Source organism: Rouxiella sp. S1S-2 (assembly GCF_009208105.1).
Lineage (GTDB): Bacteria > Pseudomonadota > Gammaproteobacteria > Enterobacterales > Enterobacteriaceae > Rouxiella.
The window spans coordinates 4833402-4948744 of record NZ_WFKL01000001.1 but is presented as its reverse complement, the minus strand read 5'-3'; the positions used below and the strand labels follow the sequence as shown (position 1 = coordinate 4948744).

Genomic DNA, 115343 nt, shown 5'->3' with positions numbered 1-115343 from the left:
ACGAAGGAATGCCGAAGGTCAGCAGACCGCCGATTTCCGGATGACGGTCAAAGACTACCGCCTTCACGCCGTTGCGGGTCAGTACGTCGGCACAGGCAAGGCCTGCCGGACCTGCGCCGATAATGGCCACACGCTTGCCGGTAGGGTGCACGTGCGACATATTCGGACGCCAACCCATCTCAATCGCTTTATCATTGATATAGCGCTCGATGTTGCCGATGGTCACGGCACCAAACTCGTCGTTCAAAGTACATGAACCTTCGCACAGGCGATCCTGCGGGCAAACGCGCCCACAGACTTCTGGCAGACTGTTGGTCTGGTGCGCAAGGTCTGCGGCTTCCATAATGCGCCCCTCATTGGCCAGTTTCAGCCAGTTAGGGATGTAGTTATGCACCGGGCATTTCCACTCGCAGTAAGGGTTACCACAGGACAGACAGCGGTCTGCCTGCGATGCAGCCTGAGTGGCCGAGAACGGCTCGTAAATTTCCACAAACTCAATTTTACGGATCTTAAGCGGCTTCTTTGGCGGATCAACACGCTGTAAGTCGACAAATTGATAAACGTTTTGACTCATCTTAACCTCTTACTGCGCTTGTACCCGCAGCTCGGCTGCGGAACGACTACGGTGACCCAACAATGCTTTAACATCACTGGACTTTGGTTTTACCAGGGCAAATTTAGGCGCCCATTCAGGCCAGTTCGCCAAAATCTCTTCACCACGGGTCGACGCGGTCAACTGTACGTGCTCGGTGATTAAACCGCGCAGATGCTCTTCATGGATTGCCAAATCTTCAACCTCGAGCACTTCGACCAGCTCAGGGTTGACGCGCTTGCGGAACTCGCCGTCTTCGTCGAGAACATAAGCAAAACCACCGGTCATACCTGCACCGAAGTTAACGCCGGTACGGCCCAGCACGCAGACAATGCCGCCGGTCATGTATTCACAGCCGTTATCGCCAATCCCTTCAACCACGGTGATTGCACCGGAGTTACGAACTGCAAAACGCTCACCCGCGCGGCCTGCTGCAAACATCTTGCCGCCGGTTGCGCCGTACAAGCAGGTATTGCCGACAATGCTGGCTTCGTGGCTGCGGAAGGCCGAACCAATTGGAGGACGGATCGCGATGCGTCCGCCGGCCATGCCTTTGCCCACGTAGTCGTTGGCGTCGCCGGTCAGCATTAAATCAACGCCGCCCGCATTCCACACGCCAAAGCTTTGACCCGCGGTGCCGTTAAAGTTGATGCGGACCGGATCGGCCGACATCCCTTGGTCACCGTGTTTCTCGGCAATGGCACCTGACAGCAGCGCACCTACTGAACGGTCGGTGTTGCGAATGTCGAAATAGAACGCCTTACTTTGTCTGGCTTCGATGTGCGGCGCAGCCTGCTCGAGAATGTCTTTGTTCAACTGACCTTTATCGAACGACGGATTGCTCTCCGTGCAGTAAACGGCTTTGCCCGGATGTGGCGTTGCCGTGACCAGCAGAGGAGACAGGTCCAGTTTGTTCTGTTTTGCCGTGAAACCGTCAAGCTCAACCAGCAGATCGGTACGACCGATCAGGTCAACCAACTGGCTGACGCCCAGCTCGGCCATGATTTCGCGGGTTTCCTGAGTGATAAACTTGAAGTAGTTTGTCACGCGCTCAGGCAGGCCGTGGTAGTGGTTGCGACGCAGTTTTTCGTCCTGAGTTGCTACACCGGTTGCGCAGTTGTTCAGATGACAAATACGCAGGTATTTACAACCCAGCGCGACCATCGGGCCGGTACCAAAGCCGAAGCTTTCTGCACCCAAAATCGCGGCTTTAACAATGTCTACACCGGTTTTCAGGCCGCCATCAACCTGCAGGCGAATCTTGTGGCGCAGGCCGTTAGCCACCAGCGCCTGCTGGGTTTCAACCAGACCCAGTTCCCACGGGCTACCGGCATATTTCACCGAAGACAGTGGGCTTGCGCCGGTGCCGCCGTCGTAGCCGGAAATGGTAATAAGATCGGCATAGGCCTTTGCCACGCCGGTGGCGATAGTGCCAACGCCCGGTTCGGAAACCAGCTTGACGGAAATCATCGCCTTCGGGTTCACCTGTTTCAAGTCGAAAATCAGCTGCGCCAAGTCTTCGATTGAGTAGATGTCGTGGTGCGGCGGAGGTGAAATCAGCGTCACGCCCGGCACTGAATAGCGCAGCTTGGCGATGTATGGAGTGACTTTATCACCCGGCAACTGGCCGCCTTCGCCCGGTTTAGCACCCTGGGCCACTTTTATCTGAATCACGTCGGCGTTAACCAGGTAAGCCGGGGTGACACCAAAGCGACCCGAAGCAACCTGCTTGATCCGTGACACTTTATTGGTGCCGTAGCGCGCAGGATCTTCACCGCCTTCACCGGAGTTGGAACGCCCGCCGATGCTGTTCATCGCTTCAGCCAAGGATTCGTGTGCTTCCGGACTCAGTGCGCCAATAGACATCGCCGCCGAGTCGAAACGGGTATACAGGCCTTCGGCCGGCTCAACCTGATCAACGGGGATCGGCTCACCTTTAGGGGTGATTTTCAGCATATCGCGCAGCATGGACGCCGGACGCTCGTTTACCAGCTTGGCGTACTTTTTATAATCGTCGTAATCACCGCTGTTAACCGCTGTCTGCAGCGTTTGGACCACATCAGGGTTGTAAGCGTGATATTCACCGTCGTGCATGTATTTCAGCAGACCGCCGTTGTCCAGCGTCTTGCGTTTCAGCCAGGCGCGTTTAGACAGGTTTTGCAGGTCCATCTGGAAGTCGCTGTAGCTCGCGCCGCCGATGCGGCTGACCACGCCAGGGAAGCAGACGTTGCTCAGATCTTTATGCAGACCTACGGCTTCAAACAGACGCGCACAGCGGTAAGAGGCAATAGTCGAGATGCCCATTTTGGACATGATCTTGTAAAGGCCTTTGTTGATGCCGTTGCGGTAGTTCAGCATCACTTCGCGGTAATTTTTATCGATGACGTTGGCGTCGACCATTTTGGCCAGTGTTTCGTAGGCCAGGTAAGGATAAACGGCGGTCGCACCGAAGCCGAGGAGCACGGCAAAGTGGTGCGGATCGCGTGCGCTGGCAGTTTCAACAATGATGTTGGCGTCACAGCGCAGGCTCTTCTCGACCAAGCGGTATTGCAGCGCACCCACGGCCATAGGCGCAGGCAGCGGCAGGCGATTTGGCGCAATATTACGGTCTGACAGCACCAGCAACACGGCACCTTCTCGCACTTTACGCTCGCCTTCATCACACAATTTCTGAACAAACTGCTCCATATCCATTTCGGTTGGATCGTAAGTCAGGTCCAGTGTTTCGGCGCGATAGTACTTGCTGTCGAGCGTGGTCAACTGAGTAAAGTCGGAGTAAAGCAAGGTCGGCGATTTAAAGCTCAGACGGTGTGCCTGACCTTCTGCCTCGCAGAACACGTTCATTTCGCGGCCAATGCTGGTCGCCAGTGACATGACGTGTGCTTCACGCAGCGGATCAATTGGCGGGTTAGTAACCTGCGCAAACTGCTGGCGGAAGTAGTCATAAATTACGCGTGGACGGCTGGACAGCACGGCGAACGGCGTATCATCGCCCATCGAACCGACGGCTTCCTGACCGTTCTCACCCAGCACGCGCAGGATTGAATCCAGCTCTTCGCTGCTGTAGCCGAACTGTTTCTGGTAAGTTTCCAGCAATGAATCATCCAGCTCGCGCTTGCCAACCTGATCATCAGGCAGGTCTTCGAACGGCACCAGGCGCTGAACGTTCTTTTCCATCCATTCTCTATAAGGATGACGACCTTTCAGATCGTTATCTGTTTCGGAGGAGTGGTGGATCTTGCCGCTACGGGTGTCGATAACCATCAGTTCGCCCGGGCCAACGCGGCCTTTTTCAACCACTTCATCCGGCTGGTAATCCCAAATACCGACTTCAGAGGCGCAGGTGATCAGTTTATCTTTGGTTATCACGTAGCGCGCAGGACGCAAGCCGTTACGGTCAAGGTTACAGGCAGCGTAGCGACCGTCGGACATCACGATGCCCGCAGGGCCGTCCCACGGCTCCATGTGCATGGAGTTGAAGTCGAAGAACGCGCGCAGGTCCTGGTCCATATCCGGGTTCTGCTGCCAGGCCGGTGGCACCAGCAAACGCATGGCGCGCAGCAGGTCCATACCGCCGGCAAGGAACAGCTCCAGCATGTTGTCCAGCGAGCTGGAGTCCGAGCCGGTTTCATTCACAAACGGCGACGCATCCTGCAGATCTGGGATAAGCGGAGTTTTAAATTTGTAGGCACGCGCGCGAGCCCACTGGCGGTTGCCGGTGATGGTGTTGATTTCACCGTTGTGCGCCAGATAGCGGAACGGCTGCGCCAGCGGCCAGCGTGGCACGGTGTTGGTAGAAAAGCGCTGGTGGAACAGGCAAATGGCCGATTCCAGACGCAGGTCTGCCAGGTCAAGATAAAAGCGCGGCAAGTCTATCGGCATGCACAGGCCTTTATAGATATTGACCGCGTTGGAGAAGCTACAGACGTAAAACTCTTTGTCCGGGTTTTCACACTCGCCAATGCGTTTTTCAATGCGGCGGCGCGCCATATACAGGCGGCGCTCCATATCACGCGGACGCCAACCGGCAGGCGCGTTGATAAAAATTTGTTCGATGCGCGGCATGGAGGAGAGCGCAATCGAGCCGAGAACGTCTGGGTTCGTCGGCACATCACGCCAGCCGACAACCGACAGCGTTTCGTTCAGAATTTCTTCTTCGATAATGCGGCGGCTTTCTGCAGCGCGCTCGTCATCGTTGTTGAGGAAGATCATGCCCACGGCATAGTTTTTCGCCAGGCGCCAGCCGCGCTCTTCGGCGATCATCCGGAAGAAACGATCCGGTTTTTGCAATGACAGGCCGCAACCGTCGCCAGTCTTTCCGTCAGAAAGAATTGCGCCACGGTGTTGCATACGTGCCAGTCCGTGAATGGCCGTGCGGACGACCTTATGGCTAGGTTCACCTTCAATATGGGCGATCAGGCCAAAACCACAGTTATCCTTCTCATGGGATGCATCATACAACATAACGTGAACCTCCCCAGGCTCTGCGAGACTCTCACACCTACTGCGAGGGAGCTTTCTCACGGGGGATCCAGCATTTTAACGCACTCTTATGGTGCGGTTTATGGCTGACATCCTCCGTCAGTGGCCCCTCGTGACGGTTCTCACAAGTGGTATATGACTTGTTTTAATGAGGGAGTCTTCAATTACTGCATAAATATGACGAGTTGTTTGCTCATCGATTTTTAACTGATAAAGAGTGCTTCCAGCGGACTTCCAACTTAGCGAGAAAGCGCGGGTAGGTCAAATATCGGTTGACGCAGGGCTAAAATGAACTTTTTTCAATTTAAGTTTATGATTTAAAGCAATTAAATGGTTTTTTAGAAGCCATATTAACAGTGTGGCGCTCAGGGGGAAGTGTGAGCTGTCTCACTGTAGTGCAAGGTCGAAATCTGTGCACCATGCTAGGGCGGGGTAGTTTGCCAGCGTTTTATCCTGCGAATTATGCCTGATGTGTGCTTTATCGCTGTTTTTAATCATAGCGTAATAATGTGCTAATAGGGGGCGGATAATAAGAATTATTCATACTCCCAAGAGTGACTTTATTTGCAGTAATACTGAATAGTTATTCTTTGCGTTTGGGTATTTAGAGCCGAGAGGGAAATCAGGGAAAAATAAAAGCCTTTCAAGGCGTGGCCTTGGGAATTTCAGGCGGGGCGCTATTTTTAATGCATAAGCCAAAATTAGTCAATATCACCCCCTTTTGATTCGTTGCACCACTTGGCGTTCATCTAAGGTGCAAGTTCGAAAAAATGGCGCTAAAAAGCTCATCCCGACGTTATTTGCGGTATGATTTGGCGAGACTTTATTCGGGGATCTCTCGGTGAAAGATGGTTTTTATCAAGGAAAGGCTATGAAGCAAATCAGATTACTTGCTCAGTACTACGTCGACCTGATGGTCAAGCTCGGGCTAGTCCGTTTTTCGCTGTTGCTTGCCTCGGCGCTGGTCGTACTGGCAATGATTGTGCAAATGGCCGTAACTATGCTGCTGCGTGGTCAGGTTGAAAGCATTGACGTCGTGCGTTCAATATTTTTTGGTCTGATCATTACGCCGTGGGCGGTCTATTTCCTGTCGGTGGTGGTTGAACAACTTGAAGAGTCACGCCAGCGTCTGACTCGCCTGGTTGATAAACTCGAAGAGATGCGCCACCGCGATTTAAAATTAAATGAACAACTTACCGAGAATATTGCCCAGCTCAATCAGGAAATTACCGACCGTATTAAAGCCGAAGAGGCCCGTCTGGCGGTGGTCGACAAACTCAAACTCGAAATGCAGCACCGCGAACAGGCACAAATCGAACTGAGTCAACAGTCGGCGCTGTTACGCTCTTTCCTTGATGCCTCGCCGGACCTGGTTTATTACCGCAATGAAGACAAAGAGTTCTCCGGCTGCAACCGCGCTATGGAGCTGCTGACCGGCCTCAGTGAGAAGCAGTTGATTGGGCTGACGCCAAACGACGTCTATACCCCAGATATTGCCGAAAAAGTCATTGAAACCGACGAGAAGGTATTCCGTCACAACGTCGCGTTGACCTACGAACAGTGGCTTGTGTATCCCGACGGTCGCAAGGCGTGCTTCGAGCTGCGTAAAGTGCCGTTTTATGACCGAATCGGCAAACGTCACGGCTTAATGGGCTTTGGACGCGATATAACCGAGCGTAAACGCTATCAGGACGCGTTAGAGAACGCGAGTAGAGAGAAAACTACCTTTATCTCAACCATCAGCCACGAGCTTCGTACGCCGCTTAACGGCATCGTTGGCCTAAGTCGGATTCTGCTCGACACCGAGTTGAACGGTGAGCAGCACAATTATTTGAAAACCATCCACGTTAGCGCCATTACACTGGGCAATATTTTTAACGACATCATTGAAATGGACAAACTCGAGCGCCGCAAAGTGCAGCTCGACAATAATCCGCTCAATTTTACCGATTTCCTCTCTGATCTGGAAAACCTTACCGGCCTGCTGGTGCAGCCTAAGGGGCTGAAGTTTGTGATGCAGCCGGATATCCCGCTGCCGCAAACGCTGATTACCGACGGCACACGCCTGCGTCAAATTTTGTGGAACCTGATTGGCAACGCCGTGAAGTTTACTCACAAGGGTGAGATTGTGGTGCGGGTGCATCACGACAGCGGCGATCACCTGTGTTTTGAAGTGCAGGATTCCGGCATGGGTATTCCGCAGGACGAGCAGGATAAAATCTTTGCCATGTATTATCAGGTCAAGGATCAGAACGGCGGCAAGCCAGCGACCGGCACCGGCATTGGGTTGGCGGTATCGAAACGTCTGGCGCAGAGCATGGGCGGTGATATCACTGTCAGCAGCGAGCCGGGGAAAGGCTCCTGCTTCACGCTCACCGTCAGCGCGCCTTCGCTCGACGAGCCGGAAAAAGAGATCGACGAAGACGATATTCTGCCGCTGCCTGCGTTAAATATCCTGCTGGTTGAAGACATCGAGCTCAACGTTATCGTCGCCCGTTCGGTGCTTGAAAAACTCGGCAGCAGCGTTGAGGTGGCAATGACCGGCCACGATGCGCTGGAGATGTTTGTGCCGCATGAGTTTGATCTGGTGCTGCTTGATATTCAGCTGCCTGACATGACCGGGCTGGATGTCGCACGAATACTGCGTGAAAAATATGACGCCAAGTCTCTGCCGCCGCTGGTTGCCTTGACCGCCAATGTGCTGAAAGATAAAAAAGAATATCTCGATGCGGGAATTGATGACGTGCTCAGCAAGCCGCTGTCAGTTCCAGCGCTTACCGCGATGATCCAGCAGTTTTGGGATCACCAAAATGAAGAAGAATTAACTCTCGAGGAGGCTAGCGCAATGAAAAGCAACGAAACCTTGCTTGATATTCCGATGCTCGAACAGTACATGGAGCTGGTAGGTCCGGGGCTTATCCATCAGAGCGCAGAGATGTTTGTTCAGATGATGCCTGGCTATCTCGAGGTGCTAGATTCAAATATGACCGCGCGCGATCAGGCGGGCATTGCTGAAGAAGCGCACAAAATTAAAGGGGCAGCAGGGTCGGTGGGATTAAAACACCTGCAACAGCTCGCACAGCAGATTCAAACGCCTTCTTTACCGGCATGGTGGGACAACGTTCAGGATTGGATTGATGAGTTGAAGCTCGAATGGCGCAATGACGTGCAGACGTTGCTTGAGTGGACGGCGGAAGCTGAAAAAAAATAACCCCAGCCTAGGCCGGGGTGCGCGAATACTGCGCCAACACCAGGGAAATCGATAACCCACGTATTGTTCTGATAAGGGTAATTATTCGCAGGTCTTGGTAAATCAGATGTATAAGTGTAATACAACTTTGTGTACTCAACATAACAAATATCAGCGAATCTGTTACGAGAATCATTAAAAACTGTGATGTAGATTAATCTTTGTCTATACATAAGTTCAAGCGTTAATCGCAGTTAATTTTGCAGAAGATGAATCAAGCAGGAAAGTGTACTAGTCGGCAGGTATGCTTTTGACGTAAATTCAGCGTTTGATGAGGTCTTTTTCACTCAGATTATGCGCTTGAAATGCCTATTTTGAGCAGGGTGGGAATAGCGGGATCTCTGCAAGGTTCTGTAATTAATGACTTATCTAAATTCTTTGATGCTGAATCGGGTCAATTGCTCTCTAAGTCGCTACCTGTGGCCTTAAGTGAAATTATTTCACGCTTTGCGATAAGTTATGCTATGAAGATTAAGCAAAAAAATCGGCTATAAATTGGCCTTTAATTTTGGCTTGCAGGATGAATCGGGCGCTGGGCATGAGGCTTGATTGATAAATTCTTTTTACAATTCCGCGCCTGATTCATTAGAAACGTAAACCAATTGATTTTCGCCGTTCGTCAGCTGTACTAATCCGGCACTGATGAAGTCAACGCCGGCAGTCTGGAATGAAAATTATGAATAAAATTCGGAACATATTGATGCAATGGGCACTGCAGCCATAGATTGTGCGGGAAATAGCCCCGATTTTGGACACGATATCCACATTGTTAGCATGACAGGCGTGCTTACTGCTAGCCCTAGACATGTGGTTACTGTGGTTATTGATAAGATGGTCAGATGTGTCATGGATTGTATTGAATGAGCAAAAAGTTAAAAAAGAGTCTTTTTTATCGGCCATTTATCTGGGTAAAAAGAGCGGTAATTACTTTACTCGGCATTTGGTTAGCGGAAATTGTATTTTTTTCGTTTTTACCGGTCCCATTTTCTGCCGTGATGGTTGAAAGACAGCTTTCAGCTTGGCTGAGTGGCGATTTTAGCTATGTGTCTCACTCTGATTGGGTACCGATGAGTGAAATTTCTTCACCTATGGCACTGGCGGTGATGGCGGGCGAAGACCAGAAGTTTCCTGAGCATTGGGGCTTTGACGTGGGTGCTATTCAGGCGGCGCTGACGCACAATGAAGATGAAGACGCCACTGTTCGCGGTGCCTCAACGCTTTCGCAGCAAACGGCGAAAAATCTTTTTTTATGGGACGGACGTAGCTGGGTGCGAAAAGGGCTGGAGGCGGGCCTGACGGTCGGCATTGAAACGGTTTGGAGCAAGCGTCGCATTTTGACGGTGTACCTCAATATTGTCGAGTTTGGCGACGGCATCTTTGGCGTAGAAGAGGCAGCGCAGCACTTCTTCCACAAACCGGCCTGTAAACTCACGGCTTCGCAGGCGGCACTGCTTGCTGCCGTGTTGCCGAATCCTCACACTTTTAAAGTGAATGCCCCTTCGGCTTATGTGCTTCGCCGACAGCAGTGGATCCTCAGACAGATGAGCCAGCTGGGTGGCGATAACTTCCTGCAAGAGCACAAGCTGCATTAGCTTCTTTTGCATCTTGGGTCATGCTCATCGGCAATAAAATAAAAAGGACAGCCGCACTGGCTGTCCTTTTTTTTGTATCACTGCCGACGGTATCAGCGTGTTATTTCACGTAGGTAAAGGCCGTAGTGACGTGTTTCACCCCACTGACGCCAGCGGCAATCTTGGCCGCCGCCTGTCCCTCTTCCTGCGTCACCAGACCCAACAAGAAGACTTCGCCATTCTCGGTGGTCACTTTAACGTTGGAAGATTTCACCTGATCGCTGGTTAACAGCTGCGAACGGACTTTGGTGGTTATCCAGGTATCGGCTGACGCCGTGCCCAGACTGACCGGATTGCCGAGTCTAATTTCGCTATACACATCCGTAGCACCGTCCACTTTCATGGTCAGCTGTTTGGCGGTAGTCGCCATATCGGCAGTCGGTGCCTGTCCGGTAAGTAATACTTTGCCGGAATACGCCGTGGCAACGATACGCGCTTTGTCTTTTAAATCCTTGTTGGCACTGATGGCGTTTGAAACGCGCGCCTCTAGCGTGGTGTCATCAACCTGAGTCCCCACGGTGCGTGGGTCCGTGCCCGTCTTGGTGGCTACACCTGCGGCGCCGACCACTGCGGCGGCTACACAGCCTTGTAACAAGAGGGCGCTAAGCACTACAGCAAAGAGGTAACTTGCCTTCATTGGATCTCCTTAATCGTCCTGGTGTGGGAATAGCGTGTTATCTATTAAGTCACAGAGGCAATTAACGGTAAGCATATGCATTTCCTGAATGCGCGCGCTGCGGTGAGAAGGGATGCGGATCTCCACGTCATGCGTGCCCAAAAGTCCTGCCAGCTCGCCGCCGTCATAGCCAGTAAGAGCAACGATAGTCATATCCCGTGTCACTGCTGCTTCTACCGCTTTGACAATATCACGACTGTTACCACGAGTCGAAATGGCCAGCAATACGTCACCTGCCTGGCCTAAAGCACGAACCTGCTTGGCATAAATCTCTTCATGCAGGCGATCGTTGGCGATAGCGGTCAAAACAACGTTATCTGCAGAGAGTGAGATTGCAGGAAGGCTCGGACGTTCAGTCTCGAAGCGATTTATCAGACAAGCGGCAAAATGCTGGGCGTTTGCAGCCGAGGTTCCATTCCCACAGCAAAGGATCTTGTTGCCGTTGAGCAGCGATTGGACCAGCGTCATCGCGGCTCTCGATATAGCATCAGGCAAGGCTTCCGCTGCTGCTATCTGAGTTTGGATACTTTCGGTAAAGCAGGCTTTGATTCTTTCCAGCACGTTGTTTTCTCGTCAGTCAAAGGTGTTGGCACGCAGTAGAGCTCCGCTGCGTGTCCATCAGTTTTGATACTATCCTTGCGCATTGAATGCATCTGGCAACCATTCTATCTGGCTACCAGTGATGGCTAAAACATCAAAACGGCAAGATGATGTGTCAAAGCTTGCATCGTGTTGCGCAAGCCAGAAGGCTGCGGCGCGCAACAGGCGCCGCTGTTTAGGGTATGTCACACTCGCTGCCGCGCCGCCAAAATTGGCATTGCGGCGGTATCGCACTTCAACAAACACCCAGGTTTGTTTATCGCGCATGACAAGGTCTAGTTCACCGGCACGGCAGGCGGCATTTGCCGTCACAAAGACCAGTCCAGCGCGTTCAAGATGGCGTCTGGCCAGATTTTCGTAGTGTGCGCCAACCTGACGGTGCGTCGGTTTTGTCCAATCCATTGTACGTCCTTGTACTTCAAATACTTCTCCATCAGAGAAATATCATGATACAGGAACTAAAGCACCCTGACGGTATTGTAACCAAGGTAGCTGGCGATGTATCACACAATTGCCGTTGGCAGACAGATTACCGGTAGTACCGGAAAGCTGGTAGCCGGGCGTTTGACGGATTTGCGTGAAGTGATTCGCCAGATTATAGGCATCGATGCCCATCGCGTAGAGGCGCACCTGCGAGTAATCATTACCCAACTGGCTGCTGGCCTGCTGCATCAGGGGAGGATTGGACCCAGCCAGAAGCGGGATATCGCTAAACTGCAGGCCTTCCATTTCCAGGCGATAATCAGGGCCTGCGCCTGCCTGATAGCTGCGGGAGCTGGCATAGAGTGACGGTTTCACACGCGTATTGATAGATAAATCAATCATCGGTTTTATCAGCGTCAGTTGATCCTGTGAACCCACAATATAGATAGCATCGACATTGCCCGAACTGTCGGCAGAACCGGCGGTCACCTGTGCATCCGTTGGCGGCGAAGGAATAGTTATGCCGCCGATGGTCACACCGGTCGGCTGCGCCGGTGCAGCCGCAGTGATTGGCGTACCGCTAAGGCGTAACCCGCCGCCTCGGCTAACCTGCTGCTTGAGGTCGGCGTAAGAACCGATGGTTTGTCTGAGCACGGTTTGACCGCCCTGTTTTTGCCATTCGTTGGCAAAGGCTTGCGCAATTCGCTCGCCAAAAGCACCGCCCGGCACCATCAGAAGCGGAAGCTGCTTGTGCTGCGACCAGATATGACGAGCCGCATCGCGAGCCTCATCCTCTGGAGAGAGGGCGAAATAGCAAATGTTAGGGCTGTTGGCTTCAGTTTCAGGCTGGTTAAGCGCCAGTACGTTGAGCGACGTTTGTGCCGAGGTCAGAGCACTCACCTGGTCTTTCAACAGCGGGCCGACGATAACCGTCGCGCCGTCCTGCTTGGCCTGTGCGAGCAGAGCGGGCAGCGGTTGCGTGCTGGTGTCGTAAACTTTGACGGTAGCCGAAGGGGTAGAAGGCGCCGGCGCAACTGGCGCAACAGCGGGGGTAACTGCTGGGGCTGATGTCGGCGTTCCCTCGGCGGCAGTCACGTCGGTGGCGGAAGTGCTGACCGCAGCATTAGGGTCGGTAGCAGGCGCTGCTGGAGCTGGAGCAGGGGCGGGTGCTGGCTGTGAAGGGGCTGACGGGTTTGCCTGGCCATTCACCGCGGCCATAAATCCTTTTTGAATCGCATCGCCATAAACTTTTGCCGGACCACTCAGGGGCAGCAGCAGAGCGACCCTTTCAGTTGAGCCAGGCTTGAAATTAACCACGTTATTTAACGCCGTAGGCAGTGTTTTTGCCGCCGGATTATACGGATAGCGTTTCTGCCAGTCCTGAATCGCCGCCTTCAGCTGAGTCGAGTCCTGCTTGTTAGTTTGCCAAACGTTTAACAGATCGAGCCAGCCCTGCAGCACGTTTTCGTTGGCATTGATAACCACGGCATTCACGTCCTGCGCGGAAAGCTGCGTGAGTGCCAGCCAGGTGGCATCTACATTAGCCTGATGCGCTTTGCCCTGCAGCAACGGTTCTTGTGCGATATAGGCACGCAGCAGCGGCAGGCTGGCTCGGCCCTGACCTGCGGTAATAAACGCCTGGTAATAGCGGGCTTTCTGATCAGCCGTTAAGCTATCGGCGTCGATTTTGCCCAGTGCTGCACTGGCCGCCGGGTAGTTTTTCTGGGCCACCAGCAGCTCGGCGCTAAGCAACTGTTGTTCACTGAGTTGACCGTTATTCAAGCCTTGCTGGGGCAATTGACCGAGTTGAGTGGCCGCTTCAGGAACGCGGTTTTCACGTAACAGGGCATGAATCGCAAGTAATTGCCAGTTAGCCTTGTTATCATCACTGCTCTGCTGCGCCTGTTTCAAATAATAATCGGCGCTGCCGGTGCCCGCATCCTGCACGCTTTCTTTCGGCGTCTGCGGAGCCTGGCTAGAACAGCTGGCAAGTAACATCGCCACGATAATTGCAGGGATCAAACGCCCCGTGCGGGTACGAAAAGTAGTTGAGGAAGGCATGCTGTTTCCAGTGATGTTTTTTTCAAGATGCTCAATATTAAATCGGCAATCCGGATGAAACAATGAATCAACACGATCGAGCAGATATTTCTGCATCAACGCTGTATGTGGTACCGACTCCAATCGGCAATTTGGGAGACATCACGCAGCGTGCTTTAGCCGTGCTGAGCAGTGTAGATTTGATTGCCGCCGAGGACACTCGACACACCGGATTGCTGCTTCAGCACTTTGCAATCAGTGCAAAAATGTACCCTTTGCATGACCATAACGAGCAGCAAAAAGCCGACCATCTCATATCAAAACTTCAAGAAGGTCAAAGCATTGCGTTAGTATCAGACGCAGGAACGCCGCTTATTAATGACCCAGGTTATCACTTGGTTCGCCGGTGTCGCGAGGCCGGTATTCGCGTCGTGCCTTTGCCCGGTGCCTGTGCCGCGATTGCCGCACTCAGCGCCGCCGGTTTGCCCTCCGATCGATTTTGCTATGAGGGTTTCCTGCCAGCGAAAACAAAATCACGTAAAGACACGCTTCAGGCGCTTATTGAAGAGCCACGCACGCTGATTTTTTACGAATCAACCCATCGGCTGCTCGAAAGTCTGCAGGATATGGTTACCGTTTGGGGGCCTGAGCGCTATGTGGTGCTAGCGCGTGAGCTGACCAAAACCTGGGAATCGATTCACGGCGCACCGGTGGGAGAACTTCTGGCCTGGGTTCTTGAAGATGAAGTGCGTAAGCGCGGTGAAATGGTGCTTATTGTTGAAGGGCATACGCCGGACGCCGAAGCGCTTCCCGCCGAGGCCTTGCGCACGCTGGCGCTGCTGCAAAAAGAGTTACCCCTGAAGAAGGCCGCTGCACTTGCCGCGGAGATCCACGGCGTGAAGAAAAATCAGCTTTATCGTTATGCGCTGGAACAGCAGGGCGATGATGCTGCAGAAGACGAAGAAGAGTAAGGATTGAACGATAGGTTGGCTTATCGTCACATCGGCCCTATACATCGGCGCGCTAACCCCCTATAATCCGCGCCGGAGTTGACCAGACAGTCGCCGCTTCGTTGCCGTCCCTTTCGGGGGAGACAGATGGAGGGGAGGAAAGTCCGGGCTCCATAGGGCAGGGTGCCAGGTAACGCCTGGGAGGCGCAAGCCTACGACTAGTGCAACAGAGAGCAAACCGCCGATGGCCCACGCAAGTGGGATCAGGTAAGGGTGAAAGGGTGCGGTAAGAGCGCACCGCGCGGCTGGTAACAGTCCGTGGCACGGTAAACTCCACCCGGAGCAAGGCCAAATAGGGGTTCACATGGTACGGCCCGTACTGAACCCGGGTAGGCTGCTTGAGCCAGTGAGCGATTGCTGGCCTAGATGAATGACTGTCCACGACAGAACCCGGCTTAACGGTCAACTCCAACTCATCTAATGAAACCCCGCTTCGGCGGGGTTTTGTCATTTTTGAGGCTTGGAAAGTGAATGACTGTCCACGACTTTCTCTACAAAAAGAAAGCGGCTTAACGGTCAACTCCAACTCATCTAATGAAACCCCGCTTCGGCGGGGTTTTGTCATTTCTGAGGCTTGGGAATTGAATGGCTGTCCACGACTTTCTCTACAAAAAGAAAGCGGCTTTATTTGTATCAGACCGGTAAATCAATCAGCAGCGCCTGCAGCGGCGTGATGGCTTTTACGGTTAGTGTCTGCTCTTGATGAATAAACGCGCCGTCACCACAAACCAGACTCTGCTTATCGTGTTGGTCACCGCCCTGAACGTCGACCTGACCGTGGATCGACTGTAAATAGGCGCGAGGACCGTTTATCGGGAAACTCTGATGCTCGCCAGGCTTCAAATTAATGTGATGGATCCACACCTGCTGACGGAGCTGAAGGCTATTTTCTTCTCCGCCCGGTGACGCCAGCAAGAAATGCTTGTGGTCACCTAATTCAATTTTTTGCACCAGGGGATTTTCCTGCGCCGGGCAGGCATCCAGCCACAGCTGCATCCGCGTTAACGGTTTGCTGTGACTGAGGTTGTGTTCGCTGTAGCTGACGTTCGGCTGCGTAGACAGCAGCGCGGCTTGGCCCGCATGTATCCGTGTGCTATTACCTACGCTGTCTCGATACTCAACTTCGCCCTGTAGCACCAGATTGAGCACGTCCACGCGTGGATAGGTGCGGGGCTGGAAGCTTGCACCCGGCGCCAATATTTCCTGATTCAGTACGCGTAGTGAGGCATAGCCCATCAGTTTAGGGTCAAAATAGTGTCCAAAGGAGAAAGTGTATCTGGCCTGAAGCCAACCAAAGTCGGCTTTTCCGCACTCTTGCGCTGTTCTGCTCTTAATCATGGCCGTTGGCTCAGTTAAAAAAATCGATAGATAAATGGTAAGCGTCTGGACGCACGATTGTTAGCCAGTTAATCTGGTCGGCATATTCAAATTTCCTGACAGAGAAAGATAATGGCCAAGGATCGAGCGTTAACTCTTGAAGCATTGAGGGTTATGGATGCGATTGACCGTCGTGGGAGCTTTGCGGCTGCTGCCGATGAGCTCGGTCGCGTTCCTTCTGCCCTAAGTTATACTATGCAGAAGCTGGAGGAAGAGTTGGATGTGGTGTTATTTGACCGCTCTGGACACCGTACAAAGTTTACCAACGTAGGTCGCATGCTGCTTGAGCGCGGTCGCGTATTGTTAGAGGCTGCTGATAAATTAACCGTAGACGCCGAAGCCCTCGCGCGCGGTTGGGAAACGCACATCACCATCGTGTGTGAAGCGCTGGTTCCTGCCGTGCAGCTCTTTCCGCTTATCGAAAAACTGGCGTTGAAAGCCAACACACAGGTTTCATTGATAACGGAAGTATTGGCCGGCACCTGGGAAAGGCTCGAGAATGGCCGGGCGGATATTGTTATCGCCCCCGACTTACATTTTCGCTCCTCTTCAGAGATTAACAGCCGCAAGCTTTACAAGCTGATGAGCGTATACGTTGCCGCACCTGAACACCCGATTCATCTGGAAGCCGAGCCGCTTTCTGAAGTCAGTCGGGTAAAATATCGCGGGATTGCCATGGCGGATACCGCGCGTGAGCGCCCCGTTCTAACGGTTCAGTTGCTCGACAAACAGCAGCGCTTGACGGTGAGCAGCCTGCAGGAAAAACGTCTTGCTCTGATAGCCGGCCTTGGCGTCGCTACTATGCCTTATGCGCTGGTAGAGCAGGACATCGCCGAAGGGCGTTTGCGGGTGGTGAGTGCTGAATACAATCGCGAAGCCGATATTATTATGGCCTGGCGTCGTGACAGCATGGGCGAAGCCAAAGCGTGGTTCTTGCGCGAAATCCCTCGCCTGCTGGCCACTCGATAACGGGGAGATCTTCATCGCTTTCCCCCCATTCCAGCTTTTGAACTGACCCCCCAAAGAGGGAAGGCTGGGATGGGGGCAGCGACGTATCAACTCATGAATATTCGCTAAATCTGAGGTCTCGTCCGTGCGCAGATTCAAGGTCCTGAGCCGGACCGGTCGAGATAATGCCATAAGGGTTGATGGTGGCATGGCTGCGGTAGTAGTGATTACGGATGTGTGGCAAATCGACGGTTTCGGCCACGCCCGGCATCTGATAAATATCGCGCAGGAATCCGTACAGGTTCGGATAGTCACTGATGCGGTAGCGGTCGCATTTGAAGTGAGTGACGTACACCGGATCAAAGCGGATCAGCGTGGTCCACAGCCGCAGATCGGCTTCGGTAAGTTGGTTTCCGGTCAGATAACGCTGCTTTTCAAGGATTGACTCTGCCTTGCTCAGCCCCGCAAACACCCCTTCAACCGCCTCATCATAGGCTTCCTGACGGGTGGCAAATCCGGATTTATAAACGCCGTTGTTTATTTCCGGATAAATCCATTCATTTACATCATCAATTTTCGAGCGCAGAGCTTCAGGGTAAAAATCACCCGCGCGGGCCCCGACTGCATCAAAAGCACTGTTGAAGATGCGCATAATATCAGCGGACTCATTGCTAACGATGGTCTGTAGTTTTTTATCCCACAAAATCGGCACCGTTACGCGGCCGGTATAGTCATTCTGAGCACGCAGATAAATTTCATAGGCGTAGTTCAGATGATAAAGCGTATCGCCGGTCGTACCGGGGAAGTCGGTATCGAATGTCCAACCGTTCTCCAACATTAATGGATGAACGACAGACACGGGGATGATGCTTTCTAGCCCTTTTAACGTTCGCATCACCAGCGTGCGATGTGCCCATGGACAGGCCAGTGAAACATAAAGGTGATAGCGGTCTCTTTCGGCAGTAAAGCCGCCAACGCCGTGCGGACCCGGCTGACCGTCGGGGGTTATCCAGTTGCGAAACTGAGATGCCGTGCGCTTAAAGTGCCCGCCGGTTGACTTGGTATCGTACCAGGTGTCTTGCCATTTACCTTCGACCAGTTGTCCCATCGTGACTCTCCTTCTCGCCCCGAAACCTGAATGGCTTGAGGGTATTGTTTTTAAAACGACAAAAATGAGATGTAAAAAAGGGCGAGGTGATAAATCACATCGCCCACTGGGGGATTTGCCGATGATTCACTTATTTAATTATAGCGTGTCATCACGTTAACCGGCTTTCGGTCAACGTAGGGCTTACCAGTTCTTTTTCAGCAGACGGTCGATGCTATATGCGCCAGGACCTGAAGCGAACAGCACCAAGAAGCCACCGGCGATGGACAAGTTTTTCATGAACATCATCTGATTCACTGGCACTGAAAAATCAACGTGGAACAGCAGTGCAGTCAGAATAGTGAAGATTGCCGTGATAATCGCCGTGGTACGGGTCAAGAAGCCGAACAGAATTGCCAGACCGCCGCCAAATTCCAACAAAATGGTCAGTGGCAAAAAGAAGCTTGGCACACCTGCAGAGGCCATATAGCCCGCCGTCGCTGCGTAAGCATGCATTTTACCCCAGCCAGCCACGATGAAGAGGATTGGCATCAGGATACGGGCAACCAGCAACGCTATATTATGTACTTTGTTCATTATCATCGACTCCGATTGAATAAAGCCAAAAAATTTGGCTTAAATTTCATGTTTAATTAAAAGGCCCAGTGAGTTTGTGTCCCTGCCGTAACCTTGTCTGTGTTGATGGAGCTGATAATAGGGGGAAAAAAGAGAGTTTGTTAGCTAGTAAAACTGTCTATAAACATCAAAATAATTGAATTAAGCACGGGATGTTAAGAAACGATTAAAACGCTTTATTAGTAAATTATTAATAACTATAAGAAATAATTTAGGGCAGTTAGCCTTTAAGCCAAACTGCCCTGCTGGGGAAGATGTTCTGTGAGAAAAATTGATGTCGAGAAAAGAGTAAGAAGGGGGAGGGTAGTCAAAAATACGTGGCTTTTAGAAAACCAAAAACCCTCTTTTAATCAATCTTTAGCAAACGTCTTGCGGAAAAGTCTAACGGTTCCCCAAATGCTGAAAGCGCGTTTTGACCAACGCATCAATTTGCTCGGGTGCCGAATACTGTAAATTGCCATGGCACTTGATGCCACAACCAGATACTTACGCATATCCACAATTTTGACCCAGGCGTGGTCAACTTTAGTCGTTGCCGTCAGCCACTCTTCTGAAGCGACCGCAAGATCGGCGCGTTCACGCTCGATCTTGCGCAGCAACCTGGCTTTTTCAATCACCGGTGCAGGTCTGCTCATTCCTGGTCTTCCTTTTCCAATAAGGCGCGGTCGATCTTTAGCTGCCTGCGCGAGGCGCTCAACAGAGTAGAACGTCGTGCTTTACTGATAGTCCAAACACCTAGGATGACGGCCAGCAACAGTAAAACTCCCGTCGTACTTGCCATCGCTATCAAGCGGTAGGCCGGGTCGATTGCGAAAAACAGCACAACCAGCAGGCTCATTAAACCAAATGCAGTGAAAATGAGGGTAATGCAGGCCATCAGTAACAGTTGAAAAAGATTGGCTTTCTCTTCTTCAAGCTCTACGACGACCAGCCTCAAGCGTGTCTCAATCATGCCGACCAAAATGGTCACGATGCGCTGAGCACTGTCGAAAATACCCTTACCCGGTCCCTGTGGTGGAGTTCTTGGAGTCTCAGCCATAATTATCGGCGAGCTAAAAGAACGCCAATGACAACACCCACTGCAGCACCGATGCCTACGCCGGTCCATGGTTTGTCATGAATATAATCGTCGGCCTTGCCCGCAATTTCTTTGGTTTGGCTGGCAATTTTCTCACCGGTATCGCCCAGGCGTGAACGCGTTTCTTTCAACAGACCTTCGGCTTTGCTGCGCAATTTGTCGATTTCTGCTTTAGGTTTATCCGTTGAGCTTTGGAGCACTTCTTCAAGCGTATCTGCCAATGATTTCAGTTCGGCACGCAGATTGTCAGATGTTGAGTTACTAGCCATAATTCGTCACTCCATAACTTTATGATAAGAATATTAAACATAGCGGATTTTCGCGGCAGTGCAAATGCGATTACTCTGTTTACAATGCGCAAACAAGCTGATTAATGGGTAGAAACTTCATTTAACTCGTGCAGCGCTTCGTCCAATTTCTTCTGCTGCTTGGCAATTTTTTCTCTATTGCCGTCTGCCTGCGCTTTTTTTAGCTCACGGGTACGTTCGTTTACTTTTTCCTGTTTCTCGGCAATTTTTTGCTGTTTATCGGCCTTCAAACCGGCTTCAGTGCAGTGTGCCTGGCTTTCGCCGAGTGCCTTTTGCAGACCGGCAATCTGCTCTTTATTATTGTGCTGGTGAGCATACTCAAGCTGCTGTTTAATTTGTTGCTGCTTGGTGGCGCAGGTTTCAGGCTGAGAGGCGGCAAAGGCCGAAGAACCCAACAGCAGTGCGGGAATAATAAACAGCGTTGATAAAGACTTTTTCATGATGATTATCCTATTAATCAATTAAGCGCCAAGCGGCGTTATGTCCTTGGTGGCCAGGCTCACTTAAATTTGAAGTATTGATTCAGTGAGGCTGAAAACAGCTGAGTGAGATAACTATAGTGAGGGGGATGGGAATTGGCTATTAAGCAAACTCTGAAAGCGGGTCCGGTGACAATTAGCCGACTTTTGACTGGTCGCGAGTAACTTTACTGGCCCAACCTTGAGACTGCGCCGAGTTAAAAGGCTGAATATTGTAACCCCCCGGCAGTAAGGCTTTCAGGGTTTCCTGCGCGAGATGCTGCTGGTGTGGCGAATGAAGTTTAACGACCAAACTGCCACTTGCTGGCGTGATGCTTTCTATTTCGATGCCGTGTTGGCTCAGACCCTGATAAAGCGTAAAACCGTCCGGCAAGTCTTCACCCGATTGAATTGGGCTGATTTTTAAAGCATCACCGCTTTCGGTAGGCATTTTTGGAAACGCAACCACGCCGACGGTTGTCAGCATGAGCAGCACCAGAAATGTTGCAGGCCAAAGAATATAGCCGCGTGAAAACGGGAATTTCAACATGAAAATAATCCTGAAATTGTATGAGACTTCATGCATTTTTACCTTTTGCCAGGCGATCGGCTTTTTTCTTCTTCCAGAGCACAATCACCGAACCGACCAGACCGACAACCAACAGCAGCAGCGGAAGCAGCATCAGGCACAGCATCAGTTGATCTTCGTACTTTCTGAACAACGGCGTTTTACCCAGCACGTAGCCCAAGCTGGTCAGGATAACTATCCACAGGAAACCGCTGACCCAATTGAAAAACTGAAAACGGGCGTTGCTCAGGCCTGATAAACCGGCAATCGTCGGCAGTAATGTGCGCACAAAAGCCAGGAATCGGCCAACCAACAGGGCAGAGAGTCCGTGGCGGTGAAAAAGCGCATGCGCGCGTTCGTGATACTGCACGGGCAAATGCCCCAGCCATCCTTGAACGATTCGAGTATTGCCCAACCACTTACCCTGAATGTAACTCAACCAGCAGCCCAGGCTGGCGGCGGTAGTCAGCAGCACAATGGTAAGCGGAAAATTCATCGCCCCTTTTGCTATCAGTACGCCGACCAGAATCAGCAGACTATCGCCGGGTAAAAACGCAGCCGGTAGCAAACCGTTTTCCAGGAAAATGATCATGAAAAGCACAATATACAAAGTCCAAATCAGCGAAGGATTGGCCAATGTCTCGTAATCCTGCTGCCAAAGGGCATGCATAAGTGAACTGATTATTTCCATGCGGCGTTAGAAACTCCATAGATTTCATTTGGTAAGAAACAGATAGGCGGAGATGGTGCCTCAACGCCTAAAACTTACCGGATGTTGTGAGTTTCCCGTTGTGCATCATGCACAAAGCCTGCGATGGAAGAATGTTGCTTTCGCAAAAAGGCCGTAAGAAAACTGGTCTAACTGTAACAAAGTATCAATCAGCGAAACAGCCAAATCTACTTATTAGTGGTCTTTGGTTTAACTTTGGCGGGGCTTTTTACACTGCCTGACAATACTGGAGCTTGTTTGACAGCATTAGGGCAAAAGTCTGCAGCATAAGTGAGGATATTAGCGGGGGTCACTTTACGAAACGATTCAAAAAGCGGCTTTCAATAAAGCCGCCGGTTGTAGACGAAATGGCCATCAGGCCTTTTTGTGATTAAGCGTCGCCGAGTCGAGATGAACCACCGGATTTTCGGTATACAGATAGCGGTCAACGTTAAACTCAAAGTCGTCGCTGGTGGCACGAAACAGCATCTGCTTGGTATTTTCAAGATGCTGCCACATGGCCAGCTTGGCGGCGTGCGGGTCGCGGCGGATGAGCGCTTTAAGGATCAGGTCGTGGTCCTCACACCAGCTCTCAATCGATTTTTCGTCAATGTGTTCATGCAGCTTGCGCCAATAAGGATTGTGCAAACGCTGACTCCACATTTTTTCGACAATAATCGCCAACGCACTGTTTTGCGTCGACTGTGCCACCTGGATGTGAAACTGCAGGTCCCATTGCGAATCACGGAAGCGGTCTTCTTGCTTGGCGTGCTCCTGAATTTCCATCAGTCGTATAATGTCCTGCTTGGTTACCTGCGTCGCGGCAAACTCGGCAATATTACTTTCGATCAGTTGGCGCGCCTGTAGCAGCTCGAACGGGCCTGCCGCGGCAAACTCCCCTTCAGACTCGGGAACCACCAGATTTTTTTGCACGTTGGACATCACATGAATGCCCGATCCTTTGCGCACTTCTACATAACCTTCAACTTCCAGCATGATGATGGCCTCACGCACTACGGTGCGGCTGACGTTCATCTCTTCTGAAATCAGGCGTTCGGCAGGCAGTTTTTCACCCACCAAATACACGCCATTTTCGACACGATCTTTGAGCGTGGCGGCAAGCTGTTGGTAGAGACGTCTGGATTCGGTCGGTTCCATGGTTTAAGGCTCTTTAAGTTAACGTCAAAAACGAAGTAAGTTACGGTTTTGTCCAGTTGTTATACCAGTATACGAGCAACAGTGGGGCTGAGGGAAGGGGAATGCCCGGCATTGGCAAACTGTGTGACGAGGGTAAACAGTCGTCAACACCGGAGGGAATTAAGGGCTTAGGCTTTAGCGGCCTGCATCGGGACAACGGGTGGATTCACCGCCGGGCGGTTTTGCAGCACCGTCCAGATGATAATCGCCCCTAGCAGATCAAACACTGACAGCGCGGCAAACAGCGGGCTGAAACCAATGGTGTCGGCCAGCGCACCCACCACCAGCGCAAACAGCGTGCTCGCCGTCCACGCCGCCATGCCAGTCAGGCCATTAGCCGTGGCGACCTCATTTCTACCAAACACATCGGAGGAGAGCGTGATCAATGCACCCGAAAGGGACTGATGAGCAAAGCCGCCTACGCACAGCAGGCCAATCGCCACATAAGGACTGGTGAACAGACCAATCAGGCCTGGACCAATCATCAGCAGTGCGCCCATGGTGACCACCAGTTTGCGTGAAACGATCAGGTTTACTTTGAAATGCTTCTGGAAGAACGGAGGCAGATAGCCGCCGAGAATGCAGCCAAGGTCAGCAAACAGCATAGGCATCCAGGCAAACATGGCGATCTCTTTTAGATTAAAACCGTAGACCTTGAACATAAACAGCGGGATCCAGGCATTAAAAGTACCCCAGGCCGGTTCTGCCAAAAAGCGCGGCAGAGCAATACCCCAGAACTGGCGATTACGCAGGATTTCCCAGGCAGACATCTTTTTCTGATTAGTGGTTAGATGCTGAGCTTCCTGGCCGCCGAGAATGTACTCACGTTCATCTTCACTGAGTTTTTTCTGATCTTTAGGATGTTTATAGAAGATTAACCAGCACACCGCCCAAATCAGGCTCAGCACGCCGGTAATGACAAACGCCAACTGCCAGCTGTGCATCACGATCGCCCACACCACCAGAGGAGGTGCAATCATGCCGCCAATCGACGAGCCAACGTTGAAATAGCCCACGGCAATTGAGCGCTCCTTGGCCGGAAACCACTCGCTGCTGGCTTTGAGGCCAGCCGGGATCATCGCCGCTTCGGCCATGCCGACCGCACCGCGCGCAATGGCAAGTCCACCCCAGCTACTGGCCAGCGCCGTGGCGGCACAGAACAGCGCCCACATGATGGCAAACATCGCATAGCCCACTTTGGTGCCCATCACGTCGAGCACGTAACCGGCAACCGGCTGCATAATGGTGTAGCAGGCAGAATAGGCGGCAATGATGTAGGAATATTGTTGGGTAGTAATGTGAAGTTGGTCTTGCAACGTCGGTGCCGCAACGGCAATCGCGTTGCGTGTCAGATAACCCAGAATGGTACCAACCGTCACGAGGGCGATCATGTACCAGCGTAACCCTTTGATCTTACGCATTCAAATCTCTCCAATAAAAGAAACAAGCTGTGAATTGCCCGTCTGCGGGTCTCGTCGTCAAGGGGACAACCATGCCGTATGGACAGCAGGATGTTGTGGCAGGCGATCACAACTTGATCCTCACAAGGCGAAATCAAGATAACTTGTCATACAGATTTAAAATTTGAGTGATATCACAAAATCACTTTTAAATAGTGTGGATAATGATACTCAGGATGATTTATGTGACAAAAATATCAAAATCAGCCAGTTATCCAATTTTTTGTGATCCGTCCTGCATTTATTATGCTGAATGAGGCGATAAAATTTGCTGGACGACGTGATAGATTGGTGTGATAACTTTGCATAATCGAGTGATAACTCAGATCATAATCAGATCTCAATCAGGTCTTACTCAGACCGGAATGGAAGAAGAGGAACCTTATATGTCGCAGTTTTTGCCGGAAGATTTTCTGCTGGATACTGAAATAGCCCGCCGCTTATATAATGAGTACGCGAAGGATCAGCCGATATTCGATTACCATTGCCACTTGCCGCCGGAGCAGATTGCTCAGGATTATCGTTTCAAAAACTTGTACGACATCTGGTTGAAAGGCGATCACTATAAGTGGCGGGCAATGCGCGCCAATGGTGTCGCGGAGTCTTTGTGTACCGGAGACGGCAGTGATCGGCAGAAGTTTGACGCCTGGGCAGCTACAGTGCCGCACACTGTCGGTAATCCGCTGTATATCTGGACCCATCTTGAGCTGCGTCGGCCGTTTGGCATCACCGGTAAACTGCTTTCTCCCGCTACGGCAGATGAAATCTGGCACCAAACTAACGATCTTCTGGCACAGGACACCTTTTCTGCTCGCGGGATCATGGAGCAGATGAACGTCAAGATGGTCGGCACTACCGACGATCCGTTAGATACCCTCGAGCACCATAAAACCATTGCCGCTGATGCGTCATTCAAAATAAAAGTGTTACCGAGCTGGCGTCCTGACAAGGCGTTCAATATTGATGCACCGGGTTTTAACGACTACATGCAGCGTTTGGGGCAGGCCGCCGACACAGAAATTTCACGTTTCAGCGCGCTGTGTGACGCACTGAAAAAACGCATGGACCATTTTGCGGCACACGGCTGTAAAGTGTCGGATCACGCGCTTGACGTGGTGGTGTATGCCGAAGCCGACGACGCGACGCTTGACGCCATTCTGTCTCGCCGCTTGGCCGGTAAGCTGCCTTCTGAGCAAGAAAGTGCCCAGTTCAAGACCGCAGTATTGCTGTTCCTGGCTTCGGAATATCATCGTCGTGAATGGGCGCAGCAGTACCACATTGGCGCACTGCGCAATAACAACACCCGAATGCTGGATATCCTTGGTCCTGACGTTGGGTTCGATTCAATCAATGACCGGCCTCTGGCTGAGCCTTTATCCCGCCTGTTGGGCGCGCAGGGCAAAAACGGCGGTCTGCCAAAAACGATCCTTTACGGCCTTAATCCGCGCGACAACGAAGTGCTTGCCACCATGGCCGGCAATTTTCAGGGTGAAGGCGTGCGCGGAAAAATGCAGTACGGATCGGCCTGGTGGTTTAACGATCAAAAAGACGGTATGCAGCGGCAGATGTTGCAGCTGGCCAATATGGGCCTGCTGAGTCGGTTCGTTGGCATGCTCACCGACAGTCGCAGCTTCCTGTCTTATACGCGCCACGAATACTTCCGTCGCATTTTGTGCCAGATGATTGGCCGCTGGGTAGCCGAAGGTGAGGCGCCGAACGACATTACTCTGTTGGGCGAAATGGTCAAAAACATCTGTTTCGACAATGCCAAAGAGTATTTTGGCATCGAACTGCATTAAGCCGTGAGTGACGAAACGCACGGCAGATTCAGCATACTGTAGAGCGTGGAATGCGCGCAGCAATGACGGCGTAGGGTTAAGAGGTAGTTTATGAAAAGTACGATTCAAATTCATTCCACCGATAATGTTGCCGTTGCGCTGCGCGATTTGGCCGAAGGTGAACAGATTGAGATTGCAGACCAGGTTATCGTGTTGCCCCAGCCGGTGGTGCGAGGCCACAAGTTTGCCCTTCAGCCCCTCGAAAGCGGGCAGAATATCATTAAATACGGGCTGCCTATCGGACATGCACTCACCGTCATCGCCCTGGGTGAACATATTCATTCGCAGAATGCCAAAACCAACCTCAGCGATTTGGATGAGTATCAGTATCAGCCCGAATTCAGAGACATATCGGCACAGATGGCCGACAGACCCGTGTCAGTCTATCGGCGTGAAAACGGCCTGATTGGCATTCGAAACGAACTGTGGATCGTACCCACCGTCGGCTGCGTTAACGGTATTGCCAAGATGATCCAGCAGCGGTTCCTTAAAGAAACCGAGCAGGCGGCAGGAATCGACGGCGTTCACCTGTTTACTCATCCGTTTGGCTGTTCGCAGTTGGGTAAAGATCACGAGAACACCCGCGTCATGCTGCAGAATATGGTGCGGCATCCCAACGCCGGGGCGGTATTGGTGATAGGCCTAGGCTGTGAGAATAATCAGGTCGACGTGTTCCGCGAAACGTTGGGCGAGATCGACGAGCAGCGGGTGCGGTTTATGATCTGCCAGAAATTTGATGATGAAGTTGAGGCGGGCGTTGAGCGTCTGCACGAGCTTTATCAGGCCATGCTGGGTGACACGCGCACGGAAGGCCGGCTGAGCGAGCTCAAGTTTGGCCTCGAGTGCGGCGGATCCGATGGATTATCCGGGATCACCGCCAATCCTTTGCTCGGGCGATTTTCTGACTATGTGATAGCCAATGGCGGGACCTCGGTGTTAACGGAGGTCCCGGAGATGTTTGGCGCCGAACGTATCTTGATGAGCCGCTGTCGCGATGAAGCAACGTTCGAAAAAACGGTAAGCATGGTCAATGATTTCAAACGATATTTTATTGCCCATCAGCAGCCAATCTATGAAAACCCATCGCCGGGCAACAAGGCGGGCGGAATTACCACGCTGGAAGAAAAGTCGCTGGGCTGCACGCAAAAAGCCGGACAAAGCCCGGTGGTCGACGTACTGAAATATGGTGAGCGTTTGCAGCGTCGTGGTCTCAATCTGCTGAGTGCGCCGGGTAATGACGCGGTCGCCACCAGCGCGCTGGCGGGTGCCGGTTGCCACATGGTGTTGTTCAGCACGGGTCGCGGCACGCCCTACGGCGGTTTTGTGCCGACTATCAAGCTGGCGACCAACAGCGAGCTGGCAAACAAGAAGCCGCACTGGATAGACTTTGATGCCGGCAAACTTATTCACAACACGCCGATGGATCAGTTATTGAGTGAGTTCGTCAGCCTTATTGTGGATATTGCTAACGGAAAACCCAGTAAAAACGAACTTAATGATTTTCGCGAATTGGCGATTTTTAAGAGCGGGGTCACATTGTAAGCAATGTTAAATAGGACTAGCATACGGCGGCATTTTTTAATTTAACGCTGCCGCTTTCTGCCGAGCGTCCCAGTCGCGGGGCTCGAACAGACGGTGCTTTTCTGGTATCACGTGGATGTAATGACATGACGCTTTACTGGTTTGCGCAGGGTGTGGGTTTACTGGCTTTTTGCGTTGGCATCACGATGTTTTTCAATCGCAGCGATCGCCGATTTAAACAGCAGCTGTCGGCCTACAGCGCCATTATCGGCATCCACTTTCTGTTAATGGGTGCCAATGCAGCAGGCAGCACGGCGCTGCTTAATGCCGTTCGTACACAGCTTGCCTTGCGCACCCGCAGTCAGTGGGTGATGCTGATTTTCATCACCCTGACGCTGATTTTCGGGCTGGGTAAGGCTAAACATCTGATGGAGCTGTTGCCGGTTATCGGTACGGTGGTCAGCACCTGGGCGCTGTTTCGCACCCGCGGTATGAAAACGCGCTGCATTATGTGGTGTTCAACCTGCGGCTGGGTCGCGCACAACATTTGGCTCGGATCAATAGGCGGCACCCTGATCGAGGGCAGTTTTCTGGTGATGAACGGTTTCAACATTCTTCGTTTTTATCGGCTGCAGCAGCGCGGCATCGATCCTTTTGCGCTCGAAACGCAGCTTGAGAAAAAAGAAGCTCAGGCGGACACGGCGTAACAAAACGGCCTTTGCGATAATAGAAGGCCGCGGCAGGAAATCAGTTTTCCAGTTTCAAGGTCGGTAACTGGGCAAAAATACTCAATAATCCCTCTCCCCATCCGGTGCGGATCATCTGAAAATACGGATGATCTTCGGTTATCCGATACTGCTGAGCCTTACTGAAACTGTCTTTTGGATAGATCATAACGTCGAGCGGCAGTCCAACCGACAGATTGCTGCGCAGGGTAGAGTCCATCGAAATAAGCGCACACTGCATCGCCTGATCCAGCGCGGTGTTGTAGGTCAACACGCGGTCGATAATCGGCTTACCGTACTTGCTTTCACCCACCTGAAAATACGGCGTATCGTGAGTGGCTTCAATAAAATTGCCCTGCGGATAAACGTGGAACAGGCGCATTCCTTCACCCTCAATTTGCCCGCCAAGCAGCAGATTGCAGCTGAAATCGGTCATTCCGCCTTGATTCGCGCCACTGTCGCGGGCAATCACTTCCCGCACCGTTTCACCCAACAGGCTCGCCGCGTCGTACATTGACGCCACGTTGAGCATATTGGGGCGATCCGGGTCAAGACAGCGCTTGTGCAACAGGCTGAGAATGCTCTGTGTGGTCGCCAAATTGCCGGCACTCTGAATCACCAGCATCCGCTCATCGCTTTGATGAAAAACATGCAGTTTGCGGAAAGTGGAAATATGGTCCACCCCAGCATTGGTTCGCGAGTCCGAAACAAACACCAGGCCAGAGGACAATCGCATGGCCACACAGTAAGTCATACCAGTTACCTATATTCAGTCAGGATTATTGGGGAATATCGAGCATTTGTACCGCAGCGACGGTGTGCATATCTTCGCATCCGCCCCCTAACCGGATGCCGCGTACCGGGCAGGCATCAAGATAATCTATACCGATAGCGAGTTTCAAATGTTGATTGGGCTGGCAAGTATTATTTGTTACGTCAAAACTTTGCCAACGGTCATCAAGCCAGGCTTCTGCCCAAGCATGGGTTGCCACGTGCGCGGTATCTTCACTGTATAAATAACCGCTTACGTAACGCGCCGGTATGCCAAGACTGCGACAGCAGGCCAGAAACACGTGAGTATGATCCTGACACACGCCTTGCTGCGCGCTGAACGCTTGCGCGGCACTGTCTTTTACCGTGGTGGTGCCTGGACTGTAAGGCATTTTAAGCAGCAGCTCGCCCATGAGTTTGCGCAGGCTTTCATGCTGGGCCTGTGGACGATAATAGCGCGAGGCAAAGTCACGGATTGCCGGATCCGCATGGGTCAGCTGGCTGGTCCGCAGAAATACCAACGGTGAAAGATGCCCGCAGTTGTCGTCCTCTACGTTGTCTTCAATTTCAACCACCCCGTTGGCCTCGATAGTGATCGCTTGATGCGGCTGGTCGAGGGTCAACACGTGCAGCACGTTGCCATAGGCGTCGATGGTGCGGGTGGCATATTCCGGCAGGCTGAGATCCCAGGTCAGGATTTTCTGATGGCTGGAGTTCTGTGGCGTCAGGCGCAGATACTGGGTGCTGCGTTTAACCTGCTGCGCATAGGTATAGTGCGTCTGATGACTGACGTTAAGTTTCATTGTGCCTCCAGATAAGTGTGATGAATGCTTTCTGCAATCGCGCTGGTTTGACTGAGGAAGTCATTGAGCCATTCGCTAAGACCCACTTCCTGGATTTCGGCCAGCGTCGAGAAGCGCAGCTGGGCATGCAGCGTGTGGGCGCGGCGGCGCGGCAGATTCCCGACGGTGCCACCAATCAATTCAAGCTGTTCGGTCATGACCTCGACGCAGGCCAGTAAAGAGCGCGGCAGTTCGCGGCGCAGAATCAGCAGATCGGCGATGGTTTCGCGGCTGAGCTGTTGTTTATATAAGGTGTGGAAGGCTTCGCGGGCGCTGACCGCACGCAGCAGCGTGTCCATGCGGTAATATTCGCGAACCGGATCTTCGTCAGCGTCGAGCAACTGATTTTTGGCTTCGAGCAGGCGGGCGGTGCTGTCTGCGCGTTCGAGCATGGTGCCGAGGCGAATAAAATACAGCGCGTCGCTGCGCAGCAACGTCCCAAACATGGCACCGCGGAACAGGTGTGAACGCTCTTTCACCCAGTCGAAGAAGCTGTCTGCCCCCGCCGTGCCTACGCCCTGACGGCGGATTATTTTCATCTCAATCCACGATGCGTTAATGCTTTCCCAGACTTCCGACGACAGACTGCCGCGCACCGCATGGGCGTTGTTCCAGGCCATTTGCAGGCAGCTGTAAATGCTGCTGGGATTATTGGGGTCGAGTGCAAAGAAATTCAGCAGGTTATTCATCGTAACTTGCTGATAGGTATCATTAAAAAGTATCTGAGTGCCGGTAAGCAGTAAAGGAACCAGCAGGTCATGATTATTATCGCGGATAGACATCATCGACAGTTTGTTGGTGACGTCCATCAGGCGAGCCATGTTTTCAGCCCGTTCAAGATAGCGGGCCATCCAATAGAGTTCACTGGCCGTTCTGCTTAGCATGCGTCATCCTCCAAAACCCAGGTGTCCTTAGTGCCGCCGCCCTGAGAAGAGTTAACCACCAGCGAGCCTTCTTCCAGCGCCACGCGGGTTAGTCCGCCCGGCACCAGGCGTATCTCGGCACCGGTTAATGCAAAGGGGCGCAGGTCAATGTGGCGCGGTGCCAGGCCTTCTTCAACAAACGTGGGACAGGTTGAAAGCGCCAGTGTGTCCTGAGCAATATAGTTTTCCGGACGTGCCTTGAGCAGGTCGCGGAAGTGAGCAATCTCTGCCTGACTGGCTTTTGGACCAATTAGCATGCCGTAGCCACCCGCACCGTGAACCTCTTTGACGACCATTTTTTCTAGATTAGCAAGCACGTAGGAGAGGTCCTGTTCTTTGCGGCACTGCCAGGTTGGCACATTATTCAGTATGGGATCTTCCGACAAATAGAAGCGGATCATGTCCGGTACATAAGGGTAGATAGACTTGTCGTCGGCCACGCCGGTACCGATGGCGTTCGCCAGCACCACGCCGCCGGTGCGGTAAACCGAAAGCAGTCCCGGTACACCGAGCATCGAGTCAGCGCGGAAAGCCAGCGGGTCGAGGAACGCATCGTCGAGGCGGCGATAAATCACGTCAACCTTGCAGGGACCGGCAGTAGTACGCATAAATACAGCGCCTTCTTTCACAAATAAATCAACGCTTTCAACCAGTTCAACGCCCATTTGTTGGGCCAAGAAGCTGTGTTCGAAGTAGGCGCTGTTGAAACGGCCCGGCGTTAACACCACCACCGTAGGGTCGTTCACCGGTGTGCTTTCACGCAGTGTTTGCAGCAGATAAGAAGGGTAGCGAGAAACCGGGGCAATACGTTGTTCACTAAACAGTTCTGGATAAAGCCGCATCATCATTTTGCGGTTTTCCATCATGTAGGAAACGCCGGACGGGGTGCGCAGATTGTCCTCAAGCACGTAATATTCACCGTCGCCGCCGCGAACCATGTCGGTTCCGGCAATGTGCGCATAGGTATCACGGTGCAGATTAACGCCCTGCATGCAGGGTTGATACTGTTCGTTCGCCAATACCTGCTCGGCCGGCACTATGCCTGCCTTGAGAATTTTTTGGTCATGATAAATATCATGCAAGAAACAGTTAAGCGCCTGCACCCGCTGACGGATCCCACGGTCGAGCATTTGCCACTCTTTGGCCGGAATAATGCGTGGCACGCTGTCAAACGGGATAAGACGCTCGGCGCCGTCGTCATCCCCATACACGTTAAAGGTAATCCCCACCCGATGAAACAACAGCGCAGCTTCCTCTTTCTTGCGCTGAACGGCCTGTTGATCGGCCTGCTGTAACCATTGCCAGTAGGCTTGATAATGGCTGCGGTGCTTCCCTTCAGCCATTAACATTTCATCAAAAAAGGGTGAATCGAGTAGGTCAATATTGATCATCATCACCTCACTGACATAACAGGCTAGGGTTCGTGCATAACAAAATTCTGACTACGCCTAAATCAACACGCACAAACTGTGCCAGCGTGCAAAAGACTGGGAAAATCGCATAAATAGAGGGGGTATCGCGCTTTTATAGTGCGAAACGAGGCGCGTATTAGCTAAAAATGAGCCAAAAAAGTGCGTCATTTATCAGTATGGTCGCTGATGAAGCATTCACAAGTGCGGGTACCGCGAGGGGCGGGAGAGAGGGGGATGCGGCATAAAAAAGGCCAGCACCGAGGCTGACCTGTTTAATATCGAAAAGGAGGCTTAGCGACGAATGGCGATAGCTTCAATCTCGATTTTAACGTCTTTAGGCAGACGAGCAACTTCAACGCATGAGCGCGCTGGGAAAGGAGCACTGTGCTCGGTAAAGAATGCTTCATAGGTCGCGTTAACGGTGGCGAAGTCGTTGAGATCTTTAACGAAAACGGTGGTTTTAACAATATCGGAGACTTTCAGACCTGCGGCTTCGACGATGGCCTGCACGTTTTCGAGTGACTGGCGCGCCTGAGCAGCGATGTCTTCGGCTACGTTGCCGGTTTTTGGATCAACAGGGATCTGGCCGGAAGTGATGATCATGCTGCCGAGATCGACGCCCTGGACGTAAGGACCAATTGCCGCTGGTGCGTTTTCTGTGCTGATTTCGCGAGACATAATGTTTCCTTGCTGAGATGAAAAATTGTCCTGACAGTATAGGGAGCAGGGAGGGAGAAAGCATCCCCAAAATCTCCCTCTATTAGTTGTTCAAAACAACTTGATGTTCGAACTCTTTCTCACAGTATTTACACTGCAAATGGACTTCGCCGTGGCGATTCTTAACGGCAAAGCTGGAAGTGACCGGCTCAAAACGACTGATGCAGTTACCATTAGGGCAGCGCAGTACCCCCTCGATGCGGTCGGGCAAGCTCGGCTGCAGCTTCTTCACCACCACATAATCATCAATACGGTTTACCGTGGCATGAGGTGCATACACCGCCAGCTGGTTAACCTGTTGTTCGGTCAGAAAGGTGTTTTCGATTTTAATAATGTCTTTGCGACCCAGCTCGTTTGAGGGCAGGTTCAGACCGATGGTGATGCGCTGATCGGTTTCGGTCAGTTTAAACAATGACAGCAGCTTAAAGCCAATCTGCGCGGGAATATGGTCAATAACCGTGCCGCATTTAATGGCTTCTACCTGGAGTTTGTTATCTTGCGTCATGGTGTGCTCCTTATTGTGCGGTGTCTGCGTTTAGAACCAGTGCCAACAACGCCTGACGGGCATAAATCCCGTTACCGGCCTGCTGGAAATAGAAAGCGTAGGGCGTGCTGTCAACGTCGGTGGTGATTTCGTCAACGCGCGGCAGCGGGTGCAGCACTTTCAAATGGGGTTGGGCATTGGCTAAATCGGCGGCGCGCAAAATAAACTGCGCTTTGACGTTGGCATACTCCGACGGGTCCAGACGCTCTTTCTGTACGCGCGTCATATACAGAATATCCAGCTCTGGCACCACTTCATCAATGGTTTCATGCAGGCTGTATTCAATGCCTTTCTCTTTGAGCAGATTGAGAATGTACTCCGGCATGGCCAGCGCGTCCGGCGCAATAAAGTAGAAACGGTTGCCGTTAAATTTCGCCAGCGCCTGCGCCAGGCTGTGCACAGTACGGCCATATTTCAGGTCACCGACCATGGCGATTTTAATGTTGTCGAGGCGACCCTGCGTTTCCTGAATCGTAAACAGGTCGAGCAGGGTCTGAGTCGGATGCTGGTTAGCACCGTCACCGGCGTTGAGGATAGGAATGCCGCCGGAGAATTCGGTCGCCAGACGCGCTGCCCCTTCCTGCGGATGACGCATTACAATCGCATCGACATACGTGCTGATAACCGAGGTAGTGTCTGCCAGCGTCTCGCCTTTCTTGCCTGCAGAGGTATTGCTGCCGTCGGCAAAACCCACGACAGAGGCACCAAGGCGATGGACAGCGCTCTCGAACGACAGGCGGGTACGGGTGGACGCTTCGAAAAAGCAACTGGCTATCACCTTATGTTTTAACAGCTCAGGCTGTGGATTGGCTTTTAAACTGGCGGCCGTGTCTAACACCAGCTCCAGCTCTTCACGGCTGAGATCGTTAATTGAAATAATGTGTTTTTGGTACAGCGGATTAGCCATTGTCGCTCTCCTTTACGATGACAGACAAAAAAAAACCCCTCAATGAGGGGCTTTCAGCGATCGATTTTTTATTTGCAAAACTACCGGCATTTGCAAAATCATTGGGAGAGACAACGGCTGAACGCCGCCTACAGGCACAGGGTTCGATGAAGCATCGAAGCGCAGTGTGGTGTCGTTTTTCATGTCAGTCTCCCGGCAAATTGTGGCGCATTATACGCGCACGAATCCTGCCTGCAAGAGGGTAGCTTCACCTTTTTGCTTTACGGGGACGGCCAGTAAGCAATCGGTTGGCTTCAGACCTTTTTAGCGAGATAAAAATCTTTTTCCGCCAGCGGCGCAGTCTGCCCAGTCGCTCTGGCGCTTTAAGCTTATGCTCTATCCACACCACCTGCCACGGCTGAAGGCGCATCTGGCCGGTAAACGGTTCGCCGGCAATCAAGTCTTTACCTTCAACAGCCAGTTTAAAAGTCTGCGATTGGCCGCTGATGTTGAAAATACAGCTGATACGGTTCTCCGATTTGGGGTCATAACGCTCCAGGGCAAACAGTTTGTCACCCAGTTCAAACACCCGCTGACCGGCCTGAGGAGAAAACGCCGGGCGTGTACGCCTAATAGCGATCAGTTTTTTGATGCCGTTAAACACGACAGACCGCAGTGATCCCCGCTGCGTCAGTTCTTTTTCAACCTCATCGAGCTGGAGTTTCTTGCGGTTTATCCGTCGACTCAGGCCGGACTGATGCATGCCTTCAAGGTCGTTTTCACTGCCGAGCAGGCTGTGAATATAAATCGCCGGAACGCCCATAAACGATAGCAACAAAGCCTGCGCGGCCAGAAACTTGCTCGCCTTAAGCTCAATGCTGTCGTCCACTTCGGTGATAGCACTGAGATAATTAATATTCAGCTCATACGGCGAATGGGTGCCGTCGCCGTTGTCTTTATAGGAGACTCGCCCCTCTTTGCGCTGCGTCTCCTGTGCCAAATATTTTCGTTCGTTGTCATCAAGGAACGTCTCGGTGGGGCGTAAACCAATGCCGTCGTGGCTGGAGAGGAAGTTAAAATAGGTGGTCTTGGGATAGTGCGCTTCGGCGTTCAGGCCCTGCGCCCACTGGGTCAACGTGCGGGTATCCTGACGCAGGAAGGCGTGCAGCGTGAGCGGCGGCAGGGCGAACTGATAAACCATGTGCGCTTCATCGCCTTCACCAAAGTAGCTAATATTCTCGTGGTGCGGCACGTTGGTTTCGGTAATGATGCGCGTGCCGGGGATCACCTCGTCGAGAATAGTGCGCCACAGCTTGATGATGTTATGCGCCTGCGGCCGATGTATGCAGGTGGTGCCCATTTCCTTCCAAATGTAGCCAATGGCATCAAGGCGAATCGACTGCCCGCCGCTTGCCGCATATTGCAATATGACATCGATGCTTTCGAGCAGCACCTGTGGATTTTTAAAATTGATGTCGATTTGATCTTCGCTAAACGTGGTCCACAAATACAGTTCGGTGCCGTCGGCTTTGATAAACGGCGTCAGCAGCGGAGAGGCGCGAGGACGCACGACGCGGCTGTAGTCCAGCTCCGGATTGGCCTCGATGAAATAGTCGCGGTAGTAAGGCTCGTCGTTGATGTAGCCTTTCAGCCAGTCGCTTGAGCGGGATATATGATTGATAACACAGTCAAACATCAGGTTAAAGTTGGCGGCAAGGTGGTGAATGTCGCTCCAGCCGCCGAGATGGTCGTCGATGCGCCGGTAGTCAATGACGCTGAATCCGTCGTCGGAGCTGTAAGGGTACATCGGTAAAATATGAATATCGCTGATGCTGTCGCTTAAGTGCTGGTGGGCGAAGTGATTAAGCGTGGCGAGCGGCGGCTTGTCCGGTTGCGAAATTGTGTCGCCATAGGTGATGAGATAAATATTGGTGCCGTCGACCCACTGCTGTGAACGATGCGCACCGTAGTTCCATTTCTCGCCGAGGTGCAGGATTTTTTTTATCAGATCGCCAATGTGTTCTTTGGGATAGACCCTGCTCAGCAAGCTTTCCAGGCGAAGCACGAACTCAGGATTCACTGCACCCATAACCGTTTCCTTTATTATTCACATGATAAAAGATTAACTTTATAAAAGGTTAGTTGATAAACCGGGGGGCGAGGGGTAAAGGAAAGTAAAAGTGCACTCATGACGGGGGCAGCGGCAACCCGTCGGCCGGTGCCAACGGGCTGGAAAGAGGATTTGATCAAATTGTGCCTAAGGTGGCAACCATTACGGCTTTAATGGTGTGCATGCGGTTTTCAGCCTGATCGAATACCACGCTGAGCGTCGACTCAAACACTTCGTCAGACACTTCCATGCCGCCTTTCAAATCGTACTCTTCTGCCATCTGGCGGCCAAGGGTGGTTTGGTCATCGTGGAAAGCAGGCAGGCAGTGCAGGAATTTAACCGCAGGATTGCCGGTTTTCGCCACCATCGCCATATTCACCTGGTAAGGCCGCAGCAGATTGATGCGTTCTTTCCACACTTCTTTGGGTTCGCCCATTGAGACCCAAACGTCAGTGTAGAGGAAGTCCGCGCCCTTGACGCCAGCATCGATATCTTCAGTAAGGGTTATAGACCCGCCGTTTTGCTGAGCCAATTGCTGGCAGCTTGCGACCAGTTCGGCATCGGGCCAGCAGGCTGAGGGTGCAACCAGACGCAGGTCCAGGCCGCACAGTGCCGCCGCTTCAAGCAGCGAGTTGCCCATGTTGTTGCGCGCATCGCCCAAATACGCCAGCGACATTTGCCCCAGCGTTTTGCCCGGTAGATGCTCTTGCATGGTCAGCAGATCGGCTAAAAGTTGGGTAGGGTGGAATTCATTAGTCAGTCCGTTCCAGACCGGCACGCCCGCATGTTCGGCCAGCGTTTCGACAATTTCCTGGCCAAAACCGCGATATTGGATACCGTCGTACATTCTGCCCAACACGCGCGCGGTGTCTTTCATCGACTCTTTATGGCCAATCTGGCTGCCGCTCGGGCCGAGGTAGGTGACCTGTGCGCCCTGATCATAAGCGGCAACTTCGAAAGAGCATCGGGTGCGGGTAGAGTCTTTTTCGAAGATGAGCGCTATGTTCTTCCCTTTGAGGTAAGGCTTCTCGCTGCCGTTTTTCTTGGCAGTTTTTAACTCGGCGGAGAGCGTTAACAAGGTGTCAATTTCTGACGGGGTAAAATCCAGCAGCCTAAGAAAATGGCGTTTACTTAACAGACTCATGTGTCTATCTCCGAAACTTATCTAATGAATTAAAATTCAATTTATATGTATGAATATGCAATTACAACCCCCAAATAAAAACTTTGTCGTTTATAGTGGAGGCAAGCCGTCTGCTGTGTGAAAATAGCGTCTAAACGTCATATTGATTGAGGACAGAGGCATGGCAAACCGTGAATTGCTAGACGAACAACGTAATGAGACCCGCTTGATCATTGAAGAGCTGTTGGAAGACGGCAGCGATCCTGACGCGCTTTACACTATCGAGCATCATTTCTCCTGTGAGAAATTCGACGTTCTGGAGCGAGCAGCGGTAGAGGCCTTCAAGCTGGGCTATGAAGTGACAGACGCAGAAGAGCTGGAAATTGAAGACGGCTCGGTGGTGATGTGCTGTGATGTGATAAGCGAAGTGGCGCTTAATGCAGAACTCATCGACACGCAGGTTGAGCAGCTGGTAGCACTGGCAGAAGCCAACGGCGTGAACTACGACGGTTGGGGCACTTACTTTGAAGACCCGAACGGCGAAGACGGCGACGATGAAGATGATGAAGACGACGAAGAAGAAGACGAACACGCTGCGCCTAAAAACATTGTTGATAAAGACGACGACGGCAAACGCCACTAAGTCTTTAAATTAATCTGCTGCGCGTCGGCGATAAGGCGTTGGAAGCAGGTTCACCTTAGCTCGCGAGATTAAAGACCGAGTTTAGGGCATGAAGTAGAAATAAAAAAGCCGGCTTAGCCGGCTTTTTTATTGCATAAGCATGGTGTTAAAGCGGTTTCAGCATGGTGACTTCGCAGTCAACGTGACCGGTGCTGCCGAGCGCGCCGTCAATGTGTTCAAAGCCGAGATGCTCATACAGCGCTATGGCCTGGGTCAGGCTGGCGGTGGTTTCGAGATAACAGCGGGTAAAACCTTGATCTTTCGCGTAGGCCATGGCCTGCAGCGCCAGTCGCTTGGCCAGGCCTTTCCCGCGCAGGCTGGACATAAAATACATCTTCTGCAGTTCGCAGATATCGTCGGCTTCACCGATTAACGGGGCAACGCCGCCGCCGCCCGCTATCTTGCCGTTGAGTTCTACAACCCAGTAGGCACTGCGTGGCTGACTGTAAATTTCGCAAAGAATATCCAGATTGGGGTCGGCTACCGTATAGCCTTTGTCGGCGGTTAGGCCAAACTCGGCGGATACTTGACGAATAACCTGGGCGATCGCGGCATTGTCATCACAGGTGATGCGTCGCACCACGACATCTTGTTGTGTTGAGTCGATCACAGCTGTCGTCATATCAATAACTCAAAATTTTCATGGAGTGAATTTTCATAGAATGTCGGCGTCGTTTTTTTAATCATTTGCATTTAATACCGCGTGGCGCTGATTTTTGCAATTCTAAAAAAAACGGTGGAGCTTTCACTCCACCGTTGTTAGACATTACCGACTCAGCGTTGCTTACAGCGCGGCGATGGTAACCTGTTGTTCCTGAATCTTAATCTTGGCTTCGGCACAGGCCTGCAGTCTTTCGCGCTCTTTAGCGACTACAGCTTCTGGCGCACGCGCCACAAAGCCTTCGTTTGAGAGCTTGGCTTCAATGCGTTCGACTTCTGCATCCAGCTTGGCTATCTCTTTAGTCAAACGCTCAAGCTCGGCCTCTTTATCTACCAAACCGGCCATCGGGATCAGCAGCTCTGCACCTTCAACTAGCTTAGTCACAGAAACCGGTCCTTTATCGCCCGCCGCCAGCACGGTGATTGATTCCAAACGCGCCAGTGATTTGATAAAGCTCAGGTTCTGCTCTACACGACGCTGTGCATCAGCGCTGGCACCGCGCAACAGCAGCTCGAGAGGTTTACCCGGCGCAATGTTCATTTCGGCACGCACGTTACGAATAGCAATGATTGCCTGCTTGATCCATTCGAGATCGACCAATGCGCTTTCATCGGCTTTGTCGGCCGAAAACTCTGGGAAAGGTTGCAGCATAATGGTGTCTGCGGTGATGCCTTTCAGCGGTTTAACGCTCTGCCAGATGGTTTCGGTAATGAACGGAATAATTGGGTGCGCCAGGCGCAGCAAGCCTTCGAGTACTTCAACCAGCGTATTACGGGTGCCGCGAAGCTGTGCTTCAGTGCCGCCGTTCATGACCGGCTTGGTCAGCTCCAGATACCAGTCGCAGAACTGGTTCCAGGTGAACTCATACAGAATGCTGGCCGCCAGGTCAAAGCGATAGCTGTCCAACGCTTCACGGTAGATTTTCACCGTGCGATTGTATTCGGCAAGGATCCAACGGTCCGCCAGAGACAGCTGGCGTTCGCCGCCGTTCAGGCCACAGTCCTGGTCTTCGGTATTCATCAGCACAAAGCGGCTGGCGTTCCAAAGTTTGTTACAGAAGTTGCGGTAGCCTTCAAGACGCTTCATGTCCCAGTTGATGTCGCGACCGGTTGAGGCCAGCGCCGCCAGGGTAAAGCGCAGGGCGTCGGTGCCGTGCGGTTCAATCCCGTTCGGGAACTGCTTCTCGGTGCGCTTGCGAATTTTTTCCGCCAGCTGCGGCTGCATCATGTTGCCGGTGCGTTTTTCCAGCAGGTCTTCCAGCGAGATACCGTCGATCATATCCAGGGGATCGATAACGTTACCTTTTGACTTGGACATTTTCTGTCCTTCGTCGTCGCGGATCAGGCCAGTCATATAAACGGTATTGAACGGAACCTGTGGTTTGCCGTTTTCGTCTTTCACGAAGTGCATGGTCATCATGATCATGCGGGCAATCCAGAAGAAGATGATGTCAAATCCGCTCACTACCACGCTTGATGGGTGGAAGGCTTTCAGATCCGGCGTCTCGTTTGGCCAGCCCAGCGTCGAGAAGGTCCACAGGCCGGAGGAGAACCAGGTGTCGAGCACGTCTTCGTCCTGGCTCAGAACCACGTCTGCGGCAAGGTTGTTCTCGCGGCGCACTTCTTCTTCGTCACGGCCGACGAAAACATTGCCCTCGGCGTCGTACCAGGCCGGGATGCGGTGACCCCACCACAACTGGCGAGAGATACACCAGTCCTGAATGTCGCGCATCCAGCTGAAATACATGTTTTCGTACTGTTTAGGTACGAACTGGATCTCGCCTTGCTCAACCGCCTCAACCGCCACTTTGGCCAACGGTGCAGTTCGCACATACCACTGGTCGGTCAGCATCGGCTCAATGACCACGCCGCCGCGATCGCCATAAGGAATAGTCAGGTCGTGAGGTTTAATCTCTTCCAACAGGCCCAGCTCGTCAAACGCGGCCACGACGGCTTTCCGCGCGGCAAAGCGCTCAAGGCCACGGATCTGCTCAGGAATTTCGTTGCTGCACGCGTCGCTTTCTTCGCCTTTGGTGTCGAACACTTCAGCGGTCTGGCGAATGTCGCCGTCGAAAGTCAGGATGTTAATCATCGGCAGGCCGTGACGTTTACCAACTTCATAGTCGTTAAAGTCATGGGCAGGGGTGATTTTTACGCAGCCGGTGCCTTTTTCCATGTCGGCGTGTTCGTCACCGAGGATAGGAATACGGCGACCTACCAGCGGCAGAAGAACTTCTTTACCGATCAAGTCTTTATAGCGCGGATCTTCCGGGTTAACCGCCACGCCGGCATCGCCGAGTTCGGTTTCCGGGCGGGTGGTGGCTACCACCAGATAGTCTTTACCGTCGGCCGTTTTAACGCCGTCAGCCAATGGATAACGCAGGTGCCAGATGGACCCTTTCGATTCGCGGTTTTCAACTTCGAGGTCAGAGATCGCGGTGCGCAGTTTCGGGTCCCAGTTTACCAGGCGTTTGCCACGGTAAATCAGGTCCTCTTTATACAGGCGAACAAACACTTCTCGAACGGCGTTAGACAGGCCTTCGTCCATGGTGAAGCGCTCGCGCTCCCAGTCGACGGAGTCGCCGAGACGGCGCATCTGGCGCGTGATGGTGCCGCCCGATTCTGATTTCCACTCCCAGATTTTGTCGATAAAGGCTTCACGACTGTAATCTTTACGCGTCTTGCCTTCTTCTGCAGCGATTTTGCGCTCTACTACCATCTGAGTGGCAATACCGGCATGGTCGGTCCCCGCCTGCCACAGGGTATTTTTACCCTGCATGCGCTGATAGCGGATCATGGCGTCCATGATGGTTTGCTGGAAAGCATGACCCATATGCAAGCTACCGGTAACGTTCGGCGGCGGGATCATGATGCAGAAGCTTTCCTTACTGGTATCACCGTTAGGCTTGAAATAGCCCTGTTCTTCCCAGTGCTCGTAAAGCGGTTGCTCGATATCTTGCGGGTTATATGTCTTATCCATTTCGCTTCGTTAGTCTGTAGTCGTTGTATTGGCCGCAGGCGGTGTCGCCGTGGTCAAATTGAAGCCGACGCTGCGATAGGCTTTGTAGCGATCGCGCGCCAGCTGCTTTAAAGAATCTTCGTAAGGAACGAAGTCTACCACTTCATGGAAAGCGGTGGCAAAATCTGCAAATTGTCCAAGCAGGCTAATCAGCAAATCTCGCGGGGCATTTCCACGTTTTCCGGGCCAGCAAAGCTCGACGGGGGCGCCAAATCTCGGGCCTTCTCCCGCCAGATTGTGTGGCACAAACTGGTCGGCATCACGTTTCCACAGCGCCTCATCCAAGCGCTCTGCCTGCGGTTGATCTTCGCAGGCGATAAGCACGCGTTGACCCGCACGGTAGCGCAGCGCGGCAATCTGGCACGCCAGCGCCTCGTGGCTGCTGAGCCCGTCTGCGGCGTCGGGTGAGTCGAGAAGAAAAAATGTAGCCTGTTTCATGGTGTCTTCCTAACGCCATCCTCCCGCGCACAAGGCGGTGAAGGATGGGTTTACAGCAGTGGGCGATTAATCGTCGCCGTTAAGACCAGCACGGTTCAACAGGAACTGGGACAGCAGAGAAACAGGGCGACCCGTTGCTCCTTTGTTTTTGCCTGAACGCCAAGCGGTACCGGCGATGTCGAGGTGCGCCCAGTTGTACTTTTCTGCAAAGTGCGACAGGAACACGCCTGCGGTAATCGCACCGCCCGGACGACCGCCGATGTTAGCCATATCGGCAAAGTTGGACTGCAGCTGTTCGTCGTACTCGTCGCCCATCGGCAGACGCCACGCGCGGTCACCGGCCTGTTCGGAGGCAGTGATAAGCTCGTGGGCCAGCGGATTGTGGTTAGACAGCAGGCCGGTGATGTGATGACCCAGCGCAATGACGCAGGCGCCGGTCAGCGTGGCGACGTCTATGACCAGCTCAGGGTCGAAACGCTCAACGTAGGTCAACGCGTCGCACAGCACCAGACGGCCTTCAGCGTCGGTATTCAGCACTTCAACGGTTTTGCCTGACATGGTCGTTAAAATGTCGCCCGGACGGAATGCGCGACTGCCCGGCATGTTTTCACAACCGGCCAACACGCCCACCACGTTTAACGGCAATTTCAGCTCGGCCACAACGCGCATCACGCCGTAGACTGTGGCTGCACCGCACATGTCATACTTCATTTCGTCCATGTCGGCCGCTGGCTTAATGGAGATACCGCCGGAATCGAAGGTCAGCCCTTTACCCACCAGCACGATCGGCTTAGCGTCGGCATTAGGATTACCTTTATATTCCATCACCGACATCAACGATTCGTTTTGCGAACCCTGACCTACGGCGAGGTAGGCGTTCATGCCCAGCTCTTTCATCTGCTGCTCGCCGATGACGCGGGTGGTGATGTTGGAGCTGAATGCGTCGGCCAGCTGGCGCGCCTGTGAGGCGAGGTAAGCCGCGTTACAGATGTTAGGCGGCATGTTGCCCAAATCTTTGGCTGCTTTAACGCCGTAAGAGATTGCCAGACCGTGCGCAATGGCGCGGTCACCGCTGTTAAGCTCACGGCGAGTCGGCACGTTAAAGACCATTTTACGCAGCGGACGGCGCGGCTCAACGCGGTTGGTTTTAAGCTGGTCAAAGGTGTAGAGCGACTCTTTTGAGGTCTCTACCGCCTGACGAACTTTCCAGTAGGTATTACGTCCTTTAACGTGAAGCTCGGTGAGGAAGCAAACGGCTTCCATAGAACCGGTTTCATTCAGGGCGTTGATCGTTTTCTGAATAACCTGCTTATACTGGCGCTCGTCGAGTTCACGTTCTTTACCGCAGCCTACCAGCAAGATACGCTCGGACAGAATGTTTGGAACATGGTGCAGGAACAGGGTCTGTCCCACTTTTCCTTCCAGTTCACCGCGGCGGAGCAGGGCGCTGATGTACCCGTTGCTGATCTTGTCGAGCTGTTCAGCCATAGGTGACAGGCGGCGAGGTTCGAAAACGCCGACTACAATACAGGCACTGCGCTGTTTTTCCGGGCTACCGCTTTTTACACTGAACTCCATGCACTCTCCTGAATCTTAAAGACAAAGGCGGGGGGTACGGATAGAATAGCGCTTCCGTTACACTCTCCCGTCATTGATATAATGACCTGTGTTAACCTATACGGCGTAGAAATTTTATTTTGGCGGCTATAAGCATCTTCCTATAGGTCACCTAATTTTACGGTGTTGTAATACTATTTTAGCTGTGAAGGTTGCCATATGATGAGAAAAAATGACGGATTAGCGATGAAATTATCGATTTTCCTGCAAAAAGACAAGTTTTCACAGGCGTATTCAGCGTGATCATCATTAGATATCTGGTTAGGGAAACCTTCAAGAGCCAAATTGCGATCCTGTTTATTCTGCTGCTCATCTTCTTTTGTCAGAAGCTGGTCAGGATACTGGGTGCGGCAGTTGATGGCGATATCCCGACAAATTTAGTCATTCAGCTTCTTGGGTTAGGCATACCCGAGATGGCTCAACTCATCCTGCCGCTAAGTCTGTTCCTGGGTCTGTTGATGACTTTGGGCAAGCTCTATACTGACAGTGAAATCACTGTTATGCACGCCTGCGGACTCGGTAAAAGGTCATTAATCGTTGCTGCCATGCTTCTGGCGCTGTTTACCTCCGTTTTTGCCGGTATTAACGCATTTTGGGCGGGTCCGTGGTCATCGAAACATCAAGACGAAGTGATGGCCGAAGCGAAAGCCAACCCCAGCATGGCGGCGATGGTAGCGGGCCAGTTTACGCCTTCACAGGACGGCAATTCGGTGCTGTTTGTGGGCAACGTGCGCGGTAAAGAGTTCCACAATGTGTTTTTGGCGCAGCTGCGGCCAAACGGCAATCAGCGTCCTTCTGTTGTGGTGGCGGCTAAAGGCCACATGGACCAGCGCCCGGACGGCTCTCAGCAGGTCACGCTTGATACCGGCACGCGCTACGAAGGCACTGCGCTGTTGCGTGATTTCCGCATTACTGACTTCACGGACTATCTGGCGGTTATCGGCCATCGAACGGTTGAACTAGACAGCAGCGACGCCGAGCAAATGAGCATGACCTCGCTGTGGCATTCCACCGCCAAAGAGGCGCGCGCCGAGTTCCATTGGCGTCTGACGCTGGTGGTTTCAGTCTTTATTATGGCGTTAATGGTAGTACCGCTCTCGGTGGTGAATCCGCGTCAGGGCCGCGTCTTAAGTATGTTGCCGGCCATCTTCCTCTATTTGATTTTCTTCCTGTTGCAGAGCTCACTGAGGTCTAACGCAGAGAAAGGAAAACTGGATCCTATGATCTGGATGTGGGTAACCAACCTGGCCTATCTCGCGTTGGCCGTGGTGCTCAATGTATGGGATACCCTTCCGGCCCGCAGGATACGTGCACGTTTTAGAGGAGCGGCCTGATGTTTGGCGTTTTAGACCGATATATCGGACGCACTATTTTCAACACCATCATGATGACGTTATTCATGCTGGTTTCCCTCTCAGGGATCATCAAGTTTGTCGATCAGCTGCGTAAAGTGGGCCAGGGCAGTTATTCTGCGCTTGATGCTGGACTGTACACGCTGCTCAGCGTGCCAAAAGATATCGAAATTTTCTTCCCGATGGCCGCCCTGCTCGGTGCGCTGTTGGGGCTGGGTACGTTGGCTACCCGCAGTGAACTGGTGGTAATGCAAGCCTCTGGTTTTACCCGCATGCAGGTGGCCACTTCAGTAATGAAAACAGCCATTCCGCTGGTGCTGCTGACCATGGCGATTGGCGAGTGGGTGTCTCCGCAGGGCGAACAGATGGCGCGCAATTACCGTGCGCAGCAGATGTTTGGCGGATCGCTTCTTTCCACGCAAAACGGTCTGTGGGCGAAAGACGGCCACGATTTTATCTTTATCGAGCACGTCACTGGCGATAACGAAATCAGCGGCGTAAATATCTATCATTTCGATGATAAAAACAAACTGCTGTCGGTTCGCTACGCTACCTCTGCCCAGTATGAGAACGGCGGCTGGCAATTATCGCAGGTGGATGAATCCGTGTTAGGCAGCCCAACGCAGATAACGGGTTCACAGACTCTGAGCGGTGAATGGAAGACCAACCTGACGCCTGACAAGCTTGGCGTCGTGGCTCTTGACCCTGACTCACTCTCCATCAGCGGCCTGTACAACTACGTTAAATATCTCAAGCAGAGCGGGCAAGAAGCCAAGCGCTACCAGTTGAATATGTGGCGTAAAATATTTGCTCCGCTGTCGGTGGCGGTGATGATGCTGATGGCGCTGTCGTTTATTTTTGGACCGCTACGTAGCGTGCCCATGGGCGTGAGAGTGGTAACCGGTATCTGCTTCGGGTTCTTATTCTACGTGCTTGACCAGATTTTCGGTCCGCTAAGCCTGGTTTATAATATTCCACCGCTGCTGGGCGCCGTGTTACCGAGCGGCCTGTTCATGGTGATCAGTATCTATCTGTTGTTAAAACGCAGTTAGACAGGCGGATACGGTTTAAAAAAAAGCAGCTCATTGAGCTGCTTTTTTACTTTTTGCGTTCCAAAAACGTGCCGCTATATTTCGTTATTGCGCACTAAATCTGCAACCAAATCGTTCACGCCGTCGCTCATATTTTTAAACTTGGTTAACTCCGAGCGCGTTACCACAATAAAGACGCCTACGCCGCGCTGCGGAACCATCGCCATATAAGTGATAAATCCGCCCCCGCCGCCGGTTTTCTGAATAATCCTTGGCCACAGTGGAGACGGCGCCATAGTGACCCACCCCATGCCCAGCTCGTAAGCCTGACCGGGAACGTCCATGCCTTTTAACGACACCAGATCGGTACGGCGGAAATACATCTTCTGCGCCAATGCGGCGGTCGCATTTTGCTGTCCAGAGGCCGTAGGCAAGAACTGCTTCATCCAGCGGCCCATATCGGCAGGCGTTGAATACACGCCGCCGCTGCCTGTCGCTGCCGTAGTATTTATGCAAGGACTCGGGCGCAGGCCTTCCATCAGCCGCGAACACTGTGACTGAGTAGGCGTATAGGTGGTATCCACCATGCCGTTTGGCTGGGTAATTAACTCGCGGAACAGCTGCGGATAGGGTTTACGGGCCGCATTCGACAGCGCATCGGAAAGCAGATCAAAGCCCAAATTGGAGTAAGACGCATAGGCACTCGGCGGCACGGTCATTTTCGCCGTTTGCAGCCAGCTCCAGCGCTCGGCACGATTCGGCCAGGTAAACACAGCACGATGCGCCGCGCCGCCCGGCTGTTCGCGAGGCAGACCACTGGTGTGAGTCGCCAGATTCAACAGCGTAATGGGCGTAGTGGGACTGTAATAGGGAACAAAGGCGTTGGCTGGCGCATATTTTCGCAACGGATCGGTGATTTTTACCGTGCCCTGTTGCGCCAGCTTCACCAGCACTTCACTGGTCATCAGCTTGGTCAGCGAGGCGATTCGAATCAGCGAGTCTTCGCGTGGACGAATACCTGAGCCGGGTTTAATTTCGCCAAAGCTGCGGAAAACCTGCTGATTGTTATCGACGACGACGATGGCCATGCCCATCGCGCCGCTACCGTAAAAGATATGTTCTGCGTGGTCATCGACCACCTGAGTGGCAAGACGTTGGGTCTGCGCCTGACTCAGTAAAGGCATGCTGGCAAAGGCTATGGCTAACAGCGATAGGGATAATTTTTTCAACGAACGCGTATCCATTCTAAAAGCGGTAAAGGGCAAGAGTGAATTTATCTTAATGTGATACGCGAAGAACCGCATGAGGAAATCGCGGCTTGAGCAAAAATTTACAGTTGCGGCGTTCGTTATCGGCCCAAAACGCCCTCCTGCCGGCCATTAACGGTATTAGGGCACAGCAGTTGCGTGTTATTCATACAACTCGAGTATTTGTCAGTCTATTATTAGTCGTGTTTACGCCGAATAAATATGGGCTAATTGCTGAGGCGAAAGGGTAATGGATTAATAGATTGACAGGGATGCGCTGCTTAACTTTGTAATTAATTATGTCCATCGTGAACTTATTCACCTGACCGAATTGACGACTATTAAAACATTCTGCTTTTATTTCACACAACAATATATTTTCGGTTGCTGATAATTACAGTTTTAAACCATTTTGATTAAAAAATCACCCATAAATTCGACTTAAAACGCATCTGTCGTCACATTAAATGCTTTTCCCCCTATCACAGCTATGTTAAATATTTATGCGTGGTGCAACACCATATTTCACTAAATAACAAAAATAATATTGTTGGAGACAGGGTAATGCGTAATTTAAAAGCGCCAATCATCGTTGGCGGCGTTATTTTATCGGTGCTTTCAGCCAGTGCTCAGGCTGAAATAACCGTTTTAGAAAAGAATAAGCAAAGTGATTCCTTACTTGCTCCATTAAGTTTGCAGGTGGGTGGCAGTATTCGTCCCGAGTGGATTTTTGAAAATACCAAAAATAAAACGCACGGTGATTCCAGTGGCCACGACGGCGGCACCCGTTTTCGCTTCAGCGGCAACTATGCGCTGAGTGACCATACCTCCGTAGTGGGTTACTACGAGCTGGGTGTGAACATGTATCACCTGCTCGATATTAAATCTGGCTACGACCAAGGCACTAACCGTGACAAAAAACGTCAGCTTTATTATGGCGTGCAGGACGACCGTTACGGTAAATTGACCTACGGACAACAGTTCGGCCTTTATTATTCCGTTGTCGGAATTAAAAGCGACATGTGGGACAACGATGCCCACGCAGCAGGCGAAGGCGTAGGCGTTTCCGGTGATTACGACGGCAGTAACCGTCCTAAAAACAGCATTAAATACGAAAATACCTTTGGTCCGGTTAAATTAACAGCCAACTATTTGTTGCCGGAAACCGAAACAGCGGTGACCGACGAACTGCACTATCGTCGTTCAGGCGGTGGTGGCTTAGGTATTGATTATGCGATTACCAAAGAGCTGACCTGGAGTACCGCATACAGCGTTACGAATGCGTACATAAAAGACAGCGACAATAATCAAAAGCAATATCACCAACAGCTTTCCGGTACCGCGTTGACCTGGCAGCCGGGCAACTGGTATTTGGTTACCACTGGCAGCTACTATGATAATTTCGTGCCAAGCCATCATGATGCTATTAATCAGGACAACTTCTTCGCGGGCGCTGGCTACGGCGTAGAAGGATTTGCCGGTTATACCTTTAATATCGATAAGCCTTTCCTGAAATCTATTCAACCTTACGTTGCGGCAGATTCCCTGAAACTTAAAGGTAACGAGAATTACGAAGCAAACCACGTTTATTTGGGTTCTGCTGTCACTATCGGCCACGGTTTGTCTGTTTACGTAGAACGCACTCTGGCCAATGCGCCGAATGAATCTGACTCTACCTGGGTGACCGTTTTCTACGATTTCTAATCGCCACCGCAGGCGTTTAGGCTAAGTAAAAGACGCAAGCCAGTGCAGCAATGCACTGGCTTTTTTACCCTCTTCATAGTGCATTATCTCCCGTTAAAGGCCGCTATTTTGTCGAAATATCAATCACACAGTCGATTTGTGCCGATTTTTTCAGCACTTAGCATCAGAATGCAGGGATAAGTATTGCGTGGGTGGCCGGGAGAGGTATAATGCACCCGTTTTCCGTATACTACTTAGCAGTGCCGAAGTGGCGAAATCGGTAGACGCAGTTGATTCAAAATCAACCGCCGCAAGGCGTGCCGGTTCGATTCCGGCCTTCGGCACCATTAGTATGTAAATAGACCTCAACTGAGGTCTTTTTTTATGTCTAAAATCCAGTCCCCGCAAGGCTTTCCCCCCCTTTTCAGTCAACCGACGTCAATCTGAGTTACCCCACATCAACATGCTTGTGAGTATAGAACCGAGTATATATGCTGGTTCGATAATGCTTATATACTCACGGCAGCACATGGAAGGAGAACTTTTATGGCTCTGACAGATATCAAAGTGCGTTCTGCAAAACCGCAGGAAAAGGAGTACACCCTTGTCGATGGGGATGGCATGTTTTTGCTTATTCATCCCAACGGCTCAAAATACTGGCGGTTCCGTTTTCGCTTTGGTGGTAATCAGCACCTGATGGCGTTTGGGGTTTACCCTGAAACTTCGTTAGCCGATGCGAGGCAGAAGAGGGACGAGTCCAGAAAGCTGGTTGCTGCTGGTATCGATCCTCGCGAGCATAAGCGTGCTGTAAAGGAGGAGAAGGCGAAAGAGGTCATTACCTTTGAGTCAGTTGCCAGGGAGTGGCATGCAACTAACAATAAATGGTCAGAGGAACACAGTCGGAGGGTGCTGAAGAGCCTGGAAGACAATCTGTTCCCTGCAATTGGGAAGCGGAGTATTGATAGTTTCAGCACACGCGATCTCCTTGTACCTATTAAAGTAGTTGAGGCTACAGGGCGACTTGAAGTTGCTTCACGTCTTCAGCAGCGTACTAATGCGATTATGCGTTATGCAGTGCAAAGTGGTTTGATTGATTACAACCCAGCTCAAGAAATGGCTGGTGCTGTCGCTTCCAGTAACCGTGTCCACCGTCCAGCGCTTGATTTGAAACGCTTACCTGAATTACTTCGTCGAATCGACGGTTACACGGGACGCCAAATGACCCGTCTGGCTGTTGAGCTCACGTTATTAATCTTTATTCGTTCTAGTGAATTGCGCTTTGCGCGTTGGTCCGAGATCGATTTTGAAACGGCAATGTGGACAATACCGGCAGAACGAGAAGCTATTGAAGGAGTGAAGCATTCACAGCGTGGCTCGAAAATGCGTACGCCTCATTTAGTACCGCTGTCTCGCCAGGCATTAGAAATCCTGAAACAGGTTCACAAGCTTAGTGGCGAGCGTGATTTTGTTTTCGTTGGCGATCATAACCCTCGTAAACCGATGAGTGAAAACACGGTGAACAAGGCGCTGCGTGTTATGGGGTATGACACTAAGGTGGAGGTTTGCGGGCATGGCTTCAGGACTATGGCATGTAGCTCGTTGATTGAATCTGGGTTGTGGTCGAGGGATGCAGTTGAACGGCAGATGAGCCATATGGAACGCAACTCAGTGCGAGCAGCTTACATTCATAAGGCGGAACATTTGGATGAGAGACGATTGATGTTGCAATGGTGGGCGGATTATCTTGATATTAATCGGGAGAAGGGGATTAGCCCGTTTGATTTTGCTAGATCAAGATGATTTTGACGCGGCGTATTTTAACTCATTGTTTTTCATGCTTTAAATTAAGGTTTGTCTGTCTGTGAAAGAGATGGCTTGCCTTAATTTTTTTGTTTTGATATGACTATTCACTTATAGATATAGAATGCCTTTCAACATATTGTGTAGTACTTAACCACAAAAGTTGCATACGATAGCATTGATTAACCCCAAGGAGAAAAAATGCCAGCATTGGATGATAATGTAATTCGTGACGTTACCGAGCGATTAAAAAATTATCTGGATGTAACTGGTGGATATAATTCAGTTGATTTTATTGATGCAGGTGGTTCTGCTGCTGTTTTCAAAGTTAACCGAAATGGTGACATAAGAGCTATTAAGATTTTTGATCCAAAATTTTTTGTTGGAAATGATAATTTAGCAGAGAAAAGGCGATTATTAACACAACAAAAACTTATCGATCATCATTGTGAACATCTTATTCAAACTTACTACGCTGCCGAAGCTGAAGGAACCGCTATTATTGAGATGGAGTTTCTTTCATGGCCTCAATTGGCTAAAGTTTTAGATAAGGTGCCAGATGACGCTGTGAGATTTTTAATCAAGCAATTAGTCGATGCCGTGAGATATCTAGAGTCACTTAATATTGTTCATCGTGATATCAAACCAGAAAATATACATGTTTCAGATGATTTTAAAAAATTAAAGCTTCTTGACCTTGGTGTCATCAGGGAATTCGATAATAAAAATGAAGATGGTATTACCGATAATGGACGTACGCGACCATTTTTAGCGACCGCACAATATAGTTCACCTGAATATCTTTTCAGATTGGATGAGCCGACAGAAAAACTTTGGCGAGGTCTTAATATTTATCAGGTTGGTGCCGTTCTGCATGATTTAATAAACAAGGAACCAATATTTAATGAAGAGATGTTGGTTAAAAATAGATGGTTAGTAGCAAGAGCAGTGTTAACTAAAACACCTTCTTTTATTGATGTTAATGTAAATAGGTTGGCTAGGGAAAAAGCATTAGCACTTAGGTGTTTAAGTAAGGATATTGATATAAGAACTTCTCTTGTTAAATGGGAGGATTTCTATTTTAATAACGCAACTGACCCTCTTATATCCTTAAGGAATAGATTATCACAAAAAACAAACATCACGCAAAATAATGATTATACAAAAATAGTTTTTGAAAGAAATAATTACATCCGTGGAATAAGTGAGAAAATAAGAATAGAATTAATAGATGTTTGTGGAAAACAACTCCCAGTAGTAATGCCTACAACTGGGGATAGTCATCAAATAAATTATTTTTTCTCCTATGAAAATAAGTATGCAATAGCTTGTTCTATCCATTTTGTCTGGGGAGAAGGCTTATACAGCAATAGAGCAACCATCTCCATTGGGGCCAGAATAGAGCCATTCCAAAAAGAAAGGTACTTCGAAGGGATAAAGATGAAACCATGCTTGGAAACCATTTTAAATACCGATGTCGACAGTGTGATAAAAATATTGTCCAATGACATCGTTGATTATGTGATGGTTGGTTTAGACTTAGTTGAGAATGAATATGGGAATGCGGAAATATTAACTGATATAGACTTGCATAAAGAGGCGGGTAATAATGAAGAGTAGCTGGTGGCGTTCTCGAGATGAATTAGATGAGGATCAACAAAATTTTATTACACTCCCTGCTAAAGGAAGATATGCCCTTATAGGACCACCGGGTTCAGGTAAGACTAATTTATTGCTACTTAGGGCTCAGTATACAGCAGGGATAGGCGAGCGGAATATACTCATTTTAACCTATACAAGAGCGCTATCAGATTTTATTAAGAGTGGTATTAATTCATTAGGATTGATAAATGCAGATCAAATTAAAACTTTTCATTCTTGGGCTTGTTCTCATATTTTGGAGCACTTAGGAGAACGAGCTATACCGAAAGGCACTGATTTTGATGATGAGGGAAGAACTCAAATTCTTGAAATGTTGATTGAAGCAAATAATAAACTACCCGGTAAGAGAATTTATAGCGCTATTTTTGTTGATGAAGCACAAGATTTAACGTCAGGTGAATTAGAAGCATTACTGTGTCTTAGTGATAATATCTGTATATGCGGGGACGACAATCAAGGCATATACAGAAGAAATGGATTGGAAGTCATTGATAAATTGAAATTAACCCCGCATAGATTAAATCGTCACTTTCGCATAGGGCAAAAAATAGCTCGTGCGGCAGATAGATTATGTCCATTAGATAATCCAACAGAAAGCCTTGAGGCAACATCTAATTATAATATCAGAACACAAGGTGAATCTAGTGCTAATTTGCACGTCTGCGCCAGTAAAAAACTACAATTTGATAAAATGATTGAATCCATAAAAATTCAATTAGATGCCTTTAAAGATGATAATATAGGTATTTTTTGTGGTAAGAGGGAAACCTTAGTTGATTTAAAAGAGCGCTTCAAAGCTTCTGATTTAGATGAGCTAGTAGTTTTCCATGGTGTTGATGAAGAAGCTAGTTTTACTTCTGAAAAACGAATTCACGTTATGACTATTCATGCAGCAAAAGGAACTGAATTTAGAGCTGTACATATTTTTAATGCCGAAGATTTGGCAAGTCATCCATTAAATCGCAGCCGGATTGGATATACGGCAATAACGCGTGCAAAAACATCATTAAATGTATATAGAACCGAGCATACAAATAGAAAATTTGAAAATGCATTTTCTGAACCACAAGCCTTTACTATCGATGATCTGTTTTAAGGTGACTTATGAAAGATAAAAAAATTAATTGGATTTCTGTTAGTAAAGAGGAACTGTTTGATGTGATATTTAATATTAAGCAGTTGGATATGTTTTTTTGGAAAAATAAAATATCAGATTTTGATGTGCATTCTGGAAAGGTGTTAGTCGGAGCAGTCGAATCACAATCTATTGATTCAAAACATAAGATATGCATGCTGGTAATAGATGATGCTTATTTCAAGGATATTTTATCTTGGCTTAGAGTATACGCTGAGGAATTATTTCCTTTAAGCCAATATGCAAGAGTTATGCTTTATAGTGATTATAAACAAATAATCTCCCGTGGGGAATATTTGCTCTCTGAAGAAATTAATAGTGAAGAATTAGCTTGCTTAGCAGTAGGAGAAGCGTTGGCTATCTCTGATAGTAATATAGAACTAAAAAATATGGCATTATCTAGGTTGTCAAGTTGTTATACTCTACCAATGGCTAGGGTTATTTTTAATCATGGAAGTGATGAGTTATTAACTGTATGCCAAAAAAGACTAAGCGCAATAGCGAGAGATAATCGTTTCCTGAAACGCTCGGTTTCAGTTGAACAATTAGATAGAGCTTTGTATTTTTTGAGGAGCTTCAAGGCAATAAGTTTTTATGAAAGTGATGTTTACGAATCGGTATTTAAATTCGCGAATGAAATCATCAATAATAACATTGATTCTAATAAAGATTCTTTTGTTGTATATGAAATTAAAAAACTTTTAACCTTGATGAGAAGTGATTCTATTGAGGAGCGAGTTATTGCATTTAATAATATTTCAAATCATTTGTCTAATATAACATCAGAGGATGTAGCCAATGATGTGAGTCCTTTAATTGCTGCAGCGGCATTTTTAGTAGGCAGAAGTACTTCACACCTTTTCCTATTAAATAAAATTGGGAAGAGTTTTCCTATTGTTTTTTTATGGTTTGGCATAATAGCTGCGTTAGTAGGAAGTAAAGCATGGGATTTTTCATGGTTAAGAGTAGTTAAAGGGGCTGAAAGATTGATTATGCCTTCCTTGATTATAAGTGATGTATCACCTGCTGATGTATCGTGGTTAGAATTTTCTTGGTTATTAGATGTGTCTAACGACTCCGAACTATTAAATGATCTACCTAAAATGTTACCTCGGACTTTATCTGTAGAAGTTGTCCCTGGGGCCACGTTACATATACGTTTAGGGGGGGGGGTATCTGAGCAAGAATATAGTAAGAGGAACGATATCAGCTTACGAGAGAGAGCTCTTGAAGATGCCGTTTTTCACTTTCTTAATTTATCCAATAAATTACAGGAACAGGTTTTTAATATTATAGAAGATAAAAATAGAGTACCTTCTAGCAGTAAAAAATTAAAATCATCTTCTGGGGATTTTAGAAATAAAAATTCAACAAAAGGAAAATAACTGAAAAAAACTAACCACTCGTTTGGGGGGCTCTTCCCCCTTACTCAACCATGTTTTTTTAAGTAGCTGTATGAACTCCTTTAGGCTTAGTAGTTCTTAATGATATTCAATAGGATATGTTGCCCAGACAGGCTCTGGTACAATTGGCTGGATCGATTTATTTTTCATCTCTGTAAGTTGCGTCTTGTTTATACAAGGCTGAATAGTGATCAAGTGTTTGGTTGTAATGCGGTCTCCTTCTGCTAATACTTGTCGCCAACGATCCTTACATGTTATTTTTGCACCGGGTAAGAACAATTTTCTGAATCAAAATTTTGATCATGGCATGCCTCAAATGAGGGGGAAAAGACGTCAGGTTTCAATTTTTTTTCTGTTGTATTTTTTGATGAGCTTTTTTCAAACTTTAAATCATGTAGTTTGAATAAATGGCCTAAATGGTTTTCAAAGGCAAAACCAACTCCTGATTTTCTTCGATTCTGAACACTTCATGAGAAATTAACAAATTCACCAATGTTGTCACCGTTAGCTCCAAATCCTTGAAGCAATCGATTACGAACAAAACATCTCTCATAAGTCCTAAATAGACGTTCTTCTTCGGCTAACCAACTCATTATCGCTTCCTCAGAGTTATCTCATTGGCATGCTGGTTTACGATTCTTTGCGAGCTGAGGAATATAGTTCAAGTCTTTCAAGAGTTGGTCTCGATGAGCCGGAGTGGGTTAGGCGATTAAATTGATTGTGGTTACGTCGTAATGGTCTATATAAATGACCATAACGATAGTGTTAGTAACATGTTGTTAATTTTTTATTCTTTGTTCACTTAAATTTATCTTTCTTCTGGGATGTTTCTTTTTTTCTCAGAATTTTCTCGCGATGCCATTTCAGATACTCAATTGATTTGATATGGAACGATTTAATCTTTTCTGGTAGTTGCAGCTTTTTAATTAAGGCTCTATCAATATCATTACTTAATAAAACCTGGCCATTGTTGGAAAAAGATATCCATCCTTGATCAAATAGCACGTCAACATGTGCAGCTAATATAATTCCATTAAATGGGTCGAGTCGTTCAGTGCCGTTGTGGCATGCAGACCAAGGTTTTATGTGGCTTGCTCTCAGTAATGGTTCAAATGTTATATCAGTTAGCGGACATGCAGGATAACGTTTAAGACATTCTTTCCTGAAAAGACCTTGGCCAAGTCTGGCTGAAATTAACTGTTCTCTAGTTGTATCATCAATGCTTGTATCTTGAAGTATCGGTGCTAAATCTTGCTGGACTTTCTCGAAAGGATTTATCGATAAATAAGATATAATCAATTTTTCAATAATTGAGTTCGGCAACATGTTCATTCGTTGCATGACTATTTTTGAAGCCACTGGCAAGTTTCGTGGGGTTCCATCTTTATTCCGCCATCCTGTTCGAGTAGAACTGAGCCATGAATCAAAACGATCTCGATGATTTTTAAGACTATTATAAAACTCTTCTGAAGTCTTACCTTCACCAAATCGAGGATAAAAAAGAGAGGCAGCATCTTTCCATTTTTCGACCCCAAGTAAAGATGGAGGATTTTTTTTGCCAAACTTTGAAAAGTACCAAGCTACCTCTAAGAGTCCATCTTCTGGTATAACCATACCAACCCTCATCGTTAATGATATTATTTAATTCAATTTGCTAATTTATATTCCAATTTCCGAAATATCGCTTTAATTTTTCAATAGTGTGTCGCCATTTTGGAGTTGTAGGTTTGCAGACCGTATTTTGATTACCGAAGAATCCGACCTCGTTCACCGCCTCATGTTCACTGCGGGTTTCCAGCCACTTAACGGGGACAAAATACTCGGACTTGTCGGGGTCATCCGCATTCCGGTGATAGAGATCGCTGTACTTAAGCAGATCCATCGCCCGCTTTTCGCCGTCGTCAGTGTTGATGGTGAAGCTACTGGCAGGCTCAACGGCGCTCTGAACAATGCCGACGCCGACGTAACCCGTTGTCGGGATTCTTACCCATACACGGTTGCCAGGCTGAAGCTGTTTTAACGTCTGGCTGTACCAGCTTCCGCCACCCGCGCTGATAAACCCGTAGCGACGTGCCTCTTCCCAGACTCGACTTTGCGGATCACCAAACGAGACGTAAAACTCTCCGTTCCAGGGTTCCTTCGCATTGGCACTTGTAGCGGTGGCCTGTGCGGCATTGGTTTGCGTTTCGCTTGGGTCGATAAGCCAGGTGCGGCTTAAGAACTGTTCGTCACCGTGCTGGAACACCTTGAAGAACAGAACGTTAATCGAGATGCCGTTCTTGCTCAGATAGTCGACAATACGCTCGGTGGAGGGATCCAGCTCAGCTGCCACGATAATGATTTGATGCGACTGATTGAGCGACTCTTCTTCCAGTTCAGTATTGAAGCGTTGTTTAAACGCCTCACCCAAATTGCCACCACCGGAGAATTTCTCGTAAATCTGCGACAGACGCTCGGTGGATAAGTCGTCCACCCAAGAGGCGTAATCCAGCGCCTGAGCCACCACCTCACGCGGCGTGCGGTCGCGCTTAAGTTCAATCAGGATCAGCGAAGCATCCGGCGCAATCGCCAGCAGGTCGATACGCCCTTTATCGAGCGTATTTTCCTGATGACCGATAATCATCCACTGGTCGGAGAGAATAGTGGGATCATTTAAAATCATCTTCTCCAACAGTTGCTCGCTGGCAAGTTTGCTGCTGGTTAGCGGCTGGGGATTCTCCCCTATCCGCCAGATTGCATGATGAACCGGCATCGTCTGTTCCTTAGTTTAATGCTGCGTCGGTAAGTGCATCCGCTAGATAGAGCTGGGTTTGCTGGACGGATTGCAGGCGGGATTTGAGTTGTTCGCAGATAATAAATAGCCCATTGGCTTTGGCAACAATACGATGTTGTTCTGATAACGGAGGAATTGGAAATTCAAATAACTCCAATGTTTTTTTACTAAGGCCTTCAATTGCCATCCCAACTTGCCTGCCCCATATCAAGTTCTGAACAATAGGGGATCTAATAGCCAAATGGACAAATGGTGCCAACTCCCTTAGCAATAAGCGAACAATTGTCACATGCTGGCTAACGTTTGCTTCTTTGATATTTTCAGGAAATATTAGGGTGCGGCCTAAAGAAGCTCCCGTAATATTTAATAGCACATCACCAGGGAAAACTTTTGTTCCATCCATTTTTGAATGTGTATTTTCATCAATATACACTACATCATCTAAACGCAGACCATCATTCCACACGTTTTGGGAGCGAAGGAATGGGATCCCCGAGGTAACATATGCACTTTGCCCGCCCCGAGGTGTACTACCAGAACCCATTTTGCTGGTTAAATCCCCAAGTCGAATACACTCCCATCCCATAGGTAATTCAAATGGTTTTTCTTCATCACTCACTAGCGGCAACGTTTTTTGTTTTTTAATTTTACCGTCTTTCATCAGTTGTGCTTTTTCCAGCTCAATACGTTTAAGCAACTCAGACGCAGGTTCGTCGTTTGGATCCTGCGGCACCAGTTTCCCCATCACCGCCAGTTGCAGAATGGTTTGTTTAAGTGCATCGATACTCGCTTCGGTGGTAAATAATGTTTCGAAATGCTGACTAATCCTCGTCCAATTTTCAGCAAATTGTTCGGCATTTTGGCTGTCGGTCAGCGTCGCCAGCAGGGTTTCCACCAGTTGCTGATGAGCGTCCAGACTGGAAAGGGATTGCTGCTCCAGTTGGTCGCAGAGGCACATAAGTTCAACAACTTTGGATATCACTTTATGCTGTTCATTAATTGGTGCTATAGGTAATATTATTGCCTTCAAAGTATTACCATTTACATTTGGCTGCCCCGTACCGGACGTTCCATCGTAAAGTTGCTTCCAATATAGCTGACTGCCTAAAAATACTTTTGTAAACCCAGCCTGCATAGGACCAAGATATTTCAATCTTATTAAATAGGATGCAAAAACTGAATGAACATTCATATTCTCAACCAAATATGACTTTCCTACAGTCCCACCTGTACGAGCAATAACAATATCATTATTATTTAGCTTATATTGCTCAACCATTTTTTCACTGATGTCGCAACCGGGAACCGTTTCCCAATTAACTTTATCATCTTGAATGTCTGTTATTCTCAGTAACTTTACTTCTTTAGTTTCATCCGCAGAAGCTGTGTATCCATAATGAATATCAGCCATAATATCGATGAGCCTCACCCACTCCCACCCCTTCGGCAACTTAAACGGCTTCTCATCCTCGCTAATTTCCGGCAGAGGCTTTTGCTTTTTAATTTTACCCTGCTTCACCAGCTCCGCTTTTTCTGCGGCAATACGCTTTAACAGTTCAGACGCTGGTTCATCATTCGGGTCCTGCGGCACCAGTTTGCCGCGCACCGCCAGCTCCAGAATCAGCTCGCGAAGTTTCTTAATGCCATAGAGGTCGATTTTACCGTTACTGCCGCGCCCGGCCGTGGAGCGGGTTTGCAGCGCAGAGGACCAGATATCGATATGGTCGGTGATCAGTTTCTCAACGGTCATCAGTTTGCCTCCTTGCTGCCCGCCAGAGCTGCACCAAGAATATCGCGCAACTGGTTACGCAGCTCGCTGATTTCCGCCTGCTGCATCTGGTACTGCGCCAGCAGCTCATCCGGATCGTGGTTGATGGTTTCGCCCTGATACGGGTTCTTGATATCAAGGTTGAAGTTGCGAGCGATGATGTTGTCGATGCTGACTTTCCACGCCTGATTATTCTCTTCGCGGCTGGCAAAACCATCGGCTTCGTTACCCCACCAGTCGATTTCCACCTGGAACTCTTCAAACTTCATCGGCTTGGTTTTACTGTAGTTCTTTACGCCGTCCGGGTACGGGTGCTCGTAGAACCACACCTCTTTGGTTGGCTGACCTTTGGTGAAGAACAGAATATTGGTTTTGATACCGGTGTACGGGTTAAACACGCCGTTCGGCAACCGCACGATGGTGTGCAGGTTGCACTCTTCGGTGAGCAGTTTTTTGATTTTAGTTTTTACGCCTTCACCAAACAGCGTACCGTCCGGTAGCACCACCGCCGCGCGGCCTTTGTCTGCCAGCACTTCGATAATCAGTTGCAGGAACAGATCGGCGGTTTCACGGGTCTGCATCTCTGCCGGGAAGTTTTTCTCAATGCCGTCTTCTTCGGTGCCGCCAAACGGTGGGTTGGTAACAATCACATCAACCTGCTCATCCCACGAGGAAAGCGGCTTGTTGAGGGTGTTGTCATGGCGAATTTGCACCGGTACTTCAATACCGTGCAGCAGCATATTGGTGGTACATAACAGATGGGGAAGCTGTTTTTTCTCTACGCCATAAATCTGCTGTTGCAGGGTTTTGTGGTCTTCCGTGGTTTTGACGTAAATGTCTTTCACATGGTCAAACGCACAGGCAAGGAAGCCGCCAGTACCGCACGCCGGGTCCATAATCGACTCGCCCAGCTTCGGATCGATGCGGTTGACCATAAAGCGTGTAACCGCACGCGGAGTATAGAACTCACCCGCGTTCCCGGCGCTTTGCAGGTCGCGCAGGATCTGCTCGTAGATATCGCCAAACAGATGACGTTCCTGGCTGCTGCTGAAGTCGATTTCATTGAGCTTGTTGATCACCTGGCGCAGCAGCGTACCGTTCTTCATGTAGTTGTAGGCATCACTAAACGCCTGTTTAACCACAAAGCCACGCGGGTTCTTATCGATCGGCGCGGTGAGGTTTTTCAGGGTCGGGAACAGGTCGTCGTTCACAAACTCCAATAACGCATCACCGGTGATGCCTTCGCTGTTTGCCGCCCAGCTACGCCATAAATAACGCTGCGGAATCGGCAACTGATAGTCGTCCTGCTCCAGTTCCAGCTCTTCTTCCTGGGTATCAAAAATCTTCAGGAACAGCAGCCATGAAAGCTGCCCCAGACGCTGGGCATCGCCGTCCACACCGGCGTCTTTACGCATGATGTCCTGCAGGGATTTAATGACTGAGCTAATTGACATGTTTTCTTTCCATACTTAAAAAAGGATGCCACCGGTCGCAGACGCGGCCAGTGGCAATATATTTATAGGTTGTCAGGCTGAGCGTGGCGGTAACTGGTAGATTTCGTTTTCCAGTTCATTGACGGCTTGCTCATACGCCTTTTTGTCACCAAAGCGTGTTTTGATGATTTCGATCGGACGTCCCAGCGTATCGAACGGCTTCAGTTTAAGTACCTGAACATCCTCAATTTCCTGAACACCTTCATCGGCGTATTTATCCAACAACGTGTTAAGCACCTGCTGTGCTGGCTCGGCGTATTTAGTGAAGTAATTGCGCTTACGCACATTGGCCACGCGTTCCTGACGGGTTAACGGCGGCTGACCGTACACCACATGACAGAGCAAATCAAACGGGTCGAGATCTTTACCCACCTCTTCGGCCAGCACGTCCCACAGAATCCCCAGTTGTTCCAGCTCTTCGATGATGACCTGTTTGCGTGGTGCATCCTGCCATTTGCGCACGAAGCTATCCAGTGAGGCGTATTCGCTGTCTTTGAGCATCGTTTTACGGGTGTAATCCTGGAAGGATTCAGTCACCAGTTTGCCATCAGAATCGTAATACTGAACGCGCTTAGCCAGCACTTTTACATCCACGCCATTCACATAGAATTTGCGGACTTTGTTTTCATCATCGTCATGGAACTCACCGTTGCCCGCTTGCTTGTCACGATTAACCTGATAGTCAGAGACGTCTTCTCGCGCTTCACTGGCATCATTATCGCCGTCATCCGCGTTATTTTCCGCATCCAGTTGTTCATTGAAGTCTGAATCTTTGTCAGAAATATCACCGGGGTTTACCACCAGCACTTTTTCTGGCAGGCCATCAAAGCGTGGGTCGGCAAACAGCTCGGTCGCTTTTTTGAAATCGAGAATAGTGAACCACAGCTTGCCGTGTTTTTCGTTGATGCGCGTGCCGCGCCCAATGATCTGTTTAAACTTGGTCATCGACTGAATGTTTTGATCCAATACCACCAGCTTACAGGTCTGCGCATCAACGCCGGTGGTCATCAACTCTGACGTTGTCGCGATAACCGGGTAGGCTTTTTTAGGATTGATAAAGTTATCCAGTTGCGCCTTGCCGATATCATCGTCGCCGGTGATTTTCATCACGTACTTTTCGTTCTTCAACACCTGCTCGGGGTTGAGCACCACCAGCGCATGGCGCATTCGATCGGCGTGATCGATGTCGTTGCAGAAAACGATGGTTTTATCCATCGGGTTGGTACGTTTCAGGTAATCGGTGATGGTCTGCGCCACCAGCATGGTGCGCTCATCAATCACCAGCGTGCGATCAAAATCTTTCAGATTGTAGATACGGTCTTCAATCTCTTCGCCGTATTTATCCAGTTGACCTTTGACGGGCCGCCAGCCCTGGACGTCAACGTCAATATCAACGCGCACGACTTTGTAAGGGGCGAGGAAACCGTCTTCAATACCCTCTTTCAGCGAATAGGTGTAAACCGGCTCACCGAAGTAATCGATATTGGAGACGTCTTCCGTTTCTTTTGGCGTTGCCGTCAGACCGACCTGAGTGGCGCTACCGAAATACTCCAGAATCTCTCGCCAGGCAGAATCTTCAGACGCGCTGCCGCGGTGGCATTCGTCAATCACAATCAGGTCAAAGAAATCCGGGGCCACCTGCTTATACGCTTTTTGATGCTCTTCCGGTCCGGTAATCGCCTGGTACAACGCCAGATGCACCTCATAGGCCGGATCGATGGTACGCCCGGTGACTTTAGTCATCGCCGTACCGAAAGGTTGAAAATCGTTATTTTTAGTTTGATCGACCAGAATATTGCGGTCCGCGAGGAAGAGGATGCGTTTTTTGTTTTTGGCTTTCCACAGCCGCCAGATTATCTGGAATGCGGTATACGTTTTGCCCGTACCCGTGGCCATGACCAGCAGAATACGGTTCTTACCTGCCGATACGGCATCCACCGTTCGGTTAATCGCCTGCATCTGATAGTAACGGGGAGCTTTCCCGCTACCGTCGTCAAAATAGTCCTGACTGATAACGGGCAGCTGCTCCTGAGTGAACCCTTTCCAGACACAGTATTTTTGCCAGAGCTGTTCAGGTGTTGGGAAGTCGCTTAGGGCAATTTCGGATTCGAGCTGCTGTGGATTGGTTTTATCGTGGAAGATAAACCCATCACCGTTGGAGGCAAATACAAAGGGAACATCGAGCAGGCTAGCGTAGTCCATCCCCTGCTGCATCCCTTTACTGATGGCGTGCTTGTTAGCCTTGGCTTCGATAACTGCCAATGGCAAGTTAGGCTTGTGATACAGCACGATATCGGCAGACTTAACTTTGATACGTGAGGCCAGCTTTCCGCGAACCACAATCTTACCATCTCGCAGTTTCACTTCCTGGCGAATCTGCGCCAAATCATCCCAACCAGCATCCTTAACCGCAGGCAGGATAAATTTGCTGATGATATCCGTTTCAGTCAGGTGCGTTTTGTTCACGCCAGCCATAGCAGGGCACTCCACGAAATTGGGTTAGCTCTGATTTTACACAGATTTGTGTTTCAGGTAATGACTTGAAACGAAGTTTGTGGCAGCTAGTGTCCTGGTCCTTATTTGGCAGAACAATTTCTGCCACTTAGCTACCATGGTTTTTTCATCTTTTGTAATTTCTGAAGTTCGCTTCAGAAACGAAATAAATGTTTCCCCGAGCTCGGGAGCAAGCTACATAAAGCTTATTGCGTGACGAAGGTGGAAGTGTTTGTAGATTCGATCTATTTAGAAGACGCCAGTGCGTAGCACCCATCACAATGCATACGTCCTGAAAATGATCCAGTCCTTTACTGGCTCCCCAATTTAGAGAGTAACAACCATAACGATGGTGTTCACTATAGAAAAGCTTAATGACAGAATCGTCTGCATGTAAGGCGGCTACATGCTCAGTCTCGGTTACTATATCAATTGATGTTTCACGTAAGTCATGTGCATCAATGCGTATATTAAGCCTCTCAGTAATGAATTCACATACTGTGCTTGAGCAACGCCACGTTCTACTGAGTGTATCACGATCCACCATCACTCCAGCAGCAGTGAAGCGGGCTTCATATCGGTTAATATCGTCATGAAGCGTGGAATTAACATTGCCATCCCTGCTTGTATCAAAGGTATGCTGGTAGAAATCCCCGGCAAAAAGGACCGACATTTCTGCCTCGCAAAGCGCTAATAAAAAATTAAAATCATTTCCAGCAAAATCCTGTACTTCATCGACTAATAGTTCGTCGTAGTATCGCTCAAGACGATTGCATATATCCGGCAACATACCTCTAGCCATTAATAATTGTGCAAGCCGCCGATGATATATGCGGCCACGATTGTCCTGATAATGCAGTCGATTAGTTCGTGGGATCCTCTGTGGCGGTTGGGAAAAACTCAAGCCTCGAGAAGCCAAATGTTCCTGGAGAAAAGGGCGAAAACAGAAACCGTGAAGAAATTCAAACCAAGTCATTACACGAATTCCTTCAGGCATAAACCCAAACAAACTTATGATCTTGGATCGCAGATGTGTCTCGTTATTGATGGTGTGCGTCAGAATAAGTGTACGACTGTTTACCGTGAGTCTGTCTATCAGTAGTGTGGTTTTACCTGAGCCAGCAACGGCAAAAATCACCCTCTTAGCCATGCCAGAGCCTCCTGAATGTAGTCAGGAACACAGAGTTCTTCTCCATCATGTTGTAACAGCTTAAATGCAGCTTCTGCCTTATTGGCCAGCATATAGTCTTGCACTGTCAATGTTCGTCGGCCTTCTCCAAACAGCAGCTCACATAACGCCATATTGTCCTGATACAGACAGATTTCAAACGTTGATCGCTCATCGTTGTGATCGGCGAAAACATTGATGTGATCGCAGATAATATCAGCATAACGTTCGGAGCAATTCTGTTGGTAGTTGCTATCGTTGTCTCGTAAAGCAGCTACTCGATTCCCCAGTAAAAGTGCCAATTCAAGATAACGGCGGAAACTAGTACCGCCAATAGCGATAATATGAACACCATCATCTTCAGGGGCGGTATTGAAGAGCTGACGGTAAAAAGACTCGATTAGGATATATTCGGCATCACCTTCTACCAGTAATACTCGTCTCGCCAGAGCAAATTCAAGAACATTATTATCTGGTGCCTTCATAAAGAAAGCTGCCGTTTCATCTGAAAGCTCATTTAATAAAACGGGTCGGGATTCCCCAAAGAGGATTGCTTTACGCAGATCAAGACGGGATGAAATATGGCTGCTATGTGTTGCGATGAAAAGTTGTTTCTGTTGCTCTGCGGCAAGCTGATTAACCAGCTTTTTCATACTCACGTGACTAAGATGGTTTTCCGGCTCCTCAAGCAATAATGAATGAAGCTCACCCTGTTGCTGATGCCTTCGTAGGGCAAACTCCGTTTTGATAAAGCATTGCCGGCCTTTACCCCTATTACGGATAGAGATCCCACCTTCAGTAATATCCAGGTTAGCTTCGAGTCCAGATTTAGCTCCCGAACGGATACCAAACTGATAATCTTCCAGCGTGCTGTTAACAGCGGACAATTGCTGATTACAGAAGAGATTTTTTTGTTGACGATAACTGTTCTCAAGGCGGTACCGTTCCGCGACAGGCACATTCACACCATAAACTGTGCGAGTATAGTCTAATGCGGCATGATCACTATCGATGCGTGCGTTTTCAAGAAGCAGATGCCGCAGGTAGCGCCTGAAGCTCGCAAAATGGCTTCCAGAAAAAGTTGTGAATTTAACCGCATAGTATTCGAAAGGGAAATTTGTCGGATCCTGCTGCAAAACTTGTCGAATGTCCTCGCTATATTCGTCAAGCATCGGTGCAATTCGCATTCTGAGGCCATCGGCATCTATGCCAGCTAGATTCTGTCGGCCATTGAGATCAGGATTGTTACCTTGATGAAGAAAGACGTCAGCGATAAGTACTGGTAGCAGATCTGCCCGTCGTTCACCCGCCAGAAAATTCTCCACCGCAGATTGTGAAATAAGGGATTCAACGCTTAGAGTTTCAACACGATGTCTACTGTCACTCAAAACCAAATCAAGAGCCAGTAAGATGCTACTTTTACCCGATTCATTATCACCGATGAATATGTTTCGATCAGCATTGAAAAACAGGTCCAGGCGCGGAAACTTTTTAAAATTTTGCAGTATCAACCGAGTAATTACAGGCATGCTAAAGTCCCTATTTATGAGCGATCTAACATTATCTCCAACAAAGTGAAATTTTGTAAACTTCAAATATCAAGATAAAAACCTCACCGAAACATGATCTTACCAGTGATTTTCTTGTTTTTTTGAGAGCTGTATCCAAAATACATGGTCAGTTCAGGTTTAGAGGATGTTCTAGTGCTCTAGGCTTAGATGGTTGGTTGTTACTACGAACAGAAATTGACCATCGACTAAAACCCTGTAAGCAGGGTAAGCCGTCCCATAAGACCAAGCAGACGGCATTACTGGGTATACATCATTGTGATTGCCGCACAATGTGATGCGGCCTGAACAACGATCAGATTAAGGTACTGTTACTCCGGGGGCGTCCTGTCAATGGACGCTCGGGTACTTCGTTGCATCCGTACATTAGTAGCGCGTTTTTCTGTTCAATCTTGGTCATGTATTCCAGTACGTCGCGCATGTTAGAAATGCTTCCCGAATCGCTGTAACGGACCGGTATATTGATATCCGCCTCATAGTTCGGCTTATGCTCACAACGATAGTAACAGCCGTCATTTTCCGTGATTTCACGCCAGCATGCCCCGGCCTTCTCCATCCAGAAAAAGGGCTTCTGAGTCTTATTACCATCCAGCCAGAAAGCCACATGCGCATGGAACAGGTGATCCTCGGTCCATTCAATTACCCAAAAATAACCCACCACTACGGGCATACTCATCATTTCGTCCATCAGATGCCGGACATCAGACTCCATCTGCTGATGATCCGGATGGTGATATTTAAAGGTATTTTTTTGATAGAAAAGATCCTGCCGTATTACCCTCAGACAGGAATAGCGATTAACCATCGCGTTAATATGCATATCAAGGACAGATTTCAAAAACCAGTCCGGTGTCCAGTTGCGTTTTTTCATAGCGTTATCTCCTGATCGCCGATAGCAGGATCAGTTTTGAATTAATATGTGGGATAGTGTCGATGCCCTGAAGCGGGCATCGCGGTATTTCTGTTTGCGTAACACAGCATTGAAATGCCGAAGATAAATCCATAACAGGGAAAAACAACCGACTGTAGATGGATTACAGGCAGCAGATGGAACTGGCTGCGGACAGTAGTTGCTTACTTGATTACGAGCAGGGAGTGAGTCTTAATTATATTAATTAACCGAAATTAATATTTCCCCGGTTCGAACCTTTGCGAGGGGAAATAATACGGACGACAAGTCAGGTCCTAAAACCCTTTTTATCCCTCTCGACTGTATATTCCTGTTCCACACTGAGGGCACTTTTTCCTGCCTCCATACGTCAAACCGCACATGGTGCATTGCCACCGGGTAGTCGTAATGACCGGCGGGAGTTGTGCCAGAAGGCGCTGTAGCTTCGCCACTGCTGAAGGCTTGCTATTGACGGGTGTCAGATAAGGGCACTGCAGCAGTGCTTCCGGCAGTCCCTGAAGTATGTCATGTTCGAACCAGGGCGGCGACGTTCTGGTGGGAAGGTGGAATATCAATGGGCACTGACAGTGGTGGCAGCGCCAGTCTTCACTTTCGGCTATATTCACTTGGCGGACGGGCACAATTTCTCCGGTGCCTCGCTGTGCAATATAACATTTCAGTATTCGCATTCACCAGCCCTCACATTGGACTGGTGGCACGAATATAATTTTCAGTTAGCGTTTTCAGTCCTCGGTATGATTTTTGTTTTTCTGATATCCATTGCTTCAGCGTGTCAGGAAGCGGTAAATGCAGCGAATACCATTCATCCAAATCCCGGCCTGCAACCAGTTCACACCAGCAGAGTAGTGTCAGCGTTTGTCGAAAGCCCGGTTGCGTATGCAGCCGGAATAACATTTGTAATTGTTCCGCCAGTCTGCTTTTCCCAAGACGGTAACATTCACTGAGCAACACCCCAGGCAACAGAGAATAGTCAGTACGTTTGTTTAGTCGGGGAATAACGGCACACTCTTCCTCCTGGGATGTTTGAGTGACCTGCAGCAGACACTGTGGGACGACAATGACCGATGTCATATCGCCCGAAGATATGCACGATGTAATCGCCAGCTTGTGCCAGTGCTCTATTTCCTGCTGGCACAAACCATGGAACAAATTGATTCGAGTAAAATCATTGAGCCAGGTTTGGTAATGGTTAAGCAATTGGATGTTTTTCATGGGTAATTTTCCTTGATTATTAAATCTCAGGCAGCCGTAATCCTCCGCAGAGAGCGGATAGTGCAAGCACGGCCTGGATGAATGTTATTTGGTGAAGTAAGGCTTACTGCTGTTTGTGGGATTCTTCGATACGGGACTGCAACCAGGCTTCCACTTCACTTTTCCGCCAGCGGGAACTGCGTCCAAATTTGGTAGGTTTTGGAAACCTACCGTCTTTAATCAGTTTGTAAAACCACTTGTCAGTAAGTTGGGTGAGTTGCGTGATGAAAGCCATATCGATGAACTGGTCTTCGAGTAGGGAAGTTTTAATGGTCATGATTAGACCCTCCGGTAGCTAAATGGATACCGGAGTCGAATTATGAATCACTGCTGCCCGCTCCGGCATAGATACCGGTGGAGCTGTAAAAAATTAGAGATAATTGTTGCCCAACTCCGAAGCGCTTCCTGCCTTGCTGATTAAGTATGCCCCTTATACCCATATTGAACGTGCTCAGCCTGCTCGACACGAGGACTTCTTCCTGATGTTTAAACTGCGGATTGAGGTATGCTCTTCGTAGTCAAGCCATTACCTAGTAAATCAAAGGTGTTTTTTCTGTAAGTTATTGATATTTAAATTTTCAACCATGTTTTGTTAATACGTTTTCACTACACCAAAACTATGAAAAATATATGATTTTTTTTGTTTTATTCATCGTTATCGCTATTGCTATTTTACGTTTTTACTATGTAAGATGAAGTTAATGAATTTCTGTGGGTGGTGACAAAATGAACGAAAAAACGGATGTTGAGAAAAGTCGGGCATGGGAGATAGAGCGTTCCGAAAAAGAAAAAATCAGGTTCAGTAAGGAACAGGCAGAAAATAAGGCTTGGATAAAAAACAAACTAAAATGGTTGAATAAAGAACCAAGAGCTGCATTTTTTTTCTTTTTTTACCTGGGGATTAATTTCCAAAAATCCAGAGGTGGCTGCGTTGTGCCGAAAACTGAAAAATATGATAATCCATTATCAGCAGAAGCTCTCGGAACCAAATCATTTAGAATCGCTATTGATAAAACACCTGAGCAGCAACCAGAAGTAAGGGCTACGATCGGTGGAATCGCACCAACATTCGCTTTTAATCCTCATCAGAACAAATCTGAATTAGATGTACAAGAAATGCTGAAGGTACAAGAAAAATTAGAAAAGAACAGTTTGATGAATACAGTATCCGTCATTCAAGAAAATCCAAAAGAAGACATAGATAAAATCATCAATAAGCTTAATACTTATAAGTTGAATAACAAACCTGCCAATGGAGTTTCCTTCCCATATTTTGTCAAGGATTTTACAGGAATAGAAGATATTCCCGCTTATATAATAAAGACTTTATCTTTCTTAGATATAAATAATGTTCTGAGTTTTATAAAAGAAACCAATGAGGCATGGGTAAGAGCCCAAGAGGATTTTCAACAGGCTTTTTCATGGATGGATATTAAAAATGAACAACAGTGCATTTGGGTCTGGAATACCATGAAGGATAAGGGCGTTTCCCCTCCAGTTAATCCACTCAATAATTTTCAGCGCTGGCATTTTATCTGCGCAACCTTCGATTTATGGCAGGGATGGACTAAAGAGCAGTTAGATGAATTAACGAGAGGTCAGAAAAAAATAAGTCCGCAACGCCTTGAGTTAAAGTTATCTGTTTGCCCTCCGAGGAAGCACAAGGTTGTTTTGATGGATGAACTGGAAAAAGCCTGGAAGATGAAACTGGGTCGCAAGACAGTAAATAATAATGCAGAACTAAAACTCCCAGCAAAAATAAGAAAGAAACTGACGAAGCTTTCAGAGAAATACGATATTTCTGAGTTGGATATGATGGCCTTGCTTATTGAAAGTGAGTGTGCCAGGAATGATCTGTAGAAAGTAAAATGCTTTTGTTTATTTAAAAAGAATTCAAATATATATCATCTCCCTGAACATACCTCATTAACTGCATAACCTAACGGTTCTGCAGTTTTTTGTTTTCTTTATCTCAGGAGATTTCATGAAAAATCAGGAAGGCCTGCAGCCCCTGCAGCAATCGCTTTCTGGCCTGCCGCAGTGGGCATCAGAGCGTATTCTGCAGCAGATAAACCAGCTTACTCACTATGAGCCAGTGATTGGCATCATGGGTAAAACCGGGGCGGGCAAGAGCAGTTTGTGCAATGCCCTGTTTGCCGGAGAGGTATCGCCGGTCAGCGATGTAGTGGCCTGTACCCGTGAACCCCTGCGCTTTCGTTTGCAGGTTGGCGAGCGCTTTATGACTATTGTGGACTTACCAGGTGTCGGTGAAAGCGAAAGTCGTGATGCGGAATATGCCACGCTGTACTGGCAACAGCTCCCCCATCTGGACCTGGTGCTGTGGCTTATTAAGGCCGATGACCGGGCGCTGGCGGTGGATGAGCATTTTTACCGTCAGGTAATTGGAGAAGCTTACTGGCATAAGGTGCTGTTTGTTATCAGTCAGGCAGATAAGGCTGAGCCCACCAGCAGTGGGGAACGATTATCCACAGAGCAGAAACGCAATATCAGCCGCAAAATCTGCCTGTTACATGAACTCTTTCAGCCGGTAAACCCGGTTTGTGCGGTGTCAGTCCGTCTGCAGTGGGGACTGCGGGTGATGGCAGAACGGATGATTCGTTGTCTGCCGCGTGAGGTCAGCAGCCCGGTGGCGGCACAGCTCAGTGCGCCGCTTCGTACCGATGCCGTTAATAAAAAAGCCCGTGATGATTTTGGTGAAACCATCGGCTCGGTGCTGGATACGATAAGTTCCCTGCCTCTGGTACCGGCTCCGGTTCGGACCATCATTCAGGCTGTACGCGATACCTTGGTATCGGTCGCCCGTACCGTCTGGAATTTATTCTTCTGAATTTTTAGTCACTTAACCCGTTATTTCCTGAGCCCTGTCGCCTGTGCGACGGGGCTTTCTTTTATTGTTTTCCCGTTATGAGGAGTCTGCATATGACCCGTCTGGCTTCGCGCTTTGGCGCAGCAAACCTTATTCGTCGTGACCGTCCGTTAACCCGCGAGGAGCTGTTTCGCGTGGTGCCCAGTGTCTTCAGTGAGGAGAAGCATGCGTCACGCAGCGCACGGTATACCTGGATACCAACAATTACCGTTCTTGAAAACCTGCAGCGCGAAGGCTTTCAGCCCTTCTTTGCCTGTCAGACACGGGTGCGTGACCCTGGTCGCCGCGAACACACAAAGCATATGTTACGTCTGCGTCGGGAAGGGCAGATTACCGGCAAACAGGTCCCGGAAATAATTCTGCTCAACTCCCATGACGGCACCAGCTCGTATCAGATGCTGCCGGGATTATTTCGTGCGGTTTGTGCAAACGGACTCGTCTGCGGTGAATCGTTTGGTGAGGTTCGGGTGCCGCACAAAGGCGATGTGGTGAGTCAGGTGATTGAGGGGGCGTATGAAGTGCTGGGGATTTTTGACCGTGTGGAAGAGAAGCGTGATGCGATGCAGTCGCTGATGCTGCCACCACCTGCGCAACAGGCTCTGGCGCAGGCCGCGCTGACGTACCGCTTTGGTGAGGACCACCAGCCGGTTACCCCGACACAGGTGCTTTCCTCTCGTCGCTGGCAGGATGAAAGCAATGACCTGTGGACCACGTACCAGCGTATTCAGGAGAACCTGATTAAGGGTGGGCTCAGTGGACGGAGTGCGAAAGGCGGACGAACGCATACCCGTGCGGTGCGCGGCATTGACGGTGATGTGAAGCTTAACCGGGCACTGTGGGTGATGGCGGAAGCCATGCTCAGCGGGTTCCGGCCTGCGTGAGTTCACATTTCCCCCCCGGCATGGTTATGAAAATGTGAATAAATGACACACCCTGTCATTTCGGGTGCGCAGAACCTGCCGGTTAAGTCATCAGAAATCCGCGCAGGCCTGATCATCACGGGCTTTATGCACTTCCCAAAATAGTTCCCGCCGTGGACATATCCTGTCAATGCCCTCCTTTAGAATCCTATTTCTTTCAGTCAGTTAACAATACGGAGGAACCACCATGCCACTGACAGAGCGCAGCTACGACAGGCTGGCGGTCAGACTGTCGCTGATTATCAGCCGTCTTGTGGCGGGTGAAACATTAGAGATGCAAAAACTGGCGACCGAGTTTGATGTGTCGGTCCGTACCCTGTACCGGGATTTTCGCGAACGGCTGATGTATCTGGACCTCGAATGTCATCAGGGATGCTATCGCCTGCGGGCCGGTGCTGGCCCACAGGGTGAACTGGACGTGCTGACTTTTGCATACCGGGCCGGGCTGGCCGGTATCTTTCCGGGGCTGGACCGCCGTCTGGCGGGCGCACTGCTGGCATCGGATGGAACCCCCTGCCTGGTGTGGCAGTCACCACAGCCGATAACGGCCACCAGCCCGCTGGTATTTTATCGGCTGGTCAGCGCCATTACCGGCAGCCAGCGTGTATTGCTGCTCGCTGACGGTGAACGTTGTGACGGACTGGCCCCGTACCGCCTGATATCACTCGACGGTTGCTGGTACCTCACCGGCGAACTTAACGGGCATATCACCGTGCATCCCCTGGCAGTCATTCATGCCGTGACAATCCTGAACACCCCCTTCACCCCGCGTAAACGTCTCAGCCAGTTAACCACGCAGGCAGACTTTATCCGGGCACTTCCTCACTTCCGCTGTATCCGTGAAGTTTTGTCACAGGCTGCCGATAACGGGGGATCGGGATGAGCTTTGGTTTAATGACCTCTGTTAACAAGGAAAAACAATGACCTGGCATTACGAGATAAATGGCGTACGTCACGACAATGTGACCGAAGACGACATCACCGGCCTGACTGTTCACGGTGAACTGACTGCCGCCACTCTGGTTTGGCGACAGGGAATGACGGAGTGGCAACCTGTCTCCGCCCCCCACTAGCTTCGGTGCTACTTCAGAGCGCCATACGCCAGCATACGCCCACAGCCCCTGACGCATCAGGGGCTTTATAAGGAGTCTTATAATGAAAAGAAAATATTTATCTGCAAGTGTGAAATGGAGTTGGCTGGCATTGTCTGTCGCACTGATGGCCCCGACTGTAGCCCAGGCAATTGTCAAAACGGCAGTAGAAGCCAAGAACTGTCAGTCAGAAAACAATACCTGCCCATATCCTTTCGACCTGTACAAAACCGACCCAGCGTACAAAAAGTCGTTTGATGAGACCATGAAACAAAATGGTTTACCGACTACGCTCGACGAGATGAATGGTCCCGCAGGTCCGATGGAACCAGTAAAAATTGACGGAAAAATCTACCTGAAAGGTTTTATGTGCGAAGAAGGGAACTGCGGTAATCACAACCTGGTCTTCCTGTACCAACCTGACCTCCAGAGGGTTGTTGGTTTTTACAGCAGCAGTGAAAAATACACCTGGGTCAATAACCCCCTCGAGAGTGAGAGGCTGATAGTTAGAGCGATGGTGAAAGGAGAAGCCTTACCTGGACAGACACCATCAACACCCACCCCATCTTCTGCAGCCACTACCACTTCCAACGATGCCCCGCCACCAAATACCATCTGGGGATTTACTGGGGGAAACGGTGATACCTTGTGGGGCATGTGTGGCGGTAAACAGAATAGCTGTGTGATTGTCGGTAATACCAAGCATGTGGCCGCTGTGTTAAATCACAAGTCTGCCAGTGGGTGCGCATTAGGTGACTTTTACATCATCGATAAGGATGCCAGATCCTGGCAACAGCGTGATACCGGAACCTGTAGTCCAAATGCTTGGGTGCGCAAAGGCTCCATTAAAGGTGGTCAATATCTGTCTGTTGACATCGGCGTTGGCAACGAAACGGTAATACAATATCCGATCGGGTACTGGTCAGATGTGAAAGAGTTCACTGGCCCAAACCGACCATCCTGGGAAAAAGCAAAACAGGCAGCTAAGCAGTAGTGTTATCGTTACGACACGAAACATACCCTATTTTTCCTTCCTCTCTTTCAGTCCCCTGTCGCTTTTGCGACAGGGGATTTTGCTTTTAAGGTACACCGGATGCCCGAATCTCAATTACTGCCGTCGGGTTCATTCACTCGCCAGCAGGCCGAAGCTGTTACCCACCGGTATCACAACATTGCCATTGAAGACGACCAGGGCAGCCACTTCCGTCTGGTGGTTCGCGACCCCGAAGGCCGGATGGTCTGGCGGGCGTGGAACTTTGAACCGGATGCCGGTACGGCCCTCAACCGGTATATCGGGCAGGATGGCATTTGCAGAGCATTATCCACCGACTGACTGCAGTCATTTACCTGCATACATTTCATACCCTGATTACCCCATCCCATACGCCAGCCATCGCCGCTGGCGTTTTTTATTGACGGAGAAACCCTATGACAACACAGACACAGTACGAGTTTGTTCCCGCTAACGAACCGCACTTCACCCTCAGTGCCACGCTGGTACCCGACGAACAGCGAATTAACTTCTGGCCACAGCACTTTGGCAACATCCCACAATGGATAATCCTTGAACCCACAGTCTTTGCCTGGATGGATCGCTTCTGTGCAGACTACAGCGGCGGTATCTGGCAGTTTTATACGCTGAGCAACTGTGGAGCCTTTATGGCCCCAGAACCGGATGACGGCAGTGGTGATAAATGGAATCTGTTCAACAGCATGAATGGCAACGGTGCCGACATGAGTCCAGAGGCTGCAGGTATCGCCGTCTGTCTTATCGCTTACAGCCACCATGCCTGTCGTACGGAGTGTGATGCTATGACGGAGCACTATTACCGTTTGCGGGATTACGCACTCAACCACGCGGAATGCAGTGCTATCATGCACATTATCGACTGAGGATCCCGCTATGGGAACACAGTTACCGCTGTTTGCCGCCGAATTACCGGCATCCGCACAGCACACCATCCGTAAGGCAATAACCCTGCTGGAGCGACAGTCGCGCGAACCCGGCGTACCATTTACCTCCCGCCACGACGTCAGGGACTGGTTACTCCTGCAGGCACCGAGCTGATCATTTTTCCATCCAGAGCCTCGCAGGACTGCCCTCTCTGGACTTTTCTATTGTTATCAGCTTGCGAATTATTTACTCTGAGTGGGATTAAATAGTGGAGGTTGGTTTAATGTCTTTTGGTGAGATTGTTTCCCCGCTCAGTTCACTTTTACGGCTTATCCTTACACTGGGGAAGAAAAATATACGCCCGGAGCGTCAGTTGGAAGCCCGGCTCATTGGTCGTGCAATTGTTGCGGAGTTGCCCGAAGATATTCCCTTCCATATCGCAACAGAGGATGGCTCTCGGGAAAAAGGCATTTATGTCATTGGATTATTACTCTGGAACCGGGGAACGCTTCCTGTAGTGGAAAATGATTTTCTTCCAACCTCTCCTCTTATCGTTAAGGTTAGTAATAAGGCAAAAATTGTTGGTAGTCGTATTATGGCGATTGAAGACGAGGTGCACTGTTCCTGCCAGCAGCTTAACGATCAGCAACTGCAAATACACTTCGATTGCCTCAATTCCGAGGAGTATTTGGTAATCCCGCTATTTGTTACAGGCGACCCCTACGTCAATGTTGAGCTAAGTGGACGCATTATCGGGCAGAGCCATCCGATCGATCACACTGCAGCTGAGGTAAAAGCCAGTGTTCCTGAGCGTCTGGCTTCATTGATGGCCCTTATCTTTGTACTAAATATGTTACCGGGATTTTTTATCGGAGGTGCGCTGATCATAAAAGAGTATGGCTTACGTGTTTTCATGAACGATTTCGATACTGTTTCCCGTTGGTATTCGACTCCATTTGCTTTGGGTGCTGCTGCGATTTTTATGTTTCTGTTATCCCGCATTGCTAACTGGTTCGAACGCCGAGCTTACCCTGAAGGCTACCCACTTAATGCGGACCTTGAGCCTCCGTTACATAAGTCGATAATTGGCTTGTATAAATGTATTTTTCATGGGGAAAAGATACGTTTGTCCGCATCGATATTTAGTTGGGGGCAACCCATCATCATGCCGAAAAAAAACGTACGACGTCGTAGTATTAACGATTGGATAAATTAACCTTCTCGCTTTGACACCTCTAATTATTCGTGAACAAAAAATTATTGAGTATACAAGTGAGTATATAAAGTCGTTATTGATATTTTTATTTTCATAAAATTCAGATTGTTAAGTTAATTTGGCGAGTCCGGCCTTCGCACCATTAGTATGAAAATTAAAGTCACCTGCGGGTGGCTTTTTTTTGAAGAAAATTCAGGTTCAGCTAAGCTGATTGCCATCAATAAGATGGCCCATTCACCAGTCGCCAACTTTTCATTTATCAGAATGTTTGATGAGATTTAACTGAGGGTAATTCATCGTAGTTCACCGGTTGACCCTGGAAATTTAGAACCTGATTGTCAGGACCGCAGTCTTTGGCAGAAAATATGTCACAGCTTTGCATTATTTCTGGATCAGTAATTTTCAGCCACTGAGAAAATGTTTCCAGAAAGCGTAATCCACTGCGTTGTATTGAGATAGTGACTCGTTCTTTTTGATTCTTATCGACGATAAAAAATGGAACCTCATAATTCTCGCGAGTTTTATCACCGTGAGTCAGGTAAGCACCTGAAGTATCTTTGTTAATGTATGACAACCCGTGGTCAGAAAAATACATAATTGACCAGTCACCACCATCACGCTCAGCCATGAGGTGGATCTTTCTTAGAAGTTGGTCTGTGAGCGCAATAGATTTGATATAACAAGATAGTTCTCTCGCACCTACATCAGTATCATACTGACCTTGCGTTCTCACACAAGCCTGAGGGTGTGATCCCATCAGATGCATTACGATAAGTTTTTTGCCTTGGCCCACTTTGAGTGCGCTATCGAGCTGGGGCAGGAGTTGATCATCTGGGGAGTACGTCCGGTCGTCCGAACTCGCTGATTTAGTGAAATAACGGTGATCGGCGCTTTCTCCAATCAATGCCACGGGTGAGTCGAAATGTCCTTTTCTTCCTTGGTTTGACAACCACCATGTTTCAAATCCAGCCTGGGAAGCCAATGCCACTATATTGTTATTTAGTTCAGCCACATTTCCTCGTTTGCGCGCAAGAGTGTTTGTGAGGGAAAGCACGGTGGACGGCCCAGCAGAGATATACTGAGTAAACAACGTAGCTGGGACATTATCAAGCCAAGGTGTGTTGCGGTATTTTCCGTCGAAGGCGTGAAGATAATCTCGACGTACGCTTTCTCCTATAACCAGAATATAAGTCTTATGCTGCCCGAGCAAAGAGACCGGCTTCCAGATGCTGCTGGTGGTCATTATGCTGGCAAAATATTGGTTGTTATTACGAACCACCAGGTAAGATGTATAGATATCATTAATAAAGCGTATTTCAGGTAATCCGCTGCTTAGCAGTTGGCCCTGTCTTATTGAGGACCATAGTGTAGAGGCGGCGAAAAATACCAGAAGAAAAGCGTAAATGCCGCGTTCTCTGGGTGCGTTTTTATGCTGGTAAAATGATGACCCAACAGTCGCGATTCCGAAAAAGATGATCGACGCGGAAAGTAACCAGGTAGTCTCCGGGATGTTACCTAAAAACTCATAGGCTTCGTTTGCGTTGGTGTACATAAGGGAGCCGATGACATTATCATCCGGGTAGCCGTAGTTAATCCCGACCGGCGCATAAAGTGCACCCAGCAGGGTAAATATAACGACTATACTTCGGTACAAAAATTTCATTATATGTCTTAGCAATAATAATCCCGATAAAGCTGAAAAGACATAGATTAACTTATATGGGTACCCCAGTGAAAAATGCAGGAACAATGTGAATAACATTAGGTATAAATTTTCTATTATTATAAAGCATTTAAAATTTGAAGCGAAACTTGGTATGGAAGAAGGCAGTATTTTATCCATTAACTTTATCAACTGTTTACTGGAAATAAGCTGGCTTTTCCCTCCAAAAATAATCATTAGATTGATCCATAGCCACACGAACGGATTTAGAAGTTGACACTTTTTTTATGTTTCAGTATAAATTTAAAACGGTCTAATTTGATATTTACATTGTTCACTCACTCTTTTGTCCAGGCCGTGGAGCTTACTAGCCAATTTTTGCGTTGCTTTAATCCCCCATGTTCATTATTGGTGTACTAATTACAATATCTCTATTTTTATCTAATATTTAAATCGAGTTTACTATTTGCGCATGTTTTATTAATATTATTCTGTAAGCTGTTAGTCATAATTAGTTTTATTTCTTTTGATTAAAAACGTTTTTTACGGCATAAGGGACGTTTTTCATTATAGACACGCTAGGGACTTAAATGAAAGCACACTCACTACAAATAACACTAGATGGCTGACTTGTTGTGTCATAATATTCCTTCGTTGGAATTAATCAATATCGACAGATTTAACTAAATAAACAGTATGTGTTATCAGTATGAAATTGATGATTTTTATTTTTATAGTTATTTTTACAAATAAGTTTTTTAAATATAATTTTTAAAAGTTTATTTAATTATGTATAGGGCTACTTGAATTAGCATTGAATTTTTTAGCGGAACTCAACAAAACCTTAAGTCACTCACATAGGTTGAATTCGCAAACAACACCTCTATACCTGCTGGGTCATCGCGTTCTCATCAAAGGACTCAGGTAGCCCTATCGTTTTGAAGCTTGGCAAACTGGATTTCGATATAGAATGTAAAAGCAGTCAACAATTGATCTCGTATCCAAACATTTCCATTCACAAAATTTATCCCTGCCCAGCCTGTTGATTTTACTCACTATGGCAAAAAAAGACTTCCAATGACTACTGCTCTCAGGCACATAACGTTAGAAGGTTTAGGCATAACTGATTTTTCAGCCTGCTACACTTATCTCTATTCGAGTAAAAAAAACAGAGGCAAAGAATAACGATGGCGAGCAACAACACGGTCAGCTCGGGGTTGGCGAAACCGACACGTACCTTACTGCTGAGCGGTGATGACGTTGAAAAGAAACGTGATGAAATTCTTAACTATTTTAACCAGACTTGGGATCTCTATGAGAGCCTGTTCGACTGCCTGTCGGATGAGCGCGCTTACTTCACCAAAGCAATTTCACTGCGTCATCCGCTGATTTTCTACTTCGGCCATACCGCGACTTTTTATATTAATAAGCTGATGGCGGCAGGTCTTATCGAAGAACGTGTCGACTCAGATATTGAAGCAATGCTAGCTATTGGCGTAGATGAAATGAGCTGGGACGACTTGGATACCAGCCACTACGCCTGGCCATCTTTAGCTGAATTACGTGACTATCGCGGCAAGGTTCGCCAGCGCGTCACTGATCTTATCAAGCAAATACCGCTGACGCTGCCGCTGGATTGGGAGAGTCCTGCGTGGGTTATTTTGATGGGGATTGAGCATGAGCGCATCCATCTTGAAACCTCGAGCGTATTGATGAGGCAGTTACCGGTGGAGTGGCTTACGCCGCAGCCGCACTGGCCAGCCTGTCAGCGTGCGCGTAATGATCGTACCGCCGCACCGGAAAATAGCTTGGTATCTTTGCCTGAAAGTACGGTGAGTTTAGGTAAGTCCGATGATACTTACGGCTGGGACAATGAGTATGGTCGTTTTGAGTGCCGCGTGAGTGCCTTTAAGGCCAGCAAAATGCTCGTCAGCAATGCTGAGTTTTATGAGTTTGTTCAGGCCGGTGGTTATCAGAATCCACAATGGTGGGATGAAGAAGGTCAGGGTTGGCTCAGGTTTTCCAACGCAGAGATGCCAACATTTTGGGTGGGCGCGGTGAGTAAGCCTGCCGGGCTTAAACTGAGATTGATGACGGAAGAGGTGGCAATGCCGTGGGATTGGCCCGCTGAGGTTAACCAGTTGGAGGCGTCTGCTTTTTGTCGCTGGAAAGCCGATGACACGGGTAAATCAATTCAGTTGCCGACTGAGGCTGAGTGGTACGTACTGCGCGAACAGGTCGAAGACGATCAGCCTAACTGGGCGCAGGCGCCGGGTAACGTGAACCTAGAATGGTGGGCGTCGAGCTGCCCGGTGGATCGATTCGCACAGGGTGACTTTTACGATATTGTGGGTAATGTTTGGCAGTGGACCACCACGCCGATTAGCGGATTTGAAGGATTCAAGATCCACCCACTCTACGACGATTTCTCAACGCCGACCTTTGACGGCAAGCACGCCATTATTAAGGGCGGCAGTTGGATCTCAACCGGTAATGAGGCGCTTAAGTCAGCGCGTTATGCTTTCCGACGTCACTTTTTCCAGCATGCCGGCTTCCGCTATGTTGTTTCAACGCATCAGGAAATGCTTACCGTGAATCCTTATGAGACAGACCTTCTAGTGTCGCAGTATCTTGATTTCCAGTATGGACCCCATTATTTCAACGTGGATAACTATGCGCGAGCGCTGGTAGATATTGCAGAGCAGGTGGTCGAAAAACGGGGTAATGCTCTGGATATTGGCTGCGCAACCGGGCGAGCGAGTTTTGAATTGGCACGCACTTTCGACAAGGTTACCGGTATGGATTACTCAGCCCGGTTTATCGATGTTGCTTTGTCATTGGTAAGGGGCGAAGAGCGTCGTTACCTGATGCCTGAAGAGGGCGAGCTGGTCGAGTATTGTCAGGCCAGCCTGCAGGCGATTGGTATTACGCCCGAGCAGGCCGCACGGGTAAGTTTTGTTCAGGGGGATGCTTGTAATCTTAAACCTCAGCAGGAGACTTATGATTTGGTGCTGGCATCTAATTTAATCGATCGCCTGCGTGAACCTCAACGTTTTCTGCGTGACATCACGACCAGAGTTGCGAAAGGTGGGGTGCTGATGATTTCGTCACCTTATACCTGGCTTGAAGAGTTCACCCCAAAAGAGAATTGGATTGGCGGAGTGCGCGAAAACGGCGAGGCTCTTACCAGCTATCAGGCGCTGCAGCGTCTGTTGACGGCTGACTTTGACGAAGTTCAATCGCCACTCGATATCCCGTTTGTTATTCGTGAAACAGCAAGAAAGCATCAACACACGGTTGCACAATTAACGGTGTGGCGTAAGCGTTAACATGATGCCAGCCTGGTGGCTTGAATCAGGCTGGCCTTTTTCAGGATTATTCATTTAGTTATCACAAATTTTTCAGATAATGTCTCTGTCTTCCCGTTAACAGGGAGGTATCTCGTTAATTTTCTCACCCGAAGGACATAATGTATTTTTTACGTTGATAACTCAGTGCAACTTAATTGTACTGATAAATGGTTAATTTAATTTGAAGTGTATTTGATTTTTACTAGATTGAAAGTCAAGGTATTTTTATGTGATAAATTACGTAGCTAGCCATGATTAGTTGATTTATTTTATTATGATTTTACTCATGAGGTTATTTAAAACATAAGAAGTTATTTCGGTTTTATGTCGATAATATATACTGCAATAAAATTTATTATATGAGAAAAAACTGAGTATGTGATGAGTTTTCATGGTTAGCCAGTGATGAGTATGCTATGTTTCGAAGGGTTTTATCACTTGAGTTAATTAGTTGTATCTTTAATTTTTAAAACTTAATCTAGGTGAAAACCACACTCTTCTGGTAGATAAACTGGATAAGGATTTTTATGGGAAGTAATAAAGTGCCCTTGCGAGAAGGGATTTATTATAATTCGGTATATTCGTGCCTGGAGTACCCTGCTGGAGAAATACATCTCACGCCCAATGAGAAAAAGATGCTTGGAATAATATTAGACGGGCGTGGTAAAAAGGACACTCTCATTGAAGAAATCTGGCATCAGCAGGGGGTGATTGTTAGCGAGTCAAGCTATCACCAATTGGTAAAAATGCTGCGAAGAAAGTTTGTTGCCGCAGGGCTACCTCCCTCTTGCTTAAAGACTATTTCAAGATATGGGATTGTGTTTGTGAGGGAGTCGGATCCTAAAGAAAACGAAAAGTCCGAGTTATGTGATATTAATCTGAGTTTACGCGATGGTAATGCGCACAGGGCGATGGACTCGGGTAATCAACGGCAGCAAGAAATTGAACACGTAGAGGTTAGGCGCCTTGTTATGCCGTTTTCCCAAACAGAACATCATAAAAAATCAGATTCAGGCTCATTATTTGGCTTGTTAAAGCATTCACGAGAATTTCAATTAATTAAAGTTTCACACACAGTGTCAGGCATAGTCTTTTTGTTTTCTTTTTTGTTTGTTTTGTTTTTTTCAATGGGATATCACGGGGATGAGTATTTCACTAAAATTAAAAAAATCGATCGGGTGAGTTACTACACTAGCCCGACGGCTAAAATATCTGAACTGCTGTGGCAACGTATTGAGCACAAGGTCATGCCTGTCACCACGAACGTTTATATCGCATCGAATGGCCCCAAGTTTTGGATTGCCTACTGCGAAAATAGTATTTATAAGGACAACGTGCCGTGTACTTACGAACATTTTTCAGCATATTAATTTCCATTGTAATTTTGACCTATGCTGGCTACTGCCTCAGTGTAAAGTTTTTTTTCGATAAAGCCATCCCGGACGCCCCCTGCAGCATGGAGATTGTCAACGGGGATTTTATCAATGACCAATATGAAAATTTTCAATTTAACGGTGCGGTGACGCTGTGGTTAAAAAATAATATTATTACGGCCTTTGGCGTTTATAACACGGCAAATGGAATGAAAAAATTGAGCAGAAGCATTCTGCTCGATCATATTAAAAAGAGTGATCAGATAGTCACCGCGAACGTAAAATCCGTAAAAATTTCAACATCCGACCAGATACACTATGCGGATAACTTTTTTGGCGGGGAAGGAGAGCAACTTACCCTCCACTTTCAGAAAATTAAACACGGTGAGTATCTGGTTATGATTAACAACAATTGGGTCGCAGTCTGCAAAGAGCATTAACGAGCTCGCGTCATAGTCTATTAGCCGGGCTATTTTTGGCGGAAATTACAGGGGGATTCACCGTAGAATTTTAGAAAGGCACGGCGCATGCTTTTCGTTCCTGAGAAACCACATAGGCAGGAAATTTTATCCAGAGACAGACGCCCCTGTATGACATGCTGGCGTGCAACTTCCGCCCTAATTTGTGCGACGGCTTTTGCTGGAGAGGTTCCGGTTTCCTCTTTAAATAGTCGGCTAAACTGCCGAGGGCTAAGGTTAGCCAGTTCAGCTAACTTATTGATAGTGACCTCGTTACGTAAATTCTCTCTAATATAACGCAATGAAATATTGATTCTCTCACTGTTGCCATGACACGAAAAATTCTGCAATACGGCAAGTTGGCTGTTATTTTCATATTTATTAAACAACCTTTCGACAATTTTCATCAGTTGCATCGCCGCTGATGTACCCGACTCTTCCTCTATAATCGTTAACATTAAATCTATGCTGGCCCAGTTGCCGCTGGCGCTCCAAATATGATCGTTAAGTAGCAGCGCTGACTCTTTATTAAAATTTATTTTAGGAATCAATTGGCTGAAGGTTGATAACAAATAAGGGGCATTTTGCTGCTCCAAATATTTAAAAAAGGTTAGCTTAGATGAATCTCCAGGTCGATTAATTTCAAGCTTTCCTTTGTATCTTACTTTGTGTTCTAACTCAGTTTGAGGGGAGTAGGTCGAATGCAGGTCCCATGAAAGTGCACTATCGCCGGGGTTTTCGAGTATAAAAAGGCTGCTAAGCGAAAGCAGTATTTCCTTGGCGGCCATGTGAGATTCAACAGCAAGACGACATGCGCTGTAAACCGTTCCACCCTCGGCAGAAAGCAGGATCAACTGATATCTCATTTTACGCGTATAAATAGAATTAGCTAAATCGAGAGCAGTTGATAACCGCGAGAGAGTTAGCATGTTAAATCCATTACAAATAAAACAGCCGATTTTTTTCATTTTTTGCGCTCAGCTAAGCTCAAATCATCCGGGATTAGTGACTTGTATCATCATTGTGAATGTTTAAAATTAATTAACGTCGAATATTTTATTGACTTATTATATGTTTTTATTTGAGTAATAATAAAATGAAATGAGTGTTTACGTCAATGTTGATAGTTAGTGAAAACATTTTATCTGTGTGGTTTGGCTTATATTGGTTTAATTAATCCTTATAGTTTAATTATATTAAATATAGCAAGGCGTGGTTAAAGCTGTATTTTGGAATATATATCACAAAGTTAAGTGAAGTCTGTGTTGCATATACTGCCAAATTCTTCACTATGCTTGAAGGAGTATTTATTTCGTTTGAACATCAATCCAAGTCAAAAATTAATCACAACAACAAGGAGTTCACCGGGTATGTCCAACTTTTTCATGAACGACCGCAAATCATTGATTAACGACGTGATTGAAGGCGCGATTTTGACCTCACCTTATAAGAATCTCGCCATGCTTGACGTAGATACAGCAATTCGCGTGGTGATAAGAAGTGATTGGGACAAAAGCAAGGTTGCGTTGATATCCGGCGGTGGGTCCGGGCATGAGCCCGCTCACGTCGGATTTGTGGGTAAAGGGATGTTGACCGCCGCCGTGTGTGGTGACGTATTCGCCTCGCCAAGCGTTGACGCCGTGCTGAACGCTATTGTCGCCGTAACGGGGGAGGCAGGCTGTCTGCTTATTGTCAAAAACTACACGGGTGACCGTCTCAATTTTGGCTTAGCCGCCGAGAAAGCTAAACATCTGGGTTACAACGTCGATTTGGTCATGGTCTCTGACGACATCGCCTTACCCGATAATAAACAGCCGCGCGGCATTGCCGGTACGGTTCTGGTGCATAAAGTGGCCGGATACGCAGCAGAGCAGGGAAAATCGCTTAAAGAGGTCACTCATATCGCTCAGCAGGCAATCGAGGCGACCTCCAGTATTGGTGTCGCCATGCGCGGCTGCAACCTACCGGGAGGCGACGATGAAGAGCAGGAAAACGATCGCATTGATTCTGGTTACGTTGAACTAGGTCTGGGTATTCACGGTGAACCGGGCGTCTCTGTCATTAAAACCCACAATACTCATAAAGTTGTCGAGACGTTGGTTCAAGCAATGCAAAAAGGCCTGAAGACAAAGGACCGACTGGCGGTACTGATCAATAACCTTGGCGGGGTCTCACCGCTTGAGATGAATCAAATAACCAAAGAGTTGGTTCATTCAGAAATGAAAGGCGCAATTGATTATCTGATTGGCCCGGCTGCATTGGTTAGCGCGCTCGATATGAAGGGATTCTCTCTTTCTGCCATTGTGCTCGACAAACATATTGAAGAGGCGCTCCTGGCAGATGTTGAAGCTTCGGGCTGGCATCCGCTAGTCAAGCTTGAAAAATTGCCGCTGATCAAAGTGAAAAAGATCACCCAAAAAGAGAAAGTCAAAGCCTCGGTAAATACTCAGGTGGGGGAAATCATTAAAACCGTCGCCGAGACGCTGGTTTCACTGGAAAATGAGCTTAACAAGCTCGACGCTAAAGTTGGCGACGGAGATACGGGATCAACCTTTGCATCAGGTGCAAAAGATATCCTGGAATTAAATGAGGGTAATAAACTCCCTCAGGACGATTTGTCCGCATTGTTTGGTGAAGTAGGTAATCGTCTTGCTACGGTTATGGGCGGCTCCAGTGGCGTATTGATGTCGATATTCTTTACGGCGGCCGGTCAAAAAGTCAGTGAGGGAGGAAATTTGGCACAGTCGCTGCTGTTTGGACTGGCGCGTATGAAACACTACGGTGGCGCGGATCTCGGCGATCGTACGTTGATCGATGCCCTTCAACCTGCCTTGGAAGCATTAGACAAAAAAGAGGGGGATTATCAAGGTGCGGCAGCAGCGGCGGCCAAGGGAGCCAATGACACCGCAAGTATGCAAAAAGCCAACGCCGGTCGTTCGTCTTATCTCAACAGCGATAGCCTGAAAGGGGTAAAAGATCCAGGAGCCGTTGCGATTGAGAAAGTGTTTGCTGCATTGTTTGAATCAAATAAATAGTTCTGTCGTTGATTGAAAACCAGGCCCCGGATGTCGGGGCCTTTTTGTAAATCAGTAAACTGATGCGCAATGAGAAAAACTGCTATATGCTAGTGGTTATCATTATCAGTTAACTGAGGTCAGCATCATGATTGCAGCGATGGTCACGGCGTGTGGATTGTGGGGAGTCAGTTGGTGTCTGGGTAAGCGCTTGTCGAGCGGGTGGGGCGTTTTGTTACCCTGCGCACTGTTGCCTCTTTTGGCATTGGCAAACATGACGCTGGAACAGCTGAAAGACCTGGTTATCCTGGCGATGCTGGCAACGCTTATCATGCTGCTCAACACCAAGCTGCGACATTACGTTTTATTGCCATCGTTTGTGGCATTGTCGGGTGGACTGGCTGCTATAGCGGTGAACTTTAATGTAATGCAGTAAGACTATGTCGGTGAATTCAGACCATACCGCTGAATCGAGAGAAATGAACCCGGCAAGTTTAATACGAAATCAACAGAGGTTGTGGGCTTGGCACTTGACGTTAATGCGGTGTTTTTTATGAAAATAAAGTTTAGAAGTACGATTTTTCGATATGATTTTAAAGCAGGTATTTGAATTTAAAGCTGAAATTCATCTGGTGCGAAGAGAGGGACTTGAACCCTCACGTCCGTAAGAACACTAACACCTGAAGCTAGCGCGTCTACCAATTCCGCCACCTTCGCACAAATGATTTCTCTTACTGCGGTACTTTTACAGCCTGGCATAGGTTATACAATCACAGTGGTGCGAAGAGAGGGACTTGAACCCTCACGTCCGTAAGAACACTAACACCTGAAGCTAGCGCGTCTACCAATTCCGCCACCTTCGCAACGTTCTGCGTTGTATTACTTTTAATGCCTGTGATTGTTTGGTGCGAAGAGAGGGACTTGAACCCTCACGTCCGTAAGAACACTAACACCTGAAGCTAGCGCGTCTACCAATTCCGCCACCTTCGCAAACCGATTCTTGGCGTATAAAATCATCTATACGACTAAGCAACCACGGGGGCGAATTCTAGAGATTTTAGCGTAGGCGTCAATAGTTATTTCCTGGAAAAGCGGCGATTGTTGTAAAAAACAGCAGTTTCACGCTAAATCACATTTTCACCGTCGCACTCGCTCGCTTATCGTTGGTTTTATGAGCGTTTATGTGCCTGCGCTAGAGACGTGCGAACAGCTCAACCAGCCAGTCCAAAAGCACCCTGACCCGTGGTGCAAGAAAACGTCCTGGTGGATACATTATGTACAGTGGCATCGGCGGCGGCTGCAGATGTGGTAATACCTCAACCAAGGTGCCTCGAGCCAAGTCCTGTTCAATCACGCGGCGTGAGGTTTGAATCAGCCCATAGCCCGCTTTCGCCGCGGCAATATAGGCATCGGCCCCACTGACCGTCAGGGCGTTATCCATTAATATCGCCTGCGACTTTTTGTTAATTATAAATTCGAGCTGTGACTCAGGTCTCTGGTGCGCAAAGAAGTAGGCCACGGCCTGATGCTGTTTCAAATCGGCCAGCGTTTGCGGTGTCCCCTTTTCTGCCAGATATCCGAGTGATGCGCAGGTGGTTTGCGCCAGCATGGCAATCGGGCGCGATTGCAAATTTTCACTTTCTGCCGGCCATGCGCGAATGACGCAGTCAACGCCCTGATGCAGCATATCGACCGCGTTGTCGTTGGCGCTGAGGGTCAGCTTTATTTGCGGATAGCGGGCGCTAAATTCTGGCAGCGCAGGCAGCACAATCTCTCGCGCCATTGAGTGCGGCATGTCGATACGAACATGACCCGCTGGCGGATTTTTAATGTCGGCGAACAGGTTGTCTGCCTCATCAAATCCCGTTAGCAATTGCAGGCAGCGTTGATAATATTGCTCACCTTCTTCAGTGATTTTTACCTGCCGCGTGGTGCGCAAAAACAGTCGTACGCCGAGGCGCTGCTCAAGATTTTTCAAGGCCGTGCTGACCGTTGCTCTGGGCAGGTCGAGGTCTTCTGCCGCGCGACTGAAACTGCCTAACTCGGTAATGCGAATGAAAATTCGCATGGCCTGAATTTGATCCACGTTATCGTCCCATTGTTTGCGATTTATGAATAGTGTTGCATGAAATGGCGTATTTATCTTTATCTGATAAACAACCAAACTTCTTTCCATCAACCGGCAAGCGAAGGAATAGAAAATGAAACAGCGTCAATTAGGTAAAAACGGCCCAATGGTATCTGCTCTGGGGCTGGGTTGCATGGGCATGAGCGAGTTCTACACCCAGGACATGGACGAGAAAGAGTCACTGGCAACGCTGGACCGTGCATTGGAATGGGGGATCACTATGCTCGATACCGCCGACGTTTATGGCCCGCACACCAACGAAGAGCTGCTGGGCAGGGCACTTCAGGGGCGTCGCGATAAAGTATTTTTGGCCACCAAGTTTGGTATCGTTCGTGACCCAGCCAACCCACAGGCCAGAGGGACAAACGGCCATCCCGATTACATTCGTCAATCGGTTGAAGGCAGCCTTAAGCGTTTAAAAACCGATGTCATCGACCTTTATTATCAGCATCGCGCCGATCCTACCGTGCCGATTGAAGAAAGCGTGGGTGCACTGTCAGATTTGGTCCGAGAAGGTAAAATTCGCTATGTCGGTATGAGTGAAATTTCGGCGGCAACGCTGGAGCGAGCACACAAAGTACATCCCATTAGCGCATTGCAAACGGAGTATTCACTGTGGAGCCGCGACGTTGAGGAAAGCATACTGCCCGCCTGTGCACGTTTGGGCATCGCCTTCGTGCCTTACAGTCCGTTAGGACGCGGATTTTTAACCGGCGCTATTCGTTCGCCGAATGATTTTGCCGAAAATGATTTCCGTAAAAATAATCCGCGTTTTCAGGGAGAGAATTTTGCGCAGAATTTGCAGCTGGCTGACAAGGTGGTAGAAATCGCCAGCAGGAAGGGTGTGAAGCCTTCTCAACTGGCGTTGGCGTGGGTATTGGCACAGGGGGATAACATTGTGCCAATACCGGGTACAAAGCGTCGTACTTATCTGGAAGAGAACATCGCCGCGCTTGATGTCATCCTGAATGAAGCCGAAATCGCGGCGATTGAGGCTGTCTTCCCGCTGCGTTCCGCCGCCGGAGATCGATATGCCCCGGAGATGATGCGCATTTTAAGCCAATCCTGATAGCCAAATCTTTCAAACTACAGATGCGTTACCCGCCTTCAGTCGCGGTCTTTCTGTCGCTTGAAATCTTTAAGCTATTAGTTCATACCCATTAACGCTTTTTCTTTTTATCATCGCGCGGCGGACGGCCACGCGTTGCCTGGTACACCTTGAAGCGGCCATTCTGGGCCAGCACTTCGTGGCTGCCAAAGGTGGCGTCAAGGAGCGCGGCATAAGGCAGGAAGGCGTTTGCCACGATGCGCAGTTTGCCACCGATATTCAGATGGTTGACTGCGCCGCGGATCAGCTGTTCTGAGGCGTGCAGGCTGGTTTGCAGGCCTTCGTGGAACGGCGGATTCGAAATAATCATGTCGAAGCGGCCTTTAATGTCGGAATAGACGTTACTGGCGATCACTTCGCCCTGCAGACCATTGGCTTCGAGGGTCGCTTTACTCGCAGCCAGCGCGGCCGCGCTCACATCACTGAGCGTTACTTTCATTTTCGGCGAATAGGTTGCCAGCACGGAGGCCAACACGCCTGAACCGCTGGCAATATCCAGCACTTTTCCTTTAACCTGTTCTTCAAAGCTGTTGATTAACAACAGGCTACCACTGTCTAAACCTTCACGGCTGAACACGCCCGGCAGGGTTTTAATGGTCACTTCTTCAACCATATACGTCTGCCACCAGTCTTCGGCGTCAAACTCGGGCTGCTTTTCAAGACTGCCGTGGTACAGGCCACAGCGGCGGGCGCTGTCAATTTTGCCAATCGGGCACAGTTCGCCCAAGATCTCTTCTGCACTACGAACGCCACTGCGGTTTTCACCGACCACAAACACGTCAATACCCACAGGCAATAGTGATAGCAGGTTAAAGAGCTGGAACTTGGCTTCCTGTTTGCTCTTCGGCCAGTAATAAATTAGCAGATCGCTAGACGCGACAAACTCGGCATCTGCCACCAGACCAAACTGCACGTCCTCTTTCATTGAGGCACTGAGCATCTGCCAGTGGTGATATTGATTGGTATGAACCCGCACGCTTTCAGCCTCGAAAGTGGCTGGCAGGTCATCTTGTAAATCGCCGGCGAACAGTACGCGGCGGCCGAGAAAATCATCGCTGTGGCGCAGTATGACTTCACTGGCCGGGGTTAATGCTGACATCAGATTAAGGCTCCTCAGGAATATGGCCCGCATTATATACACTTTATCCTCGAAGATGCAGGCTTGTTGCTGTTTGACTGTGCGAGGTTTATTGGCGCAGGTTCGATGTGTTTGCTAGCATAGCGCGCTATACGAGTCGCCAACGGGCAGGAACAAGCATGGCAACAAGACGAGACTGGCTATTACAGCAACTGGGCATTACCCAGTGGACGCTGCGTCGTCCCACGGTTTTACTGGGCGAGGTGGCCGTCCGTCTGCCCGAGCAAACGCGATTGCTGATTGTAGCGGACGTGCTGCCGCTGGAAGGTGATTTACTGGTTAATGACGTGGTCAGCAGCCTCAACCTCAGCCCGTCGCAGGTTTACAGCCTGCAAACGGCACAGGTGGCGATGCTGCCTGAGGACACGCACTGCAATACCTGGCGACTGGGTATCAGCGAACCCTTACCGGTGGCTGGTGCACAGTTATTTAGCCCGGCGCTGGCCGAGCTCTCTCAAGACGCTGGGGCAAAACGCGCGCTCTGGCAGCAGATTTGTGAAAATGAACAACATTTCTATCCTGACTCCGGCGGACCTGAATCGCGCCTTTGAGATTGAACAGGCCAGCCACGCCTTTCCCTGGAGTGAAAAAACCTTTGCCAGCAACCAGGGCGATCGTTACCTCAACTTAAAACTTGAGCAGCAGGGCAACATGGTCGGCTTTGCCATTGTGCAGACCGTATTAGACGAAGCCACGCTGTTTAACATTGCCATTGACCCTGCCTGTCAGCGTCAGGGACTGGGGCGTTTACTGCTCGAGAACGTGTTGGCCCAGCTGGAAACGCGCAACGTCTTTACCCTGTGGCTTGAGGTGCGGGCCTCCAATCGCGGGGCGATTTCACTGTATGAAAGTCTTGGTTTTAACGAAGTCTCTATTCGCCGAAATTATTATCCGGCGGCATCGGGACGGGAAGATGCCATCATTATGGCGTTGCCAATAGGTTAAAAAAAAGCGGGCTCTCGGCCCGCTTCTCATTTCTTCTTAAAAACTCAATCGCTTATTTGTGGCCGTGCATTTTGTGCTTGGTCACAAAACCCAGCGCCAGACACATCACAAATACAACGAAATACAATACGTTAGCTGTAGCCAACGCCGCGTGGGTCCCGTGGTCTCTTACGATAGGGCTCGTGACAACAAAGGTCAGCATGGTGCCAACGGTGCCGCAGGTCAGGATAAAGTTAACCAGTTTTGGCGAAGATACCTTGGTTTGCAGTGAGCCGAGCGTAATGATGGTGGTGTAAATTGCGCTGGAGACAAAGCCCAACCCGAGGATAGCGTAGGTCAGATGCGCCGGATTATCGGTAGAGATAAACAGGTACATCGCCACGGTAGCCAGCGCGGTAAGCAGTGTCACGATGCGCTGCAGGTCGAAGAAGCGCAGCACAAAGCTGAATACCCACATGCCAATCATGTAAGACAACCAGAAATCGCTGACCAGTTTGCCGGCCTGATTGATGTCCAGATTAAAGGTTTTGGTGACGTAATCCGGTACCCACTGAATGAAGCCCAGCTGGCCGAGGATGTAGCACAATGCTGCAATTGACAGGAACAGCACGCCAATTCCCCACTTTTCTTTCACTACCGGCTGATTGTCGGTTTTGCCTTTGGCGCCCAATACTGGGAATTCGGCAATCAGGGTCAGCAAAAAGATCGCCACGTACAGGATACCAATACAAGCATAAACCCAGTACCAGCCAATGCTGCGTGCCAGCAGGATGCCCGCCACGATGGGGAAGATCATTCCCGCCATGCTGAAGAACGAATCGGTAAACAGCAGACGTGAACCGCGCTGACGGCCTTCATAGATGTGGGTGATCAGGAAAGTCCCAATCGACATGGTGATGCCGCTGACTACGCCGAGAACGAACATGCACAGCGAGAATACGCTGATGCTTTTGCTCATCATCAGACCCGCAACCGCCAGAACCATCAGTACAAACCCAAAAATAAGCTGGCGTTTCAACGGGATAACTTCCATTAGCCACGCATTAAGGAAGATGGCTATCAGAATGCCTGCGTTGAGGAAGGTAAAGGTGTTACTCATGCTAGAAACAGGCAGACCGAAATACTCGGCGATATTGCCCATTACCATGCCGGTGACAATTACCAATGCCCCCGTCAGCCCGTAAGAGAAAAAGCTGATCCAGGTGAGAAGCAATCGATTACTTTTAGTCATTAAGATACATCCTTGTGATGTATAAGAGGTTAAAACACGCAAAAAAAGAGTTCAGATTGTGGCAGCTGAAGCCGCCTTGTCATGCTGTACAACTTTTATTGGCCCGATTATCCAGAAAGGAGCGGACCAGTTTTGTGATGGGACAGGTATTTTTAATGCAAGCTGTAAAGTTATGCAAAATTTATATGTGATATTAGTCACACTTTAATGAAATTAGAGTGAATTTAGCCCAAACTCAGGTCGCTGAACCGGCTCTGTGCTCCGCGTATTTTCACTCATCCGCAAGCGAATATAAAAGCATTGATTGTCTAACCCCGCCAAATCATAGAAAATAGCCGGCTATAACTTTTATTACCGCTTTGCCTGATGCCGTTCTGGCGTAAAATCAATACCGATGCAGGGCGGACAACCGCAGAAACGTGGAAAAACATGTCTCCTAGTGAATACGCCCTCGAAGTCGCCAAACGTCGCACCTTCGCCATTATCTCGCACCCCGATGCGGGTAAAACCACCATTACTGAAAAAGTGCTGTTGTTCGGACAGGCCATTCAGACCGCCGGTACGGTAAAGGGCCGTGGCTCAAACAACCACGCCAAGTCCGACTGGATGGAAATGGAAAAACAACGTGGTATCTCCATTACGACTTCCGTGATGCAGTTCCCTTACCGCCACGCGCTGGTTAACCTGCTGGATACCCCGGGACACGAAGACTTCTCTGAAGATACTTATCGTACCTTGACCGCCGTCGACTGCTGTTTGATGGTTATCGACACCGCAAAAGGCGTCGAGGATCGTACCCGTAAGCTGATGGAAGTGACACGTCTGCGCGATACGCCGATCATTACCTTCATGAACAAGCTGGACCGCGACATTCGCGACCCAATGGAAGTGATGGACGAAGTTGAGCGCGAGCTGAAAATTGCCTGCTCACCTATCACTTGGCCAATCGGCTGCGGCAAGCTGTTTAAAGGGGTTTATCACCTCTATAAAGATGAAACTTATCTTTATCAAACCGGTAAAGGCCACACCATTCAGGAAGTGCGCATTGTTAAAGGTCTGAATAACCCAGATCTCGACACGGCCATCGGTGAAGAGCTGGCGATTCAGCTGCGCGGCGAGCTGGAGCTGGTGCAGGGTGCTTCACACGAGTTTGACCACGAGGCCTTCCTCAGCGGCGATCTTACCCCAGTGTTCTTCGGTACTGCATTAGGTAACTTTGGCGTTGACCACATGCTCGACGGGCTGGTGGAGTGGGCGCCTGCGCCGATGCCGCGTAAAACTGACGTGCGTGAAGTGAAAGCTGATGATGAGAAATTTACCGGCTTCGTGTTTAAGATTCAGGCCAATATGGACCCGAAACACCGCGACCGCGTTGCCTTTATGCGCGTAGTTTCAGGTAAATATGAAAAAGGTATGAAGCTACGTCAGGTGCGTACCGGCAAAGATGTCGTCATCTCTGATGCGCTTACCTTCATGGCGGGCGATCGTTCGCACGTTGAAGAAGCTTATCCGGGTGACATCATTGGGCTGCATAACCACGGTACCATTCAGATTGGTGACACCTTTACTCAGGGTGAAAACATGAAGTTCACCGGTATCCCGAACTTTGCGCCTGAATTGTTCCGCCGCATCCGTCTGCGTGACCCGCTCAAGCAGAAACAGCTGCTTAAAGGGCTGGTTCAGCTCTCCGAAGAAGGTGCCGTGCAGGTGTTCCGTCCCCTGATTAATAACGACTTGATCGTGGGAGCGGTGGGTGTGCTGCAGTTTGAAGTCGTCGTTGCGCGTCTGAAGAGCGAATACAACGTCGAAGCGATTTACGAATCGGTTAACGTCTCAACCGCCCGCTGGGTTGAATGCTCTGACGTGAAGAAGTTCGATGATTTCCAACGTAAGTGCGAGCTTAACCTGGCGCTGGATGGCGGTGATAATCTGACCTATATCGCACCGTCAATGGTTAACCTTAACCTGACGAAAGACCGTTATCCTGAAGTGGATTTCCGTAAAACTCGCGAACATTAATCTGCTGATAACGTTTATCCATATCGCGATTCCTCCCTTAAAGACGGCCTGAGTGCCGTCTTTTTTTATGATTTTTTCCTGATAATTAATTTCATTTGGAAACTACTTTTTGCATTTTTGCCTGTTTTTTGAGCCAAAATAAGGCGAAATGCTCGGACTTATCTGTATTACAGGTTAATTCGCCATTCTTACTACAGTTTTGCTGATGGTCGGCTATATTAAATGAACGCACAACGAATGGCAGCTGGAAACGCTGGCTTTAGGAAATCAAGTAGAGAGTTGTGCTGAATTTTTTAAATTCACAGTGACGTGAACACAGTAATAAGTTTTTAAGTCGTCACGACCATGTGACGGAAAGAGCCCGAAATTTACGGGTTCCCAAACTGTTAAGGAAGAAATCGATGAAAAAGTCTAATTTTGCATACTCAATGATGGCCGTTGTTCTGGGTACTGCCCTGATGAGCGGTAGTGCACTGGCGGCAACTGCAGAAAGCACAATGAATTCTGCGGGTGCAAAAATCGATAGCTCCATGAAGAAAGTTGATGGCTACATGGGCGACAGCGCCACCACAGCTAAAGTTAAAAGTGCACTGGTAGACGACAAAGCTATCAAAAGCACTGATATCTCAGTTAAAACAGACAATGGCGTCGTGACATTGAGCGGTTTCGTCGGCTCTCAGGCCGAAGCGGAACAGGCTGTCGCGGTGGCAACCAAAGTTGAAGGCGTTAAATCCGTCAGTGATAAGCTACACACCAAAGACAGCAAGTCCCAGTCCGTTAAAGGTTATGCCGGTGATACTGCAACCACCACGTCGGTAAAAGCCAAACTGCTGGCCGATGACATCGTGCCTTCACGCATGGTGAAAGTCGAAACTACCGACGGCGTTGTTCAGCTATCAGGTACTGTTAAAACGGCTGCTCAGTCCGATCGCGCTGAAAGCGTTGCTAAAACGGTAGACGGTGTGAAAAGCGTTAAGAACGACCTTAAAGTACAGCCTTAATATTTGCTGAACGTGTTGCCCATCTTCAGGGTGGGCAACCCAGTTTTGACCGCACGACTGATGCAAAGAAGTTTACGCACCACAAGTAATGAAAAATAAGCTGACTTACGGTTTTTTTACGTGAGAAATCACTGAGTTTCCGTCCGTTTTCTTTTTTTCAAGCTATCTTTAATACTGTACTTCTTAATTTGTTATCTACAGTAATAACCGTTATTCAGGACGCATTTCATAACCGAGTGACGTACGAATATTTTAAATAGGGTAAGGAGAAGCTTATGTTTCGTTGGGGTATTATATTTCTTATCATCGCGTTAATCGCGGCAGCGTTGGGTTTCGGTGGACTGGCAGGTACAGCGGCCTGGGCTGCAAAAGTCGTGTTCGTTGTTGGTATCATTCTGTTCTTGGTCAGCTTGTTTACCGGTCGTAAACGACTCTGACGCTCGGTAGAATTTGGACAACCACAAAGACTAAAAGATAAAGTGATTTTTATCTGATATATCCCGGAGATTATTAAGGATAATTTGTTAAGGCGCAGGGAAGCAAAGGAAGAGCCTTGAGTTATCCGATGCGCGTATTACCGAAAGGGTGCGGCGTCTGGTTTACAGGAAGTAACGATTTAATCTCCGGGATTTTGCAAGAATATTACTGATCGGTGAAAGTCGGAGTATGCTCATCAAAGAGTCATTTGTTGAGGAGGCTTCGTTGGGATACAGAATTCCGGTCACGCTGGGGAACATTGAACCCTTGGCTTACAAACCCTATACGCCGGGCAAAATCGCATTAGTGTGCGAAGGCGGCGGCCAACGGGGTATCTTCACAGCAGGCGTGCTTGACGAGTTTCAACGAGCAGGCTTCAATCCCTTCGATTTACTGATCGGCACTTCTGCCGGTGCTCAAAATCTTTCTGCTTATGTCTGTGGCCAAGCCGGATATGCCCGACGGGTTATCACGCGTTACACCACAAGCCCGCAATTTTTTAATCCTCTGCGTTTTGTTCGCGGCGGACACCTCATTGATCTCGACTGGTTGGTCGACGAAACGTCAAAAAACATGCCGTTGGCGATGGAGAGTGCTGAAAAGCTGCTCATCGACGGACGGGAATTTTTGATGTGTGCCTGCCGAAGCGATGACTACGCGCCCAGCTACTTTGCCCCGACTCGCGAGAGCTGGCTGCCGGTTATCAAAGCCTCCAGCGCCATCCCCGGATTTTACCGCATGGGCGTCGACCTCGACGGTGTCAGCTATCAGGATGGTGGTATCAGCGATGCTATTCCGGTGGAAGAAGCCTATCGACGCGGAGCCGATACTATCGTGGTGATCCGCACTGTGCCCTCGGCGATGTTTTATACCCCGCAGTGGATGAAGCGCATGGAACAGTGGCTTAGTGAAAGTAGCCTGCAACAGTTGGTTCACATGGTGCAGCATCATGAAAAAAGCTATTACCGCATTCAGCAATTTATAGAAAATCCGCCGGGCGACCTGCGTATTTTCGAAATATTCCCGCCCAAGCCGCTCGCCAGTCACGCCCTCGGCAGTCGTTTACCGGCTTTGAATCAGGACTATCACCTGGGGCGTCGCTGTGCGCGTTACTTTCTGTCTATTGTTTCTCATTGGTTGCTGCCGCGTGAAAACGATCGGCCACTGCCGATTATTACCCCGCGCGTTACCAGAAGGCCAAAACCCGTGGTGCCGCCGGTTATTTCTCCAGAAATTGAGCTTCCGCTTAGCGCCGCCGCAAATCAGGCTGATTTAATTGAAGCGGGAACCCTCGTGCTTGAGCCTCTGCCGGTTGATATTTTACCGGTAGAAAAGGTGTCGACAGAGAGAGCGCCAGTTGAAAGCATCGGCGCAAGTAAAATATTAACGGATCAGGTAGCGCTGACCGATTCTCGTCGAGACAGCGGCTTTCTCCCGGCGGCAAATGCCTTTGAGCTGCCGAAAATTGAGGGTGAAGGAGACAAGCTGTGATGCGTGCATTTATTGATACCCACTGCCATTTTGATTTTCCGCCGTTTACGGGCCATGAAGCCGAGAGCCTGCGTCTGGCGGCTGAGGCCGGGGTTAATCAACTCATTTTGCCCGCTGTGGAGGCCGGTCGGTTTAATCACGTTTTACAGCTTGCCGAGACCCATCCGCCGATTTTTGCCGCCCTGGGTCTGCATCCGATTTGCATTGCCACCCACAGCGAAGCCTGTCTTGACCAGCTTGCTGAGAGCCTGGCACAGCGGCATCCGAAGCTGGTCGCTATCGGAGAAACGGGGCTGGACTTATATATGGAGACGCCGATGTTTGATAAACAGCAGCGGCTGCTTCGGGAACAGTTCAAACTGGCCAGGCAACATAACCTGCCGATGATCCTGCATTCACGCCGGTCGCACGATCCGCTTGCGGCTATGCTGCGTAAGGCGTCGTTGCCTGCTACAGGCGTCGTTCACGGTTTTGCTGGCAGTCTTTCTCAGGCACAGGCCTTCGTGCGGCTCGGATTCGCTATTGGCGTAGGCGGTACTATCACCTACGAACGTGCGCAGAAAACCCGTCAGGTGATGGCCCAACTCCCGCTTTCTTCACTGCTGTTGGAAACCGATGCCCCTGACATGCCGCTGCAGGGTTTTCAGGGGCAACCTAACAGACCTGAACGCGCCGCTCGCGTTTTTGAGGTCCTCTGCGAACTGCGTTCTGAACCTGCCGAGCAACTTGCTCAGGCACTTCTGGAAAATACACGACGCGTTTTCAATATTCCTCATGCCTAAATGCCACCATTTGTTATTTAAATAACATTAATCTCAGTGTCTTTGCCCTTTTAATAAATCAATTCCAATACTCAAGGTGTGAAATTAATCGTAAATGTTATTTAAATAACATTTACGATTGGGGTAGAATCTATGGCATGGAGAGTGTTGTCTGAATCATCGTTTGTCATGATTCAGGTATACACTTTTACTCAGTGCCCAAGTCTGAGCTTATAGCCCTTAAGTGTGATTCACCTCTCATTTTTCAGAGTAACGTTGCAATCGATTTTCATTTTGTGTGAAATACTGCACATCCTAAGTGACGAAAACCTGTTCAAATGTACTAAACAGGTAGCGATTGTGTTCGTCTGCTCGCCAAGGTGCAGGACGATTTATCGCGCAGTGACGCATAAACGTCCTCGACTGTATGCTCGGTTCTGAAGGCGTTTCAGGATTGAAAATTGTTGGAGAGTGTTATGACCGATTTAACCGCAGCAGCGCAGCGCGCGCTGAGTCTGATGGATTTAACCACCCTGAATGAAGACGATACAGACGCAAAAGTGATCGCACTTTGTCATCAGGCCAAAAGTCCGGCGGGCAACACCGCAGCCGTGTGCATTTATCCACGTTTCATTCCCATTGCGCGTAAAACACTGCGCGAACAGGGTACGCCAGACATTCGTATCGCGACGGTGACCAACTTCCCGCACGGTAACGATGACATTGAGATTGCACTGGCTGAAACTCGCGCCGCCATCGCCTACGGTGCCGATGAAGTTGACGTCGTGTTTCCGTATCGGGCGCTGATGGCCGGTAATGAACAAGTGGGCTTTGAGCTGGTCAAACAGTGTGCGCAGGCCTGTCATGAGGCTAAAATTTTGCTGAAAGTTATCATCGAAACCGGTGAGCTGAAGCAGGATTCATTAATTCGTAAAGCGTCGGAAATCGCGATTAACGCCGGTGCTGACTTTATTAAAACCTCAACCGGTAAAGTACCGGAAAACGCCACCCTTCACAGCGCCGAGCTGATGATGCGCGTGATTAACGAGCTGAACGTGGGCCAGTCTGTTGGCTTCAAACCGGCGGGTGGTGTGAAAACAGCCGAAGACGCCGCGCAGTATCTGGCGCTAGCGGACGATATTCTGGGCCGTGAGTGGGCCGATGCGCGCCACTTCCGCTTTGGTGCATCCAGCCTGTTGGCAAGCCTGTTGACCACGTTGGGTCATCAGGGGCAAAAATCCGGCAGCGGCTACTAACTTCTCCCCTTGGGCGGCGCGGGTCGTCGCCTGTGGTTCAACGGTTTGTGTGGTGATTTCCTCTCTGTTTGCAAATTGGGGTGAGACGTGGCTTCTGTACAAAAAACCTTTCTGGCTCAAGAAATAATTCGAAAAAAGCGCGATGGGCAACCGCTGAGCGAAGAAGAAATTCGCTTCTTTATTAACGGCGTTCGCGACAGTAAAGTCTCTGAAGGTCAAATTGCTGCGCTGGCGATGACCATCTATTTCAATGACATGAATATGGATGAGCGCGTTGCGTTGACCATGGCGATGCGTGATTCAGGGACTGTTTTAAACTGGAAGCATCTAAGTCTCAATGGTCCGATGGTCGACAAGCACTCGACCGGCGGCGTAGGTGATGTGACCTCGCTGATGCTGGGGCCGATGGTTGCGGCTTGCGGAGGTTTTGTCCCGATGATCTCCGGTCGTGGACTGGGTCATACTGGCGGCACGCTCGACAAGCTCGAGAGCATTCCGGGATTTGATATTTTTCCCGACGATGACCGTTTTAGAAAGATAATTCAGAACGTGGGTGTCGCGATTATTGGCCAGACTAATTCACTGGCACCGGCGGACAAACGTTTTTATGCGACGCGTGACATCACCGCGACGGTAGATTCTATTCCTCTGATCACCGCCTCTATTCTGGCAAAGAAGCTGGCCGAGGGTCTGGACGCGCTGGTGATGGATGTTAAAGTCGGCTCCGGTGCCTTTATGCCAACCTATGAGCTGTCGCAAGACTTGGCACAGGCGATCGTTGACGTTGCCAATGGCGCAGGTTGTAAAACGACCGCGCTGTTGACCGACATGAATCAGGTGCTGGCATCCAGCGCCGGAAACGCAGTGGAAGTGCGCGAAGCCGTGCGGTTCCTGACTGGCGAGTATCGCAGTCCGCGCCTGCTTGAGGTTACCATGGCGCTCTGCGTCGAGATGCTGCTTTCGGGCGGACTGGCGCAGGACGACGCCGAAGCGCGCCGCAAACTGCAAAACGTGCTCGATAACGGCAGCGCCGCAGAGATATTTGGCAAAATGGTCGCGGCGCAAAACGGCCCGACAGATTTTATCGAACATTACGACCGTTATCTGCCTCAGGCTACCCTGAGCAAAATGGTCTATTCAGAAAGAGCCGGGATCGTCACGTCGATGGACACCCGTGCTCTGGGCATGAGCGTAGTGGCTTTGGGCGGCGGACGTCGCCGGGCCAGCGACGCCATCGATTACAGCGTTGGGTTAACCCATATGGCCAGTATTGGTCAGCAGGTTGATACTCAGCATCCGCTGGCTATGATCCACGCGAACAGTGAAGAAGCGTGGCAGCAGGCCGCAGACGCTGTGAGATCGGCCATTGTGTTGAGCAATAAGGCACCCGAGAATCTGCCGGTGGTTTATCGCCGTATCAGCTAGCCTTATCGGTCCGGTTAACTCATTCATCAAAAGCGGTGCTTTAACGGCCGCTTGCAACGCGTAGTAATGCGCAGGAGAGCAAAAATGAAACGTACATTTATTATGATGTTGGACTCATTTGGAATTGGCGCCAGTGAAGATGCCGAACGCTTTGGTGACGTGGGTTCAGATACGCTGGGCCATATCGCTGAGGCCTGTGCCCGCGGCGAGGCTGACGTTGGCCGTAAAGGGCCACTGCATTTGCCTAACCTGACCCGACTGGGTCTGGCGAAAGCGGCAGAGGCTTCAACCGGACGTTTCCCCGCGGGAATGGACGCTGATGCAGAAATCACCGGCGCTTACGCCTTTGCCAGTGAACTTTCATCGGGTAAAGACACCCCTTCAGGCCATTGGGAAATTGCCGGTGTTCCGGTGCTGTTTGATTGGGGTTACTTCTCCGACGAGACAAACAGTTTCCCGCAGGCGCTGCTTGATAAGCTGGTTGAACGTGCAGATTTGCCGGGCTATTTGGGCAACTGTCACTCATCGGGCACCGTGGTGCTCGACGCGCTGGGCGAAGAGCACATGAAAACCGGCAAGCCGATTTTCTACACCTCTGCTGACTCCGTTTTCCAGATTGCCTGCCATGAAGAAACCTTTGGCCTTGAGCGCCTGTATGCGCTGTGTGAAATTGCCCGCGAAGAGCTGACCGAAGGCGGTTACAACATTGGCCGCGTTATCGCCCGTCCGTTTATCGGCGATAAAAAAGGTCACTTCGAACGCACCGGCAACCGCCATGATCTGGCGGTTGAGCCACCTGCGCCAACCATCCTGAAAAAGCTGGTGGATGAGAAGGGCGGTGAAGTGGTGTCGGTGGGTAAAATTGCCGATATTTATGCGCACGTCGGGATCACCAAAAAAATCAAAGCCACCGGTCTGGACGCGCTGTTCGATGCTACCGTTCAGGAAATGAAACTGGCGGGCGACAAGACTATCGTCTTCACCAATTTCGTTGATTTTGACTCCTCTTATGGCCATCGTCGCGACGTGCCGGGTTATGCCGCCGCGCTTGAGCTGTTCGACCGACGCATGCCTGAGCTGCTGGCGCTGGTGAAAGAAGACGACATTATTATTTTCACCGCCGACCACGGCTGTGACCCAAGCTGGCGCGGCACTGACCACACCCGTGAGCATATTCCGGTGTTGATCTACGGGCCTAAAGTGAAGCCTGGCTTCCTGGGCCATCGCGAGACCTTTGCCGATATCGGACAAACCGTTGCCCGCTATTTTGACCTGTCGCCAATGGAATACGGAAAATCCATGCTTTAAGGCTGATTTTTTGCGAAAATTCTATTAATTAAAACCATCAAGAAAGGAATGTTATCTATGGCAACGCCACACATTAATGCAGAAATGGGCGATTTCGCAGACGTAGTCCTGATGCCTGGCGATCCGCTGCGCGCTAAACATATTGCAGAAACCTTCCTCGAAGACATCAAGCAGGTGAACGACGTTCGCGGCATGCTCGGCTTCACCGGCACCTATAAAGGCCGCAAAATCTCCGTTATGGGCCACGGCATGGGCATTCCTTCTTGCTCAATCTATGCCAAAGAGCTTATTACCGAGTTCGGCGTGAAAAAAATCATCCGCGTAGGCTCATGCGGCGCGGTACGTGAAGACGTAAAACTGCGCGACGTGGTGATTGGTATGGGTGCCTGCACCGATTCTAAAGTTAACCGTATGCGCTTCAAAGACCACGACTATGCGGCTATTGCCGACTATGACATGGTGCGCAACGCGGCAGATGCGGCGGCGGCTAAGGGTATCAAAGCCCGCGTCGGTAACATCTTCTCTGCTGACCTGTTCTACACCCCAGACCCACAGATGTTCGACGTGATGGAAAAGTACGGTATTTTGGGCGTTGAAATGGAAGCTGCCGGTATCTACGGCGTGGCGGCAGAATTTGGTGCTAAAGCACTGACTATCTGTACCGTTTCCGACCACATTCGCACCGGCGAGCAAACGACCGCTGCCGAGCGCCAGACGACTTTCAATGACATGATTGAGATAGCGCTGGAATCCGTACTGCTGGGCGATAAAGCTTAAGATCGATTTAGCTTTATTGTGAAAAAACGGAGGCCTTGTGGCCTCCGTTTTTATTGATAATGTTATTTTTATCTATTCAAAAATAGAAACCGCCTCGCCTAATCACGACTCTTTTTCTTATCTTCTTCTTCGTCCGTTGGCTCCTCGCTGCGCTGAAGATTGCGGTGCGCGGCCTGCACGGCTTCAAGTTCGGCTTCTTCTTCTGCCGTCAGCGTCGGTTTGTCTTCGACCCGCTCTTCGGCGATGGCAATAACCAGCGGCTCATTATTGTGTGCTGGCAGGTCATCGTCTTCATCACGCTCTCTCAGGCGCGTACTGGCGGTGAGCAGAAACGGCGACTGCTCCCAGCGGCTGCGTCGGCCCTGCAGCAGGGTACGGGCCAGAATAATTCCTACCGCCAGCGCCAACAACATCATCAAGCGCAGCAGGTTAGTGGTGTTATCAACCTGTTTGGCTTCGGTCGCCAGCACGTGGGTGTCCAGCGTCATGCGCAGAAATCCGCTTGGACCGTCTTTATCGCCTATCGGTTGTACAATTTGGTGGTTGAAATAGCTGCCCGCGCGCTTACCGTCAAGCGCCAGCCTGTCGCGTACCGGCACGGTTTCGCCGGAATGAGCAATCAGCGAACCGTCCAACTGGTAGACACTGGCATCAAGAATGCGGCTATTGTCGGTGAGTTGATTTAAAATAGTGGTAATCTGCGCGATATCGGCGCCATCATTTTGGCTGTCCATCAGCGGAGCGAGCGAAAATGCCACCTGGCGAGCAAGCGTTTGTGTCAATTGCTCGACCTGTTGAGATCGCGCTAACTGGTGCCCTAGGCTAAAATAGGACGCACCTTGCATCAATATAACTAATAAAGCCAAGCAAATCAGCACGATAACCGTGCGGTGTCTGCGAAGTTTCAGTTTGGCCTCTGCCATTCTGTTTCCTTAAGGTATTCGACGACTTTAATGTTGCCAGAAGCGTTAGCGATAGGGTAGCTTGATGCGTCGTTTTATCGCGGCCCCTCTGCTTTTCGACAGAGTATTTGCTCTTACAGGAGAAATCATGCCAAACCGTCTGACCTATTGCGATCTTCCTTCCGAGATCCACCAATGGCCGGGACTTCCACTTTCACTCAGCGGTGACGAAGTGATGCCGCTCGATTACCGGGCCGGGCACACGGGTTGGCTCCTGTACAGTAGAAAGCTCGATAAACTCAGTATCAGTCGTTTCCAGAGCCGCCTTGGTCGTGCACTCGTCGTGGTTAGCGCCTGGATGGTCGAAGACTATCAGGTCGTGCGCCTCGCCGGTCCACTGACGCCAGACGTATTCGAGCTGGCCGAACAGTTTGAGTTCGACATCACGCCGCTGCGTAAAGTGCCCCACATGCGCACGCCTGGCCTGCTGGTGATGGACATGGATTCTACTGCAATTGAGATTGAATGCATTGATGAAATTGCCAAACTTGCCGGCGTGGGTGAGCAGGTTGCGGAAGTCACTGAACGTGCCATGCGCGGAGAGCTAGACTTCGCCGACAGTTTGCGTCAGCGCGTGGGCACATTAAAAGATGCCGATGCCAACATTCTGCTGCAAGTGCGTGAAACATTACCATTAATGCCGGGTCTCAAGCAGATGGTAGCCCGTTTGCAGGCGTTGGGCTGGCACGTTGCTATCGCCTCGGGCGGTTTTACCTATTATGCCAACTACCTGCGTGATGAGCTGGGCCTGGTTGCTGTCGCGGCAAACGAGCTGGAAATTTTTGACGGTAAGCTCACCGGTCAGGTCATCGGTCCCATTGTTGACGCGCAGTTCAAGGCCGATACTTTGCTGACGCTGGCCGAAAAACTGGGCATCCCGCAGGCCCAAACCGTGGCCATTGGCGACGGTGCAAACGATTTAAAAATGATGTCGGTCGCCGGGCTGGGTGTGGCCTTTCACGCCAAGCCAAAAGTGTATGAACAGGCCGAAGTCTGCATTCGACATGCTGACCTGATTGGCCTGCTGTGCATTCTGAGCGGCAGTGTCGCGTAATGTGAACAAGGGGCGATAGCGCCCCAAACGAGGTACGTTGTGGCAAAAGCAGCAAAACGAGCATTTGTGTGTAATGAATGCGGCGCAGATTATCCGCGTTGGCAGGGGCAATGCAGTGCCTGTCAGGCCTGGAACTCCATTACCGAAGTCCGTTTGTCTGCTTCACCTACGGTCGCGCGCAATGAGCGCCTCAGCGGTTATGCCGGCGATGCGGGCGTTAGCCGGGTGCAAAAGCTCTCTGATATCAGCCTGGATGAAACACCGCGCTTTAGCACCGGGTTTAAAGAGTTTGACCGCGTACTGGGTGGCGGTGTCGTACCGGGCAGCGCCATTCTCATCGGCGGAAATCCCGGCGCGGGCAAAAGTACGCTGCTGCTGCAGATCCTCTGTAAGCTCGGCGAAAATATGAAAACGCTCTACGTCACCGGCGAAGAGTCGTTGCAGCAGGTGGCGATGCGTGCGCACCGTCTCGGGCTGCCTACCGCCAATATGAACATGCTTTCTGAAACCAGCATCGAGCAGATTTGCCTGATTGCCGATCAGGAACAGCCAAAGCTGATGGTGATCGACTCCATTCAGGTGATGCACATGGCGGATATCCAGTCTTCACCGGGTACCGTGGCGCAGGTGCGTGAAAGCGCCGCCTATCTCACTCGCTATGCCAAAACGCGCGGTGTGGCGATCGTGATGGTCGGCCACGTGACCAAAGACGGGTCACTGGCCGGTCCGAAAGTGCTAGAGCACTGCATCGACTGTTCGATTCTGCTCGACGGTGATGCCGACTCACGATTTCGCACCCTGCGCAGCCATAAAAACCGCTTTGGGGCAGTCAACGAGCTTGGCGTGTTTGCCATGACCGAGCAGGGGCTGCGTGAGGTGAGCAACCCTTCGGCCATCTTCCTGAGTCGAGGTGATGAAATCACCTCGGGCAGCTCGGTGATGGTGCTGTGGGAGGGAACTCGGCCTTTGCTGGTCGAGATTCAGGCATTAGTGGATCACTCTATGATGGGCAACCCTCGGCGCGTGGCGGTTGGCCTTGAGCAAAACCGCCTGGCTATTCTGCTGGCCGTTTTGCACCGTCACGGCGGTCTGCAAATGGCGGATCAGGACGTATTTGTTAACGTGGTCGGCGGCGTTAAAGTCACCGAAACCGGTGCTGACCTCGCGCTTCTGCTTTCGCTGGTGTCGAGTCTGCGCGACCGCCCGCTGCCTCAAGACCTGGTCGTCTTTGGTGAGGTGGGATTAGCCGGTGAAATTCGTCCGGTGACCAGCGGACAGGAACGTATTGGTGAAGCCGCCAAGCACGGCTTTAAGCGCGCGATTGTGCCGCACGCCAATGTGCCGAAAAAGCTGCCGGAAGGCATGAAGGTCTATGGCGTCAAAAAGTTGGCAGACGCATTGGCTATCCTCGAGGATCTCTAATCAATACAAGGAGCCACTATGCCGCAGTTTGATTATCTAAAGGCCGCGATTAAGCAACAGGGATGCACGCTGCAGCAGGTGGCTGAAGTTAGCGGCATGACCAAGGGTTACCTCAGTCAGCTGTTAAATGACAAGATTAAAAGCCCCAGCGCGCAAAAACTTGAAGCCTTGCATCGTTTTCTCGACCTGGAATTTCCCCGTCGTGAAAAGAAGATTGGCGTGGTATTTGGTAAGTTTTATCCGCTGCACACCGGCCATATCTATTTAATTCAGCGCGCCTGCAGTCAGGTTGACGAGCTGCACATTATTCTTGGTTACGATGAACCGCGCGATCGCGAGCTGTTTGAAAATAGCTCGATGTCTCAGCAACCGACGCTGAGCGATCGTCTACGCTGGCTGTTGCAGACTTTTAAGTATCAAAAGAACATTCATATTCATGCTTTCAATGAAGAAGGGATGGAGCCTTACCCACATGGCTGGGACGTGTGGAGTAAAGGGATCACCGCCTTCATGCAGCAAAAAGGCATTCATCCCAACACCATTTATTCCAGTGAAGAGAACGACGCACCGCGCTACCGCGAGCATCTCGGCATTGATACGGTGCTTATCGATCCCAAACGATCGTTTATGAAAATCAGCGGTTCGCAAATCCGCCACGATCCTTTCCGCTATTGGGACTATATTCCCACTGAAGTGAAGCCGTTTTTTGTGCGTACCGTGGTGGTGCTGGGCGGAGAGTCCAGTGGAAAATCTACGCTGGTGAACAAGCTTGCCAACATATTTAACACCACCAGCGCCTGGGAGTATGGACGTGAATATGTGTTCTCCCACTTGGGTGGCGATGAAATGGCGCTGCAGTATTCCGACTACGACAAAATTGCTTTGGGTCAGGCACAGTACATTGATTTCGCCGTTAAATACGCGAATAAAGTGGCGTTTATCGATACAGACTTTTTGACCACTCAGGCATTTTGCAAAAAATACGAGGGCCGCGAGCATCCGTTTGTACAAGCACTGGTCGATGAATATCGCTTTGATTTAGTGATTTTGCTGGAGAACAACACGCCGTGGGTCGCCGACGGTTTACGCAGCCTGGGCAGTTCGCTCGACCGCTCAGAATTCCAAAATCTGCTGATTGAAATGATGAATAAAAACAATATCACCTTTACCCACGTGACCGCATCCGACTACGATCAGCGTTTTCTAGACTGTGTCGAGCTGGTACAGAATATGTTAGGTAATAAGCATTCAATAATAGGTCATTGATAACAGGAGTGAAGGGGTAATGAAATTAACGATTACTCCTTTGGATTAAATATTATTTAATTTTATTAAGAATTTTCTCTATGCCAGGGGATTAATTCTATTTTTTATAACCTGTGTATTTTTTATTTTTAAACGATGTTACCCTGCCTGCATTGAAATAAGTGTTTATTTTATAATCTTCTTATTTATTTTTTATTAAACTTTCTTCACTGCTGAAACTATTGGGTAAAATTTTGAATATTAATGCCATTTTTCGTGGAATGGCTGTTGCTTGCGCAGCAGTCATTTCCATTAATTCTTATGCGCTTGTTATGAATAATCCTACTTTTATAAATAATGGCGGCCATCTCTCCAATGTAAATAACACAATGGAGCACGCCTATGAACCTTTGCGTAAAGAGAGTTATTCAGCTCGCTTTGATACTGTCGGTAAAATTTATTCTTGTACCTCAACGTGGCTAGGCGACAGTAAAGACGGTACAAAAAGCTATATTCTAGCCGCTGGCCACTGTATGGATTTTAATAGTCCTGGTGAAGCCACAAAAGCCTACCACGGGGAGTTTCGTGACCGCCATGATCGTTTGATAGCCAAAGATGGCGTTTATTATACCGGCCCTTATCGTACCCATCGCCCAGAAGGCATGGGAGGCGTGAGTGGTGATATTGGGATACTGGTATTAAATAAAAAAGCGCCGATGCTGGACGAACAGGGTAAGCCGCTTAATAAACCGTGGATTTATGATGGATCTCGGGAAATGGATAAGCCCGTCGAGCTGGTAGGTTACGGTAACTGGGGAGTTGGCCAGGCAGCAGTAAGGCCTAGTGATAATCCTAATGACGATTTTTCGCCACAGCAGGGCTCCAGGCGTGCATGGGGTCAGAGTTATATTAATGAGCTTTTCGAGAAGGACTACGCATTGGGCGCGCCTTATCACCCTGAGCAGGTCTCAAAAGCCTGGGCTCGTTTAGCGCCTGGCGACAGTGGTTCAGCCTGGTGGCAGCAGCATAACGGCTTCTGGACTATTATCGGGATTACCAAAACAGGTGTTGAAGAGGCTTCTTATGGCGTTCGCGTCAGCAAATACGTTGATTGGATTAAAAGTATCTATCCTGACGTAAATACCCTGAGTCAAATGACGACGATAAATGAAAAACAGACGCTGATATTACCCGACCTCTCAAAAGACTTGGCCGACAGCTCGGTAACTTACATCGTACCTAAGCAATCTAATGCCACTGGACCGACTGTCCCAGACTGGGATTTAGGTAAAGGTTACAGTGAAATAATCGTCACCTTACCCAATATCAAAACGGGCCACAATCAGTCGATAACATTGCGTGCCTGGCGTAATGTGGGTTGTGCTAATGCACCAATGAACAGTGCTACCGGCTGTGGCAAGGCAAGTCCTTTAGAATTAAAGTACGCCGAGGAAGATAATAAAACCTTACCAGAAGGTCATTATAAAGGAACTTTCAATCTGCTTGCGCAAGGTTGGCATGATAAAAATTATCGTAATAATTTGCTGCTCGCTGTGGACCTAAATATCCAAGGTCATCAAACGGATAAACCGTTATACCCTATTTATCAGCAAGGGCATCACTATGAGGCGGGTCAAATAGTGACGGCGAAAAATGGCAAGCTTTATAAATGTAAAAATAAGCCCTTTGCAAAATTCTGTAGTATAAACAGTGCTGCTTATTCACCTGGCCGCGGTCCAGCCTGGTCAGTTGCATGGATTGCTTTACGTTAACAGTTTTTTTGAGCGGGCTAATAATATTTATTGTCAGCCCGCCATTAATAGTCAATTAATAATTTTATTTAGCCAACGGCGTGCAGAAAATAGGACCTGCGGCTAATGCTCATTGATAACACCTCTTTTACCAGCTTATCAATTCCGGCTTTTGCTTCCAGTAAACTGGTCGCCACCATATAAGCCGGACTAGTTACCAGATTATTTTTTATGTCTACGACGGTTTCGTCAAAGGACGCCCCCCGATGTACTGCCCCCATGCTTTCTAGAATAGCGACAGTGTCCGCATCGTTACCAATGGTCAACTCCACGCCTTCGCCATAAATCAGCGGCAACAATACGGGCGCAATAGACAGATAGCCCGCTGGCTTATTCTCATTTTTGAAGCTGTTTAGCACCTCAAGGGTGGGGCTATTGATATCAACGTCAGGGCCTTTAAAGGCAAAGTCAGACAGGTTGATGGCCACACCGGCGCCGCCTAGCACAATCACAGCATCAAAATCGCGTGAGTGACACTCGGTAATGGCTTTAACCTCGCCGCGCACTATTCTCGCAGACTCAAACAGCACGTTTCTTTCCTGATGAGAAATTTCCCCGGTGATGTGATTGATCACGTGGTGGTGTGCAATATCCGGTGCAAAGCATTGATAGGAAGCCTGGCCGGTCTCAAGCGCCAGTAAAGTAAGGACCACCTCGTGAACATCGGCACCGTCATAGACGCCACAGCCGGAGAGAATAACCGCTACTTTTTTTGTATTCATTAACAGTCCCCTCTTTTATCACTTATCGGTTAACTTTATTTTTGCCTAGAATTAACTTTTTCTCTGTGACCTCAGTTAGGAATGTGGATTTTTTATCCCTTATTTGCCCTTATTTTGTGAGAAAACTCACGAGTGCAGCCGTGGGTACAGATCAAAAAAGGGCCACCGGAAGGCAGCCCCAGGAATTCAAACACGACGTTAGAATGTAACCACTACCTTGCCCTGCATGTGTCCGTCGAGCACCCTGTCGTGCGCAGCCTGAATGTTTTCAGGGGTCAGCCCTGCAAGCGTTTCTGTTAGCGTAGTCTTCACTTTTCCGGCATCAACCTGCTCCGCAACCTGAGTCAGAATGTTACCCTGCTCGGCAATGTCTGCGGTGGTGTACATGCTGCGGGTAAACATAAATTCCCAATGTAGCGATGCGCTTTTTAACTTCAGCTGGTTTTGATCCAGCGGTTTGGCATTTTCCACGATGGTACAAATTTTCCCCAATGGCGCGATCAGTTTGCCAATCGCGTCCCAGTGGCCGTCGGTATCATTGAGACAGAAAATGTAATCCACCTGTTTGATGCCCTGATTTTCAAGCTCGCCAACCAGGTCTTTATAGTTTACGGTCAGCGCCGCACCGCGCTCAATGCACCACTGGGCAGATTCGGGACGTGATGCGGTGGCGATAACGTTCACCTTGCTGCGCTGTGCGGCAAAGGGGATTGCCAGCGAGCCTACGCCACCGGCCCCGCCGATGATTAACAGTGTTTTATCAGCGCCAGCGTCCTGAATCCTCAGGTGTTCAAACAGACCTTCCCAGGCGGTAAGGGCAGTTAACGGCATGGCAGCAGCTTCTGCCCAATTCAGGGTCTTTGGCTTTTTCGCCACGATACGGTAATCAATGAGCTGCTGACTCGCATTGCTGCCGGGCCTGGTAATGTCACCGGCGTACCACACTTCGTCACCCACGCTGAACCCACTAACGCCGCTGCCGACGGTTTTTACGACGCCGCTCGCATCCCAACCCAACACTTTTGGGGCTTGCAGACCGTTTTTCACCGCCCCCTGATGCACTTTGGTGTCGACCGGATTGATTGAAACTGCTTTAACCTCAACCAGCAGATCGTTCTCACCCACGTCAGGCTGCGGCAATTCGATGGCGATAAACTGTTTTACATTCTTTGGGTCAACGGCAATTGCTTTGATGCTCATCTTTTCACTCCAATAAAGGGGGATAGGTTTAATTCAATAACACCAGTGTAGTCCCAGTGAGCCAAGCTGATAAGATGGACAATAATTAACAAAGTGTTCGGCTGAGGTGAACAATCGTGTTTAAGCAATTGCAGGATATGGCGCTGTTTGCGCTGGTGGCCGAAACGGGCAGCTTTACTACGGCGGCAAAGCGCGCGGGCTTGCCGAAGTCCAGCGTCAGTCAAAGGGTGAGCCAGCTCGAGCAAAATCTGGGGATCCGCTTACTTAATAGAACCACTCGACAGTTAAACCTGACCTTTGCAGGTGAGCGCTATCTGGTGCACTGTCAGGAGATGCTGCAGGCTAGCGAGCGGGCCGAACAGGCTATTTTACGTCTGAGAGACAATCCCAGCGGCCGCCTGCGCATAACCAGCCCCGCTGGGTTAGGCGCTACGCTGTTGGCGCGCATGAATGCCGAGTTCTCAAAACGCTATCCCGATGTTTCACTTGAAGTTTCCGTTTCTGATCAACTGATTGATTTGGTGCAGGAAGGTTTTGACGTCGCACTGCGCAGCGGTAAACCTCAAGACTCTTCGCTCATTGGCCGTTCACTCGGTGAGGGTCCGCGTTATCTGTTGGCTGCACCGGCTTATTTGGCCGAGCATCCGCCGCTCACTGTGCCACAGCAGCTTGAAGTGCATCGGTGTATTGGTCATCAGGCCTGGAAGGAGTGGGTTTTGCGCCGTGGCGATGTCTATCATCGCTGGGTGCTTCCTCCCGCCCACCATACCGATAATCTTCTCTACGCGCGGGAATGTGCCATAGCCGGTGCTGGCATTACACTGCTGCCGTCTTTTATGTGCCGAGAAGAAGTCAGGAGTGGGCAACTGGTGCGCGTATTGCCAGATTGGGAAGCCGAAAGTAATTCGCTGTATCTCGTTTATCCCAGCCGTAAACTGAACTCCCCCGCGTTGGCCTGCTTTATTGATTTTATGCTGAACGAATACGCCTTTGCCGAACGCTACAATGCGCTACTGTAGAAAGTGCAGACAATAAAAAACCCGAGCTGCGAAAGCCCGGGTTTTTTGACATCTGCCACGATGAGTTCAACAAGATTATTTGGAAATTTTCTTGTACTTGATACGGCGTGGTTCCAGCGCGTCTGCGCCCAGCGTGCGCTTTTTGTACTCTTCGTACTCGGTAAAGTTACCTTCGAAGAATTCAACTTTGCCTTCATCCTGATAGTCGAGGATGTGGGTCGCAATACGGTCGAGGAACCAACGGTCATGGGAAATAACCATCGCGCAGCCTGGGAACTCCAGCAGGGCGTTTTCAAGCGCGCGCAGGGTCTCGATGTCGAGGTCGTTGGTTGGTTCATCGAGCAGCAGCATGTTACCGCCAACCTGCAGCAGTTTTGCCAGATGTAAACGACCGCGCTCACCCCCGGACAGCTCGCCTACGCGCTTGCCCTGATCGACGCCTTTGAAGTTAAAGCGGCCGACATAGGCGCGGCTTGGCATTTCAGTGGTGCCGATGCGCATGATGTCTTGACCGCCCGAGACTTCTTCCCACACGGTTTTGCTATTGTCCATAGAGTCACGGAACTGATCGACAGAGGCCAGTACTACGGTCTCACCTAGCTCGATGTTGCCGCCGTTAGGCTGTTCCTGACCTGACATCATACGGAACAGGGTTGATTTACCCGCGCCGTTTGGACCGATGATGCCAACAATCGCGCCTTTTGGCACCGAGAAGGACAGGTCGTCAATCAGAACGCGGTCACCGTAAGACTTGCTCAGGTTGTTGACCTCAACGACTTTATCGCCCAGGCGTGGGCCCGGTGGAATAAACAGTTCGTTGGTTTCGTTACGTTTCTGGTATTCGGTGTTGTTCAGTTCTTCAAAGCGAGACAGACGTGCCTTACCTTTAGACTGTTGGCCTTTGGCACCTTTGCGCACCCACTCCAGCTCTTTTTCAATTGATTTACGACGAGCTGCTTCAGATGACGCTTCTTGTGCCAGACGTTCGTCTTTCTGTTCAAGCCAAGAGGAGTAGTTGCCTTCCCACGGAATACCTTCGCCGCGGTCAAGCTCAAGGATCCAGCCTGCCACGTTGTCGAGGAAGTAACGGTCGTGGGTAATGGCCACAACGGTGCCTTCGAAGTCGTGCAGGAAGCGCTCGAGCCACGCCACGGATTCGGCATCTAAGTGGTTGGTCGGTTCGTCGAGCAGCAGCATTTCCGGCTTTTCGAGCAGCAGGCGACACAGGGCCACGCGGCGACGCTCACCACCAGAAAGGGTCGCAATTTTCGCATCCCACTCAGGCAGGCGTAGCGCATCGGCGGCGCGTTCCAGCTGAGCGTTAAGGTTGTGGCCGTCGTGTGCCTGGATTATCTCTTCCAGCTTGCCCTGTTCAGCTGCCAGCTTGTCAAAATCGGCATCCGGATCGGCATAGAGCGCATACACTTCATCAAGACGTTTCAGCGCCCCAACAACTTCGGCCACGGCTTCTTCTACGGACTCGCGAACGGTCTGTTCGAGATTCAGCTGAGGTTCCTGCGGCAGATAGCCAATTTTCAGACCTGGCTGTGGGCGAGCTTCACCTTCGATATCGGTGTCGATGCCGGCCATAATGCGCAGCAGGGTTGATTTACCTGACCCGTTCAGGCCGAGTACGCCGATTTTGGCACCCGGGAAGAAGCTGAGTGAGATGTTTTTCAGAATATGACGCTTTGGCGGAACCACTTTGCCAAGGCGATGCATGCTGTATACGTATTGAGCCACGTTGTTTTGAGCCTCTTGCTTGCAGGCCGGTCGCAGTCAGCAGGTCAGGTTGACACTGCGCGCATACCGGCAGATTAGAGCCAGTCCCGCCTGACTGCGGCATGACTGAGATATGTTCCGACTGCGAAGTTTAGCCTGT

The 115343-nt window shown here is 49.5% G+C and carries 99 protein-coding genes, 4 tRNA genes, 1 other RNA gene and 2 pseudogenes (1 of these 106 only partly in view); 49 read left to right on the top strand and 57 right to left on the bottom strand.

The genetic code is table 11. The annotated features are described in order from the left end of the window. Positions 1–574, bottom strand: the beginning of a protein-coding gene (locus GA565_RS22620) for a glutamate synthase small subunit (protein WP_055774468.1). It extends 845 nt beyond the left edge of the window; 574 of the gene's 1419 nt are visible here — the first part of the coding sequence; the start codon lies at positions 572–574; its stop codon lies beyond the left edge, outside the window. Between the two features lie 9 nt (positions 575–583). Then, on the bottom strand, positions 584–5056 hold the full coding sequence (gltB, locus tag GA565_RS22615) for a glutamate synthase large subunit (RefSeq protein ID WP_152201008.1): 4473 nt from the start codon (positions 5054–5056) through the stop codon (positions 584–586). 889 nt (positions 5057–5945) lie between these two features. Between gltB and arcB the strand changes: the two genes are divergently transcribed. Further along, positions 5946–8285, top strand: a complete 2340-nt coding sequence (arcB, locus tag GA565_RS22610) for an aerobic respiration two-component sensor histidine kinase ArcB (RefSeq protein WP_152201007.1) — start codon at positions 5946–5948, stop codon at positions 8283–8285. Positions 8286–9184: 899 nt separating this feature from the next. Beyond that, on the top strand, positions 9185–9916 hold the full coding sequence (gene mtgA / locus GA565_RS22605; protein ID WP_152201005.1) for a monofunctional biosynthetic peptidoglycan transglycosylase: 732 nt from the start codon (positions 9185–9187) through the stop codon (positions 9914–9916). Between the two features lie 100 nt (positions 9917–10016). Here mtgA and dolP read toward each other — a convergent pair whose 3' ends face one another. The 4 genes from dolP to GA565_RS22585 all read right to left on the bottom strand — a co-directional run bounded on the left by dolP (position 10017) and on the right by GA565_RS22585 (position 13715). Then, entirely contained in the window at positions 10017–10592 is a 576-nt protein-coding gene (gene dolP / locus GA565_RS22600) for a division/outer membrane stress-associated lipid-binding lipoprotein (protein ID WP_152201003.1), read from the bottom strand. 9 nt (positions 10593–10601) lie between these two features. After that, positions 10602–11192, bottom strand: coding sequence for a DnaA initiator-associating protein DiaA (gene diaA / locus GA565_RS22595; RefSeq protein ID WP_026110499.1), 591 nt, complete (start codon positions 11190–11192; stop codon positions 10602–10604). A gap of 69 nt (positions 11193–11261) precedes the next feature. Continuing rightward, positions 11262–11633 carry a YraN family protein gene (locus tag GA565_RS22590; protein ID WP_152201001.1) on the bottom strand — a complete coding sequence of 124 codons (372 nt, stop codon included), beginning with the start codon at positions 11631–11633 and terminating at the stop codon, positions 11262–11264. A 42-nt stretch (positions 11634–11675) separates the two neighbouring features. Continuing rightward, entirely contained in the window at positions 11676–13715 is a 2040-nt protein-coding gene (locus tag GA565_RS22585) for a penicillin-binding protein activator (protein ID WP_152200999.1), read from the bottom strand. Positions 13716–13777: 62 nt separating this feature from the next. On the opposite strand from GA565_RS22585, the gene rsmI reads away from it, so the two are divergent. Next, positions 13778–14665, top strand: a complete 888-nt coding sequence (gene rsmI, locus GA565_RS22580; protein ID WP_152200998.1) for a 16S rRNA (cytidine(1402)-2'-O)-methyltransferase — start codon at positions 13778–13780, stop codon at positions 14663–14665. Between the two features lie 74 nt (positions 14666–14739). Continuing rightward, positions 14740–15118: RNase P RNA component class A (gene rnpB / locus GA565_RS22575), an RNA gene on the top strand. Positions 15119–15337: 219 nt separating this feature from the next. On the opposite strand, the gene GA565_RS22570 is transcribed toward rnpB, so the two are convergent. After that, positions 15338–16042 (bottom strand): pirin family protein, encoded by a 705-nt coding sequence (locus tag GA565_RS22570; RefSeq protein WP_152200996.1) that lies wholly within the window; start codon positions 16040–16042, stop codon positions 15338–15340. Positions 16043–16153: 111 nt separating this feature from the next. Here GA565_RS22570 and GA565_RS22565 point away from each other — a divergent pair, with 111 nt between their 5' ends. After that, positions 16154–17050 carry a LysR family transcriptional regulator gene (locus GA565_RS22565; RefSeq protein WP_152200994.1) on the top strand — a complete coding sequence of 299 codons (897 nt, stop codon included), beginning with the start codon at positions 16154–16156 and terminating at the stop codon, positions 17048–17050. Positions 17051–17141: 91 nt separating this feature from the next. Here GA565_RS22565 and GA565_RS22560 read toward each other — a convergent pair whose 3' ends face one another. From GA565_RS22560 to GA565_RS22515, 10 genes are all read right to left on the bottom strand, one after another. Further along, a complete protein-coding gene (locus GA565_RS22560; RefSeq protein ID WP_152200993.1) occupies positions 17142–18137 on the bottom strand; it encodes a glutathione S-transferase family protein in 996 nt (331 codons plus the stop codon). A 183-nt stretch (positions 18138–18320) separates the two neighbouring features. Continuing rightward, complete coding sequence (locus tag GA565_RS22555; protein ID WP_152200991.1) at positions 18321–18713, bottom strand: DoxX family protein; 393 nt, start codon at positions 18711–18713, stop codon at positions 18321–18323. 389 nt (positions 18714–19102) lie between these two features. Next, positions 19103–19387, bottom strand: a complete 285-nt coding sequence (locus tag GA565_RS22550; protein ID WP_152200989.1) for a YqjK-like family protein — start codon at positions 19385–19387, stop codon at positions 19103–19105. Continuing rightward, positions 19384–19791 (bottom strand): phage holin family protein, encoded by a 408-nt coding sequence (locus GA565_RS22545; protein WP_152200987.1) that lies wholly within the window; start codon positions 19789–19791, stop codon positions 19384–19386. The genes GA565_RS22550 and GA565_RS22545 overlap by 4 nt, the downstream gene beginning before the upstream one ends. Positions 19792–19793: 2 nt before the next feature. Next, a complete protein-coding gene (locus tag GA565_RS22540; protein WP_055774509.1) occupies positions 19794–20099 on the bottom strand; it encodes a YqjD family protein in 306 nt (101 codons plus the stop codon). 101 nt (positions 20100–20200) lie between these two features. After that, positions 20201–20578 carry a DUF1090 domain-containing protein gene (locus GA565_RS22535; protein WP_152200985.1) on the bottom strand — a complete coding sequence of 126 codons (378 nt, stop codon included), beginning with the start codon at positions 20576–20578 and terminating at the stop codon, positions 20201–20203. 175 nt (positions 20579–20753) lie between these two features. Continuing rightward, positions 20754–21146, bottom strand: a complete 393-nt coding sequence (mzrA, locus tag GA565_RS22530) for an EnvZ/OmpR regulon moderator MzrA (protein WP_152200984.1) — start codon at positions 21144–21146, stop codon at positions 20754–20756. Between the two features lie 28 nt (positions 21147–21174). Further along, positions 21175–21855 carry a DedA family protein gene (locus GA565_RS22525; RefSeq protein WP_055774517.1) on the bottom strand — a complete coding sequence of 227 codons (681 nt, stop codon included), beginning with the start codon at positions 21853–21855 and terminating at the stop codon, positions 21175–21177. A gap of 393 nt (positions 21856–22248) precedes the next feature. Beyond that, positions 22249–23031: a transcriptional regulator ExuR gene (exuR, locus tag GA565_RS22520; RefSeq protein ID WP_152200982.1), complete on the bottom strand. Its 783-nt coding sequence runs from the start codon at positions 23029–23031 to the stop codon at positions 22249–22251. A gap of 167 nt (positions 23032–23198) precedes the next feature. After that, positions 23199–24491, bottom strand: a complete 1293-nt coding sequence (locus GA565_RS22515; RefSeq protein WP_152200980.1) for an MFS transporter — start codon at positions 24489–24491, stop codon at positions 23199–23201. A gap of 425 nt (positions 24492–24916) precedes the next feature. On the opposite strand from GA565_RS22515, the gene uxaC reads away from it, so the two are divergent. The 3 genes from uxaC to GA565_RS22500 all read left to right on the top strand — a co-directional run bounded on the left by uxaC (position 24917) and on the right by GA565_RS22500 (position 28596). Continuing rightward, positions 24917–26329 carry a glucuronate isomerase gene (gene uxaC, locus GA565_RS22510; protein ID WP_152200979.1) on the top strand — a complete coding sequence of 471 codons (1413 nt, stop codon included), beginning with the start codon at positions 24917–24919 and terminating at the stop codon, positions 26327–26329. A 90-nt stretch (positions 26330–26419) separates the two neighbouring features. Then, positions 26420–27910, top strand: a complete 1491-nt coding sequence (locus tag GA565_RS22505; RefSeq protein ID WP_152200977.1) for a UxaA family hydrolase — start codon at positions 26420–26422, stop codon at positions 27908–27910. Between the two features lie 125 nt (positions 27911–28035). Further along, positions 28036–28596, top strand: a complete 561-nt coding sequence (locus GA565_RS22500) for a YgjV family protein (RefSeq protein WP_152200975.1) — start codon at positions 28036–28038, stop codon at positions 28594–28596. Positions 28597–28636: 40 nt separating this feature from the next. On the opposite strand, the gene GA565_RS22495 is transcribed toward GA565_RS22500, so the two are convergent. The 10 genes from GA565_RS22495 to argF all read right to left on the bottom strand — a co-directional run bounded on the left by GA565_RS22495 (position 28637) and on the right by argF (position 37963). Next, positions 28637–29368 carry a proteasome-type protease gene (locus GA565_RS22495; RefSeq protein ID WP_152200973.1) on the bottom strand — a complete coding sequence of 244 codons (732 nt, stop codon included), beginning with the start codon at positions 29366–29368 and terminating at the stop codon, positions 28637–28639. Between the two features lie 25 nt (positions 29369–29393). Beyond that, positions 29394–30188, bottom strand: a complete 795-nt coding sequence (locus GA565_RS22490; protein WP_152200972.1) for a transglutaminase family protein — start codon at positions 30186–30188, stop codon at positions 29394–29396. After that, positions 30185–31111, bottom strand: coding sequence for an alpha-E domain-containing protein (locus tag GA565_RS22485; protein ID WP_152200970.1), 927 nt, complete (start codon positions 31109–31111; stop codon positions 30185–30187). The genes GA565_RS22490 and GA565_RS22485 overlap by 4 nt, the downstream gene beginning before the upstream one ends. Beyond that, the gene (locus tag GA565_RS22480) at positions 31105–32541 is read right to left on the bottom strand and encodes a circularly permuted type 2 ATP-grasp protein (protein WP_152201705.1); all 1437 of its coding nucleotides are present in this window, start codon (positions 32539–32541) and stop codon (positions 31105–31107) included. Before GA565_RS22480 ends, GA565_RS22485 begins: the two co-directional genes overlap by 7 nt. A gap of 312 nt (positions 32542–32853) precedes the next feature. Continuing rightward, positions 32854–33240 (bottom strand): 2-iminobutanoate/2-iminopropanoate deaminase, encoded by a 387-nt coding sequence (ridA, locus tag GA565_RS22475; RefSeq protein ID WP_055774547.1) that lies wholly within the window; start codon positions 33238–33240, stop codon positions 32854–32856. 82 nt (positions 33241–33322) lie between these two features. Continuing rightward, the gene (gene pyrI / locus GA565_RS22470) at positions 33323–33784 is read right to left on the bottom strand and encodes an aspartate carbamoyltransferase regulatory subunit (RefSeq protein ID WP_152200968.1); all 462 of its coding nucleotides are present in this window, start codon (positions 33782–33784) and stop codon (positions 33323–33325) included. A 10-nt stretch (positions 33785–33794) separates the two neighbouring features. Next, entirely contained in the window at positions 33795–34730 is a 936-nt protein-coding gene (gene pyrB, locus GA565_RS22465; RefSeq protein ID WP_152200967.1) for an aspartate carbamoyltransferase, read from the bottom strand. A 39-nt stretch (positions 34731–34769) separates the two neighbouring features. Then, on the bottom strand, positions 34770–34913 hold the full coding sequence (locus GA565_RS24695; RefSeq protein WP_193311952.1) for a hypothetical protein: 144 nt from the start codon (positions 34911–34913) through the stop codon (positions 34770–34772). 64 nt (positions 34914–34977) lie between these two features. Continuing rightward, positions 34978–36798 (bottom strand): alpha-amylase family glycosyl hydrolase, encoded by a 1821-nt coding sequence (locus GA565_RS22460; protein ID WP_152200965.1) that lies wholly within the window; start codon positions 36796–36798, stop codon positions 34978–34980. 157 nt (positions 36799–36955) lie between these two features. Continuing rightward, entirely contained in the window at positions 36956–37963 is a 1008-nt protein-coding gene (gene argF / locus GA565_RS22455; protein WP_152200963.1) for an ornithine carbamoyltransferase, read from the bottom strand. A 160-nt stretch (positions 37964–38123) separates the two neighbouring features. Between argF and rraB the strand changes: the two genes are divergently transcribed. Next, complete coding sequence (gene rraB / locus GA565_RS22450; RefSeq protein ID WP_055774575.1) at positions 38124–38585, top strand: ribonuclease E inhibitor RraB; 462 nt, start codon at positions 38124–38126, stop codon at positions 38583–38585. A gap of 145 nt (positions 38586–38730) precedes the next feature. Here rraB and GA565_RS22445 read toward each other — a convergent pair whose 3' ends face one another. The 4 genes from GA565_RS22445 to pepA all read right to left on the bottom strand — a co-directional run bounded on the left by GA565_RS22445 (position 38731) and on the right by pepA (position 44319). Next, complete coding sequence (locus GA565_RS22445; RefSeq protein WP_152200962.1) at positions 38731–39246, bottom strand: GNAT family N-acetyltransferase; 516 nt, start codon at positions 39244–39246, stop codon at positions 38731–38733. Positions 39247–39408: 162 nt separating this feature from the next. Further along, positions 39409–42264: a valine--tRNA ligase gene (locus GA565_RS22440; protein WP_152200960.1), complete on the bottom strand. Its 2856-nt coding sequence runs from the start codon at positions 42262–42264 to the stop codon at positions 39409–39411. A 9-nt stretch (positions 42265–42273) separates the two neighbouring features. Beyond that, the gene (locus GA565_RS22435; protein ID WP_152200958.1) at positions 42274–42741 is read right to left on the bottom strand and encodes a DNA polymerase III subunit chi; all 468 of its coding nucleotides are present in this window, start codon (positions 42739–42741) and stop codon (positions 42274–42276) included. 66 nt (positions 42742–42807) lie between these two features. Beyond that, positions 42808–44319, bottom strand: coding sequence for a leucyl aminopeptidase (gene pepA, locus GA565_RS22430; protein WP_055774588.1), 1512 nt, complete (start codon positions 44317–44319; stop codon positions 42808–42810). 278 nt (positions 44320–44597) lie between these two features. Between pepA and lptF the strand changes: the two genes are divergently transcribed. Beyond that, positions 44598–45692: an LPS export ABC transporter permease LptF gene (gene lptF / locus GA565_RS22425; RefSeq protein ID WP_152200957.1), complete on the top strand. Its 1095-nt coding sequence runs from the start codon at positions 44598–44600 to the stop codon at positions 45690–45692. Beyond that, a complete protein-coding gene (gene lptG, locus GA565_RS22420; protein ID WP_055774593.1) occupies positions 45692–46762 on the top strand; it encodes an LPS export ABC transporter permease LptG in 1071 nt (356 codons plus the stop codon). Before lptF ends, lptG begins: the two co-directional genes overlap by 1 nt. Positions 46763–46836: 74 nt before the next feature. Here the strand turns inward: lptG and ampH are convergent, their stop codons facing one another. Beyond that, positions 46837–47985, bottom strand: a complete 1149-nt coding sequence (ampH, locus tag GA565_RS22415) for a D-alanyl-D-alanine-carboxypeptidase/endopeptidase AmpH (RefSeq protein WP_152200955.1) — start codon at positions 47983–47985, stop codon at positions 46837–46839. 567 nt (positions 47986–48552) lie between these two features. Between ampH and GA565_RS22410 the strand changes: the two genes are divergently transcribed. The 6 genes from GA565_RS22410 (at position 48553) to GA565_RS22385 (ending at position 55653) form a co-directional block, all read left to right on the top strand. Then, positions 48553–49692 (top strand): porin, encoded by a 1140-nt coding sequence (locus GA565_RS22410; RefSeq protein WP_152200953.1) that lies wholly within the window; start codon positions 48553–48555, stop codon positions 49690–49692. A 241-nt stretch (positions 49693–49933) separates the two neighbouring features. Further along, positions 49934–50018, top strand: a tRNA-Leu gene (locus GA565_RS22405). A 199-nt stretch (positions 50019–50217) separates the two neighbouring features. Then, positions 50218–51471, top strand: coding sequence for an integrase arm-type DNA-binding domain-containing protein (locus tag GA565_RS22400; protein WP_152200951.1), 1254 nt, complete (start codon positions 50218–50220; stop codon positions 51469–51471). A 201-nt stretch (positions 51472–51672) separates the two neighbouring features. Continuing rightward, positions 51673–53091: a protein kinase gene (locus GA565_RS22395; RefSeq protein ID WP_152200950.1), complete on the top strand. Its 1419-nt coding sequence runs from the start codon at positions 51673–51675 to the stop codon at positions 53089–53091. Then, complete coding sequence (locus GA565_RS22390) at positions 53081–54229, top strand: UvrD-helicase domain-containing protein (protein WP_152200948.1); 1149 nt, start codon at positions 53081–53083, stop codon at positions 54227–54229. The genes GA565_RS22395 and GA565_RS22390 overlap by 11 nt, the downstream gene beginning before the upstream one ends. 8 nt (positions 54230–54237) lie before the next feature. Then, positions 54238–55653, top strand: a complete 1416-nt coding sequence (locus tag GA565_RS22385; RefSeq protein WP_152200946.1) for a hypothetical protein — start codon at positions 54238–54240, stop codon at positions 55651–55653. 96 nt (positions 55654–55749) lie between these two features. Here the strand turns inward: GA565_RS22385 and GA565_RS24985 are convergent. From GA565_RS24985 to GA565_RS22320, 13 genes and pseudogenes are all read right to left on the bottom strand, one after another. Then, positions 55750–56126, bottom strand: a pseudogene (locus GA565_RS24985) (type II restriction endonuclease); the annotation flags it as partial. A gap of 12 nt (positions 56127–56138) precedes the next feature. Then, positions 56139–56264, bottom strand: a complete 126-nt coding sequence (locus tag GA565_RS24905) for a hypothetical protein (RefSeq protein ID WP_255474462.1) — start codon at positions 56262–56264, stop codon at positions 56139–56141. Positions 56265–56469: 205 nt separating this feature from the next. Further along, positions 56470–57285: an HNH endonuclease gene (locus GA565_RS22370; RefSeq protein WP_152200943.1), complete on the bottom strand. Its 816-nt coding sequence runs from the start codon at positions 57283–57285 to the stop codon at positions 56470–56472. 40 nt (positions 57286–57325) lie between these two features. Further along, positions 57326–58423 carry a nuclease gene (locus tag GA565_RS22365; protein WP_152200941.1) on the bottom strand — a complete coding sequence of 366 codons (1098 nt, stop codon included), beginning with the start codon at positions 58421–58423 and terminating at the stop codon, positions 57326–57328. A 10-nt stretch (positions 58424–58433) separates the two neighbouring features. After that, the gene (locus GA565_RS22360) at positions 58434–60194 is read right to left on the bottom strand and encodes a restriction endonuclease subunit S (protein ID WP_152200940.1); all 1761 of its coding nucleotides are present in this window, start codon (positions 60192–60194) and stop codon (positions 58434–58436) included. Beyond that, positions 60194–61666, bottom strand: coding sequence for an N-6 DNA methylase (locus GA565_RS22355; RefSeq protein WP_152200938.1), 1473 nt, complete (start codon positions 61664–61666; stop codon positions 60194–60196). Before GA565_RS22355 ends, GA565_RS22360 begins: the two co-directional genes overlap by 1 nt. Positions 61667–61738: 72 nt before the next feature. Next, complete coding sequence (hsdR, locus tag GA565_RS22350; protein WP_152200936.1) at positions 61739–64180, bottom strand: EcoAI/FtnUII family type I restriction enzme subunit R; 2442 nt, start codon at positions 64178–64180, stop codon at positions 61739–61741. Positions 64181–64325: 145 nt separating this feature from the next. Next, positions 64326–65348, bottom strand: coding sequence for a DNA helicase UvrD (locus GA565_RS22345; protein WP_152200935.1), 1023 nt, complete (start codon positions 65346–65348; stop codon positions 64326–64328). Beyond that, positions 65333–66895 (bottom strand): ATP-dependent endonuclease, encoded by a 1563-nt coding sequence (locus GA565_RS22340; protein ID WP_152200933.1) that lies wholly within the window; start codon positions 66893–66895, stop codon positions 65333–65335. Before GA565_RS22340 ends, GA565_RS22345 begins: the two co-directional genes overlap by 16 nt. 334 nt (positions 66896–67229) lie before the next feature. Continuing rightward, positions 67230–67805, bottom strand: a complete 576-nt coding sequence (locus GA565_RS22335; protein ID WP_023301383.1) for an inovirus-type Gp2 protein — start codon at positions 67803–67805, stop codon at positions 67230–67232. Between the two features lie 326 nt (positions 67806–68131). Beyond that, positions 68132–68512, bottom strand: coding sequence for a putative zinc ribbon protein (locus GA565_RS22330; protein ID WP_152200932.1), 381 nt, complete (start codon positions 68510–68512; stop codon positions 68132–68134). 10 nt (positions 68513–68522) lie between these two features. Next, complete coding sequence (locus tag GA565_RS22325) at positions 68523–69056, bottom strand: secretoglobin family protein (protein ID WP_152200930.1); 534 nt, start codon at positions 69054–69056, stop codon at positions 68523–68525. A gap of 103 nt (positions 69057–69159) precedes the next feature. Further along, positions 69160–69372, bottom strand: coding sequence for an AlpA family transcriptional regulator (locus GA565_RS22320; protein ID WP_137398799.1), 213 nt, complete (start codon positions 69370–69372; stop codon positions 69160–69162). A 449-nt stretch (positions 69373–69821) separates the two neighbouring features. On the opposite strand from GA565_RS22320, the gene GA565_RS22315 reads away from it, so the two are divergent. From GA565_RS22315 to GA565_RS22275, 10 genes and pseudogenes are all read left to right on the top strand, one after another. Further along, the gene (locus GA565_RS22315; protein ID WP_152200929.1) at positions 69822–70955 is read left to right on the top strand and encodes a hypothetical protein; all 1134 of its coding nucleotides are present in this window, start codon (positions 69822–69824) and stop codon (positions 70953–70955) included. 124 nt (positions 70956–71079) lie between these two features. Then, entirely contained in the window at positions 71080–71943 is an 864-nt protein-coding gene (locus tag GA565_RS22310; RefSeq protein WP_152200927.1) for a GTPase family protein, read from the top strand. A 92-nt stretch (positions 71944–72035) separates the two neighbouring features. Next, positions 72036–72863, top strand: a complete 828-nt coding sequence (locus GA565_RS22305; RefSeq protein ID WP_152200925.1) for a DUF932 domain-containing protein — start codon at positions 72036–72038, stop codon at positions 72861–72863. Positions 72864–73089: 226 nt separating this feature from the next. Further along, positions 73090–73785, top strand: coding sequence for a transcriptional regulator (locus tag GA565_RS22300; protein ID WP_152200924.1), 696 nt, complete (start codon positions 73090–73092; stop codon positions 73783–73785). A 37-nt stretch (positions 73786–73822) separates the two neighbouring features. Further along, positions 73823–73995 (top strand): annotated as a pseudogene (locus GA565_RS22295) (DUF4339 domain-containing protein); the annotation flags it as partial. Positions 73996–74057: 62 nt separating this feature from the next. Beyond that, positions 74058–74987: an Ivy family c-type lysozyme inhibitor gene (locus GA565_RS22290; RefSeq protein WP_152200922.1), complete on the top strand. Its 930-nt coding sequence runs from the start codon at positions 74058–74060 to the stop codon at positions 74985–74987. Positions 74988–75086: 99 nt separating this feature from the next. After that, positions 75087–75326 carry a DUF905 domain-containing protein gene (locus tag GA565_RS22285; RefSeq protein ID WP_152200920.1) on the top strand — a complete coding sequence of 80 codons (240 nt, stop codon included), beginning with the start codon at positions 75087–75089 and terminating at the stop codon, positions 75324–75326. Positions 75327–75421: 95 nt separating this feature from the next. Beyond that, positions 75422–75886 (top strand): antirestriction protein, encoded by a 465-nt coding sequence (locus tag GA565_RS22280; protein WP_152200919.1) that lies wholly within the window; start codon positions 75422–75424, stop codon positions 75884–75886. A gap of 10 nt (positions 75887–75896) precedes the next feature. Beyond that, the gene (locus GA565_RS24690; RefSeq protein WP_193312013.1) at positions 75897–76061 is read left to right on the top strand and encodes a hypothetical protein; all 165 of its coding nucleotides are present in this window, start codon (positions 75897–75899) and stop codon (positions 76059–76061) included. Positions 76062–76170: 109 nt separating this feature from the next. Beyond that, complete coding sequence (locus tag GA565_RS22275; RefSeq protein WP_152200917.1) at positions 76171–77103, top strand: hypothetical protein; 933 nt, start codon at positions 76171–76173, stop codon at positions 77101–77103. 259 nt (positions 77104–77362) lie between these two features. Here the strand turns inward: GA565_RS22275 and GA565_RS22270 are convergent, their stop codons facing one another. Further along, positions 77363–79003 (bottom strand): phosphoethanolamine transferase, encoded by a 1641-nt coding sequence (locus GA565_RS22270; RefSeq protein ID WP_152200915.1) that lies wholly within the window; start codon positions 79001–79003, stop codon positions 77363–77365. A gap of 950 nt (positions 79004–79953) precedes the next feature. On the opposite strand from GA565_RS22270, the gene ovoA reads away from it, so the two are divergent. From ovoA to GA565_RS22255, 3 genes are all read left to right on the top strand, one after another. Next, positions 79954–82095, top strand: coding sequence for a 5-histidylcysteine sulfoxide synthase (ovoA, locus tag GA565_RS22265; protein ID WP_152200913.1), 2142 nt, complete (start codon positions 79954–79956; stop codon positions 82093–82095). A 548-nt stretch (positions 82096–82643) separates the two neighbouring features. Then, entirely contained in the window at positions 82644–83486 is an 843-nt protein-coding gene (locus tag GA565_RS22260; RefSeq protein WP_152200911.1) for a helix-turn-helix domain-containing protein, read from the top strand. 86 nt (positions 83487–83572) lie between these two features. Next, on the top strand, positions 83573–83929 hold the full coding sequence (locus GA565_RS22255) for a hypothetical protein (protein ID WP_226951011.1): 357 nt from the start codon (positions 83573–83575) through the stop codon (positions 83927–83929). Between the two features lie 29 nt (positions 83930–83958). Here GA565_RS22255 and GA565_RS22250 read toward each other — a convergent pair whose 3' ends face one another. Further along, complete coding sequence (locus tag GA565_RS22250) at positions 83959–84915, bottom strand: helix-turn-helix domain-containing protein (RefSeq protein WP_152200907.1); 957 nt, start codon at positions 84913–84915, stop codon at positions 83959–83961. Positions 84916–85317: 402 nt separating this feature from the next. On the opposite strand from GA565_RS22250, the gene GA565_RS22245 reads away from it, so the two are divergent. Continuing rightward, positions 85318–86982, top strand: coding sequence for a dihydroxyacetone kinase subunit DhaK (locus GA565_RS22245; RefSeq protein ID WP_152200905.1), 1665 nt, complete (start codon positions 85318–85320; stop codon positions 86980–86982). Positions 86983–87109: 127 nt separating this feature from the next. Next, a complete protein-coding gene (locus tag GA565_RS22240; RefSeq protein ID WP_152200904.1) occupies positions 87110–87397 on the top strand; it encodes a DUF1435 family protein in 288 nt (95 codons plus the stop codon). Between the two features lie 194 nt (positions 87398–87591). On the opposite strand, the gene GA565_RS22235 is transcribed toward GA565_RS22240, so the two are convergent. The 4 genes from GA565_RS22235 to GA565_RS22220 all read right to left on the bottom strand — a co-directional run bounded on the left by GA565_RS22235 (position 87592) and on the right by GA565_RS22220 (position 89047). Then, positions 87592–87678, bottom strand: a tRNA-Leu gene (locus GA565_RS22235). 59 nt (positions 87679–87737) lie between these two features. Further along, positions 87738–87824: transfer RNA gene (locus GA565_RS22230), tRNA-Leu, on the bottom strand. Positions 87825–87864: 40 nt separating this feature from the next. Next, positions 87865–87951 (bottom strand) — tRNA-Leu (locus GA565_RS22225). A gap of 202 nt (positions 87952–88153) precedes the next feature. After that, positions 88154–89047 carry a LysR family transcriptional regulator gene (locus tag GA565_RS22220; RefSeq protein WP_152200902.1) on the bottom strand — a complete coding sequence of 298 codons (894 nt, stop codon included), beginning with the start codon at positions 89045–89047 and terminating at the stop codon, positions 88154–88156. A gap of 115 nt (positions 89048–89162) precedes the next feature. Here GA565_RS22220 and GA565_RS22215 point away from each other — a divergent pair, with 115 nt between their 5' ends. Further along, a complete protein-coding gene (locus GA565_RS22215; protein WP_152200900.1) occupies positions 89163–90158 on the top strand; it encodes an aldo/keto reductase in 996 nt (331 codons plus the stop codon). Positions 90159–90249: 91 nt separating this feature from the next. Here the strand turns inward: GA565_RS22215 and rsmC are convergent, their stop codons facing one another. Next, positions 90250–91296, bottom strand: coding sequence for a 16S rRNA (guanine(1207)-N(2))-methyltransferase RsmC (gene rsmC, locus GA565_RS22210; RefSeq protein WP_152200898.1), 1047 nt, complete (start codon positions 91294–91296; stop codon positions 90250–90252). A gap of 158 nt (positions 91297–91454) precedes the next feature. On the opposite strand from rsmC, the gene GA565_RS22205 reads away from it, so the two are divergent. Beyond that, positions 91455–91886: a DNA polymerase III subunit psi gene (locus GA565_RS22205; protein WP_152200896.1), complete on the top strand. Its 432-nt coding sequence runs from the start codon at positions 91455–91457 to the stop codon at positions 91884–91886. Beyond that, positions 91837–92280, top strand: a complete 444-nt coding sequence (rimI, locus tag GA565_RS22200) for a ribosomal protein S18-alanine N-acetyltransferase (protein ID WP_152200895.1) — start codon at positions 91837–91839, stop codon at positions 92278–92280. The genes GA565_RS22205 and rimI overlap by 50 nt, the downstream gene beginning before the upstream one ends. Positions 92281–92332: 52 nt before the next feature. Here rimI and tsgA read toward each other — a convergent pair whose 3' ends face one another. Then, entirely contained in the window at positions 92333–93511 is a 1179-nt protein-coding gene (tsgA, locus tag GA565_RS22195) for an MFS transporter TsgA (protein ID WP_055774631.1), read from the bottom strand. Positions 93512–93940: 429 nt separating this feature from the next. Between tsgA and prfC the strand changes: the two genes are divergently transcribed. The 9 genes from prfC to deoD all read left to right on the top strand — a co-directional run bounded on the left by prfC (position 93941) and on the right by deoD (position 104026). After that, positions 93941–95530, top strand: coding sequence for a peptide chain release factor 3 (prfC, locus tag GA565_RS22190; protein ID WP_152200893.1), 1590 nt, complete (start codon positions 93941–93943; stop codon positions 95528–95530). A 401-nt stretch (positions 95531–95931) separates the two neighbouring features. Then, positions 95932–96531, top strand: a complete 600-nt coding sequence (gene osmY, locus GA565_RS22185; RefSeq protein ID WP_055774636.1) for a molecular chaperone OsmY — start codon at positions 95932–95934, stop codon at positions 96529–96531. A 275-nt stretch (positions 96532–96806) separates the two neighbouring features. Next, complete coding sequence (locus GA565_RS22180; RefSeq protein WP_017493275.1) at positions 96807–96968, top strand: DUF1328 domain-containing protein; 162 nt, start codon at positions 96807–96809, stop codon at positions 96966–96968. A gap of 229 nt (positions 96969–97197) precedes the next feature. Beyond that, complete coding sequence (locus GA565_RS22175; RefSeq protein WP_226951010.1) at positions 97198–98499, top strand: patatin family protein; 1302 nt, start codon at positions 97198–97200, stop codon at positions 98497–98499. Beyond that, on the top strand, positions 98499–99281 hold the full coding sequence (locus tag GA565_RS22170) for a TatD family hydrolase (protein WP_193311951.1): 783 nt from the start codon (positions 98499–98501) through the stop codon (positions 99279–99281). The genes GA565_RS22175 and GA565_RS22170 overlap by 1 nt, the downstream gene beginning before the upstream one ends. Positions 99282–99736: 455 nt before the next feature. After that, the gene (gene deoC, locus GA565_RS22165; protein WP_152200888.1) at positions 99737–100516 is read left to right on the top strand and encodes a deoxyribose-phosphate aldolase; all 780 of its coding nucleotides are present in this window, start codon (positions 99737–99739) and stop codon (positions 100514–100516) included. Between the two features lie 87 nt (positions 100517–100603). Next, positions 100604–101941, top strand: coding sequence for a thymidine phosphorylase (deoA, locus tag GA565_RS22160; protein ID WP_152200886.1), 1338 nt, complete (start codon positions 100604–100606; stop codon positions 101939–101941). 84 nt (positions 101942–102025) lie between these two features. Continuing rightward, complete coding sequence (deoB, locus tag GA565_RS22155) at positions 102026–103249, top strand: phosphopentomutase (protein WP_152200885.1); 1224 nt, start codon at positions 102026–102028, stop codon at positions 103247–103249. A 57-nt stretch (positions 103250–103306) separates the two neighbouring features. Further along, entirely contained in the window at positions 103307–104026 is a 720-nt protein-coding gene (gene deoD, locus GA565_RS22150) for a purine-nucleoside phosphorylase (protein ID WP_152200883.1), read from the top strand. 98 nt (positions 104027–104124) lie between these two features. Here deoD and GA565_RS22145 read toward each other — a convergent pair whose 3' ends face one another. After that, positions 104125–104949, bottom strand: coding sequence for a YtjB family periplasmic protein (locus GA565_RS22145; RefSeq protein ID WP_152200881.1), 825 nt, complete (start codon positions 104947–104949; stop codon positions 104125–104127). 127 nt (positions 104950–105076) lie between these two features. Between GA565_RS22145 and serB the strand changes: the two genes are divergently transcribed. The 4 genes from serB to GA565_RS22125 all read left to right on the top strand — a co-directional run bounded on the left by serB (position 105077) and on the right by GA565_RS22125 (position 110481). Then, positions 105077–106042, top strand: coding sequence for a phosphoserine phosphatase (serB, locus tag GA565_RS22140; RefSeq protein WP_152200880.1), 966 nt, complete (start codon positions 105077–105079; stop codon positions 106040–106042). A 39-nt stretch (positions 106043–106081) separates the two neighbouring features. Continuing rightward, positions 106082–107464: a DNA repair protein RadA gene (gene radA, locus GA565_RS22135; protein ID WP_055774659.1), complete on the top strand. Its 1383-nt coding sequence runs from the start codon at positions 106082–106084 to the stop codon at positions 107462–107464. A gap of 18 nt (positions 107465–107482) precedes the next feature. Further along, the gene (gene nadR / locus GA565_RS22130; protein WP_152200878.1) at positions 107483–108730 is read left to right on the top strand and encodes a multifunctional transcriptional regulator/nicotinamide-nucleotide adenylyltransferase/ribosylnicotinamide kinase NadR; all 1248 of its coding nucleotides are present in this window, start codon (positions 107483–107485) and stop codon (positions 108728–108730) included. A 233-nt stretch (positions 108731–108963) separates the two neighbouring features. Then, positions 108964–110481 (top strand): serine protease, encoded by a 1518-nt coding sequence (locus GA565_RS22125; RefSeq protein ID WP_152200876.1) that lies wholly within the window; start codon positions 108964–108966, stop codon positions 110479–110481. Positions 110482–110549: 68 nt separating this feature from the next. Here GA565_RS22125 and elbB read toward each other — a convergent pair whose 3' ends face one another. Continuing rightward, positions 110550–111242 (bottom strand): isoprenoid biosynthesis glyoxalase ElbB, encoded by a 693-nt coding sequence (gene elbB / locus GA565_RS22120; RefSeq protein WP_152200875.1) that lies wholly within the window; start codon positions 111240–111242, stop codon positions 110550–110552. Positions 111243–111440: 198 nt separating this feature from the next. Beyond that, the gene (locus GA565_RS22115) at positions 111441–112442 is read right to left on the bottom strand and encodes a zinc-binding alcohol dehydrogenase family protein (RefSeq protein WP_152200873.1); all 1002 of its coding nucleotides are present in this window, start codon (positions 112440–112442) and stop codon (positions 111441–111443) included. Positions 112443–112558: 116 nt separating this feature from the next. Between GA565_RS22115 and GA565_RS22110 the strand changes: the two genes are divergently transcribed. Next, positions 112559–113461 carry a LysR family transcriptional regulator gene (locus GA565_RS22110; protein WP_084982346.1) on the top strand — a complete coding sequence of 301 codons (903 nt, stop codon included), beginning with the start codon at positions 112559–112561 and terminating at the stop codon, positions 113459–113461. A 75-nt stretch (positions 113462–113536) separates the two neighbouring features. Here the strand turns inward: GA565_RS22110 and ettA are convergent, their stop codons facing one another. Continuing rightward, positions 113537–115204 (bottom strand): energy-dependent translational throttle protein EttA, encoded by a 1668-nt coding sequence (gene ettA, locus GA565_RS22105; RefSeq protein ID WP_072156422.1) that lies wholly within the window; start codon positions 115202–115204, stop codon positions 113537–113539. Positions 115205–115343: the final 139 nt, after the last annotated feature.

Bases quoted from the DNA above. Each gene is read 5' to 3' on its own strand.
- gltB (WP_152201008.1), bottom strand. From the start codon at position 5,056: ATGTTGTATGATGCATCCCATGAGAAGGATAACTGTGGTTTTGGCCTG.
- arcB (WP_152201007.1), top strand. From the start codon at position 5,946: ATGAAGCAAATCAGATTACTTGCTCAGTACTACGTCGACCTGATGGTC.
- mtgA (WP_152201005.1), top strand. From the start codon at position 9,185: ATGAGCAAAAAGTTAAAAAAGAGTCTTTTTTATCGGCCATTTATCTGG.
- dolP (WP_152201003.1), bottom strand. From the start codon at position 10,592: ATGAAGGCAAGTTACCTCTTTGCTGTAGTGCTTAGCGCCCTCTTGTTA.
- GA565_RS22590 (WP_152201001.1), bottom strand. From the start codon at position 11,633: ATGGATTGGACAAAACCGACGCACCGTCAGGTTGGCGCACACTACGAA.
- GA565_RS22585 (WP_152200999.1), bottom strand. From the start codon at position 13,715: ATGCCTTCCTCAACTACTTTTCGTACCCGCACGGGGCGTTTGATCCCT.
- rsmI (WP_152200998.1), top strand. From the start codon at position 13,778: ATGAATCAACACGATCGAGCAGATATTTCTGCATCAACGCTGTATGTG.
- GA565_RS22570 (WP_152200996.1), bottom strand. From the start codon at position 16,042: ATGATTAAGAGCAGAACAGCGCAAGAGTGCGGAAAAGCCGACTTTGGT.
- GA565_RS22565 (WP_152200994.1), top strand. From the start codon at position 16,154: ATGGCCAAGGATCGAGCGTTAACTCTTGAAGCATTGAGGGTTATGGAT.
- GA565_RS22560 (WP_152200993.1), bottom strand. From the start codon at position 18,137: ATGGGACAACTGGTCGAAGGTAAATGGCAAGACACCTGGTACGATACC.
- GA565_RS22555 (WP_152200991.1), bottom strand. From the start codon at position 18,713: ATGAACAAAGTACATAATATAGCGTTGCTGGTTGCCCGTATCCTGATG.
- GA565_RS22550 (WP_152200989.1), bottom strand. From the start codon at position 19,387: ATGAGCAGACCTGCACCGGTGATTGAAAAAGCCAGGTTGCTGCGCAAG.
- GA565_RS22545 (WP_152200987.1), bottom strand. From the start codon at position 19,791: ATGGCTGAGACTCCAAGAACTCCACCACAGGGACCGGGTAAGGGTATT.
- GA565_RS22540 (WP_055774509.1), bottom strand. From the start codon at position 20,099: ATGGCTAGTAACTCAACATCTGACAATCTGCGTGCCGAACTGAAATCA.
- GA565_RS22535 (WP_152200985.1), bottom strand. From the start codon at position 20,578: ATGAAAAAGTCTTTATCAACGCTGTTTATTATTCCCGCACTGCTGTTG.
- mzrA (WP_152200984.1), bottom strand. From the start codon at position 21,146: ATGTTGAAATTCCCGTTTTCACGCGGCTATATTCTTTGGCCTGCAACA.
- GA565_RS22525 (WP_055774517.1), bottom strand. From the start codon at position 21,855: ATGGAAATAATCAGTTCACTTATGCATGCCCTTTGGCAGCAGGATTAC.
- exuR (WP_152200982.1), bottom strand. From the start codon at position 23,031: ATGGAACCGACCGAATCCAGACGTCTCTACCAACAGCTTGCCGCCACG.
- GA565_RS22515 (WP_152200980.1), bottom strand. From the start codon at position 24,491: ATGCGTAAGATCAAAGGGTTACGCTGGTACATGATCGCCCTCGTGACG.
- uxaC (WP_152200979.1), top strand. From the start codon at position 24,917: ATGTCGCAGTTTTTGCCGGAAGATTTTCTGCTGGATACTGAAATAGCC.
- GA565_RS22505 (WP_152200977.1), top strand. From the start codon at position 26,420: ATGAAAAGTACGATTCAAATTCATTCCACCGATAATGTTGCCGTTGCG.
- GA565_RS22500 (WP_152200975.1), top strand. From the start codon at position 28,036: ATGACGCTTTACTGGTTTGCGCAGGGTGTGGGTTTACTGGCTTTTTGC.
- GA565_RS22495 (WP_152200973.1), bottom strand. From the start codon at position 29,368: ATGACTTACTGTGTGGCCATGCGATTGTCCTCTGGCCTGGTGTTTGTT.
- GA565_RS22490 (WP_152200972.1), bottom strand. From the start codon at position 30,188: ATGAAACTTAACGTCAGTCATCAGACGCACTATACCTATGCGCAGCAG.
- GA565_RS22485 (WP_152200970.1), bottom strand. From the start codon at position 31,111: ATGCTAAGCAGAACGGCCAGTGAACTCTATTGGATGGCCCGCTATCTT.
- GA565_RS22480 (WP_152201705.1), bottom strand. From the start codon at position 32,541: ATGATCAATATTGACCTACTCGATTCACCCTTTTTTGATGAAATGTTA.
- ridA (WP_055774547.1), bottom strand. From the start codon at position 33,240: ATGTCTCGCGAAATCAGCACAGAAAACGCACCAGCGGCAATTGGTCCT.
- pyrI (WP_152200968.1), bottom strand. From the start codon at position 33,784: ATGACGCAAGATAACAAACTCCAGGTAGAAGCCATTAAATGCGGCACG.
- pyrB (WP_152200967.1), bottom strand. From the start codon at position 34,730: ATGGCTAATCCGCTGTACCAAAAACACATTATTTCAATTAACGATCTC.
- GA565_RS24695 (WP_193311952.1), bottom strand. From the start codon at position 34,913: ATGAAAAACGACACCACACTGCGCTTCGATGCTTCATCGAACCCTGTG.
- GA565_RS22460 (WP_152200965.1), bottom strand. From the start codon at position 36,798: ATGGGTGCAGTGAATCCTGAGTTCGTGCTTCGCCTGGAAAGCTTGCTG.
- argF (WP_152200963.1), bottom strand. From the start codon at position 37,963: ATGAGTCTGTTAAGTAAACGCCATTTTCTTAGGCTGCTGGATTTTACC.
- rraB (WP_055774575.1), top strand. From the start codon at position 38,124: ATGGCAAACCGTGAATTGCTAGACGAACAACGTAATGAGACCCGCTTG.
- GA565_RS22445 (WP_152200962.1), bottom strand. From the start codon at position 39,246: ATGACGACAGCTGTGATCGACTCAACACAACAAGATGTCGTGGTGCGA.
- GA565_RS22440 (WP_152200960.1), bottom strand. From the start codon at position 42,264: ATGGATAAGACATATAACCCGCAAGATATCGAGCAACCGCTTTACGAG.
- GA565_RS22435 (WP_152200958.1), bottom strand. From the start codon at position 42,741: ATGAAACAGGCTACATTTTTTCTTCTCGACTCACCCGACGCCGCAGAC.
- pepA (WP_055774588.1), bottom strand. From the start codon at position 44,319: ATGGAGTTCAGTGTAAAAAGCGGTAGCCCGGAAAAACAGCGCAGTGCC.
- lptG (WP_055774593.1), top strand. From the start codon at position 45,692: ATGTTTGGCGTTTTAGACCGATATATCGGACGCACTATTTTCAACACC.
- ampH (WP_152200955.1), bottom strand. From the start codon at position 47,985: ATGGATACGCGTTCGTTGAAAAAATTATCCCTATCGCTGTTAGCCATA.
- GA565_RS22410 (WP_152200953.1), top strand. From the start codon at position 48,553: ATGCGTAATTTAAAAGCGCCAATCATCGTTGGCGGCGTTATTTTATCG.
- GA565_RS22400 (WP_152200951.1), top strand. From the start codon at position 50,218: ATGGCTCTGACAGATATCAAAGTGCGTTCTGCAAAACCGCAGGAAAAG.
- GA565_RS22395 (WP_152200950.1), top strand. From the start codon at position 51,673: ATGCCAGCATTGGATGATAATGTAATTCGTGACGTTACCGAGCGATTA.
- GA565_RS22390 (WP_152200948.1), top strand. From the start codon at position 53,081: ATGAAGAGTAGCTGGTGGCGTTCTCGAGATGAATTAGATGAGGATCAA.
- GA565_RS22385 (WP_152200946.1), top strand. From the start codon at position 54,238: ATGAAAGATAAAAAAATTAATTGGATTTCTGTTAGTAAAGAGGAACTG.
- GA565_RS24905 (WP_255474462.1), bottom strand. From the start codon at position 56,264: ATGAGTTGGTTAGCCGAAGAAGAACGTCTATTTAGGACTTATGAGAGA.
- GA565_RS22370 (WP_152200943.1), bottom strand. From the start codon at position 57,285: ATGGTTATACCAGAAGATGGACTCTTAGAGGTAGCTTGGTACTTTTCA.
- GA565_RS22365 (WP_152200941.1), bottom strand. From the start codon at position 58,423: ATGCCGGTTCATCATGCAATCTGGCGGATAGGGGAGAATCCCCAGCCG.
- GA565_RS22360 (WP_152200940.1), bottom strand. From the start codon at position 60,194: ATGACCGTTGAGAAACTGATCACCGACCATATCGATATCTGGTCCTCT.
- GA565_RS22355 (WP_152200938.1), bottom strand. From the start codon at position 61,666: ATGTCAATTAGCTCAGTCATTAAATCCCTGCAGGACATCATGCGTAAA.
- hsdR (WP_152200936.1), bottom strand. From the start codon at position 64,180: ATGGCTGGCGTGAACAAAACGCACCTGACTGAAACGGATATCATCAGC.
- GA565_RS22345 (WP_152200935.1), bottom strand. From the start codon at position 65,348: ATGGCTAAGAGGGTGATTTTTGCCGTTGCTGGCTCAGGTAAAACCACA.
- GA565_RS22340 (WP_152200933.1), bottom strand. From the start codon at position 66,895: ATGCCTGTAATTACTCGGTTGATACTGCAAAATTTTAAAAAGTTTCCG.
- GA565_RS22335 (WP_023301383.1), bottom strand. From the start codon at position 67,805: ATGAAAAAACGCAACTGGACACCGGACTGGTTTTTGAAATCTGTCCTT.
- GA565_RS22330 (WP_152200932.1), bottom strand. From the start codon at position 68,512: ATGCGAATACTGAAATGTTATATTGCACAGCGAGGCACCGGAGAAATT.
- GA565_RS22325 (WP_152200930.1), bottom strand. From the start codon at position 69,056: ATGAAAAACATCCAATTGCTTAACCATTACCAAACCTGGCTCAATGAT.
- GA565_RS22320 (WP_137398799.1), bottom strand. From the start codon at position 69,372: ATGACCATTAAAACTTCCCTACTCGAAGACCAGTTCATCGATATGGCT.
- GA565_RS22315 (WP_152200929.1), top strand. From the start codon at position 69,822: ATGAACGAAAAAACGGATGTTGAGAAAAGTCGGGCATGGGAGATAGAG.
- GA565_RS22310 (WP_152200927.1), top strand. From the start codon at position 71,080: ATGAAAAATCAGGAAGGCCTGCAGCCCCTGCAGCAATCGCTTTCTGGC.
- GA565_RS22305 (WP_152200925.1), top strand. From the start codon at position 72,036: ATGACCCGTCTGGCTTCGCGCTTTGGCGCAGCAAACCTTATTCGTCGT.
- GA565_RS22300 (WP_152200924.1), top strand. From the start codon at position 73,090: ATGCCACTGACAGAGCGCAGCTACGACAGGCTGGCGGTCAGACTGTCG.
- GA565_RS22290 (WP_152200922.1), top strand. From the start codon at position 74,058: ATGAAAAGAAAATATTTATCTGCAAGTGTGAAATGGAGTTGGCTGGCA.
- GA565_RS22285 (WP_152200920.1), top strand. From the start codon at position 75,087: ATGCCCGAATCTCAATTACTGCCGTCGGGTTCATTCACTCGCCAGCAG.
- GA565_RS22280 (WP_152200919.1), top strand. From the start codon at position 75,422: ATGACAACACAGACACAGTACGAGTTTGTTCCCGCTAACGAACCGCAC.
- GA565_RS24690 (WP_193312013.1), top strand. From the start codon at position 75,897: ATGGGAACACAGTTACCGCTGTTTGCCGCCGAATTACCGGCATCCGCA.
- GA565_RS22275 (WP_152200917.1), top strand. From the start codon at position 76,171: ATGTCTTTTGGTGAGATTGTTTCCCCGCTCAGTTCACTTTTACGGCTT.
- GA565_RS22270 (WP_152200915.1), bottom strand. From the start codon at position 79,003: ATGATTATTTTTGGAGGGAAAAGCCAGCTTATTTCCAGTAAACAGTTG.
- ovoA (WP_152200913.1), top strand. From the start codon at position 79,954: ATGGCGAGCAACAACACGGTCAGCTCGGGGTTGGCGAAACCGACACGT.
- GA565_RS22260 (WP_152200911.1), top strand. From the start codon at position 82,644: ATGGGAAGTAATAAAGTGCCCTTGCGAGAAGGGATTTATTATAATTCG.
- GA565_RS22255 (WP_226951011.1), top strand. From the start codon at position 83,573: ATGGAGATTGTCAACGGGGATTTTATCAATGACCAATATGAAAATTTT.
- GA565_RS22250 (WP_152200907.1), bottom strand. From the start codon at position 84,915: ATGAAAAAAATCGGCTGTTTTATTTGTAATGGATTTAACATGCTAACT.
- GA565_RS22245 (WP_152200905.1), top strand. From the start codon at position 85,318: ATGTCCAACTTTTTCATGAACGACCGCAAATCATTGATTAACGACGTG.
- GA565_RS22240 (WP_152200904.1), top strand. From the start codon at position 87,110: ATGATTGCAGCGATGGTCACGGCGTGTGGATTGTGGGGAGTCAGTTGG.
- GA565_RS22215 (WP_152200900.1), top strand. From the start codon at position 89,163: ATGAAACAGCGTCAATTAGGTAAAAACGGCCCAATGGTATCTGCTCTG.
- rsmC (WP_152200898.1), bottom strand. From the start codon at position 91,296: ATGTCAGCATTAACCCCGGCCAGTGAAGTCATACTGCGCCACAGCGAT.
- GA565_RS22205 (WP_152200896.1), top strand. From the start codon at position 91,455: ATGGCAACAAGACGAGACTGGCTATTACAGCAACTGGGCATTACCCAG.
- rimI (WP_152200895.1), top strand. From the start codon at position 91,837: ATGAACAACATTTCTATCCTGACTCCGGCGGACCTGAATCGCGCCTTT.
- tsgA (WP_055774631.1), bottom strand. From the start codon at position 93,511: ATGACTAAAAGTAATCGATTGCTTCTCACCTGGATCAGCTTTTTCTCT.
- prfC (WP_152200893.1), top strand. From the start codon at position 93,941: ATGTCTCCTAGTGAATACGCCCTCGAAGTCGCCAAACGTCGCACCTTC.
- osmY (WP_055774636.1), top strand. From the start codon at position 95,932: ATGAAAAAGTCTAATTTTGCATACTCAATGATGGCCGTTGTTCTGGGT.
- GA565_RS22180 (WP_017493275.1), top strand. From the start codon at position 96,807: ATGTTTCGTTGGGGTATTATATTTCTTATCATCGCGTTAATCGCGGCA.
- GA565_RS22175 (WP_226951010.1), top strand. From the start codon at position 97,198: ATGCTCATCAAAGAGTCATTTGTTGAGGAGGCTTCGTTGGGATACAGA.
- GA565_RS22170 (WP_193311951.1), top strand. From the start codon at position 98,499: ATGCGTGCATTTATTGATACCCACTGCCATTTTGATTTTCCGCCGTTT.
- deoC (WP_152200888.1), top strand. From the start codon at position 99,737: ATGACCGATTTAACCGCAGCAGCGCAGCGCGCGCTGAGTCTGATGGAT.
- deoB (WP_152200885.1), top strand. From the start codon at position 102,026: ATGAAACGTACATTTATTATGATGTTGGACTCATTTGGAATTGGCGCC.
- deoD (WP_152200883.1), top strand. From the start codon at position 103,307: ATGGCAACGCCACACATTAATGCAGAAATGGGCGATTTCGCAGACGTA.
- GA565_RS22145 (WP_152200881.1), bottom strand. From the start codon at position 104,949: ATGGCAGAGGCCAAACTGAAACTTCGCAGACACCGCACGGTTATCGTG.
- serB (WP_152200880.1), top strand. From the start codon at position 105,077: ATGCCAAACCGTCTGACCTATTGCGATCTTCCTTCCGAGATCCACCAA.
- nadR (WP_152200878.1), top strand. From the start codon at position 107,483: ATGCCGCAGTTTGATTATCTAAAGGCCGCGATTAAGCAACAGGGATGC.
- elbB (WP_152200875.1), bottom strand. From the start codon at position 111,242: ATGAATACAAAAAAAGTAGCGGTTATTCTCTCCGGCTGTGGCGTCTAT.
- GA565_RS22115 (WP_152200873.1), bottom strand. From the start codon at position 112,442: ATGAGCATCAAAGCAATTGCCGTTGACCCAAAGAATGTAAAACAGTTT.